The following is a 93714-nucleotide window of genomic DNA, read 5'->3' on the forward strand; positions in this document are numbered from 1 at the left end:
TCGGTTCAATCGGCAACTCCACCCTGATGAATACGCGCGGGCCAAGAAGGACGCGAAGATCGCAGCGGAGAAGTTGGGAATCAGCTTGGCGCAGGCGGAGGGTCGCATTGTTGCCGAGATACTGCGTAACTCGGACAAACAGACGGCGGAGGCATCAGGCGGCAAGCATGACTACGAGATTCGGAGCATCGTGGGCTGCCAGAATTTGAACTGCGACGGTTACAAGAACGATCCGCAGTATGCGAATCATGATTACAACAGCGAGTACATTAAGCCGAATCAGGGCGCGTATGACCTTGGGCGGCAGCAAATTGAGACTGGGCTGAGTGATGCGGAATTGCGACAGAAAAACTTGGCGTATGAGCGAATTGGAAAGCTTGCCACCACAGTCGTCACCTGCTTGGTGGCGGGGCCGGTTGCCTGCAAAGCAGCTGCTTCTGGGATGGCGACAACGCTTGGGTTGAGCTATTTATCTGGAAAACCCTTGACTACGGCTGAAACGATCGGTGGACTTTATGGTGGAGCTCTGGGGGGAATCTACGGCCAAGCCTTGAGCACATGGACGGGCGGCACCAGTTCGCTAATGCAATCAAGCGTTCTCTTCGTTACAAAAACAGGAACGATTTTTACCGGAAAGCAAATAGGCGTTCCGTTGGGCAATGCGACCGGACTAGCTGAATCGGTTGACCCTATGTTTGATCCATCCGCCAATCGTTGGTGGGGAGTAGGAAATACTTGGAATCAGATCAAGGAGCTGAAAAAATGAGGGTGGAAATTGGTGCGATCGTAATTGCTCTTTCGGTGCTGACGATTACATTTCTTCTATTTGGAAGAAGTGTGGGAGATTCGTTTAGGGCGAAGTTTTTCTATTGGTTGAAATCAACGATGACGATGGCGCCGCTGCTTTTTGCATGGTTCGCTTATAACGAGCCGCCCGCATTTGGCATGATCGGTGCACTGGTGAGCATCGGTCTAGCTGCCATTTTGACTTTGGGGCGCTCATACCTTCTTGCGATGTTGTAGTGCAGAGTGGAAAACTGGGCCATTGTCGGGATTATTGACCGGTTCAACCGGTAACTTCATCCTGATGAAAGGCAGTGGGGGAAGAGTAAGGCGAAGGATTTTGTGGCGTTCTATAAGCAGGAAACCGGGCAAGACATCACAATCGATCAAGCGCAGAACATGTTGCTAGTGAATGGATTTCGTTTGGTCGATGCAGCAGCCAGCAAGGGACCGGGCGGTGATTCGACAGCGGTGGCTTATATCAATCAGAACGGCGGTGGACTGTTTGCCAAGGACCAGTACTACAATAAGCCGTTCATGTTGAGAAATAAGAATGGCTTGCCAACGCCGGAACAGGCCGCTTTGTCGAGCAACACGGGTAAACCGGCAGGCCCTGGTTTACGGGCGCCGGATTATTCATCCGCGAATGGATCGGGTATGAGTATGGCCTACGGAACATCTGTGAATTTGCATGATGGTCAGATTTACGTCGGTGGAGGGAAAGCAAATCCATTTTCGCCTTCTGGAAATATTATGTTTGGGTATCTGTTTTCTCCAGGCGATGAACCCACGCTTGAAACCAACAATTTCCTTAATGGAGCTGCGGTTCCGATCGGCGGGTGTATGTTTGGCATTTTCATAGGGTTGAATCCTTAGTCTCTAGCTTCAAGTGCAACACCTTGAATCAAGTAAGGTGTTGCGATGACGAAGTACAAGCATCTGAGCGCGGAGGAACGCGCGATCATAATGATCGAACATCGGAAAGGCAGCGGCACAAGAGCGATCGCACGACTGCTTGGGCGAAGTGCCTCGACAGTTTCGCGTGAACTGACGCGCAACGTCGATACAGCGGCGCCGCACTACGATGCGACGCGTGCGGCGTCGGCGTACCGTGTTCGTCGTCAAGGTTACGGACGGCGGCGCAAGCTGCTTGCCGGCAACGCGCTGTATCGGCATGTGCATGACCGGTTGGTCTACTGGCGCTGGTCGCCGCAGCAGATTGCTGCCAGACTTCGCCGTATGTATCCCGACGATCCCGACCAGCGCGTCAGCCACGAAACGATTTACGCCGCGATATACGCTCATCCGCGAGGCGGGCTCAAGCAGGCGATGATCGAAGCATTGCGCCAGGAAAAGCCCGTGCGTGGACGCCGGCGCACCACGCTTGCTGGCGGCGGATTCGTGCCCGAGGCTCTGCGCATCATTCACCGGCCCGAAGAGATTGAGCTGCGGCAGTTGCCGGGGCATTGGGAAGGCGACCTCATCAAGGGTGCGTTCAATCGTTCCGCCGTGGGCACGCTGGTCGAGCGCAAGACGCGTTTCGTGGTGCTGTGCCGCATGGACGGCTGCACGGCCCAGGACGCCCTGGAGGGCTTCACGCGCCAGATGAAGAAGCTGCCGGCCTTTCTGCGCGAGAGCCTGACCTACGATCGCGGAACGGAAATGACCTGCCATGTCGAGCTCTCCAGGCGATTGAATCTCGATATCTGGTTTGCCGATCCGCACGCGCCTTGGCAGCGCGGCAGCAACGAGAACACAAACGGTTTGCTGCGCCAGTTTCTGCCAAAAGGCATCGACCTATCGGCAGTCACACAGACCCAGCTCAACGACATTGCCAAATTGCTCAACGGCCGGCCTCGTCAGACGCTTGGCTGGGATACGCCCGAGGAAGCCATAGCCAAGGAATTGGAAATCGCTGGATTTGCTAAACGTTGCACTTGACTCTTGAGACCGCCCTTCCTGCCCTTCGAGCGATTTCGGGCATTTGGATGCGCGTTCCAAATGTAAACGGTAAACGGACCTTAGGCCCCGGGCCGGCGCGTGTCGGCCTGACAAGGGCCGAGCGGCGTGCCCGGCCATGACGGCCAGCGTGCCGGTGCGCGATCCGGGCGGTTCGAGAACTCGTCCGCTGCGGCCGGCCCGTCTGTCATCCCGGTCGCGTGCGCGAAGTCCGCCATCGTCCAGCCGCGGCCGAGCAGCAGGCGGCGCGTATGCAGCGCGCCGTGCACGTCGTCCGGCACCTGCTCGCCGAGATAGCGCAGCGTCCGCCCTTCGACATCGGCGAACCCGTGACGGTAGTCCCGCGCGAGCGCGGTCCACAGGTGCGCGGCGCCGACCGACTGCCGCGCGCCGCTGATCAGGCACAGCCCTGCGTCGAGGCTCCAGCGGTACAGCGCGGTCGCGAGGCCGCGGCGCTGATGGGAAGAACGGAAGCGGGAATGCGGCGCGCGCAGGTAGCGGTCCGCGCGGCGGGGAATTTCCGGCAGCCGGTTGAACACCGTGCTGCCCGCAAGCTGCCGGGTCGCGGGATCCTCGACGTAGAGGAAGTATTCGCCGTCCGCCTCGCGGTGGCGGACGATCAGGCCCGTCGTGCCGAGCGGCACGGCGGGCAGCCCGTGCAGCCGGTCGCCGGGGCGATGGAGACGCGCGTGGAGGGTATCCAGTTCATCGTCGATGGTGTGCTGGCAATGCTGTACGTCGATGCGCATGGCAAAAGGGGATCGTGTCGAGCGTGTCGAATGGTTGGGTCATGGCGATGGGAATCGGGTGGTGCGGGGTGGCGCGGCCCCCAGGCTCGGCAAGCGAGCCGGGGCCGCGCATCAGCTGGGGATGTGCTGGAAGCCGGCGGCGATCGCGGCGAGGCCCGCGACGCAAAGCGCAATCAGGATCAGGACTTTGAGCATCACGCCTCTTTCCTCATGAACGCGCGGCGCCGGCGGGCGGCGTCGCGGAGACGGTGAACGGCGGGCGGCGCCCGCGCGGCCGTCGTGCGGGACGACGGTCGGGTGTCCATGGCGGCGCGTGTCTCGGTCTCGGTGTTTCGGCCGGCGCGTCGCAGATGCGGACGGCTCGAACCATACGCGAGCCTGCTCGGTCGTGCAATCGGGTTGGCGGGGAAAGGCGGCGAAAAGCGGGGATTCGCGTCGTTTCGCGACAATTGGCCGCAAGCTGGCCGATTTTCGAGATGGAAGGGTGCGGGCGAATGCCGGCAAAGGGCACGTCACCCGGACGCCGCACCGGCGGCGACCGGTCGGGCTCGCGCCGCCGCTTCATGGTGGCCCGGGTGGCCCCGGTGACCCAAGAGACCCAAGAGACCCAAGAGACCTCGGCGCGCCCGCGCGGCGTCAGGCCGCCTGCTGCTGCCCGAACACGCGCCGGATCCGCGCGAACAGCCCGTGCTCGGCGATCCATGCCGCGTAAGCGCGATAGTCGGGATCGCGCATCAGGTGGCGTTCCTCGGTCTTCGCGCGCAGGTAGTAGATCAGGTTGACCGTGGCGAGCGCCGCGCTGTGTGCGAGTGCAACCTGCCAGCCGAGCGGCTCGACGAACGGCACCGAGACCATCCAGTACGACAGGTTCTTCGTGATGTAGGCCGGATGCTTCGTGAAGCGGTACGGGCCCGACGTGATGATGCCGCGGTTGGTCAGGTTCGAGAAGCGCAGGCCGAACGCGATCGTCGACAGCGCATAGCACAGCAGCAGCGCGATGATCGTCGCGCCCCAGACCACGCGGATCGCCGGTGCCGACAGCAGCCAGTTGTCCCAGAACATCGAGCCTTCGTAGTGGATGTAGTTGGTCGAGATCAGCGACCAGAACGGCTGGTAGCAGATCAGCGCGGCAACCCAGCCGAGCGTCGTCGGCTCGGCGGTGCGCACGTGGCTGTCGAGGATGCGGAACGTGCACAGATAGCCGACGGTGCCGAACATCAGGTCCATCGTGAACGACAGGTCGTACATGAACACGAACAGCGCGAGCGACATCGGCGCATGCATCGCGTTCGCGAGCGACGCGCTCAGGTGGTCGGCGTCCTTCGACAGGTATACGGTCATCAGCGGCAGGAAGAACGCCTTCACCATCCACCCGGCGAGCAACTCGCGCACGGGCTGCCAGCTCGCCGGCATCTCGCCGCGGAACAGGAAGCGTCCCCACAGCAGGTACGCGTCGTCGGTCTCGCGCTGGTGACGGTCCATCCACGCGAAGTAGACGGGGGCGGCGCCGATCACGTACGGCGCGAGCGAGCGCAGCAGCGACCAGAACGGCAGGTAGAACGTGCCGTGATACTCGGGCAGCAGCCAGTACAGCATCCCGATGCCCGCGTAGATCGACGCGAGCGCGCCGAGCCGCACCGCGACGCGCGCGACGGACAGCGGCCGTACGGCCTGCCGCGACAACCCGGCGCTCGGGCGCAGGTAGACGCGCGAGATGAAGATTTCGTGCAGCGCGATCGTGCCGATGATGGAGAGGCTTGCGATGACCGCGCGCATGGCGCCGTCGAGGGCCGGCTGGTCGCGCGTGATCCACAGCGCGAAGAGGCCGGCGGTGATCCCGAGCAGGCCGGCCCGGAACGGTGTGGCGGAACGGGGCGGCCGATCCTGGGAGATGGCGACGCCTTCGAGCGTAGAGTTCATGCGATCCTCGTATGGATGAGGCCGGCGCCGCCGCGCGGGCGGCGCCGGCTGGCGACCGGGCGTTGGTTTGTTGTGTGCCCGGCCACGTGGCCCTGCGGGTCGATTACTTCTTGACGGTGCCGCCGAGCAGGCCGCCGACCAGGTTCGTCACCGGCGCGAGCAGGTTCGTCGCGCCGGCCGTGCCGCCGTTCGAACTGCCGGTCAGGCCGCCCGTGACGGTGCCACTGCCGGACGGCGTCGTCACCGTGCCGGTCGCGCCGCTCGGGCTCGCGGCAACGCCTGCGCCGGTGGTGCCGGCGGGCGACGTCAGCGAACCGGCGAGCGTGCCGACCGGGCCGTTCGTCAGCGCGCCGGTCAGGTTGCCCGTCACGTTGCTGCCGCCCGGCGTCGTGACCGTGCCGGTGAGGCTCGCGCCGAGCGGCGTCAGCGCGTTGACGAGGTTCGTGACGGGGGCGAGCGGGCCGCCGGCGGCGCTGGTGCCGCTCGTACCGCTGGCACCGGTCGTTCCGCCGATCGAGCCGAGCGAGTTGACCAGGTTCGTGACCGGCGCGAGCGGGCTGCTGCTGCCGGTGCCGCTCGTACCGCTGGTGCTGCCGACTGAGCCGAGCGTGCCAAGCAGGTTGGTGACGGGTGCGAGCGGGCTGGTGCCGCCGGTGCCGCTCGTACCGTTGGTGCTGCCGATTGAACCGAGCGTGCCAAGCAGGTTGGTGACGGGGGCGAGCGGGCTGGTGCCGCTGGTGCCGCTCGTACCGCTGGTGCTGCCGACTGAGCCGAGCGTGCCGAGCAGGTTGGTCACCGGTGCGAGCGGGTTGCTGCCGCTCGTGCCGCTGGTGCCGCCCGAGCCGCTGCTGGAACTGCCCGTATTGCCGCCGAGCAGGCCGCCGACGCTTGTCACCGTGTTGCCGAGCTGCGTGACGACGTTGCCGGCAGCGGTGCCGGCCGGATTGCCCGTCGAGTTGCCGACTGTCGAGCCGGCCGTGCCCAGCCCGTTGCCGATCGTGGTCAGCAGGTTGCCGACCGGGGTGCCGAGGCTGGTCGTGGTGCCGACGTTCTGCGAGGTGCCCGGGGTCTGGACGCCGCCCGTCAGCGTGTTCGTGATCGGGTTGATCAGCGTGCCGACCTGCGTGCCGAGGTTCTGGATCGGGGTGCTGCTCAACGTCGTGTTCAGGCCCGACGCCGCGGTGTTGATGACGTTCCCGACCGTGTTGACGAGACCGCCGACCGTCGTCGTGACCGGGGCGAGCGGCGCCAGCGGGCGGCTGCCGACGCTCGTGACCGCGTTGCCGAGGTTGCTGACGGCGCCGCCCGCGCCGCTCAGCAGGCCGGTCGTCGAGGTCAGCGTCGGGCCGAGCGGATTCGGCGACACGCCGATCGAGCCGAGGCCGGCCGCGACACCGTTGCCGAGCGACTGCACGCCGTTGCCGAGGCTCGTGACCGCATTGCCGACACTCGTCGCCGCCGGGTTGCTGGACACGCCGCCTACTTGCGTGCCGCCGTTCGCGACGGTCGTGCCGAGCGCCGTGACGAGGTTGCCGGTCTGCTGGAGGACACTGCCGAGCGGGGTCGCGCCGGACGTGCCGGAGGACGTGCCGGAGGACGTGCCGGAAGACGTACCGGAAGACGTACCGGACGATGTACCCGAGGACGTACCGGAGGACGTACCGGAGGACGTACCGGAGGACGTACCCGAGGACGTACCGGAGGACGTACCCGACGATGTACCCGACGATGTACCCGAAGACGTACCCGAAGACGTACCCGACGAGGTACCCGACGAGGTACCCGAAGACGTACCCGACGAGGTACCCGACGAGGTACCCGAGGACGTACCCGACGACGTACCCGAAGTACCGGACGTGCCTGAAGTACCGGACGTACCCGTAGTACCGGACGTACCCGAACTACCGGACGTGCCCGAGCTACCGGACGTACCCGAAGTACCGGACGTGCCCGAAGTACCGGACGCGCCCGAAGTACCGGACGTGCCCGAACTACCGGACGTCCCGGAAGACCCCGATGTACCCAATGCGCCCGACGTCCCCGACTCGCTCGGCTTGATGGAGGGCACGGTCGGACCGTCGACCGAGCCGCAGCCATACAGCGCGAGCAGCGACGAAATGGCGAGCGTGAGCGTTGTTTTTGTGAAGTAACTTTGCATGTGGGCCTCGACGATTGGATTTGTCCCAGCCAGCACTGCAATTTCCGCGCCATGGAAGATTGCCAACGATCGTTGTGGTATTCCATGCGGGAAGCGCGAAGTTCGATGTCTTTTGTTCAGAGTAAAGGCGTTTTTTACGGATCGGGTTCACCCTAAGCGACGCAATGTTCCCGTAAGAGGCGTAACGCGCGGCGGAACGTTACGTAGCGTCGGCGTCTGCCAGGGCGTTTGCCGGTTTATGCGACGCGCGGGCGTCCGGCGATCCGGCGGCAGCGCGTTCCCGTGCGGTGCCTGACCGAGGCCGGCGTCTTTGACGACTTCGCCGGACACCGCGAACATGACGCCAATGCGCCCGCCTGCGGGCGGATCCGCATATATCGTCAACCGAACCGTCAACCGGAGCGGCGACCGGAGCGGCGACCGGAGCGGCGAACGGACCCGCACCGAACCGGTCACCAAACCGGTCACCAAACCGACACCCCCAAATCGATACAGGACACCGACATGAGCGAACAGGACAGGGAGAAGGGCAAGGCGCGTCGCATCGACGTGATGGGCGAGGCGTTCGTCGAGCGCGCGATGCGCGATCTCGACGGCTTTTCGCGGCCGTTGCAGAACTGGCTGAACGAACACGCATGGGGCAGCACGTGGCAGCGCGGCGGGATCGATCTGAAGACGCGCAGCCTCTGCACGTGCGCGATGCTGGCGGCGCTCGGCCGCAGCACCGAGCTGAAGGGGCACGTGCGCGGCGCGCTCAACAACGGCGCGAGTCTCGTCGAGATTCGCGAGGTGCTGCTGCACAGCGCGCTGTATGCGGGGGCGCCGGCTGCGGTCGAGGCGTTCCGCAGCGCGCGCGAGGTGATCGCCGAACTCGGCCTGAGCCTGCCCGACGACGAGGCCTGAGCCGGCCTCGGCGCCGTTTCACGCTGCGGGCGCCGCCACCCGATCGCGGCTTTCGCCGCGCGGCGCGGCGTCAGCGCCCGGCGTGAACGACAGGTGCGCCCGGCTCGACCTGCGCGTCCGGCGCTCCAGCCTCGACCGGCGCCGCCGCGACCTCGGCCAGCCACTCGGTCGTGGCGCCCGGAATCGTCACCGGCAGCATGTGGCCGCCGTCGACCACCCGCAGCCGCACGCGCGGCGACTTCTGTGCAAGCGCCTCGCCGTGATTGCGCCAGTTCAGGATGCGGTCGCTGCGCCCGTACAGCACGTCGACCGGCAGCGCGAGCGACGCGTAGCGGCGTTCCATCGCGGGCAGATCGTCGGGCACCGCGATCAGGTCCGACGACGTCGCGTAGAAACTGCGCGGCCGCAGCCCGAGCAGTCCGCCGCCCTTGGTCGGGAAATCGTGCGGCACAGCTTCCGGCGCGAACACCGCGCTGACCGCCTTGCGGCCGGTCAGGATCGTCATCGGAATCGCGAAGGTCCACGATACGAAGTGGCGCACGAGCTTCGACGGGATCAGCAGCGCGCGGAACGGCCCCGGCGGCGCGGCTTCCGGATGCGTGAGCGGCGCGATCAGCGCGAGGCGGCTCACGCGCTCCGGATGATTGAGACCGACCGCGAGCGCGATCGCGCCGCCGAGCGAATGGCCGACGAGCACCGGCTTGTCGAGTTGCAGCGCGTCGATGAAGCCGGCGACCGTGCGCGCCTGCGCGTAGATGTTCGCTTGCGAGCGCGCGCCGCGCACCGAGCGGCCGGCGCCCGGCCGGTCGATCAGGATCACGCGATGCCGTTCCCCGAGCTGCTGCAGCGGCAGGTACGCGAAATTGCGCCATTGCCCCGCGAGCCCGTGCACGAACACGATCGGCGGGCCGTTGCCGTACTCGACGTAATGGATGCGGTCGCCGCCGACATCGACGAAGCGGCCTTCGGGCGGGAACGCGCGCGTCACGCGCCGCGCGACGTACCCGGTGAACAGCGCGAGCGCCGCGAGCACCGCGGCGACGCCGATCAGCACGTGCTGGATCAGATGGAAAGCATGGCTCATGTCGTCCTCATCGGGTTTCAGGCGCGGGTTTCAAGCGCAGGTTGCGAATGCGGCGCAGCAGCCGCGTCGGCCTTCGCGCGCCGTTCGAAATGCATCGCCGAATCGGCGAGCGGGCTGAACTTCAGCGACGCGAGGTCCAGCACGTAGTTCTGGTGGAATTTCCACGGCTTCTTCTGCCCCTGTTTCGGCAGGATCCCGGCTGCACGCTGGATGTAGCCCGAGCTGAGGTTCACCGCCGGCACGTCGCCGAGGTCGCCGGGCGCGAGGCGCGGCATACAGGTATCGTAGCCGTTTGCGCGCATGTGGTTGAGCAGCCGGCACACGTAGCGCGCGATCAGCTCGGCCTTCAGCGTCCACGACGCGTTCGTGTAGCCGAACGACGACGCGAGGTTCGGCACGCCGCTGTACATCATCCCCTTGTACGACACAGTCTCCGACAGGTCGACCGCGCGGCCGTCGACCGTGAGCTTCGCACCGCCGAGCATCTTCACCTTCAGGCCGGTCGCGGTGACGATCACGTCCGCGTCCAGCCGCTGGCCGCTCTTCAGCTGCAGGCCGGTCGGCGTGAAGCGCTCGATCTCGTCGGTGACGATCGACGCGCGGCCCGCGCGGATCGCCTTGAACAGGTCGCCATTCGGCACGAGGCACACGCGCTGGTCCCACGGCTTGTAGCGCGGCGTCAGGTGCTTCGTGACGTCGAAGCCGGCGCCGACCTGCTTGCCCGCCGCGCGGATGATGAACTTCTTCGTTTGGTCGGGCTTGCGGCGCGCGAGGTTGTAGAAGTACATCGTCAGCAGTACGTTCTTCACGCGCACTAGCCGGTGCGCGAGCCGCGACGGCAGCACGCGGCGCAGCGCGTTCGCGATTCTGTCGCGCGCGGGCAGCGACACGATGTAGGTCGGCGAACGCTGCAGCATCGTCACGTGCTTCGCAACGCCTGCCATCGACGGCACGAGCGTCACCGCGGTCGCGCCGCTGCCGATCACGACCACGCGCCGGTTCGCGTACGACAGGTCCTTCGGCCAGTGCTGCGGATGCACGAGGCTGCCCGCGAACGTGTCCAAGCCGGGCCAGTCGGGCAGATAGCCCGCGTCGTAGTCGTAGTAGCCGCTGCACATGTAGAGGAAGCGGCAGGTCAGCACGAGCGGCTCGACGGTGTCGCCGCGCGTGCGTTCGACGCGCACCGCCCAGCGCGCGCGTGCCGAATCCCAGTCTGCGCCGACGACCTTGTGGCCGTAGCGGATCGTCTTGTCGATGCCGTAGGTGCGCGCGGTGTCGCGGATGTAGTCGAGGATCGTCTGGCCGTCGGAGATCGCCTTGTCGCTGTGCCACGGGCGGAAGCTGTAGCCGAGCGTGAACATGTCGGAATCCGAACGGATGCCCGGATAGCGAAACAGGTCCCAGGTGCCACCGATCGCGTCGCGGGCCTCGAGGATCGCGACGCTCGCGAACGGGCAGCGCTGCTTCAGGTGATAGGCCGCGCCGATGCCGGACAGGCCGGCGCCGACGATCAGCACGTCGAGGTCGGCCTGTCGGTGATCGTCGCGGCGCGTGCCGGTCGCGGCGGCGTGGCCGTCGTTGACGGGTGGCGCAGCGCGCCGGTCGGTCGTCGTCGAAGTCATGCGAGATCCTTGGTCGGCGTGGTCGGGAGCGCGGCGCCCGTGTGCGCGCGCCGCTTGCGCTGCGGCGGCGGCGCGTCTATTGTGGTGTTGGTCGTCACCACTTTAGTTTTCGGGTGTCCTGATGTCAAATAGCGCAATGGAGAAAGCACTCGAAACGGATAAACGGGGCCGCGCGTACGGCGGCGTGGCGCCCGAGGTACGTGCGGCGGAGCGCCGCGACGCGTTGATCCGCGCGGCGACGCGCGTGTTCGGCACGGTCGGCTTCCGGAAGGCGACCGTGCGGTCGATCTGTCAGGAAGCGAAGCTCAACGACCGTTATTTCTATGCGGCGTTCGACAGCACCGACGATTTGCTGCGCTGCACCTACCTGCATCATGCGGAACAGCTGCACGACGCGGTCGCGCAGGCGGTGGCCGCGCGCGGCGGCGATCTGGAGGCGCGCGTCGACGCGGGGCTGGCCGCGTTCTTTGCGTTCCTGCGCGACCCGTGCGCGGCGCGCGTGCTGATGCTTGAGGTGATGGGCGTGAGTGCCGAGACCGACGCGACGTATCAGCGCGTGCTGATCGACTTCGGCAAGCTGATCATGGCGATCGGCGCGTCGGGCGAAGCGGCCACGGCGGCGGAGCGGGCCGAGCAGCGGCTGATCGGGCTCGCGCTCGTCGGCGCGATGACGAACGTCGGCGCCGCGTGGCTGCTGACCGGCTATCGCGATCCGGAAGCGCTGATGATCGCGAGCTGCAGGAAGGTGCTGCTCGGGACGCTGCGGTCGGCGGGGTAGCGGGCGGGACAAGCGGCGCCCGCCGCGACGCAAAAATGACAGCAAAAAGACTGCGTTCGCGCCCATAGCGTTTCTCAACGGCACGCCGGATTCTAATTAAAAAATCAATCGGCTAGCGTCCTTGGCTTTTTCTGAATTCGTCGAATATATTGTCCTCACGACGAGGCGGCTTAATCGAATGATTAACACGCCGCAAGATTCGACGAAAAATCGGGGGCCAATTCTCTTTTTTGTCTGGCGCGCGCTGGTGCGCCACATCATGACCTGACATCGAGCGTTGCACGGCTTGGCCAGGAGGACGGGGCGCGCGTCGGCGCGCCTGCGTTCACGCGGCCGGCGGACGTTTTGCGCCTGCCGGCCGGCGACGGTTCGATATTCATGGGTGAACTGCTGGTTTATTCAAATTCTGGGCGAATTGAAAAATGAATAACGAAAATGCCGGTCGTGGCAATGGCGATATCCAGCGCCATTCGGTTTTCATGAAAAACAGCTCGAAAATTCTCGAATTCACGCTGTTCACGCTGCGCGGCACGGGCATCGGCGAAACCCTGTGCGATTTCTTCGTCGCGAAGGTCGGCGGCGAGATCTTCGACGAATGGATGACGAATCTGACCGCCGTACCGGCAGACGGGCCGGACAAGGAACAAGCGATGCGCGAGCTGCTGCTGCATGGCACTTACGGGCCGCTGACGCGCAACCTGCTGAACGCCTGGTACACGGGCACGTGGAACCACCTTGACCCTGACTGGTGCAAGGCGCACCTGCCCGCCGGCCAGTCCGACGCGGATCGCGTGATCTCCGCGCGCGCGTACCAGGAGGCGCTCGTGTGGCCGCTCGTCGGCGCCCACCCGCCTGGCGCGAAACAGCAGGGCTGGGCCGCGTGGTCCAGCCCGCCATCGGCGCCGCCGCTGCGCTGAACGGCCGCCGCGCCGTCCGTCCTGCCGGGGCCGCTTACCCGTCCTGCAGGCCATCCCGCATGTCCCGCCGGGCCGCGCCCGGCTCCACCGGGGAATCCAGCAATGAAGATCGAAGCAGCGCAGAGCGCGCTTGAGCGGCGTTACGACGTCGTCATCGTCGGCGCGGGCATCATGGGGGCCATCGTCGCGCGCCGGCTGGCCGAGCACAAACGCCGTGTGCTGCTGCTCGAGGCGGGCACCGGTTCAGGGCTGAACTTCACGCACTACACGCAGTTCCTCGACACGTATTACACGGAGCTCGCGAAGGTGCCGCAGGCGCCGTACCCGAACAACCCGGACGCGCCGCAGCCGAACGAGACGCAGATCGACATCGTGCGCGAGGGCGCGAAGAGCGCAAGGAGCGAAGAGAAGAAAAAGGACGACGCATATTTCGTGCAGCGCGGGCCGTTGCCGTATCGCAGCACCTACACGCGCTACGCGGGCGGCACGACGCTGCACTGGCTCGGCACGTCGCTCCGGATGCTGCCCGAGGATTTCAAAATGCGCAGCCTGTACAACGTCGCGCAGGACTGGCCGCTGTCGTACGACACGTTCTCGCGCTACTACGAGCTGGCCGAACGCGAGCTCGGCGTATCCGCGAACGTCGAGGAGCAGGCGTATCACGGCCAGCGCTTTCCGGAGGGCTATGTGTATCCGATGCACGGGCTGCCGCCGAGCGTCGTCGACCAGCTGTTCGCCGAGAAGCTCAAGGGGCGCAGCTTCGGTCTGGACGACGGCGCGCATCCGCTCGACGTGATCGGCACGCCCGCCGGGCGCAACGGCGTGCCGAACCCGGCCTATGACGGCGGCAACGGCTACGTGCCGGTCGGCGCGGTCAGCTCGCGCGCGATCGGGCATCGCTGCATGGGCAACACGAGCTGCGTGCCGATCTGTCCGGTGCAGGCGAAGTACAACGCGATGAAGACGCTCGTCGCGAGCCAGGGCGAGTGGGTGACGCTCGTCACGCAATGCGTCGCGAGCAAGCTGAAGATCGATCGCGACACCGGCCGGATCACCGGCGTGACGGTGCTGAGCTACGACAAGCCGGGCGACGCCGGACACCGGACCCTGGAGGCCCGCGGCGACATCGTCGTGCTGTGCGCGGCGCCCGTGGAGAACGCGAAGCTGCTGCTCGCGTCGGATGCGGCGAACAGCAGCGGGCTCGTCGGCGTCGGGCTGATGGACCACCCGGAGCTGCTGACCTGGGGGCTCGCGCCGCGGCAGGTCTGGCCGTTTCGCGGGCCGATCGCGACGTCGGGAATCGAAGGCATGCGCTGGGGCGCGTTCCGCAGCCACACCGCGTCGTTCCGCATCGAGATCGGCAACGAGGGCTGGGGCTGGCCGACGGGGGCGCCTGGGACCGACGTGAAGGATTTCGTCGACGGCAACCTGTGGGGGCGCAAGCTGCAACGCGAACTCGTCGCGCGCGTGACGCGCCAGGTGCGCTTCGGGATCCTCGTCGAGCAGTTGCCGGAAGCCGGCAACCGGGTGGAGATCGACGATCGCTATCGCGACATCCTCGGCAACTACCGGCCGGTGATCCATTACGACGTCGGCGACTATACGCGCGCCGGCTTCGCGTTCGCGCGCCAGGTGTCCGACCACATCTTCTCGCTGTGCGACGTGGCGGACCGTACGAAGCCGTTCGACGATCAGCCGAAATTCGACTACCAAGGGCACACGTTCAACTACCAGGGCGCCGGACATTACATGGGCGGGCACCGGATGGGCAGCTACCGGCACGACTCGGTCGTGAACGCCGACCTGCGCGCATGGGATCACGACAACCTCTACGTGGTGGGCTGCGGCAGCATGACCACGAGCGGCACGTCCAACCCGACCCTGACGGGCGCGTCGCTCAGCTTCCTCGCCGCCGACCGGATCGAACAGGCGCTGGGCCGCGAACCGCGCATCCACACGGGAGCAACCGTATGAACCTCACGGAAAAAGTCCGCCTGCTGCATGCGTACCAGGCGGCGCAGGCCGGCGCGCTTGACACATCCGGCACATCCGGCATCGACGCGGCCAGCCTGCTCGAGCACCTGCCGCACATCGGCCTCGACGCAACCATCCCGACGCTCGACCGGACGTTCGGCGAGCTGGCCGACGTAATCGGCTCGACGGATATCGACACCGACCGGAAGAACCTGCTGGAAGACCTGCAGCAGGCGCTGATCCTCGAGCACGCGACGATCCCGCCGTATCTCACGGCGCTCTACACGCTCGCACCGAACAGCGGCTGGCGCGCGGTCGAGGTGCTGCGCTCGGTCGTCGTCGAGGAGATGCTGCACATGACGCTCGTCGCGAACGTGATGAACGCGCTCGGCGGCGCGCCGCAGACGAGCGCCCCGACATTCATACCCGCGTATCCGGCGCCGCTGCCGTTCGACATCGACGGGATCAAGGTGAACCTGTTCGGGTTCTCGCGAGATGCGGTCGTGCAGGGCTGCGCGATCGAACGGCCGCGCACGCTGCGTGGCAACGTGCTGTTCCGGGCCCATCCGGTGCAGACGGACATGACGATCGGCGAGTTCTACGTGCGCATCCAGGCGAAGCTGTGCGGGTTCGTGCACCGCTACGGCGCGGCACGCACGTTCATCGGCGATCCGTCGCGGCAGGTGGGCGAGGGGTTCTACTACGACGGCGCGGGCGCGACGTTCCCGATTACCGACCAGCTGTCGGCGCAGTTCGCGCTCGAGACCATCCGCGACCAGGGCGAAGGCGTGAGCGACACGATCTGGACCGGCAACCGCGAGCGCTACAAGAGCTTTCCGGAGGTCGCGCATTTCTTCCGCTTCAACGAACTGCTGGCCGGGCGCGAATACCAGCGGGGCGACACGGTCGAAAGCGGCCCGACCGGCAAGCCGCTCGAGGTCGACTGGGGCGCGGCGATCCCGATCCGGCCGAACAGCAAGCTCGAAGACTACCGCGACGCGCCGGAAATCCTCGCGCATGCGCAGGCGTTCAATGTCACGTACTGGGATTTCCTGCGGACGATCGAGCGCGCGTTCAACGGCGAACCGGCGCTGCTGCAGCAGGGCATCGGCCGCATGTTCACGCTGAAGGACCTGTTTCTGCGCCTCGTGAACAATCCGCTGCCGGGGCAAGCGACGCGGCTGCACGCGGCGCCGACGTTTGAATACGCACCGCCGGCCTCGTCGGACGCGGCCCTTTCCTGAACACTGCTGATTACTGCCTGTCACCTTCCAAGGAGACGTTCATGTCGACCCAACTGCCTTCCGTGCCCGCTCCGCTGACGATGCCGTTCTACTATTCATCGCTGATCAACTGTGTCGTGCATTTTCTCGTCGACGCGAACCGGGTGACGCCGTTCCTGCAGAACACGCTGCTGCGTCCGGCGCTGTTCGGCGGCCGCGCGTCCGTCGCGTTCAACTTCCAGGCTTATACGGGCCAATTCTCGGGCGGCGTCGATCAGCCGTCCGAAAAGTGGCCGGCGAGCTGCATCGGCGTCACGCAGGAGCTGGAGCTCAACATCGTCGCGTTTCCGGCCGCGCAGGCGGCCTCGCTGCCGGAGGTGAGCTTCGAGCAATGGGTGATGGGCGACGACCAGACCAAGCTGATGGGCAATCACCGCGTGTACGTGCCGTGCGACAGCGACGTCGCGATCGAGGCGGGCGAGAAGCTGTTCGGCGAGCCGAAGTTCAAGACCACGTTCGGCGTGAACCTGCCGTCGCTGAACCCGGTGCGCAAGCCGAACGTGTCGTTCTACGAGCCGGAATGGGTCGAGACGTGGAGCTTCCGCGTCAACGATCCGCAGATGGCGGCCGAGGACATCTTCACGTGCGTCGCCGATCTGAACGGCCTGACGCCGGTGCCCGGCAACATCTCGTCGATCACCGAATACGGCCATCACGACGGACGCGCGATCGCGTGCCGCTGGAACATCCTGCAGCCGTTCAAGACTTTCTGGCTGAAACCCGAGGACGCGCACCGCGTGAGCGTGCGCTATGGCCTGAGCCGCCACCCGATGCAGCAGGCGATGAAGGCGCTGCTCGACGGCGCGCATGCGCATGCGGTCCAGACCTTCATGTCGGCGCCGGCGGCGATCCAGAGCCGTGCGGTGTTCCTGTGAGCGCATCGTGCACGCATTGCGCGCGCATCGTGAAGGAGAGCGATCGTGAGCCTCGAAACCTTTCTGTCGGTCGAACGGACGGGCGTATCGCAGCCCGTGCTGTCGAATCTCGCGCAGTACTTTCTCGGTAACTGGGACGACCTGAAGCGGCAGTACGACTACGTCGTGATCGGCGGTGGCGCGTACGGCACGACGTTTGCCGAGCGCATCATGCGCTCGGGCAACGGGCGCGTGCTCGTGCTGGAGAAGGGCTCGATCTTCTTCCCCGACCACGCGCAGAACCTGCCGCCCGCCTACGTGAACGCGGTGTACGGGCCCGCCGTGTCGCCGTGGATCCTTGACGGCAATTTCACGCTGGCGCCGCAGCAGCCGTATGTCGGCGGGCGCGCGCTGTTCTGGAACGCATGGGTGCCGCAGCCGCGGCCGTACGAGTTCCCGCACTGGCCGGCGTCGGTCGTCGCGTCGCTCGACGCCGAGTGGTATCCGGCCGGCGAGCGCATCGGCCGGCGCTTCAGCCTCGCCTGCGCGGGCAACGACAACCGGACGCTCGACACGATCGCGAAGGCGCGGCTATTCGAAGGCAATGCAAGCATCGCGTGCGCGGTGCCGCTGACGATGCCGTCGGATCTCGACAGCGCGATGGCGACCGGCGCGGACGTCGCGCCCGGCCAGTTCGCGAAGTACGCGCCGGTCAAGACGCTGGTTGCGCTGGCGCAGGCGTACCGGGACCGCCTGAAGGTCGTGCCGCTCACGACGGTCGCGCGGATGCACGCGGACGGCGGCCGCATCTCGCGGCTCGAACTCGTGTCGACCGACCAGCACCGGACGATGACTCTCGACGTCGGCGCGGCCCGCATCGTGCTCGCGAACAACACGATCGAGGCGGCCGCGCTGTGCCTGACCGCGCTGCCCGAGCATCCGCTGCTCGGCAAGAACCTGTGCGTGCACAACCGCTCGGCGCTGACGTTCCGGATTCCGGCCGGGCATTTCCCGGCGATCGCGGACCAGCTGCAGGTGTGCGCGTATTACCAGCTCAGCCAGGTCGACGACGAGCGGTTCTTCCACAACCACATCTCGGTCGTGTTCAATCCGCGTCCGGCCGAGGATGAGGACCTGCTGTATCGGGTGCTGCCCGACGCGTCGTCCGCGCAATCGCTCGCGATGTACCGCGAGCCGGGCTATGTGTACGTGCTCGTGCAGGCGCTCGGCGAAATGCTCGGCGAGCGCAGCCCGAAGAGCTGGAACCGCGTGAGCCTGCGCAACGGGCAGACGCTCATCACGCTGCACGAGCGGCCGCAGGATGCGGACGCGCGGCGCAAGATGAACCAGTCGGTGAAGGACATCGTGCGCGTGCTGTCGGCCGGCGCGCCGGTGCAGTACATGCATGCACCGGACAACGAGCCGCTCGACATCACGTGGCGGGCCGACATGCCGCCGATCGATTCGCGGATGGTGTTCCATGAGGCCGGTACGCTGTGGATGGGCGATTCGCCGAACGATTCGGTTACCGATACATCGGGCAAGGTGCACGGGATCGGCAATCTGTACGGCACGGGAAGCATGCTGTTCCCGTCGCCGGGGTCGTGGAATCCGACTTATACGGGGATGGCGATGACGTCGCTGCTGGCGAAGCGGCTGGGCGGGTAGGGGAACGGAATGGCCGGCGGGGCGGGTGGGGGCCGTCCTGCCGGTGTCCGCTGGGGCAACGGTTTGGTGGCGTGTGACGGGTGCCGTGGCTGTGGGCTGAATCCTCGTCAATTTTGAGACTGAATTCGGTCTATAATCAGTCCTGTTTCCATCGGACAGGACGAGGTGCCGTCATGAAGTTCTCCACCCAGGTCAAGCCGATCAGCTACCTGAAGAGTCACGCCGCGGAGATAGTCAAAGATATTTCGGAGAGCCGTGAGCCGATGCTCATCACCCAGAACGGTGAGGCCAAGCTCGTGGTCATGGACATCAAGTCGTTTGAGGAGCATGAAGAGACACTTGCGCTCCTGAAGCTTCTTGCCCTCGGCAATCGCGAGATCGAGCAAGGACACTTCCGTCCTGTCGAAGATGTATTCGAGGAACTCGACAAGGATGACGAGCAATGACGCTTCGTGTCGTGATCCTGCGGTCAGCGGAAGCGGATCTGAAGTATCTGAAGCGCTACATCCAGTCAAACTTCGGAGTCGAGACGTGGCAGGCCACCTACAGCAAGATCAAGGACGCCATTGCCGTGATCCAGTCCTACCCGAACCGAGGCTGGATTCCCGAGGAGCTGGTCAACATTAATCTGACGCAGTTTCGTCAGGTGATCGCCGGAATGAATCGTATCATCTACGAAGTTCGCGGCGACGTCGCATACATTCACATCGTGTGTGACACCCGCAAGGATCTGAAATCCCTTCTCATGAGAAGGCTACTTCGCAGCGGTTGAACGCCTGACTCGTGCGGCACGATTTATCCGGCAGCCCGCTTCGCCCCCGTCCCGCGCGCCCGCGCCGCCCGCGCCGGCGCCTCGCCGATCCTCTCGCGCATCGCGTCGATGAAAGCCCGCACCTTCGGCGACGGCAGCCGCGTCGACGGAAACACCGCGTGGATCCCCGCCGGCGGCGAGCGCCACGCGGGCAGCAGGCGCACGAGCCGTCCTGCGGCGACATCGTCCGCGATCGAGAAATCGGTCAGCAGCCCGAAGCCGCCGCCCGCGAGTGCAATCGCGCGGCACGCGGTCGCGGTGTTCGACACGACGTGCGCGCTGCAGCGCACCGACACCTTGCCGCCGCGCGTGTTCTCGAGTTCGAGCGTCTGCGGGCGCGGCAGCGACGACAGCATCACGAACGGCAGCGCCGCGAGCGCGGCCGGGTCGCGCGGCATGCCCCAGCGCGCGACGAACGCGGGGCTCGCCACCGGCCATTTCTCGTATTCGCCGAGCTGTACCGCACGGTAATTCGAATCCGCGAGCCGGCCGATCCGCACTGCGACGTCGATGTTGTCCGCGACGAGGTCGACGAGCCGGTCGTTCGCGATCAGCTCGACGTCGAGTGCCGGATGCGCGTCGCGCAGCGCGACGATCGCCGGCGCGACGACCTGCGCGCCGTAGTCGATCGGCGCGCTCACGCGCAGCGTGCCGCGCAGCGGCCCTGATTCCGACGACACTGCATCGAGCGCGTGCTCGGCCGCCCGCACGATGTCGCGGCACGCATCGTAAAACGCACGCCCCGCGTCGGTCACGGCGAGCCGCCGCGTCGTGCGCACGAGCAGGTTCGCGCCGACTTCGGATTCGAGTCGCTGCATGTGCGTGCTGACCACCGTCTTCGCGAGGCCGAGCCGCTCGGCCGCGGCCGTCAGCGAGCCCGCTTCGACCACCGCCACGAAGATCGCCAGCCGGTTCAGGTTCACGTCGCGCAGATCCGCCATCGTCGATTGTCCTGTCGGAGAGGAAGATGTTTCCGCGATTATCCGTCTTCTGGCGACGGCCGGCGAGCGCTACGCTGGGGCCGTTCGTCGCCGATTCCCGGCGGCGCGTGATTCCGGAGTGTCCCCATGTCGGCCGCAGGCAAGCCCGCTTCTCCCATCCGCGTCTATTCGTACCTGCTGTCGGGGCATGCGCATCGCGTGCGCCTGTTCCTGTCGATGCTCGGCGTGCCGTTCGAGACTGTCGAAGTCGATCTCCGCGCCGGCGAGCAGCGCCGGCCGGCCTTTCTCGCGCTGAATCCGTTCGGGCAGGTGCCGGTGATCGACGACGGCGGCCTCGTGCTGGCCGATTCGAATGCGATCCTCGTCTATCTCGCGAAACGCTACGGCGACGCGCAATGGCTGCCCGACGATCCTGCCGGCGCGGCGGCCGTGCAGCGCTGGCTGTCGCTCGCGGCCGGCCCGATCGCGGCGGGCCCGTGCGCGGCGCGGCTCGTGACCGTGTTCGGCGCGCCGCTCGATCACGAAGCCGCGAAGCGCACGGCGATCAAGCTGTTCGACGCGATCGACGCGGAACTGGCGGACAAGCCGTTCGCCGCCGGCGCGCGGCCGACCATCGCCGACGTTGCCGCCTACACATACATCGCGCATGCGCCGGAAGGCGGCGTGTCGCTCGCGCCGTATCCGCACGTGCGCGCGTGGCTGGCGCGGGTCGAGGCGCTGCCCGGGTTCGTCGCGATGCCGACGACACGGGCGGGTTTGCTCGCCGCGTGACGCATGTATCACGTCATCTTCATCAGGAGTGCAAGCGATGCCTGCGCCGACTGTTGCGATTCCGGGCTGGGAACTGGACGTCCCGCCGTTTCACGCGGGTGAGCTCGCGGTGCAGCAGCGTGCGGGCGTGGCCGAGGCGGCGGGGGCCGCCGGACGGCGCGGGATCCGGCGCTTCATGCCCGACCAGCACCGGACGTTCTATGCGCAATTGCCGTTCTTCGTGCTCGGCGGCGTCGATGCGGGCGGCCAGCCTTGGGCGACGTTGCGGGTGGGCGCGCCGGGTTTCGTGTGGTCGCCCGATCCGCGCACGCTGCGGATCGCCGGCGACACACTGCCCGGCGATCCGCTCGACGGCGCATGGCGGGCCGGCGCGCAACTCGGCGGGCTCGGCATCGAGTTCGCCACGCGCCGCCGCAATCGCGTGAACGGCGTCGTGCAGGCGGTGGACGGCCACGCGCTGACGCTCGCGGTCGAGCAGAGCTTCGGCAACTGTGCGAAATACATCCAGGGTCGTACGCCGGTGTTCGAGCCGCGCGGTGGCGCCGAGCCGCGTCGGCTCGAACGGTCGGATCGCCTGAGCGACGCCGATCGCGCGTTGCTCGCGCAGGCGGATACGTTCTTCGTCGCGAGCGCGAATACGTCGGCGGACGCGGGCGCGGCGGGCGGCGTGGACGTGTCGCATCGCGGCGGGACGCCGGGCTTCGTGCGCGTCGACGATGCGTGGACGCTGACGACGCCGGATTTCAGCGGCAACCGCTTCTTCAACACGCTCGGCAACCTGCTGCATGACCCGCGCGCAGGCCTGCTGTTCGTGGATTTCGAGCGCGGCGATGTGCTGTATGTCGCCGCGCTGGCCGAAATCGTCTGGGACGGACCGCTCGTCGCGTCGTTCGACGGCGCGCAGCGGGTCGTGCGGTATCGCGTGCAGGAAGTGCGGCGCAGCGCGGCGGTCATGCCGTTCCGGTGGTCGACGGTCGAATGGGCGCCGCAGTTTGCGGATCGCGTCGCGCGTAGCGGTTTGAATGACGCCGGTGGGGCGGCGTCCGATGCGTCTGTCGACGGCTTGGCGCCGGGCAGGCGTGGGCATACGCTGCCGGCTTCGGCTTCGGCTTCGGCTTCGGCTTCGGCTTCGGCTTCGGCTTCGGCTTCGGCTTCGGCTTCGGCTTCACCTTCGCCGGTGTCAGCAGCGTCAATGGTGTCGAACGCTCCAGCGGCATCGAGTGCACAAACGGAATCCCCACCGACCTGGCGACCGCTTCGCATGACTGCCATCATCGACGAAGCACGCGCGATCCGTTCGTTCCATTTCGAGGCGGCAGACGGCGGCGCATTGCCGTCCTACGAAGCGGGGCAACACGTACCGATCCGCATCTCGATGCCGGGACGCGGCACACCGGTCATGCGCAGCTATACGTTGTCCGCTGCTTCCGACGGCCGGCGTTACAGGATCACGGTGAAGCGCGAGGGTCTCGTATCGACGTGGCTGCACGACCATGCGCAGGCCGGTGCGGTCATCGATGCTCAGACGCCGCGCGGCCATTTCACGTTCGACATGTCGAGCCCGCGCCCGGCCGTGCTGATTTCGGCGGGCATCGGCATCACGCCGATGATCGCGATGCTGGATCGCGCGCTCGCCGACGACAATCCGTCGCGGCGCGTGATCTTCGTGCACGGCGCACGCACGGCGGTCGATCGTCCGTTCGCGGCGGAACTGATGCAGCGGGCCGCTGCCGATGCGCGCTTGTCGCTGCACTGGTTCGACAGCCGGCATGAAGAGGGCGGACTCGCGCGACCGGGCCGCGTCGATGTCGCGCAGTTGAAGCGCATCCTGCCGTTCGACGACTACGACTTCTATCTGTGCGGGCCTTCCGCGTTCATGCGCGATCTGTATGAAGGCTTGCGCGCGCTCAACGTGGCCGACGAGCGCATCCGCTTCGAGGCATTCGGGCCGTCGAGCGTGACGCGCAAGCCGGCGCATGCGGCCAGCGCGCCGGCCGGCGAGCTTGGAACGGTCACAACGACGGTCACGTTTCGCCGGACGGGGCGCGCAGCGACGTGGACGCCCGCCGACGGCAGCCTGCTCGAACTCGCCGAAGCGCAGCGCATCGACGTGCCGTTCGAATGCCGCTCGGGCGCATGCGGCACGTGCGCGACTCGCGTGCTGGCGGGGCAGGTCGACTACGTGCAGACACCGGACGCCCCCGTCGAGACGGGTTGCGCATTGCTCTGCGTCGCGCAGCCCGCTGCCGGGGCCGGCGAGCCGCTCGTGCTCGATCTTTGACGCGTCCGTCGAGCTGGGCCGCTGTCGGACCGCCACGGGCGCAAGCCGGTGCTGCTGGCCGGCACATCGGGCTCTACATCGCGGGCTCGCTGGATTGCGTGGCTGGCTGTACGTGCCGCTGACCGCCGGCATCATCGTGGCGAACCTGCTGGTGTGTGCCGCTCGCAGGCCTGGTCAGGCATCAGCCGAAGGATGTGCCACTTTGGGCGCCATCATTTGTCTTCGCGCATCGATGGCGTAAAGGTGATTCCCACCAGCAATCCTTCCGGCCCGATGAAGCGGCTGACAGTCTGGCCCCACGGCTCATTCCGATTCTTGACCAGCATCCGATATCCGCGTGATTCGAGTTCCGCCGTAGCCGTTTCGACGTTGTCGACATCAAACTCGATCCAGGCTTGCGGGACGGGTACGTCAGCACACCACGAATCCGTGCCGAAGCACGACTGAGCGGCCTGAGAGAGCGGCCACAAGGCGAAGGTGTTTGCGCCTTTCAGGCTCTCCGTGTGGAGATAGCCACCTTTCTCTTCCTTGAAGGGGATACCGAAGGCCCGACTGTAAAGCTCGCGGCTTGCCTGGGCATCAATCACGATCGGGCCAAAGCCGGCAATGAACAAGGCCGTGGTTTTGGGGATCTTTTCCATGGCATCTCCTTTGCCGCGAATGCGCGGCGCCATGAGGAACGAATCTGTCCGCCCGCGGCCGTCGATCTGATGCGGCGGCCAGTATTCAGGTCGCGCGGGGCATGGGTGAGTGTAGGCTTGTTTCAGATGGCCGGCAGGCATCACCACCCGGCGGCGAACGGCGATCGGGCGGGGTTGGTCGCGCTCGCGCCATCGACTGCGCGCGTCACGTCACCGACGTACTGCTGACGCTCGATTGTCCATTTCCGATTTTGGTCGAGGGCACCATTTTTCGTCCGACGACCTCGCCTGCTGTGCGACTACGTGGACGTGATATGACCGCGGCCCGGCGCAGGCACCCCGATTCTTGCTGTCCAATTGCGCGGACACAAAGTGACGCTTGACGCAAACGGCCATGCCGTCTTGTCGTCGTTGCTCACTCCGACGTGATGCATGTCAGCCGAACGATACGCGTAAAGACCATCGCCGCCATCAGCCGCGTGTCGGTTTATCGAGTATTGCAGCAAGAAACAGGGGGCGCGCGACTGCTTGCGCCAATATCGTTCAGGCAGAGGGAAGCGATTGCGTTTCCCTCTCCCAACTTCAGTCAATGAGGAGTTCACCATGTCAAAGGAAGATGACAACAAGGCCATCGTGGGCCGCTGGTTCACCGATTTCTGGGGCGAGACATGCAATCTCGACATCGTCGATGAACTTGCCGCGCCCGACATGCTTCTTCAATACTCGCTACACGAACCGCGGCGTGGTCGCGAGGACATCAAGGCATTCATGACCGATTTCCGCGAAGCGTTCCCGGACCTCAACTTCTGGGGCGCGGCGGATCTCATCGCCGAGGGAGATTATGTCGTTGGCCGCTGGGAGGGGGGCGGCACACATACCGGTCCGGCATTCAGCGATTTCCTCTTTGGATCGTTGCCTGCTGCGACCGGTCGGAAAATGCGCTTCACCGGCACGACCGTGCTTCGGCTCAAGGACGGCAAGATAGTTGAAGAAATCGGGCTGGACGACGGCGTGACCGCGCTGCAACAACTTGGACTCGTCAAGGCAGCGTGATGGAAGGCGCAGCGCTTCCGCAGTCTCCAGGCAACGCTGTACCCATCTAACGACACAACGACAACGGGCCGGTCGCACCCCGGCCTGTTCCATGGGCATCGCGCTAACCCAGAGGGTCAGCCTTGGGGCAAAGAAGGGGCATTCGAAGCAACAACGTTGACCGTCGTTTTTTTGCCGACTGCCGCCCGACGCGGTCGGACACAACCGACCGTGGATTCAACTGGTCGACCCACAGCTGTCACGATGGCAATTCTCAATGTGCACGAGTCACTCACTCAGGTACGTTGGCCTACCGCACGGCCGAAGCGACCCTTCGACGGATATTGAGCACCTTCAACCGGGAATGACTTACCGTCCGGTTACGCTCGACTGACTCCGACCATACGCGTCCAGACGTTCTGCATTCCTGAAAGCATCCATTCAACGTCGTTCATGACTTTGTCAGGCGCCATCGACCACGATCGAAAGCGGGGCATTGCCTGCGTGCACCGGTAAACCCTGTCCGGAACGGTATCGATTGTCATCGACGAATCGGACAATGATGATCCGCACGCGGGGTGACGGAAAACACGTAAAGACTGACACAGACCATGAAGCAAATCCATGCTGCATTTCTTGCCGCCGTGCTGACCATTACGGCGACGCCGGCGTGTCACGGGGCATACATGACCGACTGGCTGGCGAATACATACGGGACCAACGCCAGCCGCGTGGGCAGCGTTGCGCGTTCGATGTGGATCGCGCCCGACGGCGTCATCTATACCGCGTCGATGTGGGACGAAAACGAGGGCGGCGTTGCGATCTACCAGAACCGCAAAAGCATCGGCTCGATCGGCGCGCACAACGAATTCCAGGGCAGCGCGATTACCGGCAACGCCACGTCGATCTTCGCCGCGTTGCAGTTCAAATCTACGTACGGCAGCGGCGCCGTGGGGCGGTACAACCGAAGCAGTCAGACCCGCGATCTGCTCATCCCGGTCAGCGCGACGACGACGGAAAGGCGCGCCGATGTCGTCACCGGACTCGCGACGTCGGGCTCGCTGCTTTACGCGAGCGACTTCCCCGGCAATCGCGTGCGTGTCTACACCACCGCCGGCGTCTGGCAGCGTGATATCACCGTCTCCGGCCCCGGCGCGCTCGCGCTGGACGGCGTGGGAAACATCTGGGTCGCGCAGAAGAACGCGGGTACGGTCGTCGAATTCAATCCCGCGGGCGCGCCGCTGAACGCGATCCGGCTGTCCGCATCCTCCCGGCCGTCCGCCCTGTATTTCGATGCGGCGACCGCGCGTCTGATGATCGGCGATCAGGGTCCCGACATGAACATCAAGATCTACGATGTCTCGCGCGCGCCGTTTCTGGCGGGCACGTTCGGCGTTCGGGGCGGATATCTCGACACGACCACGGGAACGAAGGGCCAGGTCGGCGACAAGCGCTTTACCCGCGTCGTCGGGATCGGCAAGGATTCTGCAGGCAATCTGTATGTGCTCAACAACCCGTGGGGCGGAACCTGGGATCTCGGCCGCGACGGCGGCACCGACATCCACGCGTATGACAGCGTCGGCAATCTGCGCTGGAAGCTGCAGTCACTGAACTTCGAGGGGATCGCCGCGCCGGATCCGGCTACCGACGGCGCGTACTTCTATGGCGGCACCAATCTCTATACCGGCTCCGCCGGCGGAACCTTCGTCGCGAACACGGTCGATCCGATCACCTATCCGTCCGATCCGCGCATCAACCTCAACGATCACGAACGCGGCGAGCATTTCGGCCAGCTCGCCGCCGTCGGCGCAAACCGGATCCTCGTAGCGGCCAGCCAGAATCCCGACACCTTCTACTTCTTCCACTTCAACAGCGCAAACGGCTACATCGCGATCCCGGACGCGGCGCTTCCGGGCACCGCGTTCAATGCGACCGCCAAGGTCCGCAACGGATTCTGCCTCGACAGCAAAGGCGACGTGTGGGCCGGGCTCGACAAGACGAACGCCATCTGGCACTACCCACTGACCGGCTTCGACGCCAGCGGCAAGCCGAATTGGGGAGCCGGTGGATCGACGCCCATTCCGGGCACGATCGCGCCGTTGACACGGATCATCTACCTGCCGGAGAGCGACACCATGATCCTCGCCCAGGGCATCGTCGGCAGCACGGACTGGACGGCGATCGGAACCCGGATCGAGGTTTATCACGGCTGGCTCGCCGGCAACACCACCACGCCCAAGCCGGTCATCAACCTCACCCGCGCCAATCCCAAGTCGATCACGGCAACCGGCAACTATCTGTTCGTCGGCTACGTGCACACCGTGCCCGACATCGACGCGTTCAATCTCACGACCGGCGGCCTCGACAATACGTTGAGCAACAGCCGCCCCGGCGCCGTGTACGTCGGCAATGACGTGGATTCGATGTACGGACTGCGGTCGTACCGACGGACGACCGGGGAGTACGTGATCACGAAGGACAATTACAACGGCTCCAGCGTCGTCGTGTATCGCTGGACGCCGTGATTGGCCGCGGCGCAGGGCGCTGCGGCCTTCGGCGAGCGCGCGGCCGCGACCGGCAAGGCACGTTCGCAAGCGCATTATTTGCGTGAACAGGCCCTGGGCCAACCGTGTCGCTCAATTACCTTCTGGCAGCTTCGACGAATGATGGCTGGTAATCAGCCATGTGTGCCCGTTCCACTCATAGGTGAACGTATAGCGCGCCTTGACAACCGAGCCGTCCGCGAACTGAAACGAGTAGAGCCCCGCGTCGATCGCCGTGTTGCATTCGATCATGATGTCGCGAAAGTCAATCGTGCCGACGGGTCTCTTCTCGAGAAAGTGCTTGAAGTAGTCCAGCTTTTCCTCAACGGTCAAACGCGGCTTGTTGGAGACGGTCGGCAGCAAGATCGAGCGCGGCGCGTAGTTCGCCACGACCTTGTCCGGGTCGCCAGTCTTCAGCGAATCGTTCCAGCGATCGAAAAGTGCCGCAATCTGCTTCTCCGATGCGGGATGGCAGGTTTCGGTCTTCGCGAACGCGCCACCATGGACGACGATCACAAGCACTGCAGCAACGACGAACGGCCTCAATCGGCAGATTTTCATGACTCACCTCTCGGAAATCGAACATGCTTTCGGCAAAGCCGCCACAGCATCGGGGGCTGTCTCGCATTTTATATCTCAAAAATAGCGCAACTTTGCACCAGCGACTGGTTCCCCCCGCACGAAATTACCCATCGCTTAAAGAGCGGTGACGTTGTTCAGACCGTTGTGTGGCGTTGTCGCTCGCAATTGCGTATGCGACCCATTCATCGGGTTCGTCCATCGAGACGTAGAGGCCCGGTTACCCTTGGGATTCGCCGGTGCGCGTCGCAGATCCCATGGATACGCCCCCGTGTAGCCAAGGCACACGCGCGGAAAGCTGGCTGACAATCGTGCCAAAGAATCGCGCGAACGCTCGATGTCGGCCCGTTGCGGCCTGATGGACTTGCGATGGCGCGACGGCTGCTTAGAGGGCGACGCCGACGTTCGAACGGCCGCATGAGTGCTGACGACAACGACCCGGGTCGAAAAGCCGGCGAACGCGATGCCGATTTTCCGCAAGATGCAAATACCACAGAAGGCGCAAGTGCGAGTAGATTAGGACCTTCTTGCGACCCGCCACCGTGTCTTCGAATCGGTCGCCATCCGAGTCATTCCTGAAGTTGCACGGGAGCCGGCATGAACACGAAGCACAGCAAGAAAGGTCATCTCGAAGCCGCGGCGTCACACCACGAGCAGGCCGCGCGACATCACCGTGAGGCGTCGCGGCATTTCGAGGACGGTCAAGACTTTGCCCACGCAGCACTTCCGGCGTTGATGGCCCATGGCCACACGTTGCATGCGATCGATCAGGCACACGACGCCGGCGCGCACAGCGCCAATACGCCATCAGTAACGCCTCCATCGAGCGGCTCAGGCGTAAGTGCCGCGGACGTGGCAAAACTTCATGCGGCGGCAGTGGAGCTTCACACGCAGGCAGCGCAGCATATGCGCCACGCCGTCAAGCTCTTCGATCAGGATCGTAGCGCGGCCTCCCACGACGCACAGCTAGCACTCTCCCTTGCACTGCGCGCTTTGTCGCATGGCAACGAAGCCGCCAGACTATTTGTCAAGCTCGCTGCCAGTGGTGCTTCGTGAGTTAAGGGTGGTTGAACTCAAGCCAGTCACATCGTGTTTGGTGGGGTATTCGGACTGGTGCGGTACCCGTTTATGGCGCGTATCGAGCGCGCCGAAAGCTGAATCGCTTTCTGCGCGGCGTGCGCGCCGTACAGCACCAGGTTGTCGCGCGGATCTACGGACGTGGGCCTCCCGTACCGATCCGCGCATTGCCAGGTATTGCGCAATCCGGCGTGCCACTCGCGACTAGGCCGTTCGTTCCAGCAGGTCTGTTGCGAAAGACTTCGCATGCGCTACGGCCGCTTGCGCGTCGACGAATACACCGAGCTGCTCCCAGTGCTCTTCGGCCGCGTACGTTCCTTTCACACCGAGTGCCCTCTGAACGCGCAATTGCGCTGCGTATCTGCCGTCCTCCAATGGTCGAGCAGTCGCTATTACCTTGTGCGGAAGGCTGGATCTTTCTGGCTGAACCAACTCGACAGGACCGCCAGGTACGCCGATATCTTTCAACTCGTTCCTGGCTTTGCAGTCCGGGCAGTAGAAGCACCACCCCTCGTCCTCGTGACTGGATCTGACCTGCCCACGAGCCAGCACGGCACGACATTCAACGTTTTCGCAGATGAACGGCATAGCAGTCTCCGGAGTTGTTTGAAAGAAATCCTAGCATGTCCGCCGACGGCCAACCATCGGCATTGTTGCCGCGCCCGAGGCTCACAAAACCCTCGAGCGCGAGCCGGCAAGGTCGCGTTACGTGGCCGCAGAGTCGCCGCGATCAGGTACAGACCGCCGCCGATCGCCACAGTAGATGAGCCGGGTCGAGCTCCGCGGCGGCGGCGAAGCGATTGCATCGCGTCGATTTTCCATATCGACGTCGACGTGTCACGCGAACGGATTCTTGACCGTGCCCGTTGGCGCGGGCGGCTCTTCCTTGATGTGCTCGGGGAGCGACGGATCATGCTGCAGTGCTTCGACGATGCTCGCGATTGCCTGCTGCAACGCGAGCGCGGCCGCGAGGCCTGCCTTGTCCCGCGTCACTTCCAGCGTGCCTGACAGAACGATACGCTCCGGATCGTTGGTCACGGTGAAATCGTCACCGTGGATATTCAGGATGGATGTGTCATCCTCGAACGCTTTAAACACCATTCAAACCTCCGATACGTGTGTCCTTCAGCGACTCCGGGATGCCGGGGAATCGCAATCCGCTTTGTGCTTCGAGCTCGTGTACCGTCGCGATGTCGTAGCGGTTTGCAGCCGTATTGTTGACGATGACGGCGAACGCAAGACGTTGTTCAGGGACATAGACTACCTTGAAAATCTGCGTCGGAACGATCACGCCGGTTGCGCCGATCGTTTTCAGTTCCGCGCCCTTGAACATCGGGCCGGTGACGACGTAGGTATCCGTGGCGCGCATGCCGATCCGGCGCACGGCCTCTTCGACGTGCGCCCACAGCCGGCGGTTGTTCGTTGGATTCTGCGGCACCATGTTCGCGAGGGAGAACGAGTCGGCCATCGCCTGGTCGTTCCAGCGGTCGCCCGCCGGACTCATGTGCCCGCGATCGTAGCCGCTCTTGCGGTAATCCGAGAGCCGCGCACCTTCGCCGGCCGGCAGGCGCTGTTCTTCGAAAAAGCGGTTGGTGCGAACTTCGTCTTTGGCAGCCTCGAGATGCGCGCGGGTCAGGTGTTCCGCGGACCACAACGGGCCATGCGTGATACCGGAGTGCAGGACCTCGAAATCCGAATAGCAGAGCAGGCGGGTCTTGGCGGCCATCCTGGGATTGACCAGGACAGGGGGCGTGCCCTGCGGGCTGAATTGCGCACAATTGTCGGAAGCGATGGCGTGCGATGCGATTGCGATCAGCAAGCCGGCGAGATATTTCCGCATGAAACTGACATTGAGTGGAGGGACCGGAAGTATATGACCGATCGGGTGTGTAGCGAGCGGGGTGTCGCTGGTTTCGAGGCGCGCCGTTTGGCTCGGGCCGCGAAGTTTGAGCCGCCAGGCGTGAACGCAGGACGCATCGTGGCAGAGCGGGAAACGCCAAGCGAGATGGCGCCCCTGACGGCCTCCCAAATGAAAAATCCCTACTCAGCGTAGTCTGCTGAGTAGGGATCGGGCTGGCCATCATTCACGCCAACCTGTATGGGTTGGCGTTTTGCCGGGGTATGACCGGTATCAGAACTGGTTCATCGTGTTGTCTTTACCCGCCGCTTTCAGCGCTGCTTCGCCGCTGAAATACTCCTTGTGGTCGTCGCCGATGTCCGAGCCGGACATGTTCTGGTGCTTGACGCAGGCGATGCCCTGACGGATTTCCTTGCGCTGCACGCCAGCCACGTAACCCAGCATGCCCTGGTCGCCGAAGTATTCCTTGGCCAGGTTGTCGGTCGACAGCGCGGCGGTGTGGTACGTCGGCAGCGTGATCAGGTGGTGGAAGATCCCTGCTTCGCGCGACGCGTCGGCCTGGAACGTGCGGATCTTTTCGTCGGCGAGCGCCGCCAGTTCGGACTGGTCGTATTCCACGCTCATCAGCTGCGCGCGGTCGTATGCCGACACATCCTTGCCCGCGGCCTTCATCGCGTCGTACGCCTGCTGGCGGAAATTCAGCGTCCAGTTGAACGACGGGCTGTTGTTGTACACCAGCTTCGCGTTCGGGATGACCTTGCGGATCTCGCTGACCATGCCGCCGATCTGTGCGATGTGCGGTTTTTCGGTTTCGATCCACAGCAGGTCGGCGCCGTTTTGCAGCGACGTGATGCAGTCCAGCACGCAGCGCGCTTCGCCCGTGCCGGCGCGGAACTGGAACAGGTTGCTCGGCAGGCGCTTCGGACGCAGCAGCTTGCCGTCGCGCTTGATGACGACGTCACCGTTGCCCAGTTGGTCGGCCGACAGTTCTTCGCAATCGAGGAACGAGTTGTACTTGTCGCCCAGGTCGCCCGGCGCGTTGGTCACGGCGATCTGCTTGGTCAGGCCGGCGCCCAGCGAGTCGGTACGTGCCACGATGATGCCGTCGTCCACGCCCAGTTCCAGGAACGCGTAGCGGATCGCGCGGATCTTGGCCAGGAAGTCCTCGTGCGGCACGGTGACCTTGCCGTCCTGGTGGCCGCACTGCTTCTCGTCGGACACCTGGTTTTCGATCTGGATGCAGCATGCGCCCGCTTCGATGAACTGCTTGGCCAGCAGGTACGTTGCTTCAGCGTTGCCGAAGCCCGCGTCGATGTCGGCGATGATCGGCACCACGTGGGTGACGTGGTTGTCGATCTTTTCCTGGATCGCGGCCTTGGCAGCAGCGCCTTCGGCCGCGTCCAGCTCGCGGAACAGGCCGCCCAGTTCACGGGCGTCGGCCTGGCGCAGGAACGTGTACAGTTCGCGGATCAGCGCGCTGACGGAGGTTTTTTCGTGCATCGACTGGTCCGGCAGCGGGCCGAACTCGGAGCGCAGTGCGGCCACCATCCAGCCGGACAGGTAAAGGTAGCGGCGTTCGGTGCTGTTGAAGTGCTTCTTGATCGAGATCATCTTCTGCTGCCCGATGAAACCGTGCCAGCAGCCCAGCGACTGCGTGTACTTGGACGGGTCCGCATCGTAGGCGGCCATGTCGGCGCGCATGATCTTGGCGGTGTACTTGGCGATGTCCAGACCCGTCTTGAACTTGTTCTGGGCACGCATGCGGGCGGCATACTCGGGGCTGATGGCATTCCACGCGCTGCCGTGGTTCTCCTTCAAACCGGCAACTGCCTTGATGTCGTCTTGATACTGGGCCATGTCAATCTCCTAAGAGCAAAGCGCGTTTGAGTAAATGGTTGGGCGTGCCGCTCCGTCTGTCGAAGCGAACTGCATGACTCAATAGTAACGCTGACCTGGCGCGCTTTGGCGATGTCTTATATAAGACATAAGACATAATTTATTCTTGTTTTTCAATGGGTTGCGTTGTGATTTTTGCGATGTAAAACATGTTTTCAAGCGACGAAAAGAGCATGCCGCGGAAATTCGAGGGGGGTTCCGCAATGTGAAACGCTCTTTCGGCTGCTGGAGGCAGGACCGGCGCGGGTGGCTCGAGCAACGAATGCTGTCGGGATGATTTGGCAGACGTCTGTTCGAAACGGGACGATGCGTGTGGCCGCCAAGCGTCCGGGGGGCTCGTGCGCTCGGGATCGGTTGGAGCCGCAAGGGTGCAGCTCGGCCCGTCATTAAAGAATGCGTTCCGGCTCCAGGGAGGGGGATGAGACCCGACTTACCGTGACCCCGACGTCCGTCGCTTGAACCATGTCGCCCGGCCTCACGCCATTGGCGGCAGTCACAGTGACTTTGGCGCCAAAGGGGGCCTGCTGCCCGAAAAGCGTCCGCATCTGCTTCTTTTTTCACATGCCGATCGGATCGACCATGACGTCAACCTATTCGATGAAAGGAGCTACGTCATGAAACTGCTCAGCATGATCCGCCTGGTCCTGTGGAGTTTCTTCGGCGTGCGCAACAGCAAGGCGCATGCTGCGGATCTCGCGAATGCGAACTTCACGTTGCTGCCGTTCGTGGCGATCATCCTCGCCGCGCTGATCGGTGCGGTGATCTACGGCGTCGTGCATCTGGTTGCCGATCCGACGTCGACGATGCAAGGATTCTGATCGCCGCGTCGTCTGCGTCGTCTGCGTCGTCCGCGACCGCCTGCGACGCCCGTGACGCCCGTGACGCCCGCGACGACGGCACGGATGCGCACACTGCGCATTCCATGCCGCCGCCTGCCCGCTCAGAACGTGTGATTCAACGCGACGCGAGCGATGATCTGATGCCCGTTCGACGACGCGCCCGGGCCGCCCGGGATGAGCGCGCCGTCGAGCGGCGTGCCGGTCGCGCCGCCCGCGACCTGCTGATAAACGAGCTGCGTATATACCGATGTCCGCTTCGACAACAGGTACTGCGCCATCGCGCCGGCCTGGTTCCAGTGCAGCGTCGACTTCACGCCGGCCTGGTCGACCCCGCCGCGCGTGTACGTGTACATCGCGCCGACGAGAAAGGCCGGCGTAAGGTTGACGCGCGCGTTGACCTCGATATTGTCGAACGTCAGCCGCGCATTCGACAGCCCGAGGCTGCCGACGTACAGCGACGCATCGGGCTGGCTGACGTTCACGTGCGAATAAACGGCGCCGAGCGTTACCGTCCCGATCCCGTAGTTCACGCCGATCCCGTAGATCTTCTGGTTGCCCGCGACGAAGCCGGTGTCGTCGGGCGTCAGCGCGCCGGTGGTCGTGCTGCCGGGGCCGGACAGGTTTTCATAGACGGCGGCGACCGACAGCGTCTGATACGCGTAGTTCAGCCCGACGCCCATCATCCGGTTGCGCGCGAAGCCGCCCGCGACGTTGCTGAGCCCATACATCGCGGTGCCGGACAGGCCGGCGATCGTCGGGCTCGTGTACTTCACCGCGTTGTTCGAATGGAACGACGCGTCGGTGTTGTCGTTGTCGAGCGGATGCGAGAACAGGAAACCGGCCCAACTGCCGTTCGCGGTCAGCGGCCCGATCGTATCGGACACCGTATCGAACTGCCGCCCGAGCGTCAGCGTGCCGAAGCTGTCCGACTTCAGGCCGACGTACGACTGGAACCCGAACAGGCGGCCGCCGTAGCCGAGCTGGCCGTTCTCGAGCGCGAAGCCGCTTTCGAGATCGAAGATCGCATGCAGTCTGCCGCCGAGATCCTCGTCGCCCTTGATGCCCCAGCGGCTCGTCGCGAGCTCGCCGCCCGTCATTTGCCACGATGACTTGCCGCCGGCGTTGTTCGTGTAGTTGATGCCTTCGTCGAGGACGCCGAAAAGCAGCACCGAGCTTTGCGCATGCGCATTTGCGCAGCCGATCAGGAATCCTGCCGAGATGAGAAGCGATCGTGTTTTCATGGGGGATGCGGGCTTGAAGAAGGAATCGGTCGATGGTCCGGTGCGCGACCGGATGCATCGCAGCCGCGCGAACACCGATAAGCAGATGGCGTGCCATCGCGCGTGTCGGGGGCAACGCATGCGCGCGGCGTTCGATCTCATGCCGCATTCGGCATCGACGAGACCTGCTGCAGAGGGAAAACGCGTACGACACCCGTTGCATGTCGCAATTCGTGTCGCATGTCGCGTCTCAGATTGAGACGCGACATGCGTGCAAAACGACGTGCCGAAGCCCCGGCGGTCGCGACAACGAAGGAAGAGGGGGCGCGCGCCAGATGAGTGAGGCGAGGAGGATACGTCAGGCGAGGCGGTTACGTCAGGCGAGCGACAGCGGATAGCCTTGCGTCTCGAGCCAGCGGCGCACGAGCGCCGCGTGCGGCGGGGTGAGCGATGCGAGCACCTGCGCGGCCGGATGGTCGCGCAATGCGTCGACGATCGGCGCGAGCGGAATGCCTTGCAGATGCCAGATGCCGAGCGGCTGGTCGGGGCTCGTGACGACGTCGGCTTCGGCGATCGTGTCGCCGTCGATCACGGGCGCCTTCTCGACCGTCAGCGCGCGGAAATCGGGCGCGGGATGCGACGGCGCGTCGTCGGGCCACGCGCGGCGCGCGCGCCAGAACGCCCGATCGGCCCACTGCTGTTCGAGCGCGTAGAAGTCGCGCCCGATCCGCGCGAAGCGCGTGAACAGGTGCGCGATGCGGCGCTGGTGGAAGCGCAGTGCGAGCGCCGCGCGGTCGGGATGCGCGAGCAGCGTATGAATGACGGCAGGCGCCTGCAACGCCGACGACAGCGACTGGAAAATGCCGTTGCCGGACAGCGGATCGACGGCCATCGCCGCATCGCCGACGCGCAGCCAGTTCGTGCCGCCGGTGTCGCCGCACAGCGTCGCGCTGCTCGTACGCGCGACTACCTGCACGGCGTCCGCATCGTCCTTGTAGCCGCCGAAGAAATCCCGCGCGAGCGGCGTGCGGCGCAGCGCCGCGCACCACGCGGGCAACGCATCACGCGGCGGGAGCGTCGTGCTCGCGACGTCGAGCGTCATCTGCCAGTAGCAGCGGCCGTCGGGCAGGCGCGCCATCCACGCCCAGCCGTCGGGCAGGCTTTCGATCGCGGATGCGCCAGCGCCCGGCGCTCCTTGCCAGACGTTCAGCAGGCTCAGCGTTTGCGGGCCACGCACCGCATCGCGCGCGAGCGGCGCGAGCCGGCCGCGCGCTTCGACGACGAACGCCGCGTGCAGCACGTCCGGTCCGGCCGGCGTGTCGATACGGATCGCGTACCGGTCGCCGCTGGCCTGCACCGCGCGTATCGTCGCTTCGCGCACATCGATGCCGGCGTCGGCGAGATCCCGGCGCAGCGCGATGTCGAAGCGCCGCCGGTCGATCAGGTGTTCGTGATTGAGCGTGCGGGTGTCGCCGTTCCAGCGCGTCGTGCGCGCGCACGGCGGCAACGCGCATGCGGCCGCGTGCGTCAGGCCCGCATGCTGCAAGCCCTGCAGCACGCGGGCCGACACGCCCTCGACCGCATCGAAGCGCCGCCATTCGCTGACGACCGTCACCGCATAGCCGAGCCGCGCGACGCCGAGCGCCACCGCCGCGCCGGCCGGCCCGGCGCCGAGCACGGCGATATGCGCGCCGGCCGGCGCGAGCACCGCGTGTGCGGCGATATGCGGCCCGGCCATCACGCGCACACGCGCCGTTCGACGCCGGTGAACGCGGCGCCGGCGCGCAGGTGCGCGAACAGCGCATCCGCGTCGGCGTCCGGATAACGCGCGAACCAGCGGGCCGCGATGCCGCTCATCGCCGCGCACGCGATGCTCGCGCCGGCCGGTGCGCCAGGCCCGCCGCCCGATACAACCGCGCCGAAATCGGCCTGCGCGCTGTCGAGCCACGACCATTGGCCGGATGCGCAGCGCGCGTCGCCGGTCACGCGCACGACGCCGGGATAGCTCGCCGGAAACACGGGCGCGCCTTGTGCGGGGCTCGCCGCGAACACGACGATCCGCTGTGCGATCGCGTCCGCACAGGCGTCGCGCAGTGCATCGCGGTCGGCTCGCACGCCGAGGCTCAGGTTGATGATCCGCACGCGCTGCGCGATCAGCCAGCGGATCGCGTCGGCGATCTGCGCGGCGCTCGTCACGCCGCGCGCGTCGAACACCTGCGCAACGCACAGCGGCGCAGCGGGCGCGGCGCCGGCAATCGTCGCGCAGATCGCGCTGCCGTGTCCGAGGCGGTCGGGTTCCGCAGGCCCGCTGCAAATCGTCTGGTCGTCGTCGAACCAGAAACGCTGCGCGGCCTCGACATGCGATGCGAGCGCGGCGGGATGGCCGCTGTCGACGACGCCGATGCGGATCGCAGCGGCAGCCTGCAGCGCGTCACGCATGCGCGGCATCCTCGCGGGTGCGCCGCGCAAGCCGACCGTTCGCGAGCTCGAAATGCAGCTCGACGCCGGCGAGCGTCGATGCGCGGTGGCTGACGAGTATCCGCGTGCGGTCGCCGAACAGCAGGTCGATCTGCGCGATGACCTGCCGTTCCGTCGCTTCGTCGACGGCCGACGTCGCTTCGTCGAGCACGAGGATCGCGGGGTCCTGCAGCAGCGCACGCGCGATCGCGATCCGCTGCTTCTGCCCGCCGGACAGTTGCTGGCCGCGTTCGCCGATCGGGCCGTCCAAGCCGCCCGGCAGCGTCGCGATCAGCTCGTCGAGCTGCGCCGCGCGCGCAGCGCGCGCGATCTCGCTGCGCGGCGCGAGCGGCACCGCGTAGCGGATGTTGTCCGCGAGGCTGCCGCGGAACAGCACGATGTCCTGGCTGACCACCGCGACATGGCGGCGCAGCGCGTCGAGATCGACGATGCGCAGGTCGATGCCGTCGATGCGCACGCTGCCGCGCTGGGGATCGTAGAAGCGTTGCAGCAGGTCGATCAGCGTCGACTTGCCGCTGCCCGACATCCCGGACAGCGCGACCTTGCTGCCGGCCGGCACGCGCGCGCTGACGCCTTGCAGCACCGGCTGCGTGCGCTGGTCGTGCGCGAACCACACGTCGTCGAATTCGAGGTCGCCGCGGGCCGGCATGTCGCGCGGCACGGCCGCCGGCTGCACCGACACCGGCGCGCGCTGCAGCTCCATCACGCGGCCGAGGCTGACCGTCATCCGCTGCAGCGCGACGTACAGCCCGAGCAGGCTTTTCACGGGGCCGATCGCCATGCCGAGATAGCTCGAGAATGCGATCAGCGAGCCGAGCGGCCAGTGGCCTTCGATCACCCAGTAGCCGCCGACGATGAACGCGCCCGCGCGCGACAGCGACGTCAGCGTGCCGGGCACCGACTGCGTGACGAACTCCGTCACCTGCAGCTTCAGCAGGCGCCGCATGTAGTGATCGCCGAGCCCGTCGAGGCGGCGCTGCTCGGCCTGCTGCTGGCCGGCGGCCTGGATGAACTTCATCGCGGGCAGCGTCTCGACGAGGAACGACGACACGTCGGCGGCGCCTTCGCGCACCGCGCGCGCATCGCGCTCGACCTTGCGGCGCATCGTGCGCAGCCACAGGATCTCGAACGGGATCAGCAGCAGCGCGAGCAGCGACAGCTTCCACGACAGCGTGACGAGCAGCACGAGCGTGCCGACGAGGCCGATCACGTTCGACACCGCGGCGAACAGCGCGTCGAGCGCGAAGCGCTGGATCTCGGCGACGTCGCCGTCGAGGCGCGACAGCAGGTCGCCGAGGCGCCGCTGCCCGTAGAACGACGGCGACAGCCGCTGCAGGTGCGCGTACACGGCGCTGCGCAGCGAGAACAGCACGCGGCCCGACAGCCGCGTGTGCAGGTAGCGATTGACGCCGCCGAGCAGCGTACCGACGAACCCCGCGGCCACCATCGCGAACGCGATCGCGACGAGCATCCGGAAGTCCTTGCCGACGAGCCCGCGGTCGATCAGCTCCTTCGTGAGCCACGGCTGCGCGAGCGCGAGCAGCGACGCGCATGCGGACAGCGCGAGCAGCCCCGCGATCGCGAGCCGGTGCGGCCGCACGAAGCCGTACAGCCAGCCGAGCGAGCGCGCGAGCTGCGCCCGGTCGTCGGTTTTCACGAAGCGCAGCACGAGGTTCAGCATCGGGCGTCGTCGGCGTTGGAGGGCGAGGGGCAGGGTGCCGTCACGGCGACAGGCGCTTGAGCCGCCGGTACAGCGTCGCGCGGCTGATGCCGAGCGTCTGCGCGGCCGCCGCGACATTGCCGTCGTGGCGCGCGAGCGATTCGCGGATCAGCTCGTCCTCGTGCCGGCGGATCAGTCCGGACGATGCGTCCGGCGCGGGACACACGCCGTCGACGAAGCCGTCGCACAGATGATCGAGACCGAGCACGTCGTCGTGCTCGTCGCGCACCGCGAGCGCGGTGCGCAGCACCATCTCGAGCTGGCGGATGTTGCCGGGCCACGGATGCTGGCGGAATACGTCGGCGAGTTCCGCGCTGATCGTCACGTGCGGCGCGCCGAGCCGGGCGAGCAGCGCGGCGACGATCAGGTCGACGTCGTCGCGCTCGCGCAGCGCGGGCAGCAGCACGTTGACGCCGTGGATCCGGTAGTACAGGTCCTCGCGGAACGTCTTGTCGCGCACCATCGTCTGCAGGTCGCGGTGCGTCGCGCAGATCACCGCGATGTCGATCGGCTGTTCGTCGCCCGCGCCGAGGGGCGCGATCTTGCGTTCCTGCAGCACGCGCAGCAGCCGCGCCTGCAGTTGCAGCGGCATGTCGCCGATCTCGTCGAGGAACAGCGTGCCGCCGTGCGCCTGCATCAGCCGGCCCGTCATCCCGCCCTTGCGGGCGCCCGTGAACGCGCCGTCGCGATAGCCGAACAGCTCGGATTCGATCAGGCCTTCCGGAATCGACGCGCAGTTCACCGCGACGAACGGCTTGCCGGCGCGCGCGCTTGCGTCGTGCAGCGTGCGGGCGACGACTTCCTTGCCGGTGCCGGTTTCGCCCTGCACGAGAACGGGCAGGCCGTTGTTGAGGCCCTGGCGCGCCATCGTCAGCGCACGCAGCAGGCGCTGCTGGCGGCCCGCGAGCGCTGAGAGGCCGGCAAGGCCGTCGGCGCCAGGGTCACGGCGCGGCGTACCAGCGGGTGCTGCCGCACGCGCGCGCGCGACGGGGGTGTTGGGCGCCGCCGTGCGCGGCATGCGCAGCGCCTTGCAGTGGAACGACGCGTCGACGCCTTCGACGCGCAGCATGCCGCCCTGTTCGGCGAACGTCATGAACGACGCCGTGCGCGCGAGCGACGTGCCGTCGCAGCGGCGGCCGACGAGCGCCTCCCGCGCGAGCCCGAGCAGTTCGCACGCGTGCACGTTCGCGGCGACGATGCGTCCGTCTTCACTGACCGCGAGCACGCCGCTCCAGCTCGAGTCGAGATACGTGCGGCGCGGATGGAACACGAGCACGACGTGCTCGGGGAAATATGTGCTGAACAACCGTGTCTCGATGTGGGACGCGGCATCGCTCATCAGCATCGACAGCGCGTCGAGCGTGAGCGGCAGGTCGCCTTCGCGCGTGAGGTCGAGCACGCCGATCGGCTGTCCGTGCGGATCGTGCAGCGGCAGCGAGCGGCACGAGAAGCGGCCGAGCCGGCCGAGAAAGTGCTCGCCGCGGTCGATCGCGACCGGGCGTCCTTCGATGAGCGCGGTGCCGAGCGCATTGGTGCCGCGCAGCGATTCGCACCAGCTCGCGCCCGGATGGATGTCGCCGATGCCGAGCTCGGCGAGCTGGCCCGCATTGCCTTCCACCGACAGGATCGTTGCGCGCGCATCGGCCAGCAGGATCACGCCCTGGTTTCCGCAACGCTCGGCGAGGAACTCGAGCTCGGGGGCGGCCGCATCGAGCAGCAGCCGGTTCGCGCCGTGCAGGTCGTCGAGATTGCAGAATTCGCGCAGGTTCACGAGCGCGTCGTTGTCCCAGCGCACGCCGTGGTCGAGGCTGCGCCGCCATGACTGGTCGATCTCGATCCGCAGGTAGCCGTGCGGGAGCACACCGTCCGAACGCAGCCGTTCGCGGATCAGAGAGGCGGTCTGGAGCCGGTCCGGAAGCCGTTGGCCGGAAGGGAAAGAGTCATGCACGTGATCCCTCCTCAGGAGAATGTCGGGCCGCCGGAGGCCGGGCGGCCGCACGCAAAAACGCCCGGCGAGTCTGGCATAAGGCCGGACGCAAATCCATCCGGACAAAAACCTAAGACCCGCGCGGGGCGCGGCGGCGCGGCCGCCATGCGGGCGGGAGCGGACATTCGGGGCGTGAAGACGGGCGACGTGCATTTAGGGTCTGCTTACATGGGGAACGCGCATCGTTGCCACGAGAACGGCGGCTCGCGACACGCGAGGCGCGCGATGCTGCGAATACAGGACAATCGCGCAACGAGCGCAACGAGCGCAACGAGCGCAACGAGCGCAACGAGCGCAACGAGCGCAACGACCGCAACGACCGCAACGACCGCAACGACCGCAACGCGCCGCGCGACGGCTTCGCGCGGCGAGTGCATGATGGTCAGACGTTCATCAGCACGGACTTCAGCTCCGTGTAGTGCTCGATCGCGGCTGCGCCCATCTCGCGGCCGAAGCCGGACATCCGGTAGCCGCCGAACGGCAGCGCCGGATCGAGCGCGCTGTGGCAGTTCACCCAGACCGAGCCCGAGCGGATCTTCGGGATCATCCGGTGCGCGGCGGACAGGTTGTTCGTCCAGATGCTCGCACCGAGGCCATAGCGCGTGTCGTTGGCAAGGCGGATCGCGTCGTCGACGGTGTCGAACGGAATCGCGACGAGCACCGGCCCGAAGATTTCCTCCTGCACGAGCGGGCCTTTCTGGTCGACGTCGACGAGCACGGTCGGCTTCACGAAGTAGCCGGGGCCGAACTGTTCGCCGCCGCACGCGAGCTGTGCGCCGAGCTCGCGGCCGCGCTCGATGTAGCCGTACACGCGCTTCTGCTGCTTCAGCGAAATCAGCGGCCCCATTTCGACGGTCGGATCGAGCCCGTTGCCGAGCTTCATCCGGCTCGCGATGCCGGCGATGTCGCCGACCACGCGGTCGAAGTGCTTGCGCTGCACGTACAGTCGCGAGCCCGCGCAGCACACCTGGCCGTGGTTGAAGAAGATCGCGGTCGCCGCGCCCGCCGCCGCGGCGGCCGGATCGGCGTCGTCGAGCACGATCGTCGGCGACTTGCCGCCGAGCTCGAGCGTCACGCGCGTCATCGATTCCATCGCGGCCTTGCCGATCAGCTTGCCGACCTCGGTCGAGCCGGTGAAGGTCAGCTTGTCGACGTCCGGATGGTTCGCGAGCGCCGCGCCTGCTTCGGCGCCGGTGCCCGTGACGACGTTGAACACGCCGGCCGGGTAGCCGGCTTCCTGCACGAGTTCCGCGAGGCGCAGCGCCGACAGCGGCGTTTCGTCGGCGGGCTTCAGCACCATCGTGCAGCCGGTCGCGAGCGCGGGGCCGAGCTTCCAGCACGCGAGCAGCAGCGGGAAATTCCACGCGACGATCGCGCCGACCACGCCGACGGCTTCACGGCGGACGAAGCCGTGGAACTGCGCGTCGGGCATCAGCGGCATCGACACGTCGACGGTCGAGCCCTCGATCTTCGTCGCCCAGCCGGCCATGTAGCGCAGGAAATCGATCGACAGCTGCACGTCCATCACGCGCGCGACCTGCGCGCTCTTGCCGTTGTTCACGCATTCGAGCTCGGCGAGCAACTGCGCGTCGCGCTCGACGAGATCCGCGAGACGCCACAGCAGGTTCTGCCGTTCGCGCGGCCGCATGCGGCTCCACGCGGAATCGTCGAAGGCCTGGCGCGCGGCGCGCACCGCGCGATCGACGTCGGCCGCGCCGGACGACGGCACGCGACACAGCTCGTCGCCGGTCGCGGGGTTGTGCACGGCCATGGTCGCGCCGCTCGCGGCGCCGAGCCAGGCGTCGCCGATCGGCATCGACGGCGTGCGCGCGATGAACGCGTGGGTTTGTGGAAGTAACGACAACGTTGGCTGCATGGGAGCTCCTCGCTCATCGGGGTTCAGGTGACGATGCGCGAAGCAGCTTCCGTACCAATGGCGCGCGCTGGCAGCGTGCGGCGCGATGTTGGCTCGGTAATCGGCCCAGCAGGCGACTCAGCAGGCGCCCCAGCAGGCGCCCCAGCAGGCGAACCAGCAGGCGAACCAGCAGGCGAACCAGCAGGCGAACCAGCAGGACGGCCCAGCAGGCGAACCAGCAGGGCGGCCCAGCAAGAGCGACCCAGCAAGGGCGACCCAGCAAGGGCGACCCAGCAGGCGCCCCGGTAGTGGCCATGGCGAGCATGCATCGCGGCGGATGCGCGGCGCTCGGCGCACGCACGGCACGTGGTGCCGTCGCCCCCGCGCGGCGTCTCATTTTGAGAATTCTCATGCAACGTGAGACGCGACACTGAAGCAGCCGATTTCGATCCACCCCAAAAAAACGCCCTGCCAAGCGATTTGCGGCACGACTTTGAATCGGGATTTTCCCGGGCATTCGGCCGCGCAAACGCGTGTTTTCCTTGTGGCGATCGCGATTCCGCCGATTGGCACGGCCTGTGCTTGATGACTGCGCGACACGCGCCGCAAAGCCGTATGCCGGGCGATTCGAGACCCCTCGTAAAGGAGCAGAGCCTTGTTCAAGACTTTCATTCCACGCAGCAGGTTGATGTGCGCGGCGAGTGCCGCGGCGACGCTGACGCTCGCGTCATTCGCCGCGCACGTCCAGGCCCAGACCCAGGCCCAGGCGCCGCGCGACGGCCACACGATCCTGAGCCAGACGTGCGCGGCGTGCCACGCGGCGGAATCGAAGGATTCATGGAGCCGCATCAGCCACCAGCGCAAGACGCCCGAAGGGTGGCTGATGACGATCGCGCGGATGCAGACGATGCACGGCCTCACGATCGGCGACGACGAGCGGCGCATCCTCGTCAAGTACCTGTCGGACACGCAGGGCCTCGCGCCGTCGGAGACGAAGGATTTCCGCTACGCGCCCGAGCGCCGCCTGAACACGCAGGAAACCGTCGGTTCCGAGGAGTTCAAGCAGATGTGCGCGCGTTGCCACTCGGCCGCACGTCCGCTGCTGCAGCGCCGGCCGGTGGCCGAATGGGACAAGCTCGTGAACTTCCACCTCGGGCAATGGCCGTCGGTCGAGTATTCGGCGATGGGCCGCGACCGCGACTGGCTGAAGGTCGCGCTGACGGAAATGGCGCCGCTGCTCGCGAAGCAATACCCGTACGACAGCAAGGCCTGGAACGACTGGAAGAAGAGCCACCCGCCCGCAACCGCGCTCGCCGGCACGTGGAGCTTCAGCGGCCACATGCCGGGCAAGGGCGACGCGTACGGCGTGATGACGGTCAAGGGCGGCACGCACGACAGCTTCGACGTCGAGCTGAAGGGCCGCTTCGCGGACGGCAGCCCGCTCGCGGGCACCGGCACCGCGACGCTCTATACGGGCTACGAATGGCGCGCGAGCGTGCAGGTCGACGGCGTGACGATGCGCCAGGTGCTGATGGCGACGAACGGCGAGCTGCGCGGCCGGATGTTCGACGACGCGCATGACGAGCGCGGCCTCGACTTCACCGCGGCGAAGCTCGGCAAGCCGCGCATCCTCGCGGTGCAGCCCGCATACGTGAAGGCCGGCGGCGAGACCGACGTGACGATCGTCGGCGCGAACCTGCAGGGCGCGCCTGCGTTCGGGCCGGGCGTCGCGGTGACGTCGGTGCTCGAGCGCACGCCGCAATACGTGCGGGTGCGCGTGAAGGCGGCCGACGGCAGCGCGGCAGGCACGCGCAACGTGAGCGTCGGCGCGACGCATGCGGCCGGCTTTGCGGTCTATCGCGAGATCAAGGAAGTGAAGGTGCAGCCCGACTACGCGGTCGCACGCATCGGCGGCAACGGCGGATCGACGCCGAAGGTCGAAGGGCGCTTCGATGCGGAAGCGTGGGGCGTCGACGCGGCCGGCAAGCCGTTCCGGATCGGCGTCGTGCCCGCGCAATGGTCGGTCACGCCGTTCGACGACCAGGCGAAAAGCGATCGCGACACGCAGTTCGCGGGCGTGATGCAGGCGTCGACGGGCATCTTCACGCCGGGCGACGCGGGGCCGAACCCGGCGCGCCGGATGGGCACCAACAACACCGGCAACCTGAACGTCGTCGCGACGGTGACGGACGGCGGCCGCACGGTGACGGGCACCGGGCACATGATCGTCGGCGTGCAGCGCTGGAACAACCCGCCGCTGCCGTGATCCGCACGCCACGCTCCCGTTGCCGGGCCGCAGCGCGGCCCGGCCCGAACCCGATGAATGCAAGGAGAATCCGATGAGCGCCCTGCTGAACGTGGTCGAACGCAATGTGCACGAAGTGCGGGTCGACGACGAGCGCCTGATGTTCCATGTGCCGAGCAGTTCGCTGTTCGCGGCGGACCGGCTGACGGCCGACATCATCGACGCATTGCGCGCGAGCAGCTGCACGGCCGACGAGCTGTTCGCGCGGCTCGCGGGCAGTTCGCCGCAAGGCGAACTCGCCGAGACGCTCGGCGAGCTGATGGCCCTCGAAGTCGTCAGCGACGGCTCGCCGCTGACGCCGGAAATCGCGGTAAAGCGCGTCGAGCGCACCGCGATCAACACCGTCGTGCTGAACGTGAACACCGGCTGCAACCTGAGCTGCACGTACTGCTACAAGGAAGACCTCGATACGCCGTCCGCCGGGCGGCGGATGGACATCGAGACCGCGAAGGCGTCGGTCGAGATGCTGCTGAAGGAGTCGCCCGACGAGCCGCGCTACACGGTCGTGTTCTTCGGCGGCGAGCCGCTCAGCAACCGCAAGCTGATCGAGTGCATGGTCGAGTATTGCGAGCTGCGCTTCGGCGCGCTTGGCAAGCAGGTCGAGTTCGTGATGACGACCAACGCGACGCTGCTCACCGAGGAGATCGTCGACTGGCTCGACGCGCACCGCTTCGGGCTGTCGGTCAGCATCGACGGGCCGCGCTCGATCCACGACCTGAACCGCCGCACGGTCGGCGGCGCGGGCACCTACGACGTCGTGCGCCGCAAGGTCGACATGCTGCTGAAGCGCTACCGCAGCCGCCCGGTCGGCGCGCGGGTGACGCTCACGAGCGGCGTGACCGACATCGAAGGGATCTGGCATCACCTGTTCAACGAGCTCGGCTTTGCCGAAGTGGGCTTCGCGCCCGTCACGTCCGGCCAGCTCGACACGTTCAACCTGCAGCCCGACGAGCTCGCGCAGGTGTTCGCGAACATGAAGGCGCTCGGCCGGCGCTATCTGGCCGCCGCGCTCGAGAACCGGAACATCGGCTTCTCGAACCTGCACCAGCTGATCACCGACCTGCACGAAGGGCACAAGAAGTCGCTGCCGTGCGGCGCGGGGCTCAAGATGCTCGCGGTCGACCACAAGGGCGACCTGAACCTGTGCCACCGCTTCACGGGCTCGACGCTGCCGACCTTCGGCAATGTGCACCGCGGCGTTGCGCAGGCGCAGCTCAACGACTTCCTGTCGCAGCGTCTCGACCGCAGCGGCACCGGCTGCGACAGCTGCCGGATCCGCAACCTGTGCTCGGGCGGCTGCTATCACGAGAGCTACGCGCGCTACGGCGACCCCGCGCATCCGACCTATCACTACTGCGAGCTGATGCGCGACTGGATCGATTTCGGCATCGAAGTCTACAGCCGCATCATCGCCGGCAATCCGGCGTTCATCGGCAACCACATTACTCCGCGGAAGGCCCACTGACATGAAACATCTGAAACCGCTCAACAACAAGGCCAGACAACTCGAGCAGGCCGCGCAGGAAGACCGTCTCGAGGACGTGGTCGCGATGACGTCCGTCGCGGGCTGCACGTCGACGACCGACCCGGGCTGGGAAACCGACGTGTTCGGCGGGGTCGCGTCGCTCTGCCAGCCGATGGAGGCCGACCTGTACGGCTGCTCCGACCCGTGCTGGTGGCCCGCGCAGGTGCCGGACATGATGAGCACGTACCAGGAATGGAACAAGCAGGCGGCCGATTCCGGCGCCGACTGGCGCCAGCTCGGCAGCGTTTTCCCGAAAGACAAGTGATCCACGCGGCACCGACCAAGGATTCCCCATGCGATTCTCGAAGCCTTTGAGCCACGCGCTGCTCGCCGCGGCGCTCGCATCCGCCGCAACGCTGTCCGTCGCGGCGGCCGACGGCCCGCTTGCGGCCGGGCGCGAATACCTCGCCGTCACGAACTATCCGAATAACCTGAGCGTGATCGACACGCACACCGACAGTGTCGTGAAGACGTGCACGCTGCCCGATGCGTTCGGCCCCGGCACGATCCAGATCAGCCCGGACAAGACGCGCGCGTACGTGCTGAACAATCACTACGGCGACCTGTACGGCGTCGACCTCGATTCGTGCAAGACCGTGTTCCATGCGGAACTCGCGGAAGCCGGGGACGAACGCGCGCGCGCGATGTTCTCGATCGCGCTGAGCCCGGACGGCAAGGAGATCTACAGCGTCGTCAACCCGACGAAGATGAAGCGCGACAGCTACGAAGTGCTGGCACCGCGGATGCAGGTGTACCGGACCGACGGCGGGCTCGACGCGAAGCCGGTGCGCACGTTCGCGGCGCCGCGGCAGACGACGATGCTGCAGGCGGCCGACGACGGGTCGCTGTTCATCGTCGGCGCGGACATCTACCGAATGAACGTGCAGACCGGCAAGTACGACGTGGCGGTGCCGCTGCGTCACTGGACGCGGCAGCAGTACGGCCAGCCCGACGTGCTGTACGTGTGGCCGCAGCAGCGTCCGCAGCACACGCTCAACCTGCTCTATACGGCCGACCGCTTCAAGGACGACAAGAAGGATCCGGCGTCCGCGCAGACGATGTACGGCTACATCGACATCGACCTGAAGACGGGCAATGCGACGCTGAAGGATTTCGCGCCGGTGACCGAGGTGTATTTCACGGGCGGGCTGTCGCCGAAGGATCCGAACGTGATGTACGGCGTGCTGAACCGCCTGACGAAATACGACGTGAAGAACGAGAAGCTGCTCGAAGCGGCGCCGCTCGATCATTCGTATTACTGCCTGTCGCTGAACAACGCGGGCAGCAAGATCTATCTCGCGGGCACGTTCAACACCGTCGCCGTGTATGACGCCGACACGCTGAAGAAGCTGAAGGACATTCGCGTGCCGGGCGGAGACATGGCGATCACGACCGCGCAGATCTTCACGCGCTGACGGAGGCGGGCGGGGGCGGCTGCAGCGCCGCCCCCGCGCATTCACGCATGCTGGCGCGCTGCGCGGCGCGTGGACGGCCTTGCGCGGGCTGCCCGCCGCGCCGTATTTCGTCATTTTTCAATCGCGTCGGCCGCGCAGGCCGACGTTGCCGATCAGGAGACAGTTCATGACCACCGCCATCGCGAACGGCGCGCCGCGCGACGGCCTGTCGATCGTGCGGGGCCGCACCGACGTGCCGCTGTCCGACGCGACACTCGCCGCGTTGCTGCGCGAAACCGCGCAGCGCTTTGCCGACCGGCCGGCTGTCGTGTTCCGCGAGCAGGGCATCCGCTGGGACTGGCGCACGTTCGCGCACGAAGTCGACGTGTTGGCCGCCGGCCTCGCGGCGCTCGGTATCGCCAAGGGCGACCGCGTCGGCATCTGGTCGCCGAACCGCAGCGAATGGCTGCTGGCGCAGTTCGCGACCGCGCGTCTCGGCGCGATCCTCGTCAACATCAATCCCGCGTACCGGCTCGCGGAACTCGACTATGCGCTGAACAAGGTCGGCTGCAGCGCGCTGATCGCGGCCGAGCAGTTCAAGTCGTCGAAGTATCTGGAGATGTTGCAGGCGCTCGCGCCGGAACTCGCGCACTGCGCGCCCGGCGAACTGCGCGCCGCGCGGCTGCCGCATCTGCGGATCGTGATCCGCATGGGCGACGGCGACACGCCGGGCATGCTGCGCTATCCGGACGTCGTCGCGAACGGCCGCCGCGTGCTCGACGCCGCGCGGCTCGATACGATCGCGCAGACGCTGCACGCGGACGAGCCGATCAACATCCAGTTCACGAGCGGCACGACCGGCAACCCGAAGGGCGCGACGCTCACGCATCGCAACGTCGTCAACAACGCGCGCTTCATCGCGATGGCGATGCGCTTCAGCGAGCGGGATTCACTTTGCATTCCGGTGCCGCTGTATCACTGCTTCGGGATGGTGCTTGCGGTGCTCGCGTGCGTATCGAAGGGCGCCGCGATGGTGTTTCCCGGCGAGGCGTTCGATCCGGTGGCGACGCTCGCGGCGGTCGCCGAAGAACGCTGCACCGCGCTGCATGGCGTGCCGACGATGTTCATCGCGGAGCTCGATCATCCGGACTTCGCGAAGTACGACCTGTCGACGCTGCGCACGGGCATCATGGCCGGCTCGCCGTGTCCGATCGAGACGATGAAGCGCGTCGTGTCGCAGATGCATCTGTCGGAGATCACGATCGCATACGGGATGACGGAGACGAGCCCCGTGTCGTTCCAGAGCTCGACCGACGATCCGCTCGAGAAGCGCACGACGACGGTCGGCCGCGTCCAGCCGCATCTCGAAGTGAAGATCGTCGATCCGGACGGTCAGATCGTGCGGGTGGGCGAGACGGGCGAGCTGTGCACGAAAGGCTATTCGGTGATGCTCGGCTATTGGGACGACGACGCGAAGACCCGCGAAACGATCGTCGACGGCTGGATGCACACGGGCGACCTCGCGACGCTCGATGCGGACGGCTACTGCAACATCGTCGGCCGGCTGAAGGACATGGTGATCCGTGGCGGCGAGAACATCTATCCGCGCGAGATCGAGGAGTTTCTGTTCCGCCATCCGAAGGTGCAGTCCGTGCAGGTGTTCGGCGTGCCGGACCCGAAATACGGCGAGGAAGTGTGCGCGTGGATCGTGTTGCGCGCGGGCGAACAGATGACCGAGGACGACGTGCGCGCGTTCTGCCACGGGCAGATCGCGCACTACAAGATTCCGCGCTATATCCGCTTCGTCGACGAGCTGCCGATGACGGTCACCGGCAAGGTGCAGAAGTTCGTGATGCGCGAGAAGATGATCGACGCGCTCGGGCTGAAGGTCGCCGATACCGCGTAGGCAGACGCTGGCGGTGGCCGCGCGGATGAGGCCGCTGCTACGGCTTGAACGGCCTTTGTAACGACCCTTGTACGTGTGCCTTGAAAGGCGGCGGCGGGATGCCACCGCCCGGATCACGTTCGGCGTGGAGCGTGCACCCGCGCTTTGAACCATCGAGCCGGCTGTCGCAGCGCGCAGCGCCGCACGAGCGCATCTTCAATCTTCCTGCCTCTCTGCCCCATTCGCCTCCTTCTCATCCCGATCCCGGCCCAGCTGCCGCGCGAGAGCACAAAAAGTCGTCAGCCCGGCCTATCGGCAAAGTAGCCAACGCCAAGTCACCGGGCAACAGCATGAGTCGGTGTCCGCCGTCTTGGTCGCCTGCAACGCAATCCTGGAGGTTTTGCGCCGCCGGCACTTCGCGGAGAACATCGTGCCAAACTTCCGCAAAGCAAGCGTCCCATGTCCGGCAAGAACGATTACATCGAGCCATCAAGCAGGCGATCGCGACGGAGATTTACACGAACCAGGCTGCCTACGACTACATGGCGGCCTGGAAGTCCGGTTACGCCTACTGCCGGGATCATATCGACAGTGGGGTGCGCCAGATGAAAGCGGACGGGGCTTTTGAGTGACGGAAGAGGCTGGGTGCATCTGACGTTCAAGCCGTATCGGCAATCCGGCCGTAGAATGGTTAACACAAGCCAACGGAGTCTAAAGTGACAGACACTAGCGATGTTGCGGTTGAACTGTCCCTGCGCCAGAGGTTCGTAGATCTGACCAAAAGTCGCGCCGAGCTTGCAGACGAGGTGGCTGTCCTCAAGGACAGAATTGAAGGTGCCCTGCAACATCTTCACCCCGTTATGCACACTGAGTGGCGGCCGCCGCTTGGCGATTCAGCGGGACAACTCGATGAGGCGCAGGCGCTCTTGAAACGTTTCGATACCCAATTCGCAGATGCGAACGCCATCTTCGCTAAGGCGGGCGCGATGCGGCAGGAGGCTGATTCGATTCTCGATTACGCAGCGGGGATCTTGGAGGAGGCCCGAAAGTGCTACAAGGCCGCCAAAGATCCCGATCCTGACACGCTCCCGAAGAATCTCGACTGAGGCCGAGCGACGCGCGGGACAGTGGAATAGCCCGCCCCATTACGACAGGATGCGCACATGAGCGACGCCGATAGCCAGCTGAACCACGCAGAGATTCGTGAAAGGGTGGCCGACCTGAGCGGGCGCGTCTCAGAGCTCGAGGCCGTCGTGCCCGCCCTCTCCAAGCGGGTCGAGCGGCGCGCAGAGCGGATCACGGAAGAGTTCGGTGACGTCGCGCGCCTTCGCTCAGTAATCTTCGATGCGCTTCACGACGCATCACATGCGATGGATCAGTATCGGCTCGCACCTGTTGCGCTTGCGGAGATTCCTAAGCTACTTGCGGGACTCGAATCCGGCAAGTTGAATGAGGCCGAGCATGAAGAGGCGCGCAAGCGAGTCGTCCACCTGCTCAAATGCGCAGAGGAATTTGTCGACCTTGGGCGGCAATATTACGAAGACGCCTTGATAAAGTTCAACGCCAGCGCCCACGAGACGTTCTCGGAGCAGTAGGCGAGGTGCGGGGCGCGCCAGCGCCCCAAGCTCCACCGGCACGAGCTTCAAGTCGGGCACGAAGGAGGAGATGATAGAAGCGGCCATGAACAAGGTCCCAACCGCCAACTGGCTTCTGACAACGCGAGGCCCGCCGGAATAAGGCTGGGTGGCCTGAAGGCTTACACATTCTCAGATGGGTTCGGGCGGAAAATAAGTGGGTTCGGGCGGAAAATAATGAGGAAGAGGCCCTCCCAGGAACCAGTTGGGAAGCCGGAATTGATGGTCAGATTTGTGATCAACCAGGTCATCAATTGGTAGTTGTGGGCCAATTTGTTGGCTATTGATGCCTCCGCGCACAGCCGCGAGGCTCTGAGCGCTCAGCTCTTTCGTGACGTCCAGGTCACGGATCACAAGGGTCGATTTCATGGGACAACTCCTTCTAATGGTTACGGTAGTGAGCAATTTCTTTGCTCGGACTGGACGACGCAAAGGATGTGCCATGAGCCATGCGATGGACGGACCTGCTTGAAACACAAGCGTTTGAAACCGAAAGGACTGGGTGATACGCGCCCGAGGCGACGAGCGGTCAGGAATGAAATGTTGGGCACTTTGAAACACATCGCACCCAGCTGTTGGTCGACTCCGCCTCTCCGCCTCTCCGCCTCTCCGCCTCTCCGCCTCTCTGCCTCTCTGCCTCTCTGTCTCCCTGTCTCCCTGTCTCCCTGTCTCCCTGCCTTTCCCGTTCCTCCCCCGATTCCGCTGCGCGATTGCCGCCGCGCGGTAAAATGCGCGCCGCAATGCGTTGCGCGCCCGGGCGTCGAACCCGGGCCGCGGCGCCGCCTCCGCCGCCCGCCGGGCGGGCCGGCGCGTCTTTGCGGCGACGCCACGCGCACCTGATCTTCCATTCCGCGTCATCACGATCGATCGGTCGGCAAGTGACCGGTGACCGCCGCGCAAGCGCAATGCGCCCGCGCGCCTGATCGTGGCGTCTGCTGGACGAGCGGGGGCGATCCATCTGCCGAAGCGAGTGTCGTGTTCGCCGATTGCATCGTGCATCGGCCAGCGGTTTCGACAAGACGAGCGGCGAGTTTCAAATCCAACAAGATGACAGTGAACAGAAGAACAGCGTCGCCCGTACGGCGGCGGCGCGCGTATGCCGGCGTTGGCCTCGGCCTCGGCATCACGCTTTTCGCCGCGCATGCGAGCGCGGCACCGGGCGACGCGCCGGGTGCGGCATCGGATGCCGCGTCGGCGTCCGGCGACGGCACGCTGCCGGCCATTACCGTGAGCGGCGCACGCGGCAGTGCGCTGCGTGTGCGCAACGCGTCGGTGGCCGGTTTCGACGACGCGCCGCTGCGGGACACGCCCGCGTCGGTCAGCGTCGTGACCCGCGCGCAGCTCGACGACCAGCAGGCGAAGCGGCTGAGCGACGTCGTGAAGAACGACGCGTCGGTCAGCAACGCGTATGCGCCGGTCGGCTATTTCGAAGGCTTCTCGATCCGCGGCTTTCCGGTCGATCTCGCGAGCGCGATCCGGATCGACGGGCTGACCGTGTCCGGCGAGCAGAACGTGCCGCTGGAGAACAAGGAGCGCGTCGAAATCCTGAAAGGGCTCGCGGGCATCGACAGCGGCGTTGTCGCGCCGGGCGGCGTGATCAACTTCGTGACCAAGCGCTCCGCTAACGTCGCGAGCGTGACGACGGGCGTCGACAGCCGCGGCTCGACGTCGGCGGCCGTCGATCTGGGCCGGCGGTTCGGCGTCGACAACCAGTTCGGCATCCGGATCAATGCCGCGAAGGAAAACATGCATTCCTACATCGACGGGACGAACGGCCGCCGCACGTTCGGCTCGATCGCCGCCGACTGGGACATCAGCCCGCGCGCGAGCCTGCAACTGAATGCGGAATTCCAGCAGTGGATCCAGCGTTCCGCGCCGGGGTACCAGCTGCTCGGCGGAACGGTCGTGCCGTCGGTAAAGACGACGTCGAAGGCGCTCGGCACGCAGCCGTGGGCGAAGCCCGTGACGACCGATGCACTCAACCTCAACGCGCGCTTCGATTACCAGTTCAACGACGACTGGCGCGCGTATGTGGCAGCGGGCCGCAGCCGCACGATGATCGACGACAACAGCGCGTTCGCGTATGGATGCTCGTATGCGCCGAGCTGCGCGGCCGGTGCGGGTGGTACGACTTCGCCGTTCTTCTTCGGCGCGAACGGCGATTTCGACGTGTACGACTTCCGGAGCCCCGGCGAGTATCGCCGCAACGACGACATACGCGCGGTCGCTACGGCCAAGGTCTCAACAGGGCCGATCCGGCACGAGCTGACGTTCGGCACGAGCGTGCAGCGGCGCGTCGTGCACATGGCCGATGCCGTGTACGACTATGTCGGCAGCGAGAACATCTACGGGCCGGACCTGACGTTCGCGCCGTCGCCGAACCAGCCGGGGCCGTCGTATCCGCGGCTCGACGCGTGGCAGTATTCGGTGTTCGGCGTCGACCGGATCAGCATCGGCGATCACTGGCAGGTGCTCGCGGGCGGCAAGGAGGTGCTGCTGCGCCAGCGGAGCTGGGACAGCCTTGACGGCCCGCAGGCCCGCACCGACCGCTCGGTGTTCCTGCCGCAGGTCGCGCTGGTCTACAAGCCGGTGACGGCGCTGTCGCTGTATGCGTCGTACAGCAAGGCGCTGTCGCTCGGCGACCAGGCGCCGGTGCGCGCGACGAACGCGTATGCGTTCCTGCCGCCCGTCGAATCGCATCAGGTCGAAGTCGGCGCGAAATATGACTGGCTCGACCGGCTGAGCCTCACGGCCGCGGTGTTCTCGATCAGCAAGCCGTTCCAGTTTGCCGAGCCCGATGCATCGGGCTCGAGCTATACGTTCGTGCAGCGCGGCACGCAGCGGCACCAGGGGATCGAACTCGGCGCGGCGGGGCGGGTCACGCAGCGCCTGTCGCTGACCGCGACGGTCGCGGCGATCCGGGCGCGCGCGTACGATTCGGGGTCGCCCGCGTACGAGGGGCACCAGATCATCAACGTGCCCGTGCTGCGCGCGTCGCTGTATGCGGACTATGCGGTGCCGGGCGTGGCTGGCCTCGACCTGCTCGGCGGCGTCGACTACAGCGCGAGCCGGAATGCGAACGAGGAGGGCACCGCGCGCGTGCCGTCGTGGTTCGTGTTCAATCTCGGCGCGCGCTATACGACGAAGATCGGCGGGCACCGCACGGTGCTGCGCGTGTCGGTCGACAACCTGTTCGACAAGTTCTACTGGCGCGACGCGGGCGAGCAGCAGGGCGACGCATACCTGTTCCCGGGCGCGCCGCGCACCGCGCGCGTGTCGTTGACGTATGACTTCTGACCGGCTGCGCGCGGTGACGCGCCGCTGCGTTGGCTACACTGGAGAGCAAGATGTCCGCACTTGAAATCGCCGGCGTGATCGTCAGCGCACTCGCGATCTGGCTGACCGCGAAACGGCGCATGCTGTGCTGGCCCGTCGGGCTCGCGTCGGTCGCGCTGTACGGGTGGATTTTCTTTGACGCGAAGCTCTATTCGGACATGCTGTTGCAGGGCGCGTTCGCGGTGCTGCAGGTGTATGGCTGGCGGCGCTGGCTCGCGCAGCGCGCGGACGATTTGCACGATGGGCACGATGGGCACGATGTGCAAGGCGTCGACCCATCTCACGGCGCCGTGGCGCCCGTCACGGGGCTCAAGCCGGCGGCCGTGCTGCCCGACCTGATCGCGGCCGTCGTCGGCAGCGCGCTGCTCGGCGGCATGATGGCGCGCTGGACCGATGCCGCGCTGCCATTCGTCGACGCGTCGCTGACCGCGTTCAGCCTCGTCGCGCAATACTGGACCGCGCGCCGGTACATCGCGTCGTGGGGGCTGTGGATCGTCGTCAACGTCGTGTATGTCGGCATGTTCGTGATCAAGGAGCTGTACCTGACGGCCGGCCTCTATGCGCTGTTCATCGGGCTCGCCGTCGTTGGCTGGCGCGACTGGCGCAGGACGGCCGATGCGCTGCGCGCGGCGGGCGACGCCGCACGTGCCCACGCGCTCGTGACGCGCGACGGCGGGCTCTGATATTCGTTTCCGGAGAAGGAGCGTTCATGTCGTTTCCCCTCGAGCCGGCCGCGCCACTGCCGGATGACGACGCCGACCTGCGCGACGTCGCGCCGCCGCAGTTCGGCGTCGATGGCGAGCAGGCCGAACGCGACTGGCCGCTGATGACGCGCGACGAAGTCGCGGCCGTGCTCGCGGGCATCGACGGCGCGGGGCCGCCCGCGCAACTGGCGTGGCACAGCCCGCGGCCGTTCTCGGCGGCCGTGCTGGTGCGCACGGCGGATGACCGCGCGCTGTTCGTCAAGCGCCATCACGTCAGCATCCGCGATGTCGCGGGCCTCGCGGAAGAGCATCGTTTCATCACGCATCTGCGCGAGCGCGGCTGCCCGGTGCCCGACGTGCTCGCCGATCGCGACGGCGCGACCGCCGTCATGCGCGGCGACTGGACCTACGAAGTGCATGCGGTCGCGCCGGGCGTCGACGCGTATCGCGGCGTGATGTCGTGGAAGCCGTTCATGCATGCGTCGCATGCGTATGCGGCCGGCCGCGCGCTGGCCGGCCTGCATCGCGCGTCGGCGGGTTTCGATGCGCCGGCGCGGCCCGTGCGGCTGCTGTTGTCGAGTTTCAGGGTGCTGTCGTCCGGCGATCTGGCCGGCGCGCTCGAACACTGGGTCGATGCGCAACCGCTGCTCGTGCGCGCGCTCGCGACGAGTAACTGGCGCGATGACGTGCTGGACGCGATCGGCCCGTACCACGCGCGCCTCGCGCCGCTGCTGCCCGCGTTGCCGCCGCTGTGGACCCATGGCGACTGGCATGCGTCGAATCTGTTGTGGACCGATGCCGGGCCCGGCGCCCAGGTGCAGACCGTGCTCGACTTCGGTCTGTCGGACCGCACGTGCGCGGTGATGGACCTCGCGCTCGCGATCGAACGCAATGCGATCGACTGGATGGCGCCGGCCGATGCGCGCCGCGTCGAATACGAGCAGATCGCCGCGCTGCTCGACGGCTACGCGTCACTCGAACCGTTGAGCGACGACGCGTATGCAGCCATGATTGCGCTGCTGCCGATCGTGCATACGGAGTTCGCGTTGTCCGAGGTCGCCTACTTCGACGGGATCGTCGGTTCGCGCGAGAATGTCGACGTCGCGTATGACGGTTATCTGGTCGGGCATGCGCGGTGGTTCGGCGAGCGCGATGGGCAGAATCTGCTCGGTTGGCTCGAACGGCGGCGCACGCACGGGTAAAGCGCGGGCCGCGAACGGCTCAGTCTGTCCTCGGCATTCATTCGGGCCGCCCCGCGAACGGTTCGTACCCCGGCGATCATCCCGCTCCCTTCGTCGATCGCCGGGCCGGCCGTTGCGCCGAAACCATTGGCCGCCGCTTTTTCGCCGGCTTTCTTCCTCATTCGTCTGCCTTATTCCCTTAGGTGAAAACGATGACGCCGTTACCGCGTGTGCATTCTTGCGCCGTCAAATTTTATGCTGGAGAATCCATAAAAAATCCCACGACATGCTTTGTGGCATACAAAGCGATCAGCGAGCCCTAGGCGGCTCTTACTGGAGACACGCGAAATGAAGGAACTGACGGCTCTGGATGCGAGATCGAGATCAGGCGCCAGCGGGTATCGCTGCTGGTTCCTGTTGGTCCTCGTCCTCATCTACGCGTCGAGCTTCGTCGACCGGATCATCATTGCGGTGGTCGGTCAGGCGATGAAGGTCGAGATGAACCTGAGCGATCTGCAGCTCGGCCTGCTCGGCGGGCTCGCGTTCTCGATCTTCTATTCCGCGCTCGGGCTGCCGATTGCACGGCTTGCCGAGCGCTTCAACCGCGTCGCGCTGATCGCGATATCGATCGCCGCGTGGTCGGTCATGACGGCGCTATGCGGCACGGCCGGCGCGTACTGGCAACTGATGCTCTACCGGCTCGGCGTCGGCATCGGCGAAGCGGGCAGCACGCCGACCGCGCACTCGCTGATTTCCGACCAGTTCGGCCCGCGCCGCCGCGCGAGCGCGCTCGCGATCTATGCGCTCGGGCCGCCGATCGGCGTGCTCGCCGGCGCGCTGGGTGGCGGCTGGATGGTGCAGCACATGGGCTGGCGCCCGGTGTTCTATGTGGTCGGGCTGCCCGGCCTGGTGTTCGGCCTGCTCGCGTGGCTCACGCTGCGCGAGCCCAGGCGCGGCGGCGCCGAGGAAGGCGGCGCGCTCGCGGCGACCGCCGTGCCCGCGCTGCGCGAAGTGCTTCGCGTGCTGATGAAGAGCCGTGCGTTCGTGCAGATGCTGCTCGGCACCGTGATCGGCGCGTTTGCGCAATATGCGATCAACCTGTTCATTCCGGTCTATCTGACGCGGGTGTACGGCCTGGGCTATGCGCAGGCCGGCCTGATCTTCGGCCTCGTGGTCGGTGTGGGCGGCATCATCGGCAACACGCTCGGCGGCGTATTGGCCGATTGGGCCGGCCCGAAGGACCGCCGCTGGTATGCGTGGGTGCCGGCAATCGGCACGGCAATCGGCTTCCCGCTCATCGTGGCTGCGTTCCTGCTGAAAGACTGGCCGGTGGCCGTCGCGCTGCTGTTCGTCGCGACGACGGCGCTCAGCATGTGGAACGGCCCGACCTTCGCGATCGTGCACGGCATTGTCGAGCCGCGGATGCGCGCCACTGCGTCGGCGTTCGTGTTCCTGCTGATGAATCTCGTCGGACAGGGGCTCGGCCCGGCCACGATCGGTTTCCTGAGCGACCGCTTCGCCGCGCATCTGTTCACGGCAGGCAACTTCCGGCTCGCATGCGCTGCCCCGGGCATACACGCGCCCGCTGCGGCACTGCGGGCGCCGCTCGCGGCGGCCTGCCACGACGCGTCGGCCAACGGCATCCGCTACGCGATGCTGGCCGTGAGCATCGTGCTGGTCTGGTCGTCGATCCATTATTTCCTCGCGTCGCGCTACGTTGCCCGCGGCAAGTAACCCCGTTCAGACAACAGCCATCCGCGAACTGCGGATGGCAATGAAGCGGGCGAGACGGCCCGCGATTCGACAAGGAGACGGTGCAGTGAAAAGGAAGCTGATTCTGGGCGCAGTGGCGGCCACCCTGGCGAGCACGGCGCAGGCGCAAAGCAGCATGACCCTGTACGGGATCATCGACGACGGCCTCACGTATGTGAGCAACGCGGGCGGACACTCGCTCTGGCGGCTCGACGACGGCATCAACCAGGCGTCCCGCTGGGGGATGCGCGGCGTCGAGGATCTCGGCGGCGGCTCGAAGGCGATCGTTACGCTCGAGAACGGCTTCTCGCTCAACACCGGCACTGCGGGGCACGGCGGCGCGCTGTTCGGCCGCCGCGCATTCGTCGGCCTGTCGAGCACGACCTTCGGGACGCTGATCGCCGGCTACGACTACGATTTCATCTACGACTACGTGTCGTACTACACGAACGTCGCGCAGTTCGCGCCGTCGTATTCGTTCCACGGCGCCTACGACATCGACCGCCTCGCCGGCGAGCCGGTCAGCAACATGGTGCGCTACGAGACGCCGACCTGGCACGGCTTCGGCGCGGGCGTGATGTACGGCTTCAGCAACGTTCCGGGGGGCTTCGGCGGCACGTCGACGGGCACGCCGCGGGTCATCAGCGCGGGGCTCAAGTACAGCCCGACCGGCACCTTCAACGCGCCGTACTCGTTCGCGGCCACCTTCACCAAGACCGATGGCGGCAACGCGGCGCGCGGCGTCGGGACGATGGCGCAGGTCGCGCTCGACGCGAAATCCATCTACACGGTGGCAGTCGGCGGACAGGTGAGCGTGACCGACGCGCTTTCCGTGAACGGCGTGTATACGTACACGAATGCGTCGCAAAGCCCGCGCGGCGTGGTCACGGTCGGTGCGTACGAACTCGGCGCGAGCTACAAGTTCTCGCCGTTCCTGACGGTGGGCGGAGGCTTCACGTACGTCGACCAGCACCGGCTCGGCAAGTACGACCTTTACAGCCTCGGTCTCGACTACCGACTGTCGAAGCGCACCGACGTCTATCTGTTCGGCACGTTCCAGCATGCGTTCGCGGGCCAGAAGTTCGCGGACAACTTCCTGATCTCGACGCCGTATTCGGTACCGGGGCCGAGCGGCTCGCTTTACGGCAATCTCGCCTCGACGACGGCAAACCAGCTGGCCGTGCAGGCCGGCATCCGTCATACGTTCTGATGTTCCGGTCGCGCAGCGCGTCCGGCGCGTGCAGGGCCGGCCCCGATCCGCAATCGTCGCGCAGCGCTCGATGAGCGGCTCAACCCGATCCCTGCCCGGCGGACCATGCCGGGCAGGGATCGTTCATTTGGGAAGCCGTCTTGTTCGGGTAAAACTTGGTTGAGTGTCTGGTATACCTGCGCGGTATCATATGAGCGTTACGACAAGTTGATGCCGCCGGCTTCTCGCAGGCTCGCGGCCCCCGAAACCCGATTGCCTTTCACGCAATGAGCCACCCTCCCAAATTGAGCCGCTCGGCCGAAATCAAGGTGCTTCTGGAAGCCGAGATCGAGCGCGGCGAGCTCGTGCCCGGTGCAGCGCTCGACGAACGCGCGCTTGCCGCGCGCTTCAACGTGTCGCGCACGCCGATCCGCGAAGCGCTGCAGCAGCTCGCCGCGCAACAGTACGTGCAGATCGTGCCGCGCCAGGGCGTGTTCGTGACCAAGATGACGGTGCCGCAGTTGCGCGACATGCTCGAACTGCTGAACGAACTCGAGGCCGTGTCGGCGCGACTGGCTGCACGCCGCATGAACGACGAGCAGCGCGTCGAACTGCAGCGCACCATCGACGAAGGCGTCGACGCGCTCAATCAGGGCGACGCGCGCCGGTTCGCGCGAACCAACACGGAATTCCATGAAGTCATCTGCCAGGCATGCCACAACGAGTATCTGGCCGACCAGATCCGATCCATCCGTCGGCTGATCTCGCGCTACCGCCCGAAACCGTTTCTGGCGCCGAGCCGGCGCGAGCGGGTGATCGCCGATCACCAGAAGCTGGCGCAGGCGCTGCTTTCGGGCGACGAGGCGACCGCCGAAGCCGTGATGGCCGAGCATTCGCCCGGCGGCGATGCGGGCTTCTCCGAATTCCTGGCGACCCTGCCGGCGGAATTCTTCAACGATGCGCCGGTTGCGATGCCGCGCGACACGTCATCGGTGGACGCGGGGCACGCGGATAGCGTGCAGCAGGAAGACTGAGCAGGCTACAGCGGGAGGCGGGAGCGGGCCGCGGCCACGCGGTGGCCGGATGGCGTTCGCGTGCGGCAGGGCGGGCGGCACGGGGGGCGTGACGCGGCGGGATCGCAGTGGGATCGCAGTGGGATCGCAGCGGGCGCGGGACGGCGCGGCCGTCCCGCATCGTGCCCCGGCCGCGCCGAAGCGCCCCGCGACAGCACTCAGAGGTCGGCGAACCGGCCGTTTTCGGCGGCGAGCTTTTCCAGCAGCGGCGCCGGCTTCCACCAATAGCCGTACTCGTCGTGAAACCGCCGTACGTCGCGGCAGACGTTCGCGATGCCGATCCGGTCCGCGTAGTACATGGGGCCGCCGCGATACGCGGGGAAGCCGTAGCCGGTCACGTAGACGACGTCGATATCGCTTGCGCGCAGCGCGATACCCTGTTCAAGCAGCTTCGCCCCCTCGTTGATCATGCCGTATACGCAGCGCTTGACGATCTCGTCGGCCGCGATCGGCCGGCGCGCGATGCCCAGGCGCGCCGATTCGTCGACGATGAAGCGCTCGAGTTCGGGATCGCGCAGCGGCTCGCGGCTGCCTGGCTCATAGCGGTACCAGCCCTTGCCGCTCTTCTGCCCGAGCCGGCCCGATTCGACGAGCTTCATGATCAGGTCGTTCCAGCGCCGGTCGGTCGGGCGCGTCGCCATCTGCGCCTTGCGGGTCTGGTAGCCGACGTCGTTGCCAGCCATGTCGTGCACCGCGAAGATGCCCATCGCATAGCCGAAGTCCTTGAGCGCCGCGTCCACTTCGTGCGGCAGCGCGCCGTCCTCGACGAGGAAGTGCGCCTCGCGGTTGTAATTGCGGAACAACGCGTTGCCGATGAAGCCCGGATAGATGCGCGCGAGCACGGCCACCTTGCCCATCCGCTGGCCCAGCGCCATCAGCGTGGCGATGACGTCGTCCGCGGTCTGCGCGGCGTGCACCACTTCGAGCAGGCGCATCACGTGCGCGGGGCTGAAGAAATGCGCGCCGACCACGTCGGCGGGACGGCGCGTGACGGCCGCGATCTCGTCGATGTCGAGCCCCGACGTGTTGGTGGCCAGGATCGCGCCGGGCTTCGCATGCCGGTCGAGTTCCCGGAAGATGCGCTGCTTGAGCGCGAGATCCTCGAACACGGCTTCGACCACGATGTCGGCATCGCGCACGTCGGCGATCGCGAGCGAGCCGCGGATGCGCGCCACGCGCGCATCTCGCTCGGCCGCTTCCAGCTTGCCGCGTTTGACGCTGTTGTCGTAGGTGTCGTGGATGCGGGCAAGGCCGCGCGAGAGGCCGGTTTCGGTCTCGTCGATCAACGTGACGGGGATGCCGGCCGCGGCCAGCGCCATCGCGATGCCGCCGCCCATCGTGCCGGCGCCGATCACGGCCGCCCGTTCGATCGGGCGCGGCGTCGCGACGGCGTTGGCCGCGACGGGTATTTGCGCGGCGGCCTTCTCCGCCGCCTTCACGTGGGCGAGCGCCCGCTCGCGGGCGGCCGCTTCCTGGGGATTCAGTTCGATTGCAGCGTTCATCGTTTGTCGTGCCTCATGCGGTGGTCTTGTGCGGGGCGGGACGTTCGAGCGGCTTCGCCTTGCCGTCCACGAAGTCCTGCAGGCGCTTCGCAGTCTCGGGCGAACGCGCCATGTTGGAACTCATGTACTCGAGGAACAGGCCGTCTTCATGCGACAGATCGTTCACGCGCGGCAGCAGGTTGGTGATGCGCCAGTTCGTGTCGGGCGCATTCTGCGCGATTCTGGCGGCGAGTCCCTTCGCTTGCGCGAGCGCTTCGCCGGGTGGCGTCAGGTAGGTGATCACGTGCTCGCGCAAGCCTTCGTCGGCCGACAGCAGGCGGCCCGTCAGCATCAGGTCGGCCATCACGGTGTAGCCGATCACGCGCTGGATGCGCACCGTGCCGCCGCCGCCCACGAAGATGCCGCGCTGCCCCTCGGGCAGGCCGAAGAACGCGGTGGTGTCGCCGACGCGGACGTGCGCGGCGGTTGCCAGTTCGAGGCCGCCGCCGACCACGGCGCCGTGCAGCGCCGCGACGAACGGGATCGGGCCGCGCGCGATGAGGTCGAACACCTCATGCCACGAGTGGCGGCGGCGCTTGCGCGGCGGCGCGGTCTCGCCGGTCGCGCGCGCGAGCGCCTCGCGCAGGTCGAGGCCCGCACTGAAATTGCCGCCGTGCCCGAACAGCACGCCGACGTCGGCTTCGTCGCCGGCGCGCACGACCGCGTCGCGCAGTTGCGCAATCACGTCCTCGTTGATCGCATTGCGCTTGTCGGGACGGTTGAGGCCGATCAGCGCAACCGCGCCGTCGAGTTCGTAGGTAACCAGGGTTTCGCGCATCATGCGCTCCGTTGAGATGGGGTGAGTCGGTTCATTCAATGCCGCCGCGGCGCGTCACAGATCGAGCACGAGCCGGCCGCGCGTGCAGCGCGACACGCAAACCTGCATCACGTTGCCGCCGGCCTTGTCCGCGTCGGACAGGTAGGTGTCCCGATGTTCGACCTCGCCGCCGCAGACGCGCACCGTACACAGGCCGCAGTAGCCGGAGCGGCAGTCGTACATGACGTCGGCGCCATGCGCCAGCAGCGTGTCGAGCACGGACTGGTCTTCCGGCACGGTCAGCACCGTGCCGGAAGACTTGAGTTCGACCTCGAATGCCGTGTCGCCCGCCTGCGGCGCAGCTTCCGTAAACAGCTCGTAGTGCAGGTCGCAGCCGTGCCAGCCACGCGCGCGCGCGGCCGCGAGCACCGCGTCGATCATGCCGGCCGGGCCGCATACGTAGATCGGCTGATTCACTTCCGCACGGTCGAGCAGCGCGCCGATCGACAGGCGCGTGGCCGGGTCGTCGTCGGCATGCAGAACGAGCCGTTCGCCGGCCAGCGCACGCAGTTCGTCGACATACGGCAGCGCATCGCGCGTGCGGCCGCTGAAATGCAGTTCGAAGTCGCGCCGCCGTGCGATCAGTTCGGCGGCCATCGACGCCATCGGCGTAATGCCGATGCCGCCGGCGATCAACAGCACGCGCGGCGGCGCGGCGAGCGGGAAGTGGTTGACCGGCGCGCGCACCTTCAGCGTGTCGCCGGGCTTCAGCGCGTGCATGTGGCGCGAGCCGCCGCGGCCTTCGTCGTCGCGCCGGACGCCGAGCCGGTACGCGTGCGCGCCGGAGCGGGTATCCGCCGCCGGATCGAGGTTGACCAACGAGTACGAGCGCCACTGCGGCACGCCGCCGGCGGCGGCCGGTATTTCCACCTGGATGTGAGCGCCGGGCTCGTAGCCGGGCAGCCGCGCGCCGTCCGGCGCTTCGAGCGTGAGCGTCCTGACGAGCGAGGTCGGGGCATCGATCGACGCGACGCGCAGCGTGAGCAGCATGGGGGCAGGCATCGAAGTCATGTCCGGTTACGCGGTTTCGGTGAGCACGCGCCAGTCGGCGCCGGCCGGCAGGACGCCGCCGATCGAGATCGCGCGCGAGTAGTCGAGCTCGGGGTTGTCGGCGAGCGTCGGCGTGTTGCCGGCGATGAACTCGCGCGCCGACCTGAGCAGCAATGCGCGCACGCGCAATACCGCCCCGTCTGCCGAGCAGAGCTGTTCCGTCATGCGGTCGGCGATCGGCCCCTGGCCGAGGAACATCGCGAAGTCTTCGGTGCCGAGGTGCTGGTGGAAGCCGGTCGCGTGGCCGCGCTTCATCAGGTCGCGGTTCTGGCCGAAGCTGTTGTCGCGCGTGCCGGGCGGCAGCGGCGGAAAGTTCCAGACGTCCGGCGTGGCGGACATCACGGTCATGCCGAGCTTGCGGGTCGGATTGAAGTGCACGAACCACGCGCGGTGCGTGACGTCGTCGACAGGTGTCGAGAAGAACACGGTGCTCGGGCCGTTTGCGTCCGGTGCGCAGATGATCCCGTACCACGGCATCACGAAATTGTTTACGCGTGCATAGACCTTGTCGTCGGGCAGGTCGCGCAATGCCGCGTAGCGATAGCCGTACGGACGCTCCTCGAACTCGAGGCGCGGTGCGAGCGAGCGCGTCATGTGCATGCGCTCGTTGCCGCTGCCGGAGGTGATCTGCGTCGTCGATTCGTGCAGCACGCCGACGTGCGACGAATCCATTGACGCTTCCACGCCCTGCACCCAGTTGGTCGGCACCTCGACGCTCGTGACCGAGCGCTGGTCCGCGCTCAGGTGCGTGAACGGCAGGTCCGGGAAGCGTGGCGGCGCGTCGCCGCTGCCGAGCCAGACCCAGACAATGCCGCCGCGTTCCTCGACGCGGTACTGGCTCGTCTTCACGCGCTTGCAGAATTGCGCCTGGTCGCCGACCTGGTTCGGCGCTTCGATCACCTTGCCCTCGACGTCGATCTTCCAGCCGTGGAACAGGCAGCGCAGGCCATCGTGCTCGTTGCGCGCCATCATCATCGACGTCTTGCGGTGCGGACACAGCTCGTCGACCACGCCGGCGCGGCCGTCGGTGGCGCGGAATGCGACGTAGTTCGCGCCGAGGAGGCGCACGAGCACGGGCGCGCCATCGGCTTCGAGCTTCGCCGACGGCACGGCCGGGATCCAGTAATGCTGACGGATCATCTCGCCCATCGGCGCGCCGTTCTCGACGCGGGTGAGCAGTTCGTTTTCTTCGCGGGTCATTGCCATGATCAAGCCTCCGTGTCGCGACGGAATGCACGCGTATAGACGCGCGTGCAGTTGCATTCGAAGATGTTCCTGCGCTGCTCGCCGGTCAGCCATTCGATGCTCTCGATGACGGGGCGCATGTCGTCGTAATCGCGGCCCGAGACCGGATCGCGTGCGCTGCCGGTGCCGGGCTTCTCGGTGCCGAACAGCACGTTGTCGGTGCCGGCCACCTTGAGCAGCAGCTCGATCGATTCCTTCGAATAGTTGCAGGTGTCGAAGTACAGCTTGCGGAGCTGCTCGTCGAAGCTCTGCGGATGATTGCGGCGGACCGCCCACGAGCGGAACCGGCCCATCTGGTACGGAATCGCGCCGCCGCCGTGGGCGACCACGATCTTCAGGTTCGGATACGTGTCGAACACATCCGATTCGAGCAGCGAGATCACCGCGATGTTTTCTTCGTTGATGAACTTCAGCGTGTACGACTCGCGCGGGCTGCAACTGCCCGCCGAGTGGATCAGCGCGGGCACGTCGAGCGCGGTCATCGCATCGTAGAGCGGATACCAGAACGGATCGCCGAGGCCGGGCGGCGTCGGGCCTTCGGATTCGGTCGGATCCGGGTTCAGCAGGCAGCCGACGAAGCCGAGCTCGTTCACGCAGCGCTCGAGTTCGGCGACCACGCGCACTGCCGGCGATTCGTTCATGAACTGCGGCAGGCCCGCGACGCCGCGGAAGCGATCAGGGAACATCGCGACGAAGCGCGCGATCAGGTCGTTGCAGTGGCGCGACCACAGTTCGGTCACGCGCGCGGGCTTGACCGAGTGCATCTGCAGGTACGGGCGCGGCGAGATGAACTGCACGTCGGTGCCGACCGCGTCCATGCCGCGCACGAGCTCTTCGGCCATCTTGCGCACGGATGCGTCGGGGACGTTCGGCCGCGTCGACGGGTTGGCGCGGCCGCCGACCAGTTCCGCCATGTAGCGGAAACTCTCCGGCGGCATGACGACGTGGGCGTGGGAATCGATGATCACAGGGAAGCCTCTCTTTCGGTGATGGGCGATGCGTGGAATGGCGCTGTCGGGTGGTCAGGCGATGACGGCGAGGGTTTCGATCTGGAGCGCCATGCCGTGCTGCAGGTCGTGCACGACGACATGGCGGGCCGGGCGTTGCGCGGGGTCGGGCCAGCACGCGAGCCAGTGCGCATTGACGTGCTCGCGCACCGAGTCGTCATTCACGTAGACGGTCAGCTTCACGACGTTCGCGAGTGTCGCGCCGCCCGCTTCGAGAAAGCGCTTCAGGTTGTCGAACGCGAGCTGCGCCTGCCCGGCGGGCTCGGGCGCGAGGCGGCCCGTCGCCGGGTCCTTGCCGGCGATGGCCGACGAGCACAGCACGTTGGCGACGCGCGCGCCGACCGGAATCGGCGCGTTGTGCGCGAGACCCGGGACGTCGATGGAACGAGGCATGCTTCCTCCGTATGGCTTGAATGGATGGGCGCGGCGTGTCATTCCGCGCCGGTTTCGAAGAAATGGCGCGGCACGGCGGCGAGGAATTCCGAGAAGCCGGTCGTGCCGGCCGGCACATGGCGCAGCATCGCGTCGGCGGCTCGGGCTTCGTCACCCGCCTGAATCGCGCGCGCGATTTCGAGGTGCTCCTGAAGCGAGCGGCTGATCTGGGTGCGATTGCGAAAATCGGCCACGCGGTAGCGTTCCGACTGGCGGCGTGCGGCGCGGATCTGGTCGGCGAGGCACTCGTTGCGGCTGCCGTCGTAGATCGCGTCGTGGAACGCCGCGTTGGCGGCGGCGTACTCGGCAGCATTGCCGTCGGCAGCCGCCTGCTGGCACGCCAGCAGGGCCCGGTCGAGCGCGTCGCGCAGTTCGTTGCTCGCCCGCCGCGCCGAAAAGCGCGCGCAGAGCGCCTCCAGTTCGCCGATGTATTCCAGCATCGAGCGCACCTTCGCGACCGACAGGCGCGCGACCGTCATGCCCTGGCGCGGCGAGATCACGACGAGATCGCGCGCAGCGAGATGCTGGAGCGCCTCGCGCACGGGGGTGCGCGATACGTCGAAGCGTGCAGCCAGCGCGCGTTCGTCGATCGGTGTGCCAGGCGCGAGCTTGCCCGTCTCGATCTCGCCCTGCAGCGTCGCACGAATGTCGCTCGCGAGACTCGCCCGGGTGCGGGCCGCGGTTTCAGGCAGATCGCCCGCCGATTCTTCGGGCTCCGGGGGCAGGCCGGCTACAGGTTTCATGGCGGAAACAATGGGCGTTTGGATGGGTTAAATATACCAATTATGCTTTGTGGTATGCAAATTAGGGTTTTTCTGATGCCTTCGCTGCGGCGCATGTACGTCGTCCGTGCTTGCGGAAAAGTTGTTGTGAATCAGTTGGATAGCTGATCGGATGGCCATTGTGGCGAGTCGGGTTAGGGAAAACGCCAGTGAGTGGTTTTGGGTTGTGGTGTATTGATTGACTATGTTTGGTATGCCAGAATGCATTCCATCCGACATGATCCTGGTGTGACAGACCGGGGGTCTCCACTCAACAAAGAGGCATGACCTGATGAGTAACCCACTCTCCGACGCCCTCGGCGTACTGCCCGTCGAGCGCGTGCTCAAGCCGCGATCGATCGCGATCGTCGGTGCATCTGCCGATCCGCGTTCGTTCGGCAATTTCGTGCTGCAGAATCTCGAGCGGTTCGGCTATGCGGGCGAGATCCACCTCGTCTCGCGCAGCAGCCGGGAAATCAATGGCCGTCCGTGCGTCGACAGCGTCGATGCGCTGCCGGAAGGCATCGATCTCGCCGTGCTCGCGATTCCGGAGGCAGGCGTGCTCGATGCGGTCCGAACGCTCGGCGCGCGCCGCACGCATGCGGCGGTGATCTTCGCGTCGGGCTACGCCGAAGCGGGAGACGACGGCCGCGCACGGCAGCAGGCGCTGGCTGACGCTGCGAACCGGGCGGGCATGGCGCTGATCGGGCCGAACTGCATGGGCTTCACGAACTTCGAGGCGGGTATCCCCGTGACGTTCGAGGCCGTTGCGCCCTATCCATGCGCAGGCCGCAACGGCGTCGGCGTGGTCGCGCAAAGCGGCGCGATGGCCGCGAACCTGCGCGACGCGTTCATGGGGCGCGGCCAGCCGATCACGGCGGCCGTGTCGACAGGCAACGAAGCCGTGCTCGGCATCGAGGACTATCTGGCCTGGTTCGTTGCTGATCCGCAGACGAGCGCGATCGCGGTTTACGCGGAACAGATCCGCCGGCCGCAGACCTTCATCGCACTGGCGCGCGACGCGCGCGCAGCGGGCAAGCCGATCGTGATGCTGATGCCGGGCAAGAGTGCGCGTGCGCGAGAAGCAGCACAGTCGCATACCGGCGCGCTCGCTGGCGACCACGCGACCGCGAGCGTGCTGCTCGCGCGCGAAGGCGTGGTCATGGTCGATTCGCTCGACGAGCTGTTCGACACCACGACGATCCTCGCGCGTTTCCCGCTGCCGCCTGCGGCCGGCACGGCCGTGATGACGGCGTCGGGGGCCGTGAAGAACATCACGCTGGACTTTGCGGAAGACATCGGCCTCACGCTGCCGCGCCTGACCGAGCCGACGGTCCGCAAGCTGACCGAACTGCTGCCCGACTTCGCGGTGGCCGACAACCCGCTCGACTACACGACGATCGGTGTGCGCAACCCCGGCCTGATCGGCGAGCTGATCGACACGGTGCTTGCCGACCCGGACGTCGGCAGCCTCGTGCTGTCGATCATGGGCGGTCCGCCGATCGCGCAGCGCGACAAGGCCGATCACCTCGTGCCGGCGCTCGCCCGCGCGACCAAGCCGGCCGTGCTGGCGGTGATGGGCGACAACAACGCGCTCGAGCCGTTCTTCGTCGACGCGATCGCCGCGAGCGGCGTGCCGTTCTTCCGCTCGCCGGACCGCGCGCTTCGAGCGTGCGCGCGGGTGGCCGCCTATGGCGAATCGCTGCAGCGCGCGCGGCGCGCGAGCACGGTAGGGCCGGCGGCCGTTCCGCTGCCGGGCGCGGTGCCGGCGAACGGCATCTTTCCCGAGTACCAGGGCAAGGCATGGCTCGCCGCCGTGGGCCTGCCGGTGCCGGGCGGGCGGCTTGCGAAGACGCTCGACGACGCGCTCGCGATCGCCGGCGAAATCGGCTATCCGGTCGTGCTCAAGGCGCAGGCGAGCGAATTGCCGCACAAGAGCGACGTCGGCGGCGTCGTGGTCGGGCTGGCGGACGCCGACGCGCTGCGCGCCGGCTGGGACCGGCTCCACGCGAACGTGGCCGCGCACCGCCCGGGGCTTGCGCTCGACGGCACGCTCGTCGAGGCGATGGGCCCGCGCGGCCTCGAACTCGTGGTCGGTGCGAAGCGCGATGCCGATTGGGGGCCGGTCGTGCTGGTCGGGCTCGGGGGCATCTGGATCGAGGCGCTGAAGGATGTGCGGCTGATTCCCGCCGACATGGCCGAGGCGGACATCGTGGTCGAATTGCGCCGTCTGAAGGCCGCCGCGTTGCTCGATGGCGTGCGCGGCGCGGCAGGCGTCGACGTGGCCGCGATCGCGAAGGCGGTGGCCGCGATCGGCGCCCAGATGCGCGCGAACCCGCAGATCACCGAAATCGATGTGAATCCGCTCGTTGCATACCCCGACCGCGTGCTCGCGCTCGACGCACTGGTCGTGTGCGGCGCGCAGGACCTGGCGCACTGAACCCCGGGAGAACATCTGCATGAAACTGGAATTCTCCGCTGAGGATCAGGCGTTCCGCGCCGAGGTGCGCGAGTTCGTCGGCAAGAACCTGTCGCCCGCGCTCAAGCGCAAGGCCGAACTCGGCCTGCGCCTCGAACGTGACGACTACGTCGAGTGGTACGGGAAGCTCTACGAGCGCGGATGGATCACGCCGTCGTGGCCGAAGGAGGCGGGCGGGCCCGGCTGGACGCCGCTGCAGCGCTACATCTTCGACGAGGAAACGCTCGTCGGCGGCGCGCCGCGCATCATTGCGAGCGGCATCAACATGCTCGGGCCGGTGCTCATCGCATTCGGCACAGCCGAGCAGAAGGCGCGCTACCTGCCTGCGATCCGCCGCAGCGAAACCTGGTGGGCGCAAGGCTTCTCGGAACCGGGCGCGGGCTCGGATCTCGCCAGCGTGCGCACTACCGCCGTGCGCGACGGCGATCACTTCGTCGTGAACGGCCACAAGGTCTGGACCTCGTACGCGCACTGGTGCGAGATGATGTTCGCGCTCGTGCGCACGGACGCAAGCGCGAAGCCGCAGGAAGGCATTTCGTTCCTGCTCATCGACATGAAGTCGCCGGGCGTCGAGGTGCGGCCGATCCGGATGCTCGAAGGCGGCACCGACCTCAACGAGGTGTATCTCGACAACGTGCGCGTGCCGGCGGAGAACCTCGTCGGCGAGGTCAACAAGGGCTGGTCCTACGGCAAGTACCTGCTCGGCCACGAGCGCACCGGCATTGCCGGGATCGGCTCGTGCAAGCAGCAGCTCGCGCGTGCGAAACGGCTCGGCAAGCAATACGGCCTGGCGGACGATCCGCTGTTCGACGCACGCGTGAGCCGCTTCGAGATCGAGCTGATGGCGCTCGAATTCACGGGGCTGCGCATGCTGAGCGCGAACCAGCAGAGCCGCGTGCCGGCCGTCGAGGCGTCGATGCTGAAAGTACGCGGCACTGAATTGCGTCAGGAAATTTTTGCACTCCTCACTGAAATTGCGGGGCCGGACGGCATTCCGTTCGACGAGGCGGCGTTGCTCGATCAGGCGGGCCACGATCCGGCGAGCCCCGAGGACGTCGTCGCCGTCGCGGCCAATTACTTCGACGCACGCAAGCTGTCGATCTACGGCGGGGCCAACGAAGTGCAGCGCAACCTGATCAGCCGCGCATTCTTCAATGCTTGAGGCGGGACACTCACATGGATTTTTCTCTGACTGACGATCACATCGCGCTGCGAGAGGCGGTCCGCCGCTTCTGCGACGGCGAATATCCGGCGCACCTGCGCGGCAATGCCGAGGATTCCGCACTCGCGGCGACGCGTCGCCGGGGCCTGGCGGAACTCGGCGTGACGGGGCTCGCGATTGCGACGGACCATGGCGGCAGCGGTTATGGCGCAGTTGAAACGATGCTCGTCGCCGAGCAACTGGGACGCGCGCTCGGCGGCGCGGGCTGGCTCGCGAGCGGCGTGCCCGCCGCCGCGCTGGTCGGCATGGCCGGCAGCGGCGAACAGCGCACCCGGTGGCTCGACGCGGCCGCGACCGGCGAGAAAGTGCTCGCGCTCGCCGTGGGTGAAGCCGACGCGCGCCACGATATCGCGCGCATCGCGGTGCCCGCGACCGAGACCGGCGACGGATGGCGCATCGACGGCACCAAGACGATCGTGTTCGACGGCGCCATCGCCGACGCGTTCGTCGTCGCCGTGCGCACGTCGGGTGAGGCCGGCGAAACGAGGGGCCTGTCGCTGTTCACGGTCGACGCGAAGGCGGCCGGCATCACGCTCCGGACCGTCGCGACGATCGACGCCCGCGAAGCCGCGCACGTCACGTTCGCGAACGTGGCGGTGCGCAAGGCCGACCTGATCGGCGAGGCCGGCGCGGCCTTCGAGCTGATCGACGCAGCGCTCGACCGCGCGAACGCCGCGCTGTGCGCGGAGTCGGTCGGCGCGCTCGACGCGCTGCTCGACCTGACGGCCGAACACCTGAGAACGCGCATGCAGTTTGGCACACCGCTCGCCAAATTCCAGGCGCTGCAACACCGCATCGCCGACATGCTGATCGCACTCGAGCAGGGCAAGTCGATGGCATGCGCCGCTGCGATGGCCGTCGACGAGGACGACGCGCCGCGCCGCCGCCGATATGTATCGGCCGCGAAAGCGTTCATTGGCCACGCATGCCGCACGGCAGCCGAATGGGCGATCCAGATGCACGGCGCGATGGGCGTCACGGACGAATGCCGCGTGGGGCACTACGCGAAGCGCCTGTTCGCGATCAACATGACCTATGGCGACGCCACGCAACACCTGAAGCGCTTCAACGCGCAGCGCCTTGCAGCGGAGGTGGCATGAGCCTGAACGGACAAGCGTACATCGTCGGGGCCTACGAACACCCGACACGCAAGGCCGACGACCTCTCCGTCGCGCGGCTTCACGCCGACGTCGCGAAGGGGGCGCTCGACGATGCGGGCCTCACGCGGGACGACATCGATGGCTACTTCTGCGCGGGCGATGCGCCGGGGCTCGGCACGACGACGATGGCCGAGTACCTTGGCCTCAAGCTGCGCCACGTCGATTCGACCGAGTGTGGCGGGTCCGCGCCGATCCTGCACGTCGCGCATGCGGCCGAAGCGATTGCGGCGGGACGCTGCAACGTGGCGCTGATCACGCTCGCAGGTCGCCCGCGTGCGGCTGGCGCGGCCCTCGCGCTGAGAGCGCCGGATCCGGACGCACCCGACGTCCAGTTCGAGCTGCCGTTCGGCCCGGCCACGCAGAACCTCTACGGCATGGTGGCGAAGCGCCACATGGCCGAGTACGGCACGACGAGCGAACAGCTCGCGTGGATCAAGGTGGCCGCGTCCCATCACGCGCAGCACAACCCGAACGCGATGCTGCGCAACGTCGTGACCGTGGAAGACGTCGTGAACTCGCCGATGGTCGCCGATCCGCTGCATCGACTCGACTGCTGCGTGATGAGCGACGGCGGCGGCGCGCTGATCGTCGCGCGCCCCGAGCTTGCGAAGCAGCTCAAGCGGCCGCTCGTGAAGGTGCGCGGTACCGGCGAGGCGCCGAAGCATGCGTCGGGCGGCAAGATCGACCTGACCTGGTCGGCCGCGAAGTGGTCGGGTGCGGCCGCGTTTGCCGAAGCGGGCGTGACACCCGCGGACATCAAGTACGCATCGCTGTACGACAGCTTCACGATCACCGTGCTGATGCAACTCGAGGATCTCGGGTTCTGCGGAAAGGGCGAAGGCGGCAGGTTCGTCGCGGATGGCGGCCTGATCTCCGGCGTGGGGCGGCTGCCGTTCAACACCGACGGCGGCGGCCTGTGCAACAACCATCCGGCCAATCGCGGCGGCGTGACGAAGATCATCGAAGCCGTGCGCCAGTTGCGCGGCGAAGCGCATCCTGCGGTGCAGGTCAGGAACTGCGATCTCGCGCTCGCGAACGGCATCGGCGGCGCGCTCGCGTCGCGCCATACCGCGGGCACACTGATTCTCGAACGGGAGTAACGATGAGCACGATCAAACCGACTTCCGCCACGCCGGCGCCGGTCGCGAAGTCCGCCGCACCGGCCGGGCCGCGCCGGATTCCGGCCCCGCGCGTGCTGCCCGAGGCGCTGCCGTTCTGGGAGGCCGCGCGCGATGGCCGCCTGCTCGTGAAGCGTTGCCGTGACTGCAATGATACGCACTACTATCCACGCGACATATGCCCGCACTGCCTGAGCGCGAACACGGAATGGATCGAGTCGACGGGGCGCGGCACGATTTACTCGTGCAGCACGATGGGGCGCGACGCCACGCGCTACACGCTGGCTTACGTGACGCTCGACGAGGGCGTAACGATGCTGACCAACCTCGTTGACTGCGACCCCGCCACGCTCGCGATCGGCCAGCGCGTGCGGGTCGTGTTCAAGCCGAGCGACGGTGACTATCCGGTTCCGATGTTTGCACCGGCCTGAAGGAGACCCGGCATGACAGTCGAATGCAATCAAACGCAGCAGGAAGCCGGCGCAGTGCGCAGCGGTCCGCTGTCGCGCTTCACGATCGTCGATGCATCGCGCGTGCGCGCGGGCCCGACCGCGATGCGCCTGTTCGCCGACATGGGCGCGCGCGTGATCAAGATCGAGATTCCGCCGGGCGCGCCGGGCGGCGACGACATGATCGGCGGGCGCGACCACAACCGCGCCGATTACGAGAACCTGCATCGCAACAAGGAGAGCCTGACGCTGAACATGAAGGATCCGGCCGGCCGCGAGATCCTGCGCGCGCTGGTCGAGCGTGCCGACGTGTTCATCGAGAATTTCCGCCCGGATGTGAAGGAACGTCTCGGCATCGGTCCCGCTGCGCTGCGCGCGATCAATCCGCGCCTCGTCTACGCGAGCATCTCGGGCTTCGGCCAGGACGGCCCGTATGCGAAATGGCCGGGCTTCGACTCGATTGCGCAGGGAATGGGTGGCCTGATGAGCGTGACGGGCAAGCCGGGCGAAGGCCCGATGCGGGTCGGCATTCCGATCGCGGACCTGTGCTCGGGCCACTTCTGCGCGATGGGGATCCTGACCGCGCTGCTCGAACGCGAGGTGTCGGGCGAGGGCCAGTGGGTGCAGACCTCGCTGCTCGAGGCGCAGATCGCGATGCTCGACTTCCAGGCCGCGCAATGGCTCGTCGACAGGAAAGTGCCGGAGCAGGTCGGCAACGAGCATCCGCTGACGGTGCCGACGGGCGTATTCGCGACGCAGGACGGCTACCTGAACCTCGCCGCAATCGGCCAGACGATGTGGACGCGCCTGTGCGAAGCGCTCGGCCTCGAAGCGTTTGCACGCGCGCCGGGCTACGACTCCGATCCCGCGCGGGTTGCGAACCGCGATGCGGTGAATCGCATCGTCGGCGAAGCGCTGAAGACGCGCACCACACGGGAATGGACCGACATCCTGATCGGGGTCGGCGTGCCGTGCGGCCCGATCCACCGGATCGACGAGGTGTTCGACGATCCGCAGGTCAGGCATCTCGGCATCGCGTGGCCGGCCGACGTGCCGGGCAAGGGCGAGGTGGCGTTCGTCGGCCAGCCGTTCCGGCTGTCGCGCTATCCGCGCGACGCGTCGCCGCGCATCGCGCCGGAGCAGGGGCAGCATACGCAGGCGATCCTGCGCGAGCTCGGCTATGCGGACGAGCAGATCGAACAATGGCGCGCTGCGTTCGTGGTCTGAACGGCGCATGGGCGAAACGTAACGAGAGGACAGGACATGGCACGTTTGGTAGCCGCATTCGGTTCGTCGCACAGCATCATGCTGGTGTCGCAGCGCGAGGACTGGCAACACGGGTTCCGCGCGGTCGACCCCAAGAACCCCTATTACTTCGATCGCGCGGGCGATCCCGTCACCTACGACGCGTTGCTCGAGCGCGCGCCGGCCGACGCCGAAGCGATGGTCACGCCCGAGCGGATGGGCGAGCGCCATGACGCGGCCGAGGCTGCGATGGACGAACTGCGCGAGCGGATCCGCGCGGCGAAACTCGACGTGCTGATCGTCATCGGCGACGATCAGACCGAGCTGTTTCGCACGACCAACAACCCGGCCTTCGCGATCTACTACGGAGAGACGATCCGCAACGCGAAGCGCGAGACGGGCCCGAACGACAGCTGGTACGCGCGTGCGCGCACGATGCGGCAGGAGCCCGACGGCGACATGCACTACCCGGTCCGGTCGGCGATGGCCCGCTGGCTGATACGCGCGCTTTGCGACCGCGACTTCGACATCGCCGCGATGGATGGACTCGAACGCGGGCAGTTCGAGGGCCATGCGTTCTCGTTCATTCATCGTCGCTACCTGCAGGGGCTGGATTTGCCAATCATTCCGGTGATCGTGAACACGTTCGATCCGCCGAACCAGCCGACGCCGCGCCGCTGCGTCCAGCTCGGCGCCGCGCTGCGCGAGCTGATCGAGTCGTATCCGGAGGACCTGCGCGTCGGCGTGCTCGCATCAGGTGGCCTGTCGCATTTCGTCGTCGACGAGGAACTCGACAACGCGATCATCGACGCGATCCGCCGCAAGGACAGCGCGTGGCTGGCCGCGCTCGATCCGAAGCGGCTGCAGGCCGGCAGCTCCGAGATCCGCAACTGGATCATCGCGGTCGAGGCTGTCCGGTCGCTCGACCTCGAATGGGTGTCGTACACGCCGGGCTATCGCAGCCCCGCGCTGACCGGCACCGGGCTGTGCTTTGCCGCATGGCGCACGCTGGCCTGACCCGGCTTCATCCCGTAGTGAAATCGATGGAAGACAACCGACATGACTGACCAGAACGTACGGCGCTTGCGCCGGCTCGATTGCTGCGCTGTCTCTGACGCGCTCGACAAACTCGACATGCCCGGTGTCGTGAGCGGCCTGCCGCAGCGTTCGGGCACAGGGCGGATCGCGGGCCGCGCGGTGACCGTCAAGCTCGGCACGGGCGCCGTGCCGCCGGGGCCGCCCGTGCATCTCGGCTGCACGGCGATTGAACAGGCTGGCGACGAGAACGTGATCGTGGTCGAGCAGCGCAGCGGCATCGACGCGGGCTGCTGGGGCGGCCTGTTGTCGCTCGCCGCGAAGGTCCGCGGCGTCGCGGGCGTGGTGGCCGACGGGCCGGTGCGGGACATCGACGAGGCCGTCGCATGCGACCTGCCGGTGTTCTGCGCCGCAACGACGGCGCGCACCGCGCGCGGCCGCGTGGTCGAGAAGGGCACCAACGTGCCGGTGCGGATCGGCGACATCACCGTCGACGCAGGCGACTACGTGATCGCCGACAACAGCGCCGTGATCGTCATCCGCGCGGCGGATATCGAGCGCGTGCTCGACGTAGCCGAGACGATCGTCGCGAAGGAGGCGGCGATGGCCAAGGCGATTCTGGCCGGCACGCCGGTCGGCCGCGTGATGGACAGCAACTACGAACACATGCTCAAGTGAGCGCAACCATCCAGAGGAACACGATTCAATGACGACGAACGACAACCGCAACGTCGAACGCGCGGCCCGGCTCGATACGGCTACGCTGTCAGACGCGCTCGACAGGCTCGGCATTGCCGGCCAGTGTTACCGGATCAAGCCGCGCAGCGCGGATTTCCGACTCGCGGGCCGCGCATATACGCTCAAGTACGGTCCGGCCTCGAACCCGCCCGGCACTGTCGGCGATTACATCGATGACGTGCCGCCCGGCGCGATCGTCGTGCTCGACAACGGCGGCCGCGAGGACGCGACCGTCTGGGGCGACATCCTGACCGAGATCGCGCATCGGCGCCGCGTGGGCGGCACGGTGATCAATGGCGTATGCCGCGACGTCGCGCTATGCGTGAAGCTCGGCTATCCGGTGTTCAGCCGTGACCACTGGATGCGAACGGGCAAGGACCGCGTGCAGGTCGAGGCGACCAACATTCCCGTCGACATCGGCGGCGCACGTGTGCAGCCGGGCGATATCCTGCGTGGCGACGCCGACGGCGTGATCGTGATTCCGCGCGAACACGAGGAAGCGGTGCTCGATGCAGCCGATGCGATTCATCTTGCCGAGGAAGCAATCCGCGAGGCCTGTCGCAGCGGGCTGCGCCTCGACGACGCACGCCGGCAGTTCAAGTACCACCAGCTTCAGTCGCGGGAGAAACAGGCATGAAGGAACACGATCCGGCAACCACCATCCGCACCGCAATCGAGCGCGCCGACGCACGCGCGGTCGAGGCCGCACGCAGTCTGCCGGCGGCCACGCTGCACGAGGCCGCCGGCAGGATCGGCGCGTTGCCCTCCGGGATCAAGCCGGTGGCGCCCGGCTTCAGGATCTGCGGCACCGCATTTACCGTGCATTCGCCGGGCGGAGACAACCTCTGGCTGCATCGCGCGATCGAGCTCGCGCAGCCGGGCGACGTGCTCGTCGTTTACGCGAACGGCGTCTACGAGCACGGCTATTGGGGGGAGGTCATGGCGACCGCGGCGAAGGTGCGCGGCCTCGCCGGCCTCGTGATCGACGGCGGCGTGCGCGACGCGGATCTGCTCGAGCGTATCGGCTTCCCGGTGTTTTCGCGGGGCTTGTCGATTCGCGGCACCGGCAAGGACTATGGTGCGATCGGCTGGATCAACGAACCGGTCAAGATCGGCGGCGTAACGGTTTGCGCAGGCGACCTGATCGTCGCGGATCGCGATGGGGTTGTCGCAATCCCGCGCGAACGGGCAGCGGAAGTCGTCGAGATCGCCGCAAAGCGCGAGGCGGACGAAGCCGCGATCTGCAAGCGGATCGAGGGCGGGCAGACCACGATGCAGATCTACGGTTTTCACTGAGCAGGAGGGCGTTCGATGAGCGAGGCAATGCAGGGGCAAGCGCCGTCGCTGCGTATCGACGGGCGCGTGGCAGTCGTCACGCTGCGCCGCCCGGAGGTCGCGAATCGTCTCGAATTCGCCGATCTCCAGACGATTCGCGGCTACCTGCGCGAGGTCGATGCGATGGAACAGGTGCTCGTGCTGCGGCTGCAAGGTGAGGGCCGGCATTTCTGCTCGGGCTTCAACATCAACGGCATCGATGCGGACACGGTAGGCGACGCATTCGAGGCGCTGGCGAACGAGCTCGAATCCGCGCGTCCGGTGACGATTGCAGCGATCAACGGGGGCGTCTACGGCGGCGCGACCGACCTCGCGCTCGCGTGCGATTTTCGCTTCGGCGTGCCGCAGTCGCAGATGTTCGTGCCGGCCGCGAAGCTTGGGCTGCTGTTCTACGGAGCCGGGCTGCGGCGCTACGTGTCGCGCCTCGGCGTGAATGTGGCGAAGCGTCTGTTGCTCGCGGGCGCGACGTTCGATGCGCAGCAGATGCACGCGTGCGGCTTTCTCGACGAGATCGTCGAACCCGAGCGGCTGGCCGACACGGTGCGGCTGTTCGGCGACCAGCTTGCCGGCATGGCGCCGCTTGCGCTGCTTGGCATAAAGCGACACCTCACCCGCATCGCGGCGGGCCGCTTCGACGAGGCCGGCCATGCGGCGGATCGGGCGCGCGCGGAGGCGTCGGAAGACCTGCGCGAAGGCGCGCTCGCATGGCAACAGAAGCGCGCGCCGATCTTCAAGGGAAAGTAGGAGCCGATCGATGGCTGTTCATGTTCATCCGTATGTCCGGCGGATTCTCGACGGCGATATCGCACCGCCGCCAATCGCAGCGACGCTCGGCGGCAGGATCGTGTCGCTCGACGTCGAGGCCGGCCGCATCGAATGCACCTATGTGGGGGCGTCGTCGTTCGCGAACCCCGCGGGCCGGATCCAGGGCGGCATGCTCGGTGCAATGCTCGACGACGTGACGGCGCTGCTGGTGATGGCGTCGCTCGATGCCGGGCAGCATTGCGCGACGCTGAACCTCAACGTGTCGTTTCTGCGCCCGGCCGAACCCGGTGCGATCGCCGGTCATGCGACGCTCGTGCGGCGCGGCTCGCGCATCTGCAATGTCGAGGGCGAACTCCGGCAGAACGGCAAGTGCGTGGCGACGGCGAGCGCCGTCTGCATGGTGGCGGAATGACGGCTTCGTCGAGCGTGCGAACGGATCGGGGGACGGCCGGCGCCGCGCGACCGGACGAAGAAGCGGCATCGCACCGCCGACGGCTGCCGTCGCTTGGGGCGGGTTCGATGGACCGAATGCAGTTGGCAAGAGATCAGGCGGCTGCGGCGGCGAATGCGGTCGACGCCGCACTGTGGCGCTGGCTGTCCGCGCTGCTGGACGAGCGGCGCATTCGCTGGTGCCATGCCGCCGGCAATTGGCTCGTGAGCGTCGATCATCGGCACGTCGCGACGGAAAGCACCTTCGACGACGCGATCCGGACGGCAAAGGCGAATGCCGAGCGCAACGGGCTGGACGCCGTCGGCGAGCCCGACGCGGCGATGCGTACGCGATCGCGCGACGGATCGGGGCCTGCGAGGCAGCGGACGGTCAGGCGCGGCGCCAAGGTGCCGCGCCCGGCCGCCGGCTGATGCAGCGATGCCGCTCTAGAGCTGCGCCAGCGCCTGATCGAGATCGGCGATCAGGTCGTCGATATGCTCGATGCCGATCGACAGCCGCACCGTTTCCTCCTTCACGCCCGCCTTCGCGAGTTCCGCCGGCGACAGCTGGCGATGGGTCGTCGACGCCGGATGCGTCGCGAGCGACTTCGTATCGCCGATATTGACGAGCCGCGTGAACAGCTTCAGCCCGTCCTGGAACTTCGCGCCGCCCACGCGGCCGCCGTGCACGCCGAACGTCAGCAGGCCCGGCGCGCGGCCGGACAGATAGCGCGCGACGAGCCGATGGTCCGGATGATCGGGCAGCCCCGCGTAATTCACCCATTCGACCTTCTCATGCCGCGCGAGATGCCGCGCGATCTTCAGCGCGTTGTCGCTGATGCGCTCGATGCGCAGCGCGAGCGTCTCGATGCCCTGCAGGATCTGGAACGCGTTGAATGGCGAGATCGCCGCGCCCATGTTGCGCAGCGGCACCACGCGCGCGCGGCCGATGTACGCGGCCGGGCCGAACGCCTCCGTATAGACGACGCCGTGATAGCTGACGTCCGGCTGGTTGAGCCGCTTGAAGCGGTCCGCGTGCTCGGCCCACGGGAACTTGCCCGAATCGACGATCGCGCCGCCGAGGCTCGTGCCGTGCCCGCCGAGGTACTTGGTCAGCGAATGCACGACGATGTCGGCGCCGTGCTCGAACGGCCGCAGCAGGTACGGCGACGGCACCGTGTTGTCGACGATCAGCGGGAGACCGTGCCGATGCGCGATGTCGGCAAGCGCGGCGATGTCGGTGATGTTGCCGAGCGGATTGCCGACCGATTCCACGAAGATCGCCTTCGTGCGCGCGTCGATCAGCGGCTCGAACGACGCCGGATCGCGCGGATCGGCGAAGCGCGTCGTGATCCCGTACTGCGGCAGCGTGTGCGCGAACAGGTTGTAGGTGCCGCCGTACAGCGTGCTGGCCGAGATGATGTTGTCGCCGGCTTCGGCGATCGTCTGGATCGCGTAGGTGACGGCCGCCTGGCCCGACGCGAGCGCCAAGGCGCCAACGCCGCCTTCGAGCGCGGCAATGCGCTGCTCGAGCACGTCGGTCGTCGGGTTCATGATCCGCGTGTAGATGTTGCCTTGCACCTTCAGGTCGAACAGGTCGGCGCCGTGCTGCGTGTCGTCGAATGCATACGCAACGGTCTGGTAGATCGGCACCGCGACGGCGCGCGTCGTCGGGTCGGGACGATAGCCGCCGTGGACGGCGACGGTTTCGAGTCGCCAGCTGGAAGAGGTCTGCTCGGTCATGATGTGCTCCGTCTGTTGTTGTGGTGTTCTGGGCTGGGCATGCGGCCGTCCGGCGATTATAGAAGCGGCCGCGTGAAGACTTTAGATCGATTGGTTGGTTGCTTATGGACGCGCGGGACATAGAATGCCGTTTTCCACAGGCGAAGGGGGCGACATGGATCAGGATCAGTGGACGCGCGTGGACGAGTATTTCGCCGGGACGCTCGTGCCGTCCGACGAGGTCCTCGATGCCGCGCTCGCCGCGAGCGACGCGGCGGGCATGCGGGCGATCAACGTCGCGCCGAACCAGGGCAAGCTGCTGCAGCTGCTCGCGACGATCCAGGGTGCGCGCCGCATTCTCGAGGTCGGCACGCTCGGCGGCTACAGCACGATCTGGCTCGCGCGCGCATTGCCGCCCGGCGGCAAGCTGGTGACGCTCGAACTGAGCCCCGAACACGCGAAGGTCGCGACGCAGAACATCGCGCGGGCCGGCTTCGCGGAGGTTGTGTCGGTCGTCGTCGGGAACGCGAGGGACAGCCTCGCGCAGCTGATCGACGCGGGCGCCGAGCCGTTCGACTTCATCTTCATCGACGCGGACAAGGAGAACAATCCCGCCTACCTGAGCGCGGCGCTGAAGCTGTCGCGGCCGGGCACCGTGATCGTCGTCGACAACGTCGTGCGGCGAGGCGCGGTGGCGGATCCGGACAACCATGAGCCGGATGTCGTCGGCGTGCGCGAGGGGTTTGCGTTCATCGCCGCGGAACCGCGGCTCACGACGACGGCCGTGCAGACCGTCGGGGTGAAAGGGTGGGACGGGTTCTCGATTTCGGTTGTGGGGGCGTGACGCGCACGCGGCCGACACGGCGGTAACGTTGTGCGGGCCGCCCGGCCTTCGGTCGCACTAACCGCACACTAACCCTTCACGCACACCACCTGACGCAGCGTGTGCACCACTTCAACAAGGCTGCTCTGGGCCGCCATCACCGCGTCGATGTCCTTGTAGGCCATCGGGATTTCGTCGACGACGCCCGCGTCCTTCCGGCATTCGACACCTTGCGTTGCCTTCACCTGGTCCTCGACCGTGAAGCGGCGCTTCGCTTCGGTCCGGCTCATGGCGCGTCCCGCACCGTGGCTGCACGAGCAGAAGCTTTCCGGATTGCCGAGCCCGCGCACGATGAAGCTCTTCGCCCCCATCGAGCCCGGAATGATCCCGAGCTGCCCCTTCTGCGCGGACACCGCGCCCTTGCGGGTCACGAATACATCCTCGCCGAAGTGGTGTTCCTTCTGCACGTAGTTGTGATGGCAGTTCACCGCGTGCTCGTCGATCTCGAACGGCTTGCCGATCGCGCCGTGCGCCGCGCGGATGATCGCGTCCATCATCACCTGCCGGTTGCGGCGCGCGTAGTCCTGCGCCCAGCCGACCGCTTCGACGTAGTCGTTGAAGTGCCGGCTGCCCTCGTTGAAATACGCGAGGTTGCGATCCGGCAGGTTCGCGATGTGCTGCCGCATGTCGGCCTGCGCGAGTTCGATGAACAGGCTGCCGATCGCGTTGCCGACGCCGCGCGAACCGCTGTGCAGCATGAACCACACGGCGTCGTTTTCGTCGACACACACTTCGATGAAGTGGTTGCCGGTGCCGAGCGTGCCGAGGTGCACGTAGTGGTTCGTCTTCTCCAGCTTCGGATACTTGTCGACGATCCGCTGGAACCCCGGCAGCAGCGCCTTCCACATCTCGTCGACCTGCTGCGGCGCGCGGTTGCCCCACGCGCCCGGATCGCGGCGGCCCGGCGTGCGGCCGTGCGGCACCGCGCGTTCGATCGCGCTGCGCAGCCCGCCAAGCGAGTCCGGCAGGTCCGATGCGGCGAGCGTCGTGCGCGCGGCCATCATCCCGCAGCCGATGTCGACGCCGACTGCGGCCGGAATGATCGCGCCCTTCGTCGGAATCACGCTGCCGATCGTCGAACCCTTGCCGAGGTGCACGTCCGGCATCACGGCAACGTGCCTGAAGATGAACGGCATCTGCGCAGTGTTGCGCAGCTGCGCGCGTGCGTCCTCTTCGACGGTGACGCCGTTGGTCCACATCTTCACCGGCTTGCCGTGCGCCAGTTCCATTACTTGGTAGTCCAGTTCAGTCATTCCTTTCACCTGCTTTAGTCATGTATGGCGCGGCGCCCGTGCGCCGCGCCGCCGCGTTCATTGCGCGGCCTTGATGCTGACGAGACCATTCAGCACCTGATCGAGACCGCCGAACACCGAGATGCGGTCGATCCGCTCCGCGACGCGCTCGAGCGTTTCCAGCTCCTTCAGCCGCAGCGCGGTCGGGTTCTCTTCCATCACCTTCGCGGTGTTCAGCAGCGAGCGGGTCGCCGCCGTCTCTTCACGGCGGCGGATCACGTTCGCCTGCGCGGCCTTCTCGGCCTCGACGACCTGCGCGAGGATCGTCTTCATGTCGCCCGGCAGCACGATATCCTTCACGCCGACGCCGCGCACGTCGATTCCCGAATCGGCGAGCCGCGCACGCACTTGCGCGATCACGACCTCGTCGATCGCCTGCTTGTCCTCGAGCAGCTCGTCCAGCGTGCGCGTGCCGACGGCGGCGCGCAGCGCGAACTGCAGCTCGCGGTACAGGTGCTCGACCGGCTTCTGCAGCTGGCCGTACGCGCGCAGCACGTCCGCATAGCGCCACGTCGCCGACAGGTTCAGCCGCAGCGCGACCTTGTCGCGCGTCAGGATTTCCTGCCCGCCGACCTCGAGCGCCTGCAGCCGCAGGTCGACGAATTCGACCGTCACGTCGCGGTTGAAGCGCCAGAAAGCGGAGACGCCGTCGTCCAGCAACCGCTCGATCTTGCCGTCGATCTTCAGCACGCCGACATGGCAGGCCGGCACTTGCGCGATCAGCACACCTGCGAGCCCGGCGACGCCGCGCGCCCGCAGCGCCGGCTGCGTGAGCCGCTTCGTCAGCTCGGCCGGCAGTGTGCCGCCCTGTGCGAGATCGACCCGCTCGAGACGGTGCTCGATCAGGCCGCGCCAGTACAGGCGGCGCGTGCCGGGCGGCAGGATCTCGACGAGCACGTCGTTCTCGTAGCGCAGCCCCGCCTCGTCGTCCGCGAGGTCCATCGCGACGAAATAGCGCGCGAGCACGTCCTGCGCGTCATGGCGCAGGTAATCGGCAAGCGCATCGTCGGCGAGCGGCGCGTCGAGGCGCGCGGTCTCAACCGTCAGACGCTTGAACGGATCGAAGGCCCGGAACACGCCCGGTTCGAGCACCTTCACGAAGTCGCCCTCGCTCATCAGCAGCGCGCGCTCGTTCTTTTTCACGACATGACGCTTCCACATATTCTTGTCCTTTTCTTCAGGGTCCGCCGGCCGGCGCGCATCGCACGGATCGGGGCGCGACGCGAGCGGGCGGGCAGGGCTTCAGGCACCGCGCTGGCGTGCCGCGGCGACGCGTACTGCATAGCATCGTCGGGCGCATTCGCGCGGGCCGTCCGGCCGCCCGGCCGTTCGCGCGGAACCGCGACCGGTCCGACGCGCGGCGGGCCTTGCGGCCCGCGCCGGCGGGTACTGCTTCTGTCAACAGACTGCCCTTGCGGACAGCGTTCGAGCGGGATTCGAACCCGCTACCGGTCGGTTAGTGGCCGACTGCTCTACCCGAATGAGCTATCGAACAGGTGGACGCCCCGGGAATCGAACCCGGGCGAGGCGCTCCACGCGCGCCCATTTGCCTTCGTCTGTCCATGGCGGCATACGCGGCCGCGACGAACGGGGTTCGGCGGCCGCGCACCAGCAAGGCTTGCGAACCTTGGCTCGCGGACCAGCGGGACATCCGGCGCTTCCATTTGAGCGAGGAGCGTGCCAGCGGCGCTGCCGTTCGCCGATAAAATTTGCAACCTGTTGAAATGGAAGGGGAAATTCTGTTCTAGGGGAGGGTGCTGCCGGCCCGGCATCGCTAGGGAAGGGATTGAATTCTGATACGATCGGATCGCAGCTTATAAATCTGGATAAATCATGCGCAAGACTGTCGCGATCGGTTTTCTCGGCATCGTGCTCGACCAGGGTGGCCGTGCGCCGCGCCGCTGGCACAAGTGGCGGCCGACGATTTCTTTGTGCGAGCAGCCGGACCAACCGATCGACCGGCTCGAACTGCTGCATCCGCCGAGCTACGAGCGTCTCGCGAACCGCGTGAAGGAGGATCTCGTGCGTGTGTCGCCGCACACCGAGGTCCGGCTCACGCCGATCGCGATCCACGATCCGTGGGATTTCGAGGAGGTGTACGCGACGCTGCACGACTTTGCGCGCGCGTATCCGTTCGATCTCGATCGCGAGGACTACCTGATCCACATCACGACCGGCACGCACGTCGCGCAGATCTGCTGGTTCCTGCTTGCGGAGGCGCGCTACCTGCCCGCGCGGCTCGTGCAGACGGGGCCGCCGCAACGCACCGACGAGGGGCCGAGCGGGCCCGGCACGATGACGGTCATCGATCTCGACCTGTCGCGCTACAACCGGATCGCGCAGCGCTTCACGCGCGAGCGCGACGAGACGGTGTCGTTCCTGAAGGCGGGCATCGCGACGCGCAACGCCCGCTTCAACGCGCTGATCGAGCAGCTCGAACGCGTCGCGGTTCGCTCGCGCGCGCCGATGCTGCTCGTCGGGCCGACCGGCGCGGGCAAGTCGTTCCTCGCGAAGCGCATGTACGAACTGAAGCGCGGCCGGCATCGGCTCGGCGGGCCGTTCATCGAGATCAACTGCGCGACGCTGCGTGGCGATGCCGCGATGTCCACGCTGTTCGGCCACGTGAAGGGCGCGTTTACCGGCGCGCAGAACGCGCGCGCGGGCCTGCTGCGCGCGGCGGATGGCGGCCTGCTGTTTCTGGACGAGATCGGCGAGCTGGGTCTCGACGAACAGGCGATGCTGCTGAAGGCGATCGAGGAGAAACGGTTCCTGCCCGTCGGCGCGGACGTCGAGGCGACCAGCGATTTCGAGCTGATCGCGGGCACGCATCGCGACCTGCGGCAGATGGTGGCGGCCGGCACGTTCCGCGAAGACCTGTACGCGCGGATCAACCTGTGGACCTATGAATTGCCGGGGCTCGCCGAGCGTCGGGAGGACATCGAGCCGAACCTCGATTTCGAGCTCGACCGCTTCGGCCGCGAACAGGGCGAACAGGTGCGGTTCAACGTCGAAGCGAAGCGGCGCTATCTGGCCTTTGCCGCGTCGTCGCGCGCGGCTTGGGCCGGCAATTTCCGCGAGCTGTCGGCGTCGGTCACGCGCATGGCGACGCTCGCGGATGCGGGGCGCATCACCGACGCGATCGCCGAGCAGGAAGTCGAGCGGCTGGCGCGCACGTGGTCGGCGGCAGGCGATGCGGACGCATCAGGCGAATGGGTCGATGCGGCGTTGGGCGAGCGTGCGGCGGAACTCGACCTGTTCGACCGCGTGCAGCTCGAACGCGTGCTCGACGTGTGCCGCGTATCGGCGAGCTTGTCGGAAGCGGGGCGCACGTTGTTCGCGGTGTCGCGGCAGGGCAAGAAGCAGCCGAACGACGCGGATCGGCTGCGCAAGTATCTCGCGCGGTTCGGGCTGGACTGGGATGGAGTGCGGCAGGCGCTTGGCGGGGGGCGCTGAGCGGCGGGCGGCGTGCGTGACGACCGTCTTCACCGCTGCTGCGCGGCGACCTTCAGCCCGAGCGAGATGAAGATCGTGCCGATGATCTTGCCCTGCCAGCGCGTGAGCCACGACAGGCGCTTCACGATGCGGCCGAGCGGGCGGACCGACACCGCGATCAGCGTCGTATAGAGCGAGCTGAGCACGACGAAGATCAGCCCGAGCACCGCGAACTGCACGAACGTCGAGCCGCGTTCCGGGTGCACGAACTGCGGCATGAACGCGAGGAAGAACAGCGCCGTCTTCGGGTTCAGCACTTCGGCCGGGACGGCCTGCAGGTAGGCCTTCAGCGGCGTGACGGGCGACACCTTCGGCAGCGACGGATCGGACGGCTTCTCGATGAGCGCGCGCACGCCGAGGTAGATCAGGTACGCGGCGCCGGCCAGCTTGACGACGGTGAACGCGAGCGCCGACGTCATCAGCAGCGCGGACAGCCCGACGGCCGCGAACAGCGTGTGGATGAAATCGCCGCTCGCGACGCCGAGGCCGGTCAGGATGCCGGTCTTGCGGCCGGCCTGCACGGTGCGGCTCAGCACGAGCAGCACGGCGGGGCCGGGGATCAGGAACAGGCCCAGCACGACGGCGATGAAGGTGGTCAGCGTGGTCAGGTCGAACATGATGTCTCCCGTGCGAACGCGCGGCGGCGATCGATCGGGGCATTGTAGTCGGTCGCGCGCTACTCCGTACGCGTGCGCCCCAGCTCGCCCGCCAGAAAATCGACGAACGCGCGAATCCGCGCGGACATCTGGTGCCGCTGCGCATAGACCGCATAGATGTCCGCGCTCGGCGTGTCGTGGTCAGGCAGCACGACGACGAGGCGGCCGTCGGCCAGATACTCGTTGATGTCCCATTCCGCGCGCATCAGGATGCCGTGCCCGTCGAGCGCCCACTTGACCGCGATCTCGCCGTCGTTGGTGGTCAGGTTGCCGTTGATGCGCACGGCTTCGGTCTTGCGCGCCGCGCCGCGGCCGCTCGTCAGGCGCCACACGCCATACCCTTCGTCGCCCTGGCGGATGCCGATGCAGTTGTGCTTCGTCAGGTCGTGCGGCGTGGCGGGCATGCCGTGCTTCGCGAGATACGCGGGCGCCGCGCACAGCAGCCGGCGGTTCGGCGCGAGCCGCCGCGCGACGACGCGTGTGTCGGGCGGCTCGCCGAAGCGGATGCAGACGTCGAACGCGTCGTCGGTGAGCGGCGGCGGCATCACCGACAGCTGCAATTGCACGGCGACTTGCGGATAGCGCGCGACGAAGCGGGAGATCGCGGGGCCGACATGGCTGCGCCCGAAGCCGAGCGTCGCGTTCACGCGCAGCAGCCCCTTCGGGTTCTTCTTCGCGCTGCCGAGCAGCTCGCCGAGCTCGTCCATCTGGTCGAGGATCCGGCGCGCGTATTCCAGGTAGACCTCGCCCTCGGGCGTCAGCATCATCCGCCGCGTCGTGCGGTTCACGAGCGTCACGCCCGCGCGCTGCTCCATCAGCGTGAGCCGCTTGCTGATCGCCGCCGCGGTGAGCCCGAGCTCGCGCGCGGCGGCGCTCAGGCTGCCCGATGCGGCGAGCGTCGAGAAGAAGCCGAGATCGGCCGGCTGGACCGCATCCGCCATCGTTTCACTTGTGAATTCAGGTTAAGGATGCTTTGAGTTTAGCACCGGTTGCAGCGCTTCAAGTTGAGTACAGTGCGCTCACGATCACGATGATTCGAAGGTGGAGACATGAAGACGTACCGTATCGCAACGATTCCCGGCGACGGCATCGGCAAGGAGGTCGTGCCGGCCGGCCGGCAGGTGCTGGAAGCGCTCGCCCGCGGCAGCCGGCGTTTCGCGTTCGAGTTCGAGAATTTCGACTGGGGCGCCGATTACTACCGCCAGCACGGCGTGATGATGCCAGCCGACGGCCTCGACGCGCTGCGCGACAAGGACGCGATCCTGTTCGGCTCGGCGGGCGACCCCGACGTGCCCGACCACGTGACGCTGTGGGGCCTGCGCCTGAAGATCTGCCAGGGCCTCGACCAGTACGCGAACGTGCGCCCGACGCGCATCCTGCCCGGCATCGACGCGCCGCTGAAGCGCTGCAAGCCGGCCGATCTCGACTGGGTGATCGTCCGCGAAAACTCGGAGGGCGAGTATTCGGGCGTTGGCGGCCGCGTGCACCAGGGGCATCCGCTCGAGGCCGCGACCGATGTGTCGATCCTCACGCGCGCCGGCGTCGAACGCATCATGCGCTTTGCGTTCCGGCTCGCGCAGTCGCGGCCGCGCAAGCTGCTGACGGTGATCACGAAGAGCAACGCGCAGCGTCACGCGATGGTGATGTGGGACGAGATCGCGAAACAGGTCGCGCAGGAATTCCCCGACGTGAAGTGGGACAAGGAGCTCGTCGACGCGGCCACCGCGCGGATGGTCAACCGTCCGGCGACGCTCGACACGATCGTCGCGACGAACCTGCATGCGGACATCCTGAGCGATCTCGCTGCCGCGCTCGCGGGCAGCCTCGGCATCGCGCCGACCGGCAACATCGATCCGGAGCGCCGCTATCCGTCGATGTTCGAGCCGATCCACGGTTCCGCGTTCGACATCATGGGCAAGGGGCTCGCGAATCCGATCGGCACGTTCTGGTCGGTCGTGATGCTGCTCGAGCATCTCGGGGAAGCGGAAAGCGCCGCGCGCGTGATGCGCGCGATCGAAGCCGTGACCGCCGACCCGTCGCTGCACACCGGCGATCTCGGCGGCAAGGCCACCACCGCGCAGGTGACGGCGGCTGTCTGCGAAATCGTCGAGAAGGCCGAGGTGGCGGTGTAAGCGACGGAGGCGACGTAGGCGACGCAAGCGACGCAGGCAACGCAAGCGACGCAGGCAACGCAAGCGATGCAGGCAATGCAAACGACGCAGGCAACGCAAGCGATGCAGGCAACGCAAACGACGCAAACGACGCAAACGACGCAAACGACGCGCGCTACGCAAGCGACGCAGGCGACAGCAGGAAGGCCCGCCGGCGCGCGCGACACATCGAATGTACCGCCCGCGACTCGCGCATCCGACGCGAGCCGGGCAACGACGTCGTCGCCTCAGACGAGGCAGGCGTCGGACCGCTTCCACAGAACGAGCGCAGCTCGACCTCGAAGGAGGAGACACATGCAAGCCAATCTGGAATCCCGCGTCGCGCGGAAACTGATGTGGCGCATCATTCCGTTCGTGATGCTGCTGTACTTCGTCAGCTTTCTCGACCGGGTCAACGTCGGTTTCGCCGCGATGACGATGAACAAGGCGATCGGCTTGTCGCCGACCGCGTTCGGGCTCGGCGGCGGATTGTTCTTCATCGGCTACTTCCTGTTCGAGGTGCCGTCCAACCTGATCCTGCATCGCGTCGGCGCGCGGATCTGGATCGCCCGCGTGATGATCACGTGGGGGATCGTGTCGGCGGTGTCCGCATTCGCGGCCGGCCCGACGAGCTTCTATGTGCTGCGCTTCCTGCTCGGCGTCGCCGAAGCGGGTTTCTTTCCCGGCATCATCCTGTACCTGAGCCTGTGGTTCCCCGCGAAGCAGCGCGCGGTCGCCGCTGCGTGGTTCATGGCGGCCGCGCCGATCTCGACCGCGATCGGCTCGCCGCTGTCGGGCGCGATCATGCAGATGCCGCCGATGTTCGGGCTCGCCGACTGGCAGATGCTGTACGTGATCGAGGCGCTGCCGGCGATCGTGCTCGGTTTCGTCGTGCTGAAATGCCTGACCGATTCGCCGTCGCGGGCGGCGTGGCTGCAACCGGACGAGCGCGACTGGCTGGTCGCGAAGCTGAAGGCCGAAGCCGATGCGCGCCACACGCATGCGGGACACACGGCCGGCGCGTGGCAGGCGCTGCGCGATCCGCGCGTGCTGGCGCTCGCGCTGATCTACTTCGGCACGTCGGCGGGGCTGTATACGCTCGGCCTGTGGGCGCCGCTGATGGTCAAGCAGTTCGGCTTCAGCGCGCTGCAGACGGGCCTGCTCACCGGGATTCCGAGCGTGGCGGCCGTCGTCGCGATGATCGTCTGGGCGCGGCATTCGGATCGCACCGACGAGCGCACGTGGCATGTCGTGATCCCGTGCGTGCTGGCGTGCATCGGCTTCATCTTCGCGGGGCAGGCGAGCACTGCGCTGCTGACCGTGCTCGCGCTCGTCGTCGTCAACATCGGCATCAGCGCCGCGAAGGCGCCGCTGTGGGCGATGCCGAGCATGTTCCTGTCGGGCGCCGGCGCGGCCGCGGGGATCGCGATGATCAACTCGATCGGCAATCTCGGCGGGTTCGTCGGGCCGTTCGCAATCGGCTGGCTGAAGAACGTGACGGGCGGGTATGCGGCCGGGTTGTACGTCGTCGCGGGGACGCTCGCGGTGTCGGCGGTCGTGACGCTGCTGCTGAGCCGGAAGGCGTCACGGCAGCAGATCGTGTCGGGGGTGCGGCATCGTCATTGATGTCCGCGGGCCGGCACAGTCCGGCCGGCATCGATACAGGTTCAGGACCGTAGTTGCTTGTGAAAGAACGTCGTCCCGCAGAACCGGCCATCGGGCATCAGCGCATAGTTCGGCACGTCACCGACGCGCTGCCAGCCCGACCGTTCATACAGTCGCGCGGCATCGCTGCCCGTCACGGTGTCGAGCACGAGCACGGACTTGCCGGCGGCCCGGGCCGCGTCGTCCACTGCTGCCATCAGCCGTGCGCCGATGCCGAGGCGTCGCGCGTCGCGGCGGACCAGCATCTTCGCGACGTCGGCACGATGAGGCTGGTTGTCGGGCAACGCGGTGATCAATTGCACGGTGCCGACGATCTTGCCGTCGGCGTTTTCGGCAACGAGCAGGATGCGCTCGTCACGCACGACACCGTCCGCGACCTGCCTCCAGAATTGCAGCGCCGTGCTCCGCGATATCGGCAGCATGAAGCTGACGGACGCGCCGCCCTCGACGCAGTCGATCAGCACATCGGCCAATGCGTCGACGCTGGCCATCGCCTCGTTCGGGCCGATGCGGCGGATCGTGATGTTGTCGGTCATCGGTTTCTCCGTGAATCATCAAAGTGCGGCGTGCTCAGTGCCACCCGGTCGCGCGCTCGTCATATTGGCGGCGATGCGTTCCAGTTTAATAGATTTTGTGTCTAGTAAATTAGATATTGCGGCCTTGCTTGTCAACGTGGCCGACGCCTGCAGCGCGCTACGCGTTCGCAAGCACTGCCGCAACCGGTTCGGGTGAATGGCCGAATGTGACCGACCGCGAGCATCGCAGGAGCATCGAGTGTGTTGCTAGACTCGGGCTCGCATACCGAAATTCAAACAACGCGCGATACGGAGGCGGCAAGCCATATGGAACAGATCACGGACGAGTTCGCGCAACGCTTTGCGCAGGAGTGGATCGATGCGTGGAACGCGCACGATCTCGACCGCATCCTTTCGCACTACGACGACGCGTTCGAGATGCATTCCCCGATGATCGTCCGGATCGCGGGGGAGCCTGGCGGGTGCCTGCGCGGCAAGGAGGCGGTCGGCGCGTACTGGTCGAAGGCGCTTCAGCTCATTCCGGATCTGCGTTTCGAGTTCATCTCGGTGCTGGCGGGCGTGAGTAGCGTCGCCATTCATTATCGCGGCGCGAACGGACGGAATGCCGTGGAGGTTTTCCACTTCGGCCCCGATCATCGCGTGCAGAAGGCGTTTGCTCACTACGCCGCCTGAGGGGCGACCTCGATGCGGGGCGGCGTGTCATTGCGCGTCGCCTGCGCGCAATGACACGCCGTTCGTGTTGCCCAGCCATTGGGGCGACGCGTAACCGCGAATCATGACCTCGAAATTGTGCCGGCATGTCTGAAGAGGTGGCCGCAGCAGCCCTTTACGATCCCCACACCTGCATTTCGTCGAGCGAGTAGCCCCACGGCGTTGCGCGCTTCGTGCCGTACATCCGGACATAGCGGCCATGGCCGTTCAGATTCGGCAGCGTGACATGGCCCCAGGCGACGCCGTTGCTGGTCGAGTAGATCGTCGTCCAGTTCACGTTGTCGTTCGAGGTCTGGATCTGATAGACGAGCGCGCCGGCGTCCCAGTAGAGATCGACGTGATCGATGCTCTTCGCGGCGCCGAGATCCACTGAGATCCATTGCGGATCGACACCCGCGCCTTCCGGCGAGTCCCAGCGCGTGCTGGTGGTATTGCCGTCGAATGCCTTGTCGGGCGTCAGCGACGCGTTGTAGCTGGCCGATGCCGCAGCGGGGTGCCCTTGCGACAGCAGCGTGATCTGGTTCGCAGCAGGACCGCCGTAATAGCTCGACCCGAGCTTGGCCTTCGTCGTGTCGGCGTTCACGCCGAACTGCGACAGGCTCCAGCGCTGGCCGGTCGTG

The 93714-nt window shown here is 66.6% G+C and carries 85 protein-coding genes, 1 tRNA gene and 1 pseudogene; 52 read left to right on the top strand and 35 right to left on the bottom strand.

All coding sequences use genetic code 11. The features are described from left to right. The 4 genes and pseudogenes from ACV22Z_RS32285 to ACV22Z_RS32300 all read left to right on the top strand — a co-directional run. Positions 1-766: pseudogene (locus ACV22Z_RS32285) on the top strand (hemagglutinin repeat-containing protein); the annotation flags it as partial. Beyond that, positions 763-1023, top strand: coding sequence for a hypothetical protein (locus ACV22Z_RS32290; RefSeq protein ID WP_448080303.1), 261 nt, complete (start codon positions 763-765; stop codon positions 1021-1023). The pseudogene ACV22Z_RS32285 and the gene ACV22Z_RS32290, both read left to right, overlap by 4 nt. A gap of 102 nt (positions 1024-1125) precedes the next feature. Beyond that, positions 1126-1659, top strand: a complete 534-nt coding sequence (locus ACV22Z_RS32295; protein ID WP_448080304.1) for a hypothetical protein — start codon at positions 1126-1128, stop codon at positions 1657-1659. 45 nt (positions 1660-1704) lie between these two features. Beyond that, entirely contained in the window at positions 1705-2724 is a 1020-nt protein-coding gene (locus tag ACV22Z_RS32300) for an IS30 family transposase (RefSeq protein WP_448080305.1), read from the top strand. A gap of 80 nt (positions 2725-2804) precedes the next feature. On the opposite strand, the gene ACV22Z_RS32305 is transcribed toward ACV22Z_RS32300, so the two are convergent. The 3 genes from ACV22Z_RS32305 to ACV22Z_RS32315 form a co-directional block, all read right to left on the bottom strand. Continuing rightward, the gene (locus tag ACV22Z_RS32305; RefSeq protein WP_448080306.1) at positions 2805-3491 is read right to left on the bottom strand and encodes a histone acetyltransferase; all 687 of its coding nucleotides are present in this window, start codon (positions 3489-3491) and stop codon (positions 2805-2807) included. A 636-nt stretch (positions 3492-4127) separates the two neighbouring features. Continuing rightward, positions 4128-5411 carry an isoprenylcysteine carboxylmethyltransferase family protein gene (locus ACV22Z_RS32310; RefSeq protein WP_448080307.1) on the bottom strand — a complete coding sequence of 428 codons (1284 nt, stop codon included), beginning with the start codon at positions 5409-5411 and terminating at the stop codon, positions 4128-4130. A 103-nt stretch (positions 5412-5514) separates the two neighbouring features. Next, complete coding sequence (locus ACV22Z_RS32315) at positions 5515-6885, bottom strand: collagen-like triple helix repeat-containing protein (RefSeq protein WP_448080308.1); 1371 nt, start codon at positions 6883-6885, stop codon at positions 5515-5517. Here ACV22Z_RS32315 and ACV22Z_RS32320 point away from each other — a divergent pair. Together ACV22Z_RS32320 and ACV22Z_RS32325 are read left to right on the top strand one after the other, a co-directional pair. Next, positions 6842-7561 carry a hypothetical protein gene (locus ACV22Z_RS32320; protein ID WP_448080309.1) on the top strand — a complete coding sequence of 240 codons (720 nt, stop codon included), beginning with the start codon at positions 6842-6844 and terminating at the stop codon, positions 7559-7561. The two genes, ACV22Z_RS32315 and ACV22Z_RS32320, sit on opposite strands and share 44 nt — an antisense overlap. Positions 7562-8073: 512 nt before the next feature. Next, positions 8074-8472 (top strand): carboxymuconolactone decarboxylase family protein, encoded by a 399-nt coding sequence (locus ACV22Z_RS32325; RefSeq protein WP_448080310.1) that lies wholly within the window; start codon positions 8074-8076, stop codon positions 8470-8472. A 70-nt stretch (positions 8473-8542) separates the two neighbouring features. On the opposite strand, the gene ACV22Z_RS32330 is transcribed toward ACV22Z_RS32325, so the two are convergent. Then, entirely contained in the window at positions 8543-9556 is a 1014-nt protein-coding gene (locus ACV22Z_RS32330) for an alpha/beta fold hydrolase (protein WP_448080311.1), read from the bottom strand. Between the two features lie 17 nt (positions 9557-9573). Beyond that, entirely contained in the window at positions 9574-11178 is a 1605-nt protein-coding gene (locus ACV22Z_RS32335) for a flavin-containing monooxygenase (protein WP_448080312.1), read from the bottom strand. 121 nt (positions 11179-11299) lie between these two features. Between ACV22Z_RS32335 and ACV22Z_RS32340 the strand changes: the two genes are divergently transcribed. The 8 genes from ACV22Z_RS32340 to ACV22Z_RS32375 all read left to right on the top strand — a co-directional run bounded on the left by ACV22Z_RS32340 (position 11300) and on the right by ACV22Z_RS32375 (position 19424). Further along, positions 11300-11956: a TetR/AcrR family transcriptional regulator gene (locus ACV22Z_RS32340; protein ID WP_448080313.1), complete on the top strand. Its 657-nt coding sequence runs from the start codon at positions 11300-11302 to the stop codon at positions 11954-11956. 422 nt (positions 11957-12378) lie between these two features. Then, positions 12379-12873 (top strand): hypothetical protein, encoded by a 495-nt coding sequence (locus ACV22Z_RS32345; protein ID WP_448080314.1) that lies wholly within the window; start codon positions 12379-12381, stop codon positions 12871-12873. Between the two features lie 102 nt (positions 12874-12975). Continuing rightward, positions 12976-14847 (top strand): GMC family oxidoreductase, encoded by a 1872-nt coding sequence (locus ACV22Z_RS32350; protein WP_448080315.1) that lies wholly within the window; start codon positions 12976-12978, stop codon positions 14845-14847. Beyond that, a complete protein-coding gene (locus tag ACV22Z_RS32355) occupies positions 14844-16091 on the top strand; it encodes a ferritin-like domain-containing protein (protein WP_448080316.1) in 1248 nt (415 codons plus the stop codon). The genes ACV22Z_RS32350 and ACV22Z_RS32355 overlap by 4 nt, the downstream gene beginning before the upstream one ends. Positions 16092-16132: 41 nt before the next feature. After that, a complete protein-coding gene (locus tag ACV22Z_RS32360) occupies positions 16133-17005 on the top strand; it encodes a hypothetical protein (RefSeq protein WP_448080317.1) in 873 nt (290 codons plus the stop codon). A 45-nt stretch (positions 17006-17050) separates the two neighbouring features. Beyond that, the gene (locus tag ACV22Z_RS32365; RefSeq protein ID WP_448080318.1) at positions 17051-18652 is read left to right on the top strand and encodes a GMC oxidoreductase; all 1602 of its coding nucleotides are present in this window, start codon (positions 17051-17053) and stop codon (positions 18650-18652) included. A gap of 173 nt (positions 18653-18825) precedes the next feature. After that, on the top strand, positions 18826-19098 hold the full coding sequence (locus ACV22Z_RS32370; protein ID WP_448080319.1) for a type II toxin-antitoxin system Phd/YefM family antitoxin: 273 nt from the start codon (positions 18826-18828) through the stop codon (positions 19096-19098). Further along, on the top strand, positions 19095-19424 hold the full coding sequence (locus ACV22Z_RS32375; RefSeq protein ID WP_448080320.1) for a type II toxin-antitoxin system RelE/ParE family toxin: 330 nt from the start codon (positions 19095-19097) through the stop codon (positions 19422-19424). Before ACV22Z_RS32370 ends, ACV22Z_RS32375 begins: the two co-directional genes overlap by 4 nt. Positions 19425-19447: 23 nt before the next feature. Here ACV22Z_RS32375 and ACV22Z_RS32380 read toward each other — a convergent pair whose 3' ends face one another. Beyond that, the gene (locus tag ACV22Z_RS32380; protein WP_448080321.1) at positions 19448-20404 is read right to left on the bottom strand and encodes a LysR family transcriptional regulator; all 957 of its coding nucleotides are present in this window, start codon (positions 20402-20404) and stop codon (positions 19448-19450) included. Positions 20405-20530: 126 nt separating this feature from the next. Between ACV22Z_RS32380 and ACV22Z_RS32385 the strand changes: the two genes are divergently transcribed. Further along, the gene (locus tag ACV22Z_RS32385; RefSeq protein ID WP_448080322.1) at positions 20531-21175 is read left to right on the top strand and encodes a glutathione S-transferase family protein; all 645 of its coding nucleotides are present in this window, start codon (positions 20531-20533) and stop codon (positions 21173-21175) included. A 37-nt stretch (positions 21176-21212) separates the two neighbouring features. Beyond that, on the top strand, positions 21213-23456 hold the full coding sequence (locus ACV22Z_RS32390) for a 2Fe-2S iron-sulfur cluster-binding protein (protein WP_448080323.1): 2244 nt from the start codon (positions 21213-21215) through the stop codon (positions 23454-23456). Positions 23457-23668: 212 nt separating this feature from the next. Here the strand turns inward: ACV22Z_RS32390 and ACV22Z_RS32395 are convergent, their stop codons facing one another. After that, positions 23669-24097, bottom strand: a complete 429-nt coding sequence (locus ACV22Z_RS32395) for a VOC family protein (RefSeq protein ID WP_448080324.1) — start codon at positions 24095-24097, stop codon at positions 23669-23671. A 603-nt stretch (positions 24098-24700) separates the two neighbouring features. On the opposite strand from ACV22Z_RS32395, the gene ACV22Z_RS32400 reads away from it, so the two are divergent. Both ACV22Z_RS32400 and ACV22Z_RS32405 read left to right on the top strand, forming a co-directional pair. Next, a complete protein-coding gene (locus ACV22Z_RS32400) occupies positions 24701-25150 on the top strand; it encodes an ester cyclase (RefSeq protein ID WP_448080325.1) in 450 nt (149 codons plus the stop codon). 590 nt (positions 25151-25740) lie between these two features. Then, positions 25741-27654: an SMP-30/gluconolaconase/LRE-like region family protein gene (locus ACV22Z_RS32405; protein WP_448080326.1), complete on the top strand. Its 1914-nt coding sequence runs from the start codon at positions 25741-25743 to the stop codon at positions 27652-27654. 111 nt (positions 27655-27765) lie between these two features. Here ACV22Z_RS32405 and ACV22Z_RS32410 read toward each other — a convergent pair whose 3' ends face one another. Further along, positions 27766-28233, bottom strand: coding sequence for a protein kinase (locus ACV22Z_RS32410; protein WP_448080327.1), 468 nt, complete (start codon positions 28231-28233; stop codon positions 27766-27768). 615 nt (positions 28234-28848) lie between these two features. Here ACV22Z_RS32410 and ACV22Z_RS32415 point away from each other — a divergent pair. Further along, positions 28849-29307 (top strand): hypothetical protein, encoded by a 459-nt coding sequence (locus ACV22Z_RS32415; protein WP_448080328.1) that lies wholly within the window; start codon positions 28849-28851, stop codon positions 29305-29307. A gap of 225 nt (positions 29308-29532) precedes the next feature. On the opposite strand, the gene ACV22Z_RS32420 is transcribed toward ACV22Z_RS32415, so the two are convergent. The 4 genes from ACV22Z_RS32420 to ACV22Z_RS32435 all read right to left on the bottom strand — a co-directional run bounded on the left by ACV22Z_RS32420 (position 29533) and on the right by ACV22Z_RS32435 (position 33043). Beyond that, entirely contained in the window at positions 29533-29916 is a 384-nt protein-coding gene (locus tag ACV22Z_RS32420) for a hypothetical protein (protein WP_448080329.1), read from the bottom strand. 249 nt (positions 29917-30165) lie between these two features. Continuing rightward, complete coding sequence (locus ACV22Z_RS32425) at positions 30166-30429, bottom strand: hypothetical protein (RefSeq protein WP_448080330.1); 264 nt, start codon at positions 30427-30429, stop codon at positions 30166-30168. Then, positions 30419-31168, bottom strand: a complete 750-nt coding sequence (locus tag ACV22Z_RS32430) for a DNA/RNA non-specific endonuclease (RefSeq protein ID WP_448080331.1) — start codon at positions 31166-31168, stop codon at positions 30419-30421. The genes ACV22Z_RS32425 and ACV22Z_RS32430 overlap by 11 nt, the downstream gene beginning before the upstream one ends. 291 nt (positions 31169-31459) lie before the next feature. Further along, positions 31460-33043 carry an isocitrate lyase gene (locus ACV22Z_RS32435; RefSeq protein WP_448080332.1) on the bottom strand — a complete coding sequence of 528 codons (1584 nt, stop codon included), beginning with the start codon at positions 33041-33043 and terminating at the stop codon, positions 31460-31462. Positions 33044-33696: 653 nt separating this feature from the next. On the opposite strand from ACV22Z_RS32435, the gene ACV22Z_RS32440 reads away from it, so the two are divergent. Continuing rightward, positions 33697-33900, top strand: a complete 204-nt coding sequence (locus tag ACV22Z_RS32440; protein WP_448080386.1) for a DUF2970 domain-containing protein — start codon at positions 33697-33699, stop codon at positions 33898-33900. A 122-nt stretch (positions 33901-34022) separates the two neighbouring features. Here the strand turns inward: ACV22Z_RS32440 and ACV22Z_RS32445 are convergent, their stop codons facing one another. The 5 genes from ACV22Z_RS32445 to ACV22Z_RS32465 all read right to left on the bottom strand — a co-directional run bounded on the left by ACV22Z_RS32445 (position 34023) and on the right by ACV22Z_RS32465 (position 41287). Then, the gene (locus ACV22Z_RS32445) at positions 34023-35162 is read right to left on the bottom strand and encodes a porin (protein ID WP_448080333.1); all 1140 of its coding nucleotides are present in this window, start codon (positions 35160-35162) and stop codon (positions 34023-34025) included. A 355-nt stretch (positions 35163-35517) separates the two neighbouring features. After that, positions 35518-36879 carry a flavin-dependent monooxygenase QhpG gene (gene qhpG, locus ACV22Z_RS32450; protein ID WP_448080387.1) on the bottom strand — a complete coding sequence of 454 codons (1362 nt, stop codon included), beginning with the start codon at positions 36877-36879 and terminating at the stop codon, positions 35518-35520. Continuing rightward, positions 36879-37580, bottom strand: a complete 702-nt coding sequence (gene qhpE, locus ACV22Z_RS32455) for a subtilisin-like serine protease QhpE (protein WP_448080334.1) — start codon at positions 37578-37580, stop codon at positions 36879-36881. Before qhpE ends, qhpG begins: the two co-directional genes overlap by 1 nt. Continuing rightward, a complete protein-coding gene (locus tag ACV22Z_RS32460) occupies positions 37573-39300 on the bottom strand; it encodes an ABC transporter ATP-binding protein (RefSeq protein ID WP_448080335.1) in 1728 nt (575 codons plus the stop codon). Before ACV22Z_RS32460 ends, qhpE begins: the two co-directional genes overlap by 8 nt. A gap of 40 nt (positions 39301-39340) precedes the next feature. Continuing rightward, a complete protein-coding gene (locus ACV22Z_RS32465) occupies positions 39341-41287 on the bottom strand; it encodes a sigma-54-dependent Fis family transcriptional regulator (protein ID WP_448080336.1) in 1947 nt (648 codons plus the stop codon). Positions 41288-41511: 224 nt separating this feature from the next. On the opposite strand from ACV22Z_RS32465, the gene ACV22Z_RS32470 reads away from it, so the two are divergent. Next, the gene (locus tag ACV22Z_RS32470; RefSeq protein ID WP_448080337.1) at positions 41512-41745 is read left to right on the top strand and encodes a hypothetical protein; all 234 of its coding nucleotides are present in this window, start codon (positions 41512-41514) and stop codon (positions 41743-41745) included. Here ACV22Z_RS32470 and ACV22Z_RS32475 read toward each other — a convergent pair. Beyond that, entirely contained in the window at positions 41709-43202 is a 1494-nt protein-coding gene (locus ACV22Z_RS32475; RefSeq protein ID WP_448080338.1) for an aldehyde dehydrogenase family protein, read from the bottom strand. The genes ACV22Z_RS32470 and ACV22Z_RS32475 overlap by 37 nt on opposite strands. Positions 43203-43589: 387 nt before the next feature. Next, a complete protein-coding gene (locus ACV22Z_RS32480; RefSeq protein WP_448080339.1) occupies positions 43590-43844 on the bottom strand; it encodes a hypothetical protein in 255 nt (84 codons plus the stop codon). Between ACV22Z_RS32480 and peaA the strand changes: the two genes are divergently transcribed. The 7 genes from peaA to ACV22Z_RS32515 all read left to right on the top strand — a co-directional run bounded on the left by peaA (position 43837) and on the right by ACV22Z_RS32515 (position 51885). Then, positions 43837-45447, top strand: coding sequence for a quinohemoprotein amine dehydrogenase subunit alpha (peaA, locus tag ACV22Z_RS32485; protein WP_448080340.1), 1611 nt, complete (start codon positions 43837-43839; stop codon positions 45445-45447). The genes ACV22Z_RS32480 and peaA overlap by 8 nt on opposite strands. A 73-nt stretch (positions 45448-45520) precedes the next feature. Continuing rightward, a complete protein-coding gene (peaB, locus tag ACV22Z_RS32490) occupies positions 45521-46951 on the top strand; it encodes a quinohemoprotein amine dehydrogenase maturation protein (RefSeq protein WP_448080341.1) in 1431 nt (476 codons plus the stop codon). 1 nt (position 46952) lies between these two features. Next, complete coding sequence (qhpC, locus tag ACV22Z_RS32495) at positions 46953-47276, top strand: quinohemoprotein amine dehydrogenase subunit gamma (RefSeq protein WP_448080342.1); 324 nt, start codon at positions 46953-46955, stop codon at positions 47274-47276. A gap of 28 nt (positions 47277-47304) precedes the next feature. Beyond that, positions 47305-48426, top strand: coding sequence for a quinohemoprotein amine dehydrogenase subunit beta (peaD, locus tag ACV22Z_RS32500; protein ID WP_448080343.1), 1122 nt, complete (start codon positions 47305-47307; stop codon positions 48424-48426). Between the two features lie 166 nt (positions 48427-48592). Beyond that, positions 48593-50311, top strand: coding sequence for an AMP-binding protein (locus ACV22Z_RS32505; RefSeq protein ID WP_448080344.1), 1719 nt, complete (start codon positions 48593-48595; stop codon positions 50309-50311). A 695-nt stretch (positions 50312-51006) separates the two neighbouring features. Then, the gene (locus ACV22Z_RS32510; protein ID WP_448080345.1) at positions 51007-51396 is read left to right on the top strand and encodes a hypothetical protein; all 390 of its coding nucleotides are present in this window, start codon (positions 51007-51009) and stop codon (positions 51394-51396) included. Positions 51397-51453: 57 nt separating this feature from the next. After that, positions 51454-51885: a hypothetical protein gene (locus tag ACV22Z_RS32515; protein ID WP_448080346.1), complete on the top strand. Its 432-nt coding sequence runs from the start codon at positions 51454-51456 to the stop codon at positions 51883-51885. Between the two features lie 171 nt (positions 51886-52056). Here ACV22Z_RS32515 and ACV22Z_RS32520 read toward each other — a convergent pair whose 3' ends face one another. Beyond that, on the bottom strand, positions 52057-52293 hold the full coding sequence (locus tag ACV22Z_RS32520) for a hypothetical protein (protein WP_448080347.1): 237 nt from the start codon (positions 52291-52293) through the stop codon (positions 52057-52059). A gap of 678 nt (positions 52294-52971) precedes the next feature. On the opposite strand from ACV22Z_RS32520, the gene ACV22Z_RS32525 reads away from it, so the two are divergent. The 6 genes from ACV22Z_RS32525 (at position 52972) to ACV22Z_RS32550 (ending at position 61120) form a co-directional block, all read left to right on the top strand. Beyond that, entirely contained in the window at positions 52972-55221 is a 2250-nt protein-coding gene (locus tag ACV22Z_RS32525) for a TonB-dependent siderophore receptor (protein WP_448080348.1), read from the top strand. A gap of 50 nt (positions 55222-55271) precedes the next feature. After that, complete coding sequence (pnuC, locus tag ACV22Z_RS32530) at positions 55272-55943, top strand: nicotinamide riboside transporter PnuC (protein WP_448080349.1); 672 nt, start codon at positions 55272-55274, stop codon at positions 55941-55943. 26 nt (positions 55944-55969) lie between these two features. After that, positions 55970-57166: a phosphotransferase enzyme family protein gene (locus tag ACV22Z_RS32535; RefSeq protein WP_448080350.1), complete on the top strand. Its 1197-nt coding sequence runs from the start codon at positions 55970-55972 to the stop codon at positions 57164-57166. A gap of 327 nt (positions 57167-57493) precedes the next feature. Beyond that, positions 57494-58879, top strand: coding sequence for a spinster family MFS transporter (locus tag ACV22Z_RS32540; protein WP_448080351.1), 1386 nt, complete (start codon positions 57494-57496; stop codon positions 58877-58879). Positions 58880-58964: 85 nt separating this feature from the next. Beyond that, complete coding sequence (locus ACV22Z_RS32545) at positions 58965-60107, top strand: porin (protein ID WP_448080352.1); 1143 nt, start codon at positions 58965-58967, stop codon at positions 60105-60107. A 266-nt stretch (positions 60108-60373) separates the two neighbouring features. Continuing rightward, a complete protein-coding gene (locus ACV22Z_RS32550) occupies positions 60374-61120 on the top strand; it encodes a GntR family transcriptional regulator (RefSeq protein ID WP_448080353.1) in 747 nt (248 codons plus the stop codon). A gap of 197 nt (positions 61121-61317) precedes the next feature. On the opposite strand, the gene ACV22Z_RS32555 is transcribed toward ACV22Z_RS32550, so the two are convergent. The 7 genes from ACV22Z_RS32555 to ACV22Z_RS32585 are packed head-to-tail and all read right to left on the bottom strand — an operon-like array spanning position 61318 to position 67994. Then, positions 61318-62661, bottom strand: coding sequence for a 3-hydroxyacyl-CoA dehydrogenase NAD-binding domain-containing protein (locus ACV22Z_RS32555; RefSeq protein ID WP_448080354.1), 1344 nt, complete (start codon positions 62659-62661; stop codon positions 61318-61320). Positions 62662-62674: 13 nt separating this feature from the next. Next, positions 62675-63478: a crotonase/enoyl-CoA hydratase family protein gene (locus ACV22Z_RS32560; protein ID WP_448080355.1), complete on the bottom strand. Its 804-nt coding sequence runs from the start codon at positions 63476-63478 to the stop codon at positions 62675-62677. A gap of 54 nt (positions 63479-63532) precedes the next feature. Continuing rightward, positions 63533-64519, bottom strand: coding sequence for a PDR/VanB family oxidoreductase (locus ACV22Z_RS32565; RefSeq protein ID WP_448080356.1), 987 nt, complete (start codon positions 64517-64519; stop codon positions 63533-63535). A gap of 15 nt (positions 64520-64534) precedes the next feature. Beyond that, positions 64535-65773: a Rieske 2Fe-2S domain-containing protein gene (locus ACV22Z_RS32570; RefSeq protein WP_448080357.1), complete on the bottom strand. Its 1239-nt coding sequence runs from the start codon at positions 65771-65773 to the stop codon at positions 64535-64537. 2 nt (positions 65774-65775) lie between these two features. Further along, on the bottom strand, positions 65776-66780 hold the full coding sequence (locus ACV22Z_RS32575) for an amidohydrolase family protein (RefSeq protein ID WP_448080358.1): 1005 nt from the start codon (positions 66778-66780) through the stop codon (positions 65776-65778). A gap of 54 nt (positions 66781-66834) precedes the next feature. After that, on the bottom strand, positions 66835-67212 hold the full coding sequence (locus tag ACV22Z_RS32580) for a RidA family protein (RefSeq protein ID WP_448080359.1): 378 nt from the start codon (positions 67210-67212) through the stop codon (positions 66835-66837). Between the two features lie 38 nt (positions 67213-67250). Next, positions 67251-67994 carry a GntR family transcriptional regulator gene (locus ACV22Z_RS32585; protein ID WP_448080360.1) on the bottom strand — a complete coding sequence of 248 codons (744 nt, stop codon included), beginning with the start codon at positions 67992-67994 and terminating at the stop codon, positions 67251-67253. Positions 67995-68304: 310 nt separating this feature from the next. On the opposite strand from ACV22Z_RS32585, the gene ACV22Z_RS32590 reads away from it, so the two are divergent. Genes ACV22Z_RS32590 through ACV22Z_RS32650 form a run of 13 tightly spaced genes read left to right on the top strand, consistent with a single transcriptional unit; the run spans position 68305 to position 80419 of the window. After that, entirely contained in the window at positions 68305-70452 is a 2148-nt protein-coding gene (locus ACV22Z_RS32590; protein WP_448080361.1) for an acetate--CoA ligase family protein, read from the top strand. A gap of 19 nt (positions 70453-70471) precedes the next feature. Next, on the top strand, positions 70472-71653 hold the full coding sequence (locus ACV22Z_RS32595) for an acyl-CoA dehydrogenase family protein (protein ID WP_448080362.1): 1182 nt from the start codon (positions 70472-70474) through the stop codon (positions 71651-71653). Between the two features lie 14 nt (positions 71654-71667). Beyond that, the gene (locus ACV22Z_RS32600) at positions 71668-72813 is read left to right on the top strand and encodes an acyl-CoA dehydrogenase family protein (RefSeq protein ID WP_448080363.1); all 1146 of its coding nucleotides are present in this window, start codon (positions 71668-71670) and stop codon (positions 72811-72813) included. Beyond that, positions 72810-73973, top strand: coding sequence for a thiolase domain-containing protein (locus ACV22Z_RS32605; RefSeq protein ID WP_448080364.1), 1164 nt, complete (start codon positions 72810-72812; stop codon positions 73971-73973). Before ACV22Z_RS32600 ends, ACV22Z_RS32605 begins: the two co-directional genes overlap by 4 nt. Positions 73974-73975: 2 nt before the next feature. Next, positions 73976-74422, top strand: a complete 447-nt coding sequence (locus tag ACV22Z_RS32610; protein WP_448080365.1) for a Zn-ribbon domain-containing OB-fold protein — start codon at positions 73976-73978, stop codon at positions 74420-74422. Positions 74423-74434: 12 nt separating this feature from the next. After that, positions 74435-75667, top strand: a complete 1233-nt coding sequence (locus ACV22Z_RS32615; protein WP_448080366.1) for a CaiB/BaiF CoA transferase family protein — start codon at positions 74435-74437, stop codon at positions 75665-75667. A 36-nt stretch (positions 75668-75703) separates the two neighbouring features. Beyond that, positions 75704-76702 (top strand): DODA-type extradiol aromatic ring-opening family dioxygenase, encoded by a 999-nt coding sequence (locus ACV22Z_RS32620; protein ID WP_448080367.1) that lies wholly within the window; start codon positions 75704-75706, stop codon positions 76700-76702. Between the two features lie 42 nt (positions 76703-76744). After that, the gene (locus ACV22Z_RS32625) at positions 76745-77398 is read left to right on the top strand and encodes an RraA family protein (RefSeq protein WP_448080368.1); all 654 of its coding nucleotides are present in this window, start codon (positions 76745-76747) and stop codon (positions 77396-77398) included. 28 nt (positions 77399-77426) lie between these two features. After that, complete coding sequence (locus tag ACV22Z_RS32630) at positions 77427-78095, top strand: RraA family protein (protein ID WP_448080369.1); 669 nt, start codon at positions 77427-77429, stop codon at positions 78093-78095. Next, the gene (locus tag ACV22Z_RS32635) at positions 78092-78754 is read left to right on the top strand and encodes a 4-carboxy-4-hydroxy-2-oxoadipate aldolase/oxaloacetate decarboxylase (protein WP_448080370.1); all 663 of its coding nucleotides are present in this window, start codon (positions 78092-78094) and stop codon (positions 78752-78754) included. Before ACV22Z_RS32630 ends, ACV22Z_RS32635 begins: the two co-directional genes overlap by 4 nt. A gap of 15 nt (positions 78755-78769) precedes the next feature. Continuing rightward, positions 78770-79537: an enoyl-CoA hydratase/isomerase family protein gene (locus tag ACV22Z_RS32640; protein ID WP_448080371.1), complete on the top strand. Its 768-nt coding sequence runs from the start codon at positions 78770-78772 to the stop codon at positions 79535-79537. A 10-nt stretch (positions 79538-79547) separates the two neighbouring features. Then, positions 79548-79970: a PaaI family thioesterase gene (locus tag ACV22Z_RS32645; RefSeq protein WP_448080372.1), complete on the top strand. Its 423-nt coding sequence runs from the start codon at positions 79548-79550 to the stop codon at positions 79968-79970. Next, positions 79967-80419: a hypothetical protein gene (locus ACV22Z_RS32650; RefSeq protein WP_448080373.1), complete on the top strand. Its 453-nt coding sequence runs from the start codon at positions 79967-79969 to the stop codon at positions 80417-80419. The genes ACV22Z_RS32645 and ACV22Z_RS32650 overlap by 4 nt, the downstream gene beginning before the upstream one ends. A gap of 15 nt (positions 80420-80434) precedes the next feature. On the opposite strand, the gene ACV22Z_RS32655 is transcribed toward ACV22Z_RS32650, so the two are convergent. Continuing rightward, the gene (locus tag ACV22Z_RS32655; protein WP_448080374.1) at positions 80435-81730 is read right to left on the bottom strand and encodes an O-acetylhomoserine aminocarboxypropyltransferase/cysteine synthase family protein; all 1296 of its coding nucleotides are present in this window, start codon (positions 81728-81730) and stop codon (positions 80435-80437) included. 154 nt (positions 81731-81884) lie between these two features. Between ACV22Z_RS32655 and ACV22Z_RS32660 the strand changes: the two genes are divergently transcribed. After that, complete coding sequence (locus tag ACV22Z_RS32660; protein ID WP_448080375.1) at positions 81885-82553, top strand: O-methyltransferase; 669 nt, start codon at positions 81885-81887, stop codon at positions 82551-82553. A gap of 68 nt (positions 82554-82621) precedes the next feature. On the opposite strand, the gene ACV22Z_RS32665 is transcribed toward ACV22Z_RS32660, so the two are convergent. The 3 genes from ACV22Z_RS32665 to ACV22Z_RS32675 all read right to left on the bottom strand — a co-directional run bounded on the left by ACV22Z_RS32665 (position 82622) and on the right by ACV22Z_RS32675 (position 85379). After that, a complete protein-coding gene (locus ACV22Z_RS32665) occupies positions 82622-83845 on the bottom strand; it encodes an RtcB family protein (RefSeq protein ID WP_448080376.1) in 1224 nt (407 codons plus the stop codon). Between the two features lie 57 nt (positions 83846-83902). Continuing rightward, positions 83903-85045 (bottom strand): slipin family protein, encoded by a 1143-nt coding sequence (locus tag ACV22Z_RS32670; protein ID WP_448080377.1) that lies wholly within the window; start codon positions 85043-85045, stop codon positions 83903-83905. 260 nt (positions 85046-85305) lie between these two features. Then, a tRNA-Ser gene (locus ACV22Z_RS32675) sits at positions 85306-85379 on the bottom strand. Positions 85380-85717: 338 nt separating this feature from the next. On the opposite strand from ACV22Z_RS32675, the gene rtcR reads away from it, so the two are divergent. Beyond that, a complete protein-coding gene (rtcR, locus tag ACV22Z_RS32680) occupies positions 85718-87337 on the top strand; it encodes an RNA repair transcriptional activator RtcR (RefSeq protein WP_448080378.1) in 1620 nt (539 codons plus the stop codon). A gap of 29 nt (positions 87338-87366) precedes the next feature. On the opposite strand, the gene ACV22Z_RS32685 is transcribed toward rtcR, so the two are convergent. Both ACV22Z_RS32685 and ACV22Z_RS32690 read right to left on the bottom strand, forming a co-directional pair. After that, a complete protein-coding gene (locus ACV22Z_RS32685) occupies positions 87367-87993 on the bottom strand; it encodes a LysE family translocator (protein ID WP_448080379.1) in 627 nt (208 codons plus the stop codon). 59 nt (positions 87994-88052) lie between these two features. Then, positions 88053-88973: a LysR substrate-binding domain-containing protein gene (locus ACV22Z_RS32690; protein ID WP_448080380.1), complete on the bottom strand. Its 921-nt coding sequence runs from the start codon at positions 88971-88973 to the stop codon at positions 88053-88055. A 108-nt stretch (positions 88974-89081) separates the two neighbouring features. Between ACV22Z_RS32690 and ACV22Z_RS32695 the strand changes: the two genes are divergently transcribed. Both ACV22Z_RS32695 and ACV22Z_RS32700 read left to right on the top strand, forming a co-directional pair. Further along, a complete protein-coding gene (locus ACV22Z_RS32695) occupies positions 89082-90164 on the top strand; it encodes a tartrate dehydrogenase (RefSeq protein ID WP_448080381.1) in 1083 nt (360 codons plus the stop codon). Positions 90165-90497: 333 nt separating this feature from the next. Next, complete coding sequence (locus tag ACV22Z_RS32700; RefSeq protein WP_448080382.1) at positions 90498-91808, top strand: MFS transporter; 1311 nt, start codon at positions 90498-90500, stop codon at positions 91806-91808. 41 nt (positions 91809-91849) lie between these two features. On the opposite strand, the gene ACV22Z_RS32705 is transcribed toward ACV22Z_RS32700, so the two are convergent. Then, positions 91850-92383, bottom strand: a complete 534-nt coding sequence (locus ACV22Z_RS32705) for an N-acetyltransferase family protein (RefSeq protein ID WP_448080383.1) — start codon at positions 92381-92383, stop codon at positions 91850-91852. 306 nt (positions 92384-92689) lie between these two features. On the opposite strand from ACV22Z_RS32705, the gene ACV22Z_RS32710 reads away from it, so the two are divergent. Continuing rightward, the gene (locus ACV22Z_RS32710) at positions 92690-93055 is read left to right on the top strand and encodes a nuclear transport factor 2 family protein (RefSeq protein ID WP_448080384.1); all 366 of its coding nucleotides are present in this window, start codon (positions 92690-92692) and stop codon (positions 93053-93055) included. Positions 93056-93209: 154 nt separating this feature from the next. Here the strand turns inward: ACV22Z_RS32710 and ACV22Z_RS32715 are convergent. Further along, positions 93210-93714, bottom strand: a 505-nt coding sequence (locus ACV22Z_RS32715) for a discoidin domain-containing protein (protein ID WP_448080385.1), incomplete at its 5' end; no start/stop codon positions are given.

This window comes from Burkholderia sp. PU8-34, from assembly GCF_053427725.1.

Excerpts from the sequence above, each read along its gene's own strand:
- ACV22Z_RS32595 (WP_448080362.1), top strand. The coding sequence starts at position 70,472 with ATGAAACTGGAATTCTCCGCTGAGGATCAGGCGTTCCGCGCCGAGGTG.
- ACV22Z_RS32700 (WP_448080382.1), top strand. The coding sequence starts at position 90,498 with ATGCAAGCCAATCTGGAATCCCGCGTCGCGCGGAAACTGATGTGGCGC.
- peaB (WP_448080341.1), top strand. The coding sequence starts at position 45,521 with ATGAGCGCCCTGCTGAACGTGGTCGAACGCAATGTGCACGAAGTGCGG.
- ACV22Z_RS32310 (WP_448080307.1), bottom strand. The coding sequence starts at position 5,411 with ATGAACTCTACGCTCGAAGGCGTCGCCATCTCCCAGGATCGGCCGCCC.
- ACV22Z_RS32415 (WP_448080328.1), top strand. The coding sequence starts at position 28,849 with ATGAACACGAAGCACAGCAAGAAAGGTCATCTCGAAGCCGCGGCGTCA.
- ACV22Z_RS32525 (WP_448080348.1), top strand. The coding sequence starts at position 52,972 with ATGACAGTGAACAGAAGAACAGCGTCGCCCGTACGGCGGCGGCGCGCG.
- ACV22Z_RS32650 (WP_448080373.1), top strand. The coding sequence starts at position 79,967 with ATGACGGCTTCGTCGAGCGTGCGAACGGATCGGGGGACGGCCGGCGCC.
- ACV22Z_RS32640 (WP_448080371.1), top strand. The coding sequence starts at position 78,770 with ATGAGCGAGGCAATGCAGGGGCAAGCGCCGTCGCTGCGTATCGACGGG.
- ACV22Z_RS32305 (WP_448080306.1), bottom strand. The coding sequence starts at position 3,491 with ATGCGCATCGACGTACAGCATTGCCAGCACACCATCGACGATGAACTG.
- ACV22Z_RS32430 (WP_448080331.1), bottom strand. The coding sequence starts at position 31,168 with ATGCGGAAATATCTCGCCGGCTTGCTGATCGCAATCGCATCGCACGCC.
- ACV22Z_RS32330 (WP_448080311.1), bottom strand. The coding sequence starts at position 9,556 with ATGAGCCATGCTTTCCATCTGATCCAGCACGTGCTGATCGGCGTCGCC.
- peaD (WP_448080343.1), top strand. The coding sequence starts at position 47,305 with ATGCGATTCTCGAAGCCTTTGAGCCACGCGCTGCTCGCCGCGGCGCTC.
- ACV22Z_RS32360 (WP_448080317.1), top strand. The coding sequence starts at position 16,133 with ATGTCGACCCAACTGCCTTCCGTGCCCGCTCCGCTGACGATGCCGTTC.
- ACV22Z_RS32520 (WP_448080347.1), bottom strand. The coding sequence starts at position 52,293 with ATGAAATCGACCCTTGTGATCCGTGACCTGGACGTCACGAAAGAGCTG.
- ACV22Z_RS32505 (WP_448080344.1), top strand. The coding sequence starts at position 48,593 with ATGACCACCGCCATCGCGAACGGCGCGCCGCGCGACGGCCTGTCGATC.
- ACV22Z_RS32565 (WP_448080356.1), bottom strand. The coding sequence starts at position 64,519 with ATGCCTGCCCCCATGCTGCTCACGCTGCGCGTCGCGTCGATCGATGCC.
- ACV22Z_RS32540 (WP_448080351.1), top strand. The coding sequence starts at position 57,494 with ATGAAGGAACTGACGGCTCTGGATGCGAGATCGAGATCAGGCGCCAGC.
- ACV22Z_RS32535 (WP_448080350.1), top strand. The coding sequence starts at position 55,970 with ATGTCGTTTCCCCTCGAGCCGGCCGCGCCACTGCCGGATGACGACGCC.
- ACV22Z_RS32605 (WP_448080364.1), top strand. The coding sequence starts at position 72,810 with ATGAGCCTGAACGGACAAGCGTACATCGTCGGGGCCTACGAACACCCG.
- ACV22Z_RS32690 (WP_448080380.1), bottom strand. The coding sequence starts at position 88,973 with ATGGCGGATGCGGTCCAGCCGGCCGATCTCGGCTTCTTCTCGACGCTC.
- ACV22Z_RS32370 (WP_448080319.1), top strand. The coding sequence starts at position 18,826 with ATGAAGTTCTCCACCCAGGTCAAGCCGATCAGCTACCTGAAGAGTCAC.
- ACV22Z_RS32665 (WP_448080376.1), bottom strand. The coding sequence starts at position 83,845 with ATGACTGAACTGGACTACCAAGTAATGGAACTGGCGCACGGCAAGCCG.
- ACV22Z_RS32550 (WP_448080353.1), top strand. The coding sequence starts at position 60,374 with ATGAGCCACCCTCCCAAATTGAGCCGCTCGGCCGAAATCAAGGTGCTT.
- ACV22Z_RS32625 (WP_448080368.1), top strand. The coding sequence starts at position 76,745 with ATGACTGACCAGAACGTACGGCGCTTGCGCCGGCTCGATTGCTGCGCT.
- ACV22Z_RS32585 (WP_448080360.1), bottom strand. The coding sequence starts at position 67,994 with ATGAAACCTGTAGCCGGCCTGCCCCCGGAGCCCGAAGAATCGGCGGGC.
- ACV22Z_RS32425 (WP_448080330.1), bottom strand. The coding sequence starts at position 30,429 with ATGGTGTTTAAAGCGTTCGAGGATGACACATCCATCCTGAATATCCAC.
- ACV22Z_RS32350 (WP_448080315.1), top strand. The coding sequence starts at position 12,976 with ATGAAGATCGAAGCAGCGCAGAGCGCGCTTGAGCGGCGTTACGACGTC.
- ACV22Z_RS32405 (WP_448080326.1), top strand. The coding sequence starts at position 25,741 with ATGAAGCAAATCCATGCTGCATTTCTTGCCGCCGTGCTGACCATTACG.
- ACV22Z_RS32340 (WP_448080313.1), top strand. The coding sequence starts at position 11,300 with ATGTCAAATAGCGCAATGGAGAAAGCACTCGAAACGGATAAACGGGGC.
- rtcR (WP_448080378.1), top strand. The coding sequence starts at position 85,718 with ATGCGCAAGACTGTCGCGATCGGTTTTCTCGGCATCGTGCTCGACCAG.
- ACV22Z_RS32630 (WP_448080369.1), top strand. The coding sequence starts at position 77,427 with ATGACGACGAACGACAACCGCAACGTCGAACGCGCGGCCCGGCTCGAT.
- ACV22Z_RS32660 (WP_448080375.1), top strand. The coding sequence starts at position 81,885 with ATGGATCAGGATCAGTGGACGCGCGTGGACGAGTATTTCGCCGGGACG.
- ACV22Z_RS32300 (WP_448080305.1), top strand. The coding sequence starts at position 1,705 with ATGACGAAGTACAAGCATCTGAGCGCGGAGGAACGCGCGATCATAATG.
- ACV22Z_RS32560 (WP_448080355.1), bottom strand. The coding sequence starts at position 63,478 with ATGCGCGAAACCCTGGTTACCTACGAACTCGACGGCGCGGTTGCGCTG.
- ACV22Z_RS32610 (WP_448080365.1), top strand. The coding sequence starts at position 73,976 with ATGAGCACGATCAAACCGACTTCCGCCACGCCGGCGCCGGTCGCGAAG.
- ACV22Z_RS32435 (WP_448080332.1), bottom strand. The coding sequence starts at position 33,043 with ATGGCCCAGTATCAAGACGACATCAAGGCAGTTGCCGGTTTGAAGGAG.
- ACV22Z_RS32590 (WP_448080361.1), top strand. The coding sequence starts at position 68,305 with ATGAGTAACCCACTCTCCGACGCCCTCGGCGTACTGCCCGTCGAGCGC.
- ACV22Z_RS32375 (WP_448080320.1), top strand. The coding sequence starts at position 19,095 with ATGACGCTTCGTGTCGTGATCCTGCGGTCAGCGGAAGCGGATCTGAAG.
- pnuC (WP_448080349.1), top strand. The coding sequence starts at position 55,272 with ATGTCCGCACTTGAAATCGCCGGCGTGATCGTCAGCGCACTCGCGATC.
- ACV22Z_RS32390 (WP_448080323.1), top strand. The coding sequence starts at position 21,213 with ATGCCTGCGCCGACTGTTGCGATTCCGGGCTGGGAACTGGACGTCCCG.
- ACV22Z_RS32670 (WP_448080377.1), bottom strand. The coding sequence starts at position 85,045 with ATGTGGAAGCGTCATGTCGTGAAAAAGAACGAGCGCGCGCTGCTGATG.
- ACV22Z_RS32710 (WP_448080384.1), top strand. The coding sequence starts at position 92,690 with ATGGAACAGATCACGGACGAGTTCGCGCAACGCTTTGCGCAGGAGTGG.
- ACV22Z_RS32345 (WP_448080314.1), top strand. The coding sequence starts at position 12,379 with ATGAATAACGAAAATGCCGGTCGTGGCAATGGCGATATCCAGCGCCAT.
- qhpC (WP_448080342.1), top strand. The coding sequence starts at position 46,953 with ATGAAACATCTGAAACCGCTCAACAACAAGGCCAGACAACTCGAGCAG.
- ACV22Z_RS32325 (WP_448080310.1), top strand. The coding sequence starts at position 8,074 with ATGAGCGAACAGGACAGGGAGAAGGGCAAGGCGCGTCGCATCGACGTG.
- ACV22Z_RS32400 (WP_448080325.1), top strand. The coding sequence starts at position 24,701 with ATGTCAAAGGAAGATGACAACAAGGCCATCGTGGGCCGCTGGTTCACC.
- ACV22Z_RS32410 (WP_448080327.1), bottom strand. The coding sequence starts at position 28,233 with ATGAAAATCTGCCGATTGAGGCCGTTCGTCGTTGCTGCAGTGCTTGTG.
- ACV22Z_RS32380 (WP_448080321.1), bottom strand. The coding sequence starts at position 20,404 with ATGGCGGATCTGCGCGACGTGAACCTGAACCGGCTGGCGATCTTCGTG.
- ACV22Z_RS32645 (WP_448080372.1), top strand. The coding sequence starts at position 79,548 with ATGGCTGTTCATGTTCATCCGTATGTCCGGCGGATTCTCGACGGCGAT.
- ACV22Z_RS32600 (WP_448080363.1), top strand. The coding sequence starts at position 71,668 with ATGGATTTTTCTCTGACTGACGATCACATCGCGCTGCGAGAGGCGGTC.
- ACV22Z_RS32580 (WP_448080359.1), bottom strand. The coding sequence starts at position 67,212 with ATGCCTCGTTCCATCGACGTCCCGGGTCTCGCGCACAACGCGCCGATT.
- ACV22Z_RS32475 (WP_448080338.1), bottom strand. The coding sequence starts at position 43,202 with ATGCAGCCAACGTTGTCGTTACTTCCACAAACCCACGCGTTCATCGCG.
- ACV22Z_RS32695 (WP_448080381.1), top strand. The coding sequence starts at position 89,082 with ATGAAGACGTACCGTATCGCAACGATTCCCGGCGACGGCATCGGCAAG.
- ACV22Z_RS32385 (WP_448080322.1), top strand. The coding sequence starts at position 20,531 with ATGTCGGCCGCAGGCAAGCCCGCTTCTCCCATCCGCGTCTATTCGTAC.
- ACV22Z_RS32685 (WP_448080379.1), bottom strand. The coding sequence starts at position 87,993 with ATGTTCGACCTGACCACGCTGACCACCTTCATCGCCGTCGTGCTGGGC.
- ACV22Z_RS32445 (WP_448080333.1), bottom strand. The coding sequence starts at position 35,162 with ATGAAAACACGATCGCTTCTCATCTCGGCAGGATTCCTGATCGGCTGC.
- qhpE (WP_448080334.1), bottom strand. The coding sequence starts at position 37,580 with ATGCGTGACGCGCTGCAGGCTGCCGCTGCGATCCGCATCGGCGTCGTC.
- ACV22Z_RS32420 (WP_448080329.1), bottom strand. The coding sequence starts at position 29,916 with ATGCCGTTCATCTGCGAAAACGTTGAATGTCGTGCCGTGCTGGCTCGT.
- ACV22Z_RS32570 (WP_448080357.1), bottom strand. The coding sequence starts at position 65,773 with ATGGCAATGACCCGCGAAGAAAACGAACTGCTCACCCGCGTCGAGAAC.
- ACV22Z_RS32555 (WP_448080354.1), bottom strand. The coding sequence starts at position 62,661 with ATGAACGCTGCAATCGAACTGAATCCCCAGGAAGCGGCCGCCCGCGAG.
- ACV22Z_RS32460 (WP_448080335.1), bottom strand. The coding sequence starts at position 39,300 with ATGCTGAACCTCGTGCTGCGCTTCGTGAAAACCGACGACCGGGCGCAG.
- ACV22Z_RS32395 (WP_448080324.1), bottom strand. The coding sequence starts at position 24,097 with ATGGAAAAGATCCCCAAAACCACGGCCTTGTTCATTGCCGGCTTTGGC.
- ACV22Z_RS32290 (WP_448080303.1), top strand. The coding sequence starts at position 763 with ATGAGGGTGGAAATTGGTGCGATCGTAATTGCTCTTTCGGTGCTGACG.
- ACV22Z_RS32655 (WP_448080374.1), bottom strand. The coding sequence starts at position 81,730 with ATGACCGAGCAGACCTCTTCCAGCTGGCGACTCGAAACCGTCGCCGTC.
- qhpG (WP_448080387.1), bottom strand. The coding sequence starts at position 36,879 with ATGGCCGGGCCGCATATCGCCGCACACGCGGTGCTCGCGCCGGCCGGC.
- ACV22Z_RS32705 (WP_448080383.1), bottom strand. The coding sequence starts at position 92,383 with ATGACCGACAACATCACGATCCGCCGCATCGGCCCGAACGAGGCGATG.
- ACV22Z_RS32615 (WP_448080366.1), top strand. The coding sequence starts at position 74,435 with ATGACAGTCGAATGCAATCAAACGCAGCAGGAAGCCGGCGCAGTGCGC.
- ACV22Z_RS32440 (WP_448080386.1), top strand. The coding sequence starts at position 33,697 with ATGAAACTGCTCAGCATGATCCGCCTGGTCCTGTGGAGTTTCTTCGGC.
- ACV22Z_RS32515 (WP_448080346.1), top strand. The coding sequence starts at position 51,454 with ATGAGCGACGCCGATAGCCAGCTGAACCACGCAGAGATTCGTGAAAGG.
- ACV22Z_RS32620 (WP_448080367.1), top strand. The coding sequence starts at position 75,704 with ATGGCACGTTTGGTAGCCGCATTCGGTTCGTCGCACAGCATCATGCTG.
- ACV22Z_RS32355 (WP_448080316.1), top strand. The coding sequence starts at position 14,844 with ATGAACCTCACGGAAAAAGTCCGCCTGCTGCATGCGTACCAGGCGGCG.
- ACV22Z_RS32635 (WP_448080370.1), top strand. The coding sequence starts at position 78,092 with ATGAAGGAACACGATCCGGCAACCACCATCCGCACCGCAATCGAGCGC.
- ACV22Z_RS32335 (WP_448080312.1), bottom strand. The coding sequence starts at position 11,178 with ATGACTTCGACGACGACCGACCGGCGCGCTGCGCCACCCGTCAACGAC.